Below are 114,262 nucleotides of genomic sequence, written 5' to 3'. Positions count from 1 at the left end.
ACGTGCTATTGCCGAGCAACTGGCTGATCTGGGCGCTAATGTAGTCATCAATTATGCCAGCAGTCCGGACAAAGCTCAGGAAGTCGTGGAGGGCATTATTCAAAAAGGCGGAAAAGCCATAGCGCTCCGCGCTGATCTGGGCAAGATGAGTGATATTGAAACCTTATTTACACATACGATTGCTGAATTTGGCAAAGTGGATATTCTGGTTAACAATGCCGGATTGATGATCACCAAACCTCTGGCTGAGGTAACCGAGTCCGATTTTGACAAACAATTCGCACTGAATGTAAAAGGGACTTTCTTTGCCTGTCAACAAGCGATGAAATATATGGAAAACTGCGGAAGAATCGTGAACCTGTCTACGTCCGTCATCGGACAAATGTTTCCGACCTATAGCGTATACGCGGGTACGAAAGGCGCGGTGGAGCAATTTACCCGCCAACTTGCGAAAGAATTCGGGAGTAAACAAATTACGATCAACGCCGTGGCTCCCGGTCCCGTGAACACCGAGCTTTTTCAAGCAGGAAAAACCGAGCAACAGATCGAAGTCATGAAAAAAATGAATGCGATGGGTCGTCTCGGTGAACCGGAAGATATCGCTGATGTGATTGAGTTCCTGGTCAGCGCCAAATCACAGTGGGTTACCGGACAGACAATTCGCGTCAACGGCGGATTCATTTAAAAGCTGGAATACATGAAATGGAGGCTGTTCACGCTCATGATATTACACAAAGGCGAGACCCTGTTTCGGCAAGGGGAATCCGGCCCTCTATATCACTTAAAGAGCGGCCTGTTAAAAATTATCCGAGTCCATGAAGACGGCTCGCAAATTTTAGTTAATGTGATTGTGCCCGATGAAATCATCCCACATCACTCCCTGATCAGTCCCAATCCTTATTATGGTACAGCGGTGGCGCTGGTAACCTCAGAGGTTGAAGTTCTGTCGCAAAAGGAATGGTATCTCGCGCTGGAGCAAGAGCCGGCGCGATGTCGGGCTGTCGCTTTGCAGCTACAGGATAAATTGCGCATGATGCAGCAACGAATCGACCAGCTTACCGAGGTGTCACCCGCCGAGAAGCTTCGGAAGCTTCAACGCTGGTTCCACTCCTACATCGCACCTGCCACGCTAACAGACGTGCTAACGCAGGAGGAAATCGGTCAGTTCATCGGGCTGCGCCGGGAGACGATTAATCGGCTATTGCGTGCTTCAAGCGCTCCTTCTGCAAAAGATGATGGCGATAATGCATCTCGATGAGCGTAAACCACTCTCCAGCATTCAACGCACCGAATCTGGGATGAGAAACGGTAGACTTCCCTGCTGTTTCCCCAACGTTCGGCTCAATCTCTCTCATTTTGCGGATTACCGCGTTCAATCCCTCTACAATTTCTTCTTTGCCAGTCGGTTGCGGGGGAGTGTATTGCGGGGAAGGTGGAACTTGGATACGCATTGGCGGAAAGCCTCCCAGATTAAAAATAGCCATGCCTGCTTCCGTTTTAACCCCTGTCTCCCCATTAGGCTGTAGACAAACATCAACGTTCTTCAGATGCATATAAAGAGCAGAGTTCACCAAATGAAGGTACATTTGTCCAAGTGACCATTCGCCCTCCTGCGGTGTGTACTGCAATTGTTCCAAGCTAAAGTGGTCCAATTCAAGAAGATAGTGTTGTACCGTTTCTTCAAAACGCTGCAATGTTTCGGTTGTTGTATTCATATACTATTAACTGCCCCTCTCCTTCAAGTAGCTTTACTATACACAAATGCTACTGACAGCATTATGTCAGTAGCATTTCAACATTTTTTCGACTTCCGATCGTACCCGATCCCGGAGCGATTCAGGCTCCAGCACGACCATATCTGCACCCCACCCGAGTATCCATTGTAGTAATTCCTCTGGCTGCCTGACGCGGAAGAGTACATGCAGTCCATCCGCTCGCTCCTCTACAGCCTCCATGTAAAAATTGTTCGCTTCCTTCACTTTATCAGCGATATCCGAACGGGCTAATATACGAACACGTACATGGCGATCATCGGTTTGCTTGTAATCCTTTAAATTAAAATCGATGGGGAACTGAAACCTCTCCTCCAGCACGATAAGCTCGTCCATCCGGGACAAGCGGAAATGGCGAAGTTGCTGCCGCAATTCGCATTGCCCAATCAACATCCACGAACCACGAATCAGCACAAGCCCATAGGGGGCGACCACACGCACACTTTGACGATTCCCGTCAGCCTCTGGCATTCTTTTGGAATAGCCGAACCGTACCTTCCGTTTTCCCAATATAGCGAGACGCAGCGTTTCCAAACAGGTTTTCTCTTTAAGGTTTGCCCCTTCACCCACCGCGAGCAGCCTGATGGTCGTACGCACCCGGGAAACTTCCCTGCGAACACTCTCCGGTAAAATAGCTTCAATCTTTCTGCGAGAAGCCTGCGCCTTGATGCCGTAATCTGCATCAAATTTTTGTTCGACAAAATCTGTCCCGATTAGCAACGCCACGGCTTCTTCCACGCTAAAGCTCACCGGGGGCAAAAAATACCCCTCCATCAGGGAATATCCAATGCCGGGTGCACCTATAATCGGTACACCCGATTCGCTTAGTGCCTGAATATCCCGATAGATGGTTCTCACACTTGTTTCGAATATGGCCGCCAAATCCTCGGCTCGTAGAATATCTTTACGTTGCAATTCTAGCAAGATAGCTAGCAAGCGGTCTGTTTTGTTCATACCACGGCACCTCCCTGGAAGGATCTAAAATACAGTAATACAAAAGAGCAATAAGAGCAGTACAATCACTGCGACTTATTGCTCTTTTTTTCATACGAAAGTTACTTCATTACTTGAAAAACACTTTTTCGACGTTATATTTAGCCTTTTGTGAATTGATGATGTAGGTTTCATAGATTTCTCGCTCCACCGCATCTTCCACAATACAAACTTCAATAATCGCTACTTCGTTCCGCTTGTCCTTGATCGGCGATACGGTATCTTCAAAATGCTTTTTAATTCTTGGTCTTAGCTTTCTTGCTTTACCAACGAACAGCAATTCCTCCTGCGCATTGTAGAACATAAAGATACCCGCCTTATCTCTAGGGATCAGGTGAAAGTCGGTAAATCCGTAAATATGGCTGAGCTCAGGGTTAACCTGTTTGGTAATCGTAATGTCCGGGGTTGGAATCGTAATGTTTATCACTATGTCACTTCCTCATTCTATATAGGTGTAAATATTATCACAAATCCCGATGTAACACCATTTAATAATCCTTGTCCCATGACTAAAACTCCCGACTTAGAAACTGTATGAAAAAAAAGATGACCCTGATGAATACAGAGCCACCTTTTCATTTTATGTTATCCGTTTTTGTAATCCGTAATGCGGTAATACATTGTTTTATCCTTCAGCTTACGGAAATGGGACCTTGCCGGATAAAGATTAGCTTCAATAATCCCGATACTTCCTTTCCGGTCTATTCCAATGTCCAGTCCATATATACGGTGTCCCGGAAAAAAAGCACTTAATCTCTTCGCGGAACGGATGGAAACACGATCAATATGGGACTCTAATGCACTGGCAGACAAGTGCCGAACAGAAGATTGCTGAATACCGGATTTAAAGCTGAGCAATGTCCCTTTACTCCGTGTATTATTGGATACAATATAGCCTTTGCCTGCAACTTTGATAACCTTTCCTGTGACTACCCATACAGATGAGTTGATTCTCCGTTGAATGATGACTCTCATATCAAAAGGGCGTTTGTGGATGGTCGGACGAGTAATTCTGCGTTGAACCATATAACTGGCGTTCCCGATTTTTCTTCTAATATAATGATACGTATTGGTTCTGCCCCGTACTAAAACTCGTTTATTCTCGTAATGTACGATGTACTTATGGTTTCCTAACCAGGAGACCTGAAAGATCCCCTGTCCACGACTCCCCCACACCGGTTTCACGATAACATGCCCGTACTTGGAGAGAAGTTCCGAAAAATTATACCTGTTCAGGAGCTTCGTTTCGGGGACGTAAGACCTCAGAGACGCATGCCTTCTCAATAACAAATATTTGTACCACTTATCTTTTGCTGCTGATGCCATGGGGACTCCACCTTTCTCATCCGCATTTTATGCTACTGAGATAGCGTTCAAGCCATTCCAAAAATAACTCCATTTCCTTATACGTGATATCACCTATATTGGCAATCCGGAACGTATTTAGTTTCTCAAGCTTGCCGGGATAAATCATAATACCTTTGCTGTAAAAATAATCATGCATAGATTGAAAATCATAACCTGCACAATGAGGTTCAAGAATGGAAGTAATGATTTTGGAATGATGCTCTTCGGGAATGATATAGGTTAGACCTAAGCGGGCTAACCCGTTAATTAAGGTTTTCCAGGATGTCGTGTACCTTTCGTATCTTTTATCCACCCCCTCCTGCTTTAATTCCTCAATCGCTTGTCTAAGCGCATATAAGGTTTGGACTGGGGGAGTAAACCGCATCTGCCCATGTTCCACAAAATAGTTGTATTGAGCATACAAATTCAAATAATAGCTTCTTGGTTTCTGGCCTTTCAAATTCTCCAATTTGCTTTTTTCGGCGATCACAAACGAAACCCCGGCCATTCCCTGTAAGTTTTTGTTGGAACTTGCCGCTAGGTAGGCGATGTTCATTTCCTTCAATTGAATTGGAACGGCTGCAAATGAACTCATGGCATCCACGATCATATCGATTTGATACCTTTTGCATAATTCTCCGATATCCTTTACCTTGTTAAGCAGGCCAGTTGTCGTCTCGTGATGTACGACGGCCAGATGGGAGACGGTACGTTCGGAAGATTGGATATACCTTTCTAATTCAGCCAAATCAATAGCATCATCGGGAGGACTTTTGAATTCAAAATAATCCACTCCATAAACCTTCGCTATCTCGCACATCCGTTTTCCATAGGCTCCATTGCTTACAATGATCACCGCATCGTGATTCGGGACCGAGCTTATGATGGATTCCACCGCTGCAGTACCCGATCCACCAAACAATACGGTTGCATAATGATCCGGGTCTGCGACCAGCCGGGTAAGCTCTGTAGAAATATACTCCATGATTTGGCCAAACTGGGCTTCACGAGGACAGATATCCGGAACCACCTGTGACCATTTCACACTTTCTGTAGTCGTTGCCGGACCAGGGGTAAGCAAAATGTTTTTCTTGACGGAAGAACTCATGAACCACCCACTTCCTTGCCCTTCAAAGGATCGTTATGAATGAAACGCTCCAGACGTTCTTTTACTTCGTGAGGCTTCATATGTGGACGAGCAAGCTGATCCTTGGAATCTTTGGATATTTTCAGGCACAAAAATGCAAGTTCTTTATTTAATTTCCATTCTTGTAAAGAGGCTTTCAATTCCTCGAGACTGTGAACAAGAATCGACTTTGTATACCCGCAGGAAGCGGCAATACCTATAAAATCAATATTATGAGATACCGTACTTTGCCCGCCTGTTGATTCATGAGCGTTATTATCGAGCAGAATATGAACCATATTGGCTGGATGGTAGTAACCGTTGGTTGCCAGGCTCCCCATACGCATCAACAGAGATCCGTCTCCGTCAATCACGACGATATTTTTGCTTGATTGGCTCAGAGCCAACCCCAGTCCAAAGGAACCGATGCATCCCATAGAACCCACCATGTACAAGTTGTTATCTGCATCTTCAATTTCATAAAGTTCGCGCCCGGTTTTACCAGTTGTTGCGAGCTGTACGGTATTACTGTCTTTCATGGAGTTAATCGCAGCTAATGCATCATACCGCGTAGGCATTTGGTGGTCCCCATGACCATGCTGCCGGATCTGATTTAAATGAATGGAGGTTTGCTGTTTTTGCAATGGTTCTTTGTCAAAAGTCCCTTTCTTAACGACAAAAAAGAACGGGCGATGTCGGGCAATTTGCTCATTAGCCTGGATCAGCTGATTTCGGGCCTCCTCCAAGTCCTTGGAGAGATACTGCCATTCTACATCCATCACATCCAGCATTTGCGTTGTAATCCGGCCCATCAGTTCATGCTGAGGCTCGTCAGGTATCCCCGGCTCTCCGCGCAGACTGACAAATCCAAGCAATGGAATATGAAAAGGGTAAGTAAGAGAGGTCAATGGCGAAACAGCGTTGGTTAGTCCTGAATTTTGCATAAGGACTACCGACTTCTTCCCCCCTATATAAGCTCCGGATGCAATGGCGACCGCATCCCCTTCGTTAGCCGCTGCAACATAATCGCATTCGTTTATGGCATAATTGATCAAGCTTTTCAAGAAGGAGCATGGAACACCGCTGAAAAAGGTAAATCCTAATTTTTTCAGCTCTTCTCCTAACAATTTTGTGTCCATTATACGTGCTCACCCGAATCCGGTTCTGACGATGGAAGGTAATTCTTTTCCGCAGCTTGCAGCTCTTCGACCCCTTGAAGCCGGAATACTTCTTCGAGGGTTGCGACGTCCTTTTCGACATGAACAAGGCTTTCATCCCGATAAATTCGGCCAGATAATCGTTTCATGGCTTGGATGGATGCTCTCAAATTATGGTTTGCCCAAATCACAAGGCTAATCCCCATCTCCTGAAACCTGACGGTTGGAGTCGTATAGTATTTGGTAGGCACGATCACTACCGGCAATCTTCCGGCCCATTCCTTCATGAACGCTTCAATCTCTGCGGCATCCGATCTTTTGCTGTGTATAAATACGGCATCGGCTCCTGCCTTCCGGTACGCCTCTGCCCGCTGCAGCGCCACTTTAAGCCCTTTCCCGGCAATAAATGCCTCTACTCTGGCCACCACCGTAAAATCCGCGTCCGTTTGCGTATCTTTCATTGCTTTAATTTTCCCGGAAAACTCTTCGATATCAGCCAAGGTCTGCCCTTGACCGTTAATGAAAGAATTCATTTTGGGGAACCGCTTATCTTCGATGCATACCCCTGCAATATGACGCTGTCCCAGCTTCTTTACCAGCCGCCTTGCATTATTGAAATTGCCGTACCCCGTATCTCCGTCCAGCAAAATCGGGATGGAGGTAGCGTCACTCATGAATTCCAAAACATCCAATACCTGCGTCCAGGAGGCCTCATTGTTGTCCCTGACTCCCATCGCTGCAGAGATGGATAACCCGCTGGCCCAAATTCCTTTAAACCCCGCCTCCTCCACAATTTTGGCTGACAGACCATTATGAGCTTCCATGATAAACTCCAGTTTTTGAGAATTGACCAACTCTCTTAGCTGCTTTGTTTTTTTCATTGAGACTTTCTCCTTCTCCCCTAAAAATAATGTACAAGGAATCTACTTCCAAATAAGCCTCTTGTTTCTCATGATCGTGTTGATCATAGTAGGATCGGGAAGCTGGGTAAACAGCATATGTCCGGGGTGTGAATTGGCCTCGATAATCCAAACACGGCCTTTTTTATCTATGGCAATATCGACCCCCAATTCGCGAACCGGATGCCGTTCATTGATCTTTTTGGCAATAATGACGGATAGTTTGGAGATTTTATGAAAATAGGCATCCGCTTTCGTGCGGTTGTGCTTAAAAAGGCTGAGAAGCACTCGATGCAAGGATACTGCATGCCCTCCTTTAAGATAGTTGGTAACATACTTATGAGGTGCCGCGACACGGGCGGCCGTGCCGGAAATAACCCATTTCCCCCCTGGTTTCTGTAGGTATATCCTTGTGTCAAAAATCGACCCATGGTACTTGGCTAACCGAAGTCCCTTCTGTACTAAATACATGTGTCTGGATTTCTGGTATGACTTAATTGCTCTCAAGACAAAACGAGATCCAACAATCCTTCGACTTGAGCCCCTACGAACCTCATATCCTTTCTTCAATCTCTTGACCCGGATAATCCCGCTGCCACCACTCCCGTGATTAGGTTTTATGAAGACCGATGAATAGGTATTCAGCATCCGCGAGGTCCTTGAATCTGTAAACCAGTGGGTTTCAGGTAAATGCGGACGCAAAACGGGATGTTGCAACATTTCTTTATGCTTTTTCATTTTTCCAATGGGCACTTGTCATCCCTCTTATCTTTTTGGGTTTTTGCGCATACAGTATGCATATGCATCCAGATCCCCTTCTGCGTGGGCCGCTACCTCTGCTAGAAACCAAGATTCATGTCACAAAACGGCATGTCCCAGCTTGTTATAAATACGAAAACCCCTAGGAGACAACCTTTCGGACAGGCTCGGGGTTCGGACCACAGAAAATAGGCTGTCGCCAAATCACAAAAGCTCCGCAACCAGGAAGGTAGCGGAGCTTTTATTTCCAGTCAGACGCTAGTGATGCAGCCTGCTCTCGTGCCAGGTGGTATATGGCTCACGGCCGCTTGACTGCTGCTTGGCTAATTATCGATTCCGCCGTTTTTCCCGACATTCTTTCCAGAACCCAGACAAGAATTCCCACTGCAAGACTGGCGACGACCGCCATGATCGCGGATCCGCCGGCATGTAGCAGCAGCACGGGAACCCAAAGCAATCCGAGCGAACGATGCACGGTCCGCATCCACTTGTTACGTACTTTATTAATAAAGAAACCATACCCGGCGATCGCCAGCAAAATGGCAAAGCCCGCAAGCCCGGTGTAGGTTTTGTTATCTTGAAGTTTGGTAATCAAAAAATAGACACCGTGAACGGCAATAAGAATCAAGGTCGCCCAACCCAGCAATTTGTGCATGGAATGTAACAACTTCCCGGCTTTTCTAACCAACAACGATGGCGATCTCAGCTTCTTCTTAAACCAGAACCAAGAAAAAGCGGCCGCGCCAAGGAATACGGAGATCGTACCCAAAGTCTTGAATATTTCCCCGTTCCCCCCACGCCCTCCTCCACCGGGACGTCCACCCACAGGCCCTGCAGACACGTTGCCTACGCCACCTTCTGGCGGTCGAGGTCCAGGTTCGCCGCCGGAAACCGAAGACATGTAGTAATAGTAGATTACGAGCAGAGCTGCTACCGCAACTGCAATTATTGCCGGAATCCAAACGGTCTTTTTCGTTTTCATTCGTTATACATCCTCCCCAGGAAAAGTGCCTTGATTGTACCCGGTCAAGCTGAAAACAAGATTAAAGCAAGCTGAGAGTATTCCTTTCAAAGTATTTCTTTTAATGAATAGAAAATACTTGAAATAAATCCCTTTTTGACCGAAAATGTAAAGGGGAATTATGGTATTGTTTCAACATTTTTAACATAGGGAGGGGAGAAAGATTCACGTATAAGCTTTGCATGAAACAAAAGTGTCAACGATTACACAAAATCTGAATTGAACAGGGGTGTGCAAAATGTTAAATATCTTCAATCGGAAGGCGATGCTCAGCTTGTTGCTGGCAGCCGTCATTGCTCTCGTTATTCAAGGTTCTATAGGGGGAAACCTGCATGTGGCCCAAGCAGCCGACAATGTGATTAATGCCAAGGATTTTGGCGTTAAACCTAACACGAACACCTCACAATCCAAGGAAATCCAGAATGCGTTAAAGTATTTCTATGATCGTGGTACAGAGGGAACCGTGTACTTCCCGGCAGGTACATATCTGGTTGACGATTCGATCCGTTTATATGCCGGGGTGAGTCTGAACGGTGACGGAATGGGCAAAACGATTTTCAAAAAAACAGGGTCTAAAAACCAATACGTGATTGGGAATCCGATTCTACGAAACAATTCTGACGGACTAGACGTGAAGCTGTCGAATCTCACCATTGATGCAGACCGTGCGAACCGTGAAGCTCGTGGCGAAAGTCAGGTAGGCGGTATGATTATAGATGTGGCCGTCTCGCACCTCACGCTGGATCGCGTGGAGATTCGTGACACGACCATCGGAGCCCTTCTTCGCAGAACGAGAGATTCAGAGATTACCAACAGCCGCTTTGACCGGAATAATGGACATGCCATTGCCACCGGACATGAAAGCTATCCGGCAGGTGAGTTCCGTAACGTCAAAATTACGAATAACCAGATTACCAATTCGGGCGGCGGCAGTGGAATCAATCTGTCACGTGCAACCTACACGACGGTCACCGGGAACCAAATTATCAACAAGACCCATCAATCTGACGGCTACGCAGGCATTCGCATCCCTAATAACGGTGCCAACAATACCGTCAACAATAATGTAATTGAAAATTATCCTCGGGGAATCTTTGTACTGACTGGAGCGACAGGTAACAACGTATACGGGAATACGGTAAAAAATGCATCCCTGCAAGGTCTGCTAGTCCAATCGGATGGCAATACCTTCACAGACAATGAATTTATTCAAACCAATTCTTCACTTAATCCTGACACAATCATTCGCCTTGCTAACGCAAACAGCAACAAAATTATTGGTAACGAAATGACCACGTACTCCGGATTTTCCAACATAGGAATACGTGTCACTGATTCCAGCTCCAATGAAATTAGGGACAACATCACAGATACTTCAGGCAAATCAGTCAGTATTGAGGGTGGCAGCAATAATGTGAATAAAGGCAACCGTAATCGGTAGCAGAATTATGTACTATGCTAGTTCCTCTGTTTCCGTTACAATATGTCAGTGTGATTCTGGCATCGGCAGATTGACGCGTACTTGAACATTATTGGAGGCTTCTATTTTTTCATGCAAAACGAATCTCATTCTAACGTAAAAATCGTAACGGCCGATCCGAGCGCGATCGGTCTGTTTGGCTTGGCTATTGTAACGCTTGTGGCTTCATCCCAAAAGCTTGGTCTCACTGAAGGCTTGAGCTTCATCATCCCTTGGGCAATCTTCCTTGGTGCCTTTGCACAGCTGTTTGCCTGCATTCAGGATGCAAAGCATAATAACACCTTTGGCATGACGGCATTCGGCGCTTACGCTTTCTTCTGGTTAGCCGTAGCTAGTAGCTGGATGATCAAAATGGGCGTATTCGGCCCTGAGCTGGCTTCTGCTGTAGACGGTAAACAGCTCGGTTTTGCCTTTGCGGGCTATCTCATCTTCACGCTATTCATGACCATTGGAGCGATGGAGACGCATAAGGTTCTGTTTTTTATCTTTGTATTGATTGATTTTCTGTTCCTCGGTCTTAGCTTCGATGCATTCGGTGTTGCTCCAGAGGTATTCCATACCATCGCGGCTTATGCTGAAATGGGAATTGGTCTTCTCTCGCTGTACGGTACAGGAGCCGCCGTTCTGAATGCTCACTTTGGCCGTACGTTCCTGCCTGTAGGACGTCCCTTCGGTATTTTCAAACCACGTCCTTAGCTGTATATGTAAGCCCCGCAAAGCCGCCTTTCGCGCCGATCCGCGTTAAGGACGGCTTTTTGGGTTATAAAGTTGGAATTATTCGGCTTGCCAATTCGGCATCCGCTCTGCCGCATAACGAAGGCCAGCTGCCATCCCTTTGGGAATGATCTCGTTAATATTTTCCATTTCCTCTGTAGATAAAGCGATATCGACTGCCCCCGCATTTTCCTCTAAATAAGTAACCCGCTTGGTGCCTGGAATCGGTACAATTCCCTCTTGCGCAAGCAGCCATGCCAAGGCCAGTTGAGAAGGCTTGACCCCTTTTTGAGCAGCGAGGTCCTTAATATGCTGTACGAGATCGAGATTTTTCTGGAAATTCTCAGGCTGAAAGCGTGGCACGGTGCGACGGAAATCATCTTCTGCAAAATCATCAAACTTCTGAATTTGCCCGCTCAAAAAGCCGCGTCCCAGCGGACTGTACGCTACAAATTCGATTCCCAACTCCTTGCAAGCGGGTATAACCTCATCTTCTGCTTCCCGGCTCCATAAAGAGTATTCCGTTTGCAGGGCCGTGATCGGGTGAACCTTGTGAGCACGCCGAATGAGTGCAGGAGAAGCTTCGGACAGCCCCAAATAGCGGACTTTTCCCGCCTGAACCAAGTCACTCATCGCGCCGACCGTTTCCTCGATAGGTACATTCGGATCGACACGGTGCTGGTAGTACAAATCAATGACATCTACGCCCAGTCTTTGCAGGCTGCGGTCACATGCCTGTTTTACATATTCAGGACGGCCGCTGACACCCAGAAATGCCCCATCCTCTCCGCGCATAATGGAAAATTTCGTAGCCAATACCACCTCATCCCGGTGACTTCGCAGAACTTCACTGATCAGTTTTTCATTTTCTCCCATACCATAGACATCCGCTGTATCCCAGAAGTTGATCCCCAGCTCCAACGCACGATGCAGCGTTTTGATCGACTCCTGATCATTCAACTCGCCATAATATTCGGACATTCCCATGCAGCCCAGACCCAGTGCAGATACTTGTAGGTCACTTTTACCCAGTTGTTTCTTTTTCAATTTCCATCACTCCTATAAAAAGAATGTCATCGGCCTTTCTAATCACCATCACGTTACATCCAGTATGTTACTACTTAAAGTTAACTTGAAGTCAAGCGTTGTCTCATTACACGCTCTATATCAAATTATTCAGGTGAATTTTTGATTTTAAGGAATGGAAGACAACGCTAAAAAGGCCTGGAGGGTACAGGGAAATTTATCATAAAGAGTATCGTTTAGTGAATATAAAATCCTGAAATAGAAATAATACACATAAAGTGTAATCGAAGGGGTCGGTTGTAATAATGGATCAAAATGAATCTCATACAAAATTTCCGCAATTTCCGAAATCGTATTGGTTAGCTTCAACTGACATCCCCAGTTTTCCCAAGCTTAGTGGGGATATTCAGGTGGATGTTGCCATTGTAGGTGCGGGGATCACCGGTATTACCACTGCTTATTTACTTTCTAAAAAAGGACTAAACGTCGCAGTCGTCGACGCAGGGCGGATACTTCATGGAACAACGGGCCATACTACCGCCAAAATAACCGCGCAGCATGACTTGATCTACGGCGAGTTTCTTTCACATTTTGGCAAGGAGAAAACCCGGCTCTATTACGAAGCCAACCGTGACGCTCTTCAATTCATTAAACAAACGGTAGAGGAATACAATATCGATTGTCAATTTACAGAAGAAGATGCCTACGTTTATACATGTGCAGATACGTATGTAGAGAAAATCGCTGCCGAATATAAAGCCTACGAAGAATTGGGCATCCCGGGAAGTTATGTCGAGCAAACGCCTCTGCCGTTTTCAACTAAAGCAGCTATTATGATGAAAAACCAGGCCCAGTTTAATCCGGTTCCTTTCTTAAGGTATTTGGCAAATCAAGTCATCCGTCAGGGCGGGAAAATTTATGAGCAAACCACCGTTGTAGGTGTGGAAAAAGGAAACCCTACCATCATTAAAACAAACGACGGAAATAAAATTACCTGCAACCATGTCGTGTCCTCCTCGCATTTTCCATTCAATGATCCAAACAGTCTTTATTTTGCGCGATTGCATGCCGAGCGTTCTTATGTACTAGCCGTCAAGACCGACAGAATCTATCCGGGTGGTATGTACCTAAGTGCGGAAACCCCAAAACGTTCGCTTCGCTCGGTACTGGTAAACGGAGAACCGATGGTCATCGTCGGTGGGGAAGGCCACAAAACGGGCCAAGGAATCTGTACCTTCCAGTACTATGAAGCTTTAGAAAAGTTTGCAGAGCAAACATTTGGATTAAAGGAAATCATTTATCGCTGGTCAGCCCAAGACTTGTATACGCTAGACAAGCTCCCCTATATCGGGCAGGAGCTATCCACCATCCCTAACATCCTTGTTGCTACGGGTTATAGAAAATGGGGGATGACCACAAGTGTGGCGGCAGCTTTATTAAATACGAATCTGATTACCAGAAAGGAAAGCCCGTACCAGGATCTTTTCTCCCCCTCAAGGTTTCATATGGACCCCGACATTAAAACATTCGTGACACAAAATGCAAATGTGGCTAAACACTTGATTGCTGGGAAGTTGGAAATGATCCATAAAAAAGCCGAAGAACTACAGCGCGACGAAGGAGCGGTCATCCAGGTAAATAGCAAAAGGGCGGGCGCTTACCGAGATCTACAAGGAGCATTGCACCTAGTGGACACAACTTGCACCCATATGGGCTGCGAAGTCGAGTGGAATGAGGCAGAAAGAACATGGGATTGCCCTTGTCATGGCTCTCGCTATTCATATCAAGGTGAAGTCATTGAAGGACCGGCCAAAAAATCGCTTGGCAAGGTTGAAAATAGCTCTGAATAAACCTAGTTAGGCTGGATAACCTACCTTAGAGAAGCATAAAAGAAAGGTGATCCGATGATAAACCAACAGTCTACACTAGCGGCGCATGAGTCCCTAGAAATCCACGAAGCGCTTAATTTTAAAACGTTATGCTTAGCCAAGTCCAAATTAATGCAAGGCTTAGTATTCGATCAAGAGCTAAAGGATTTAATGGAAAAAGATGTTCAGCAATCTATACAAGCTATTGCCGATTTGCAAGCAATCTATGCCAAAGCACCGTTTCAGACACCTGTACCGGAGTTCCGTCCCACACCAATACTAAATTGAGGTGAATGATGTGACATTAGATCAGACCCAGTCCGCTAAAATGGATTATGTGGATCCAAAAAACTCATTAAACATGCCAGAAATGGCAGACACGACCTTAGCGATGGATTTTCTGATTCGCGTCAAGGAAGGAGTTCGAAATACAGCTGTAGCCTTGACGGAAGCCGTCTCTCCAGATGCCAGAGCTCTATTGCGCAATCAACTGCATCAAGGCATCGCGCTTCATCAGGAAATTACTGATCTTATGGTACGAAAAAAATGGTTTCATCCCTATGATCTGCAAAAGCAGTACCCATTGGATCAGCTATCAGCCAACAAGACGGTGGATATCAGCAAAATGAAACTGTTCCCAGACGATACCACCCGCAAGGGTATGTTTGATCGCACGCCGGACGAACACATGGGAGGAAACCGGGCATGAAGGCAGTGACCTACCAAGGTATCAAAAACGTTGTGGTTAAAGATGTTCCGGACCCAAGTATTCAAAAAGCCGATGATGCGATTGTCAGACTGACGACAACCGCTATTTGTGGTTCAGATCTGCATCTCATTCACGGATTGATTCCGAATCTACAGGAGAATTATGTAATTGGACATGAGCCGATGGGAGTTGTAGAAGAAGTCGGTAGTGGCGTAACCAACTTGAAAAAGGGAGACCGCGTGATCATTCCGTTCAACATAGCGTGCGGTGAATGCTTTTACTGTAAAAACCAATTGGAAAGTCAATGTGACCATTCTAATGAGCATGGAGAAATGGGCGGTTTTTTCGGCTATTCAGGAACAACTGGTGGATATCCGGGTGGACAAGCTGAATATTTACGTGTGCCTTTTGCCAACTTCACTCACTTCAAAATTCCGGAGAGTTGTGAACATCCTGACGAAAAGCTCTGCTTGATCTCTGATGCCATGACCACTGCGTTCTGGAGCGTCGATAATGCCGGGGTAACGGACGGGAATACTGTCATTGTTATTGGCTGTGGGCCAGTAGGTCTGTTAGCGCAGAAGTTTGCCTGGTTCAAAGGGGCAAAACGGGTCATTGCGGCAGACTATCTGGATTATCGTCTGCAACATGCGAAGCGTACAAATCATGTGGAGATTGTTAATGTGGAATCACAAGAAAATGTCGGCAACTACCTCAAAGAGATAACCAAAGGAGGCGCAGACGTAGTTATTGACTGCTCCGGCATGAGCGGTAAAATGTCTCCGCTGGAATCTCTCGCTTCCGGTCTCAAGCTTCACGGCGGAGCTTTAGGAGGACTGGTCATAGCTACACAAGCTGTGCGCAAAGGCGGTACAATTCAAGTTACCGGAGTATACGGCGGTCGATATAACGGTTTTCCTATGGGAGACATTTTTCAGCGAAATGTTAATTTACGTACGGGACAGGCACCCGTTATTCACTATATGCCTTATATGTATGAGCTGATTGATACAGGTAAGGTCGACCCTGGGGACGTTGTCACACACGTCATTCCGTTAAGCGACGCCAAACACGGATATGAAATTTTCGATACCAGACAGGATAATTGCATCAAAGTTGTGCTTAAACCTTAACTATATATTGGAGTATTGGAGGTAAACGTCATATGGTGTATGGCCTGCATGAAACCCTTGAAGTCCATGAATTGTCAGCGTTCAAAACAGTGTGTCTTACCAAGTCTAAAACCATGCAAGCATTAATCTCTGATCCGACTCTCAAAGCTATATTACAGCAGGATGTTGACTTATCGACCCGCCAATTACAAGAACTCGGTACTCTCTTAGATCAAGCCATTTCACAGGAGGTTAAGCCATGAATACACTGTTGGAGTATTTGACCGGACTCAATACCTTAACGGACCAAGTCATTGCAGCCGATTTTCTGAACGTCGCCAAAAGCGGTGTGAGAAATTACGCTATGGCTGTAACAGAAGCGGGAACTCCAGAAATTAAAGCTATTCTTACGAAGCAACTGGATGAGGCTATTGATACGCATGAGCAGATTTCAACATACATGATCGAACGTGGCTGGTATCACCCATGGAATGTAAAAGAGCAGCTTTCGATGGATCTACAAAATATCAATACTGCATTGCAAGCCCCCGTTTTATAAAGATAGGACACTCACTTCGGTCGTACATTCCTGCCGTCGAACGTCCTTTGGGAATGTAAACCCACAAAGCCGCCTTTCACGCCGATACGCGTTAAGGGCGGCTTTTGGGATTAACATGTTTTCTTAATTATTCGGCTTGCCAATTCGGCATCCGCTCTGCAGGATAACGAAGGCCTGCTGCCATCCCTTTTGGGGCAGCAAGGTCCTTAACATGCTGCACGAGATCCAGATTTTTCTGGAAATTCTCAGGTTGAAAACGTGGCACAGAGCGACGGAAATCATCTTCTGCAAAATCATCAAACTTCTGAATTTGCCCGCTCAAAAAGCCGCGTCCAAGTGGACTGTAGGCCACAAATTCGATGCCCAGTTCCTTACACGTCGGTATAACTTCATCTTCCGCTTCCCGGCTCCATAAAGAGTATTCCGTTTGCAGGGCTGTAATCGGATGTACCTTGTGAGCGCGTCGAATGAGCCCAGGAGAAGCTTCGGACAGCCCCAAATAGCGGACTTTTCCCGCCTGAACCAGGTCACTCATCGCACCCACCGTTTCCTCGATAGGTACATTCGGATCGACACGGTGCTGGTAGTACAAATCAATCACATCTACTCCTAGTCTTTGCAGGCTGCGGTCACATGCCTCTTTTACATATTCGGGACGGCCACTTACACCCATAAATGCGCCATCTTCCCCACGCATAATGGAAAATTTAGTAGCTAACACCACTTCGTCACGGCGGCTCCGCAGAACTTGGCTAATCAGTTTTTCATTTTTCCCCACATCGTAGACATCGGCAGTATCCCAGAAGTTTATCCCTAGCTCCAGCGCACGATGAAGCGTTTTGATCGACTCCTGATCATTCAACTCACCGTAATATTCGGACATTCCCATGCAGCCCAGACCCAGTGCAGATCTTGAAGGTCGCTGTTACCCAGTTGTTTCTTTTTCAATTTCTATCACTCCTCAATTGTCAGAATAGTCATCGCATTTCCTAATCACTACGTCACATTCCGTATGTTACTACTTAAAGTTAACTTGAACTTGAAGTCAAGCATTGTCTGGTTTGAAAGGAGAATTATTATGTATGAACAGAAGCGCTTCTGAAGCTTCTGGACGGTAAGGAAATTTTTATTTATAGTGCTAAGGCTTCTTCCGTAATCTTTTTAATATCAATGGATGAAGGCGTTTCTTCCTTAACCATATCCGGCAAAATATGTTCCAGAAAATAATCAACACATTTTAATTGGATATTTTTGATTTTAACGAGCGCATTACGATACATGACTATAAATTCTTTTTCAGTATTTCCCCGCTGTAGTTCGGCAAATGCTTCGTACACCTGATCCATCTTGTCAGCAACTTCAAGGATCAAACCTTCTACTGAATTGTCTTTGCCTTCCCGTAACTGTTTGCGGAAAATGGCTTTAAAATCCTCGGGAATATTCTCTTCAATAAAATACTCAATCATGCCTTCTTCGACCTGCTGGATTAATAACCGGAGTTCCTTCGAGGAATGCTTAACAGGCGTTTTAATGTCTCCAATAAAAATCTCCCCGTAATCGTGACTGCTTGTGATCTCGTAAAGCTTTTTCCAGTCAATGCTAACCCCGTTTCTCTCTTCAATATCAGCCAGCGTTTTGGCATACTGTACCACTTTCCATGAATGAGCAGATACGCTGTGTTCTTCAAATTTAAACTTGCCTGGACAACGAATAATTCTTTCCAACTCGTTTAGTGATCGAAAATACGTATGAATCCCCATACTTGCATCCATCCTTTAGTTTATATGATATTTGTGGATATAGATCCTACTATAGGGCTCAACTATTAACAGCAGATTAGCGCAGTATAAAGTGGAGAATTACACATATAGCATGCAAACCAATTTTGCTATACACTTTATATAAAAATGTTAAAAGTGCGGTGAAATCGTTGTTTAAAATCTTGCTAATTGAAGATGATGAAACTTTATTTCATGAAGTTAAAGATAGATTAACTCAATGGGCCTATGATGTGTATGGCATCCAGGACTTTAGTAAGGTAATTCAGGAATTCACAATGATAAAGCCTGATCTGGTCGTGATTGATATTCAATTACCGAAATTTGATGGGTTTCATTGGTGTCGAATAATTCGATCCCGCTCTAACGTCCCTATCATCTTCTTATCATCACGTGATCACCCTACGGATATGGTGATGTCGATGCAGCTTGGAGCGGATGATTTTATCCAAAAACCGTTTCATTTTGATGTACTCATTGCAAAATTACAGGCGACACTTCGCCGCGTGTACAATTACAATACAGAACCTGTCTCCCTGAAAACATGGTGTGGAGCCACGGTCGATTACGAAAAAAATGTAGTTGCCAATGAGGCTGGCTCCATCGAATTAACCAAGAACGAAATTTATATTTTAAAGCTTCTAATTGAGCAAAAAAACAAAATTGTCTCCCGGGAGGAATTAATTAAAAGCCTTTGGGATGATGAACGTTTTGTCAGCGACAATACCCTGACCGTCAACTTAAATCGCCTGCGAAAAAAACTGGATGAGCTGGATTTGGGCCGTTTCATTGAAACGAAGGTGGGGCAAGGCTACATGGCTACAGAAGAGGCACATGCCTATGATTAAAAAATATCTTATGGAAAGGAGAAGCTGGATTCTACTTTTTGTATGTCAGCAATTCCTTATCCTGCTCATCGCTTATGTGGATGCAGCAATCCCGTTTATGCCGATCCTTTATATTGTCTTCTTATCTATGATGGTATTCTTGGGTTTTTTAATTATCCGCTACCCTAAAGAAACCAAATTCTATAAAACACTAGAACAATGGGAAAGCCCTCTCGAATTAACGGGTATAGGCGAACCGGAGAGTCCATTTGAGCAAATCATTGAACAAAAAATCACCGACCAGACCGAACGGTTACAACAAATCATCTCGCAAAATCAATTGACACTTGAACACGAAAAAGATGAACTATTATCCTGGATTCATGAGGTAAAAACACCTTTGACCGCCATGCATTTGATGATTGAGCGGTTGGACGACAAGTCCCTAAAAGCTCAGTTAACCTATGAATGGCTACGAATTCACTTACTGCTGGATCAGCAGCTCCATCACAAACGCATATCTTTTATTGAAAATGATTTGTATGTCGAGCAAGTGAATTTAAAATCTCTGGTTTTTAAAGAGATTAAAACATTACAATCATGGTGCATCCAAAAAGGGATCGGTTTTGATATCCAACTTGAGCAAATGGAAGTGCTTAGTGATGCCAAATGGCTTGCTTTTATCGTTAGGCAGCTCTTAACCAATGCCATCAAATATAGCGATGCCAGTGATATTATCATTCACAGCTATGAACAAAATGATCGAATACGGCTTGAGGTTCAAGACTTTGGTCGCGGTATTGATCCGAAGGATATACCCCGTATTTTCGAGAAAGGTTTTACATCCACGACCCAACATTCTGATCATACTTCAACGGGCATGGGGTTATATTTAACGAAAAAGGCAGCAACGCCTTTGCTCATACATATAGATATGCATTCCAAACCGGACGCCGGTACAACCTTTACTTTAATTTTTCCCAAACAAAATGATTTCGTGAGTATGGTGAGCATGTGACAGAGATGTCACATGCTTTTATGTATTGTTCGCCCAATCAAAGGAAAAACATCGGCTCTATTTTTATAATAAGGCTACAAGAACAATAAGGAGTGCATCGAAGTGAATATTTTAGAAGCAAATAAAATTCATAAGAGCTACGGCAACAAACTAAATATTCAAGAGGTATTAAAAGGAGTTGATATCCATATTGAAGAAGGGGAATTTGTCAGTATTATGGGAGCCTCCGGTTCAGGTAAAACCACTCTGCTCAATGTCCTTTCCTCCATTGATAAGGTAAGCCACGGGTCCATCAAAATTAAAGACATCGAAATGACGAAAATGAAGGAGAAGCAACTGGCTGAATTCCGCAAAAAACATCTGGGATTTATTTTTCAAGAGTATAACCTGCTGGATACGCTAACCGTGAAGGAGAACATTCTTTTACCCTTATCCATCACCAAAACGCCTAAAAAAGAAGCAAACCGAAGATTTCAGGAAGTAGCTACAGAACTGGGAATTTATGAACTGAAAGATAAGTACCCCAATGAAATTTCGGGCGGACAAAAACAGCGTACATCTGCGGCTAGAGCCTTTATTCATGAGCCCAGTATTATTTTTGCTGATGAACCTACGGGTGCGCTGGATTCCAAATCAGCTTCCGATTTATTGAACAAGCTGGGCCAGTTAAACCAGAAGCGCAAGGCAACCATCATTATGGTCACGCACGATCCCGTCGCTGCCAGCCATTGCAGTAGAGTCTTTTTTATTAAGGATGGACAAATGTATACACAGCTTCATAAAGGTGAACAAGAAAGGCAAAGCTTCTTCCAAGATATCATGAGAACCCAAGGGGTCTTAGGCGGGGTCCAATATGAACATTAATCTGCTCATTCTAAAGAATTTGAAAAAAAACCTGAAAAATTATTACCTTTATGTTTTTGCTCTCATTTTCAGTGTTGCGCTCTATTTCGCTTTTGTCACACTACAGTACGATCCCTCCATGGACGAAGTGAAGGGCTCTGTTAAAGGTGCAGCTTCCATACGGGCAGCATCCGTTTTACTGGTCGCTATTGTCTGCATTTTCCTTATGTATGCCAATAATATTTTTATAAAAAGACGAAGCAAAGAAATTGGCCTATTTCAATTGATCGGAATGACTAAAAACAAAATTTTTCGCATCCTAAGTGCTGAAAACTTAATTCTATACTTCAGTTCACTATTCATTGGAATTGGGGTTGGATTCTCCTTTTCCAAATTAGTGATCATGATTTTATTTAAGACGACGGGCGTCGAAGCCATTGCCACTCTATATTTCTCTAACCAGGCACTGACTCAAACACTCATCGTTTTTGGTATCATCTACCTGTTGATCATGCTCATGAATTATTCCTTTATCAAAAGACAGAGTATTTTGTCTTTGTTCAGAGTGACCTCAACCACCGAAGGGAAAATCAAGAAAATATCTATCTATGAGATGATCATCGGGATCATTGGAGTTTCATTCATCGCTTTAGGATACTATGTTTCTTCCAAATTGTTTGGTGGAGACTTTACATCCATGAATGAATTATTTATGGCTATGGTGTTTATTCTGGGCTCTGTCATCATCGGAACACTACTTTTTTATAAAGGATCCATCCGCTTTATTTCAAATATCATCAGAAAAAGTAAAGGCGGGTATTTGAACATTAATGAGGTGCTGTCTCTCTCATCCATTATGTTCCGCATGAAATCCAATGCTTTGTTGTTGACCATTATTACAACAGTATCAGCACTTGCCATCGGTTTACTTTCCTTAAGCTATATCGCCTATTATTCTGCGGATCAAGCAGCTGAGGACAATGTACCTTCCCATTTTGCAATGACGAATGTACCGGATGCGGAGAAATTCAAAACGTTACTTCAAGAGCATGACATACAGTATCGTGAAAAGAAAATTGAAGTCATTCAAGTCAGTGTGAACACAGCGCAAATTATGGAGACTCCTCTGGAAGGGTTAAATATCGGTGCGGATTCCATGACGCTGCCTGTCATAAGCGATGAATCTGTGGAGGCTACGGATGTATCTCCAGGTCAAACGATTTTAACGGGCTATAATGATCTGTTACAGAAATTTATGTCCTTGAAAAGCTTTGGCCCATTGGACTTGAAGGGGAAAAAGGAAGTCATACATCAACAATATTTGGGTCTAAAAAAGGAATATGTTATTCCCTACTATTTTACAGCCGGCGGACTACCCACTGTCATTGTAGACGAAACCATATTTAAGCGGTTAAAGAAAGATGTGAATCCTGAGATTCAAAAGAAATCATCCTTATATATTGGAATTGATATGATGAATGAAGACCAGATCAAAGAAGCCGATCGCCTCTTTAAAGCCGCCAATTTTAATGATCAACAATCATCACGCCTTGAAATGAGCAGCAATCAGAAGAGAAACATGGGGCTGATCATGTTTGTAGTTGGATTTTTAGGACTCACCTTTCTCATTACATCAGGCTGTATCCTTTATTTTAAGCAAATGGATGAGAGCGAAGACGAAAAAGCCAATTATACGGTGTTGAGAAAGCTAGGGTTCACACAAGGGGACCTGCTTAGAGGCATCAAAATAAAACAAATCTTTAACTTCGGCATTCCATTAGTAATCGGCCTTTCACACAGCTATTTCGCCGTCCAATCCGGCTGGTTCTTGTTTGGAACAGAAATCTGGATGCCTATGATCATCGTTATGGTACTATACACTGCCTTATATTCCATTTTCGGGATACTATCCATCCTGTATTATAAAAAAGTCATTAAAGCAGCATTATAATCGGTCAAAAGCTCCAGGCGAAGGCACTGGGGCTTTTTCCAAATGATTGAGCATTTTTATTCCTGCGTGTACAATAAAATGACTATCATCGTTACCCCAAAGGGGGAGAGCTTATTTTATTATTACTCATCAATGGCATCGGCATCTTAGCCAATATCATACTCGGTTCCTCTGTAGGCGTGGCTATTATCGTAGGAATCGTCTTTTTCCTGCTTGGTTTACCTGAGTTTAAAAAATCGCCAAAGCTCACAAAAGAGGCTGTCAAAGATATCATCTATATTTTTTTGACCCTGTTGATTCTTCTTATATTTGTAGTCATCATTTCCTGGAATATCCGTACTTCAAGTGTCTTGAGTTTTTCCGGTCCGCTCACATCAGAAATGCAGTTTTACTGGGGGAGAAAAGTATTAATCATAGGTCTGTTGGAGGCCGCATGGTTCTTCATAAGTATAAAATGGTTGTTACCTATTGTTTTCGATCGAGTTGATCTCAGTAAGAAACAATCCATTTTTGTGATCAGCGGCATTTTATTAAGTGAGATTTCAGGTATTTATGCCATGCTAGGAGCAAGTTAAAAGAACCCCGCACTTCCTGTCTGTGACAGAGAAGCGGGAGGCTTTATCCGTGGGAATATTCCCTTTTCAAGAACAGTATACATGCTTAACGCAAAGGCTCAAATCCTTCTACTTGCTTCAGAATTCGCTCAATTTCCGCGCATGTCTCTGGTTGAAGCGTCACCTCGACTGCTTTCACATTTTCTTCGATTTGTGTCGGTTTAGTGGCCCCAATGAGTGCAGCGCTGATACCCGGTTCTCTCAGAATCCAGGCAAGCGCGAGCTGTGACAGGGTGACACCCAAATCCTTCGCCAGCTTATCCAGCTCCTGGACACAGTTTAGAACGGTATCGTTCATGTAACTGCTGATGACATGATTGACGGAGGCATCAGCCCCGCGGCTGCCCGTCGGTAAAGGTTGTCCCGGTTTGTATTTACCCGTGAGGATACCTTGGGCCAGAGGCGAAAATACAATTTGGCCGATACCTAGCTGCCCCGATACGGGTAGTACCTCGCGCTCGATATAACGCTCGAACATATTATAGATCGGCTGATTGGCAATCAGCGGACGCAGGTTCAGCCTTTTTCCAATGCCATAGGCATCTGTGAGCTGTGTGGCGCTCCATTCGCTTACCGCAGCATACAGGATCTTGCCTTGAGCCTGAAGGTCATCCAGAGCCCGCAGCGTCTCTTCCAAAGGAGTGTCCTGATCGTAACGGTGACAGAAGTAAATGTCGATATAATCCGTGCCAAGACGTTGAAGACTAGCCTCGCATTGCTCCATAATGTGCTTGCGGGACAGTCCCCTGTCATTAGGGCCAGAATCCATAGGAAAGTAAACCTTCGTAGATAACACATAGCTTTCTCTTCGATAAGGCTTCAAAGCGGCTCCCATAGCCTTTTCGCCCTCACCCCGATTATACGCATTGGCGGTATCAAAGAAATTAATTCCGAGTTCAAAGGCTTTGGCAATACAGGTATGAGCTGCTTCCTGCTCGGCGGCTGTCCCGTACGTCAACCAACTGCCCAAACCGATTTCACTGATTTTAAGACCACTGTTGCCTACATTTCTATATTTCATATCTGTTCCTTCTTTCGTAAGAGGATAGCATTCTTATATTCTAGCATGTAAACCCTTTCACGAAAATATATGAAGTAGAAATCAGGCTTATACCACTCTACCTGTGAGAGTGGTATATCATTGCAGCCCTACATGCTCCCTTGTTTTCAGCTTCTGACCTTATTTCCCTATTGGAAAAAGCGCATCGTATGCAGGACAAGGCAGTTTGTCGAGAAAATCCTGAAGCTGCTTGGGTTTATGGGTGTAAATATCTTTTAAGGAAGTTCCGTTGTAAATGTTGCCGATGACCACGGGGTGGCACAGTTCACAGATTAGAATATCACCATTCCCGTGAAGATGAAGCTGCTTTTTACCATCCACGCAGTTTGAAAAGTAAACACCCGGCTGCTCCTTGAAGCCTAAAGCTTCTGCAAAACGATCCATACAGGTGAAATACAGCACGGTGTCGTCCTTTTTATGTGCGATCAAGTCATGAACGGAACGGACGAGTGCTTCCTTGGTGGAGATAGCGTTCCAGTTGGTATGATCCATCACGATGCTATTTTGGATTTCATGAATTCGTACACCAAGTTCATATACTTTCTCGCTGATTGCCGGCATGTTGTTCTGCGTCTCGGCAAATAACAAAGTCTCCAGCACCGTTTCCAGCTTGGCTTCGGTACATAACCGAATATTCTGGGCGATTGTCTCATACATGCGTGGATGAACATGATAATATGCCGCATATTTTTCGGGGTCCGTGAAGTTGAAGGAGATGTGGATGTTGGAAAGTCCCGCGTCACGCAACCTCTCAATCCGTTCAGGACTGAGCAAGCTGGCATTAGTGTTGAGCTGGGTAGCGATTCCCTTGCTCGAACAGTGAGCCACAATGTCCAGACAATCCTGATACTTCAAGGTCACCTCTCCCCCGGACAGCCGCACGCGCTTTAAGGTGGGGATTTCATCGATGATGCGTATCACTTCTTTACTGCTGATGCATTGTCCATCATTACGCTGGTATGCGCAGCAATAATCGCATTTGAAATTACAATTGGAGGTGACCCCAACTTCCAGCCCCTCCAACTCGTAGATACCCGGCTTTTCCAGTTCAAGCGATTTATATTTATTCTCTGTAGTCACTTCCATGACCCTCCCGATCTCAGGCTTGTGTCTTGAATTCCCTTGAGATTATACAGAATCAGGATGGCTGGGAGATATGACTTTGGTAACGGTGGGCGGTAAAAAACCATAGTCATACTTACTTATTTTCATCAGAGAGACGTTTGGATATCTTCGTGACATTTTGTAGGCCGGAATCCATGCTTCTCGTCAAATACTTATTAAAAAAGTCAGAATCAATTCCTGTCATATGATAAAAGAAGGATATTTCAGTTTTCCAATCGTTCTCGACCATTTGACGAATGTCCACGAGTCCTCTTTTAGAAACAAGGTCGATAATGGTTTTGATCTTCATTGGTTTTTGAATCGGAATTAATTCATCGAGCGGTTCAATTTTCAAATAACCTTTTCGATGTAAAGCAGCATAGAAGTTCCGATGATCTTTTGGTTCAAGATTCCCCAAATGAGCTGCCCTGTATCCCAACACTTGTAGCGAAGTCTTCCATTTCTTCTTCAAATCCAAGTAATTGTCTGGATTTGTGATATGGACAACATTTTCCATATCAAGTGCGAATTCGTCTTCTGGTAATAAGAATGCCCCAGCAAACATATTCGCTTCATTCTCAATAATTTTGTGTTCTTTTCGATTTAAATTAGTAAACTCAAGGCGATAATGAAGCAGTAAATGGCCCAATTCATGTGCTATATCGAAGTTCCTCCGAACGGCTGATCGTTTCATATTCCCTAATATGATATAAGGTCGATCGTTGCGAGTCCAGAGGCTGTAAGCATCAATGTCTTCACCAATTGCCTTCTCAAACACGAATACTCCACTTTTTTCCACCAGAAACATAAGGTCCTTGTTTGTACCTTGCGCTAGATCAAGTCTTTTTCGTGCCAAATGAGCGACTTTATTGATTTGAGTCGATCTATCGTCATCTGAATGGTTTAGATATTCGATAACTTCGTCCCTTAACCTGATAATCTTCAAGGTAGGAAGGCTAACTTTGGCCGTGATATAGTTAATAAAAGCATCTAAATATTCAACATGCTTCGCTTCTGCCTGCGTCTTCGAGATGACGTTCAAAACTTTTGAACGATAAGCGATATTCATTACGTTTACGTTGGCAGGTGTGATGTTCCGAGCAAGCATGTCTTTAGTATAAAAGTATTTACTTTTCACGTTGAAAATCCGCTTTAACTCGTTCACGATTTGCATTTTAGGAGATGTATACGCGTTCTCGTACTGCCAGACTGCTTGTTCCGTAACACCTAACATTTCGGAGAGCTGTTTTCTCGAATGTCCATGCATGATCCGTAGATTGGTCAAATTTTCACCAATGAACATGCTGCTCCCTCCTTATTTGACTAACACAGTCTTGCTTGTCTAGTTGTGCTGCTCTTCTTCCAAGATCCCGATATCGAATGCTGCTGGGTCCATAATATCTTCATTCATTTCTGGCGCAACTACTTCGCGATCCTCTTCCGTTAAATCAGCTCCAGAGATAAAATTTGAGAGATCTTCTATCAGATAAGCAATGTTATTATTTGGATTAGGCAAATAATGCATTATTTCAGATATCTGATAGGCCTCATCGAGTGCATATGTGAGTATATGGAACTCATTATAGGACGATTTGAAGCTTTCAAGCTCCTCTTTTACCTGACTCTCTAAAATGAGAAAAGAAAGTTGTTCAGGTTCTCCCCCTGTTTTAGAGGATTGCTCATTAGGGGAAAACACTAAATCTTTGTTAATTTTTGAAAGTTCATGAAGATAAGTACGACGTGGACCTTTCCTACCATAATTGCTAGGTAGCTTCGCTTGTGAAAAGCAATTCTCATTGAAATAAGCGGCGTTCTTAATAAGAAAGAGAATTTTGGAGTCGCCATGGATGAATTGGAGATAGTCCCACGTTAATCCAGCCTTCGATTTCTTATATGTAAAACCGTGATCAATGCACTCTTCTGCGATCTTGCTTTCGATAAAATTACCCTTGGTCCAGGCAAAAGCTGAGCTGAGCTGATCTTCATTTTTGCTTTTCGATCTTTACGATGCTCAATATAGTCGCGATATCCATCTACGATAGCATCAACAATCATTTTGTTGTGTTCGGATTTAAATTTGAATTGATCTATATCCACCGCTCCGATTCATAAGTATGAACAATACTTATATTTTAATCGAAATTCGGGCTTAAGAAAATGATTTTTTTTATTTTTTTTAAAGTTTTACTATATATTCTCACCCTGAGAAGAAAATGATATACGACAAACCGTATTACAAATAGTGGTAATTTGAGGGTGGAAATAACACTAACCTTTATGTAAGTACCTGTACTAAAAGTGCATACTTACTTATTTGCAGTGCATACTCTATACTCTAGAAGTAAATCATATTCAAGGAGGGCAAGTCTTTGAAAACTCTCATTATCGTATCGCACCCAAACATAGAAAAATCCGTGATTAATAAGCGATGGGTAGAAGAACTCAAAAAATATCCTGAAAAGTATACTGTACACGAATTGTATAACATTTACCCTGACGGAAACATTGATGTGGAAAAAGAACAGCAATTAATTGAATCACATCGTAATCTTGTTTTACAGTTCCCGGTCTATTGGTTTAATTGTCCGCCACTTCTCAAAAAGTGGCTTGACGACGTTTTTGCTTATGGTTGGGCATATGGTTCAAATGGAGGGGATAAATTAAAGAATCGTAAAGTCGGCTTAGCTGTATCTGCCGGAATCAAAAAAGAAGATTACAGCGAAGAGGGAAGATACCGCTATACGCTTGAACATTTATTGTCTCCTTTTGAAACTACATTGCTATACTGCAATGCGGATTATCGTTCGTTTTTTGCGTTTTATGGTATAGAAAGCGAACCTGGTGAAAATGAGCCTGGCAAAGAAAATGAGCCGGTTACACCCCATTTGGAAAATAGCGCGAAAGATTATTTGAATTTTGTGGACAACCTGTAATAGGTAGCTTTATTAAAGCTACAAAAGAAGAAGTATTCCCTTGTTTAGGAGATACTTCTTTTTGAATTAGACTAAATAGATATGCCTACCGCTGTATAGCCTCCAGAGCTGGCGAACTGTTATTCTCTCCCCACTCGCACATCATATTTAACAATGGAATGAGAGAAAGACCGCGTTCAGATAATGAATATTCAACTTTTGGAGGGACTTGGGGAAATTCTTTGCGTATGATCAGGCCATCTGCCCCCAGTTCTTTCAACATGATGCTTAGCGTTTTAAAAGAAATGGTACCGATCCTTCGCTTCAGCTCATTATGCCGCATAACCTTATTTTCAATAGACAATACAAAATGATCATTTTATATTTACCGCCTATTAAGGACAACGTATATCCGAACCCAGTATCTTTTAGCATCACACCAGTAGGAACACAGCTTTCACTCATAAGTTACACTCTCCTTTTGGTGGGTATAAGACATAAATATGCATACTGTGTTATTTTACAGTGTTACTGAAAGGAGGTAAAGTAAGATCGGTTCTTCGCTATACTCCTTGGTTAAAGATGCTTTTAATAAGTTGGCAAAACGATTTGACATTCATTCCTTCTTACGATAGTTGCCCTCCAATTGTGAGCGATATGTGAACTGGGCATACTTCTCATTTCCAAATCCATACTGAATATATCTGTTGTTAATGGAGGCGGAAGGTAGTGGACAAAAAGATGAACCTGCTCATGTTCAGCGGGGATTACGATAAGGCGATGGCTGGACTGATTTTGGCGAATACGGCTCGGGAATTGGACGTGGACGTGACGATGTTTTTTGCGTTCTGGGGACTATTTCTGGTTCGTGATCCTGATAAGATGACGCTCGAGGACAAAACGATTTATGAAAAAATCATGGGTTGGGTGACTCCAAAAGGACCTGAGGAGTTGCCGTTGTCCAAAATGAATTTTAGCGGTCTGGGCAAGCTGATGCTGACGGAAATGATCGAAGATAACGAAGCCCCGAAGCTGATTCATTTCTTGAAGGGGGCACGGAAAAAGAACGTCAAATTTTATGCCTGCAAGCTATCGGTGGACATTATGGGTTTTAAACCCGAAGAATTCATACCTGAACTAGAAATTATCGAGGCTAAAACGTATCTCAAAGATGCGCTCGAATCCGATATGCAGCTGTTCATATAAGCTGTAACTCACGCCTTGTCCGACTCTCGGATGAGGCTTTTATTTTGACAAAATGATGACATTCGCCTATTTTTCTTAACCCATTCGGGTCTTCCTACGTACCCTAGAACGACAGAACCACGTGGGAGGCGCCGCAGTATGCTCAAGGCTCGGATCGGAAGCAACAATAGTGCGTACCAGCCTTCTGGCGAGGCTTATTTCGCACGGTATCGGGAAGGTACGATTGGATATCGTCAAACCTTTGAATCTCCATACGGGCCAAAAAAGCTGATGTATGCGGATTGGGCAGCCAGCGGCCGTCTGTATGGACCTATTGAGTCCAAAATAGCTAACGATTTTGGCCCTTTTGTAGCGAATACCCATACGGAGTCTAATTTGACAGGTACCCTGATGACCCAAGCCTACGAAGAGGCAAAGCGAATCATTAAGAACCACGTTCATGCCAACGAACAAGACATCATTCTGTTTGCCGGGTCCGGTATGACAGGGGCAATAAATAAGCTTCAACGCATGTTGGGATTGAAAATACATGAAAAATTAAAACATCACTACCCTATCGCTGAAAAAGAACGTCCCGTTATTTTTGTCACCCATATGGAGCATCACTCGAATCATATCTCCTGGGCTGAAACGATTGGAGACGTCGTGTGCATTCCTCCCGGTCCCGGTGGTACAGTTGATCCGGCAAATCTGGAACGTTTGCTGCTTCAATTCCGTCATCGCCCTATCAAGATCGGCGCTTTTACAGCCTGTTCCAATGTTACGGGGTTTGAGCTGCCGATTTATCAGCTGTCCCGCAAAATGCATGAGCATGGCGGGGTGTGTTTCATTGATTTTTCCGCAAACGCTCCTTATGCCGCGATCAACATGCATCCCGCAGACCCGCTTGAAAGATTGGATGCTATTGTATTTTCTCCCCACAAATTTCTCGGCGGCCCCGGAACAAGCGGTGTTCTCATTATGGATTCGAAACTAAGCCTCAACCATGCCCCGGATCAGCCTGGAGGCGGTACGGTAAGCTGGACCAATCCTTGGGGTGGGTACGAATATAAAGACAATATCGAAGCACGCGAGGATGGGGGGACTCCTGCTTTTCTACAGGCCATACGAACGGCGCTCTGCATTCAACTGAAAGAACAGATGGGCCAAAACCGCATTTTGGAGCGTGAAAAGGAGTTAACGTCATTATTGTTAAAAGGGTTGGAAGTAATACCACACTTGCAGGTTTTAGGTGGAAGAAGCCAAGAACGACTCGGAATCGTTTCTTTCGTTGTTGACCATATCCACTACAATCTGATCGTAAAATTACTGAATGATCGGTTCGGAATCCAGGTCCGCGGCGGTTGCTCCTGTGCAGGAACGTATGGACACTATTTGTTGGGCATCGACCAACAAACCTCTAATGAGATGTCAGACCTCATCCATGCGGGAGACCTATCGAGAAAACCCGGCTGGGTGCGCCTGTCCCTTCATCCCATGATGACCCATCAGGAAGTCTCCTATCTTACCTCTTCCATACGAGCGGTTGTGGAAAATATCTTAATGTGGCAACAGGATTATACGTATCAGCCCGAATCCAACGAGTGGCGGTACAGGTATGAGCATAAAAAAATAGACATCAGCAAATGGTTCAATTTCAGCGATTAAGAAAACTTTGTCCACTCCTTACTTTCAAAATTCTCATACTATACACAGTAAGATTAATATATGAGGAAAGAAGTGACGACAATGGGTCTTAATTTTCGCAACAGTACCAATGCAGCTATCTATGTTGTCTACGCCTACCCGAACTTCAGTTGTAGTCCTGTTAACTATGCCAAGATTGGCTGGTATCGTGTAGATCCCGGGCAAACGAGAGAAGTCTGGAATGGATACGCAGGAGGTAATACGTTCTATTATTATGCTGAAAGTAGCTTCGGACGCACGTGGGCAGGTACGTATTTTACCCAAATTCCCGAACAGTCTTTCCATTGGTGCTGGAACGTAGGATGCACGACCTGTAGAAATCTGGGGCTGCGGAGGGTTCCTGTCAGCGTAATCTATGCCAATTACACTATCAACCTGATTACGAGTACGAGTCAAAGCTCCACTGAATCCAATAATGTCCGCACAGCATTGCCTACCAAACAAAAAGCAGGAGAATCTCTGGTGGTTAGAATTCCTAAAACGGCTAAAAAGCTGAAAAAGGGCGCACCTGTAACCCTCAATCGCAGATCATTTCCTGAAAAGCTAAGAAGAAAGTAATGTAAAACACACTAATATTAGTGAACTCAATACATTTCTAGCTCAGCTTATATACATTATTCTTGAACTAAAAGAAAGGAGCGACCTTATATCAAGGGCCTGCTCCTTTCTTTTATAACTATACTATTAGCTGAAAAGTGTTTATTTACTCTCGGCTTCCCATTTGGATATTTCCTCGCGAACCCGTGGGGCTACCTCTGTTCCCAATAGCTCAATGGCTCTCATGACATCCTCGTGCGGCATCGTGCCTACAGGTACGTGCAATAGAAAGCGTGTAATGCCTACCTGCTTGCGCAGGTGAATGATTTTCTTGGCAACCGTATCGGGATCGCCTACATACAGCGCCCCTTCAAAGCTACGCGCGGAATCAAAGCTGGAACGAGTGTAAGGTCCCCATCCACGCTCCCGCCCAAGCACATTCATACTCTGCTGGGTGGAAGGGAAAAACTTGTCGGCTGCAAGCTCGGTATTTTCTGCGATAAAACCATGTGAGTGTGATGCAACCGGAAGTAATGATGCGTCGTGCCCTGCGTGCGCAGCCGCTTTTTTATATAGCTCCACAAGCGGCGCAAACTGCACAGGACTACCGCCAATAATCGCCAGAACCAATGGTAACCCGAGCAAGCCCGCGCGAACCACAGATTCCTGATTGCCTCCGCTACCAATCCATACGGGCAACGGGTCCTGAACCGGACGTGGATACACGCCCAGATTATTGATCGCAGGCCGATGTCCACCTTTCCAGGTGACTTTTTCCGAATCCCGTATTTTCAACAACAGTTCGAGTTTTTCATCAAACAGTTCGTCATAGTTATCTAAATCATAGCCAAACAGCGGGAAGGATTCGATAAAAGAACCCCTGCCTGCCATGATTTCAGCCCGTCCATTCGAGATACCATCCAGCGTAGCAAAATCCTGAAATACACGCACCGGATCATCTGAGGAAAGCACTGTGACCGCGCTGGTCAGCCGAATCCGCTGGGTCTGCGAAGCAGCAGCAGCTAGTATTACCGCAGGAGCAGATGCCGCATAGTCTTTACGATGATGCTCTCCCACGCCATATACATCCAGCCCTACCCGATCTGCAAGCACAATCTCCTCGACAACTTCACGTATTCGTTGCGCATGACTGATGACCTCACCCGTTTGTGTATCCGGCGTTGTTTCTACAAATGTGCTGATACCTATCTCCACTTGCCCTACCCCCTACTTCAATGTCTCGTTCCCATCGGCTGCTTTGTAAGCAAACCATTTTAAAAACCGATATCTTTATTTTGAACTTTTTTTATAACTTTTTCAAGCCCTGCTTTCTAAATATGGAACCGGCTTAAGAGAACCTGAGGATTTTCCGCAGGAAACGATATCTTTCTGTCGAATATTTTATGGAATAAAAGAGATTTCAATCCTCACAGCATGAATACAACAAGGGGGCTCATACATCCATGGCTTTTGTCATCAATAACCTAAAGGATAACAGCAATGTTGCCATCGCAGACCAATTAGGTGGATTTACCGTATTGGAATACATATCGGATTTAAGCTGCACCTCGGTTGCGGCTGCGGAAGCCAATTACTATATGAGCAAAAGTAACATGCGCCGCAAGCAGCTCATGATCGAAATCAACAATAGTGAAATCATGATGAAGGCGGGCGCCATGCAATATACGGTGGGCAGTATGGAGATGACTACCGGCGTAAAAGGCGTAGGAGGCTTAATGCGAAATTTGGTGTCCGGTGCTGTAACGGGAACAAGTGCCATCAAACCTCTCTATAAAGGCACGGGTACGATTATGCTGGAACCTACTTATAGTTACATTTGGCTCATTGATGTCGATAATGATCACATTGCTATCGAAGACGGCTTATTTTTAGCTTGTGAAACTACGCTGGACATATCCGTTGTTGCCCGTAGCAACCTTTCCTCGGCCGCTCTGGGTGGAGAAGGATTATTTAATTTAAGCGCTCGGGGAAAAGGAGTTCTTGCCCTGCAAGCGCCTATCCCTTCCGAGGAAGCGGTCGTTATAGAATTGCAAAATGATGTGCTAAAAGTGGACGGTAACTTTGCCCTCATGTGGTCCAATACCTTACAGTTCACCGTCGAGAAGTCTGGGAAAACCAAAATGGGCTCGGCTGCTTCCGGCGAAGGTCTGGTCAATGTGTACAGGGGAACAGGAACCGTATGGTTAGCACCATTATAAACATAAAAAAGGAGAAGCCCTCGGCTTCTCCTTTCTTACATTTTAGTTCTTTTTCACAAACTCGGATTTTAATTTCATCGCTCCGAAGCCATCAATTTTGCAATCAATATCATGATCGCCTTCCACCAGACGGATATTCTTTACTTTTGTGCCGATTTTCAGGACGGATGAGCTTCCTTTGACTTTAAGGTCTTTAATGACGGTTACAGAATCACCGTCCTGCAGAACGTTACCATTGGCATCTTTGATGACTTTTACATCTTCGTTATTTGCTGCTTCTGAATCGGAAGACCACTCATGAGCGCATTCCGGGCAAATGAAGAGGCTCCGATCCTCGTACGTGTATTCTGAATTACATTCCGGGCAATTTGGCAAATTAGACATATTTGTATGTACTCCATTCATTATCAATTCTACACCTGTGATCGTCCTATGAAACAAACCTTGCTCCAAGCCCTCCTTGGAGTTCCTTACAAGTATATTGGATAATCAGCAACGATTCCACTAATAGAGGAAATTAGTTTAGGATTTTCCTTTCCTTTTAAAATGATTATGATGATTGAAAAAGGATGCCCACCTCGTTAGGTAGCATCCTTCCTCATGAGCAGAATCATATATTGAAAATGTACTCTACGGCACGTTTATGCCTTTGTTTGCTCAACCAGCTCACGAATTCCTTGGCTAAGCGGCGTAAGCGGGCGTTTCAGAAGCTTCTCGAAATCGTTGCTTACAACATCCAAAGCTCCTTCGCGAATGGCTTTTTGAATACCGACAACAATAGGGATTGCGGCTTCCGGTACGCCCGCACCAAGCATAATGTCGGCATACGCAGTATCGTCTACCTGCTGTACAGGCACATCCTTACCCAGCACCTCAGCAAGAATCGCCGCAAACTCTTCTTGGGTAATCGGCTTGCCGGAAAGCTCATATATTGTGTTTTCATGCCCTTCGCTGGATAATACGTTTGCCGCCGCTTGCGCATAATCTGCACGGGCAGCCCAACCTACTTTACCGGAACCTGCTGAGGTCAGCCAAGGAGCCCCGGCCAGCACGGATTGAATCGTGCCTGCTTCATTTTCAAGATACCAGTTATTGCGCAGGAAAGAGTAAGGGATGCCCGATTCGCGAATGAACTCTTCCGTTATACGATGTACAGGTGCAAGGAACAAAGTGCTGTCGGCCGCATTGGCAGCGCTGGTATAAGCGATGAAGCCTACTCCCGCACGTACAGCAGCATCCACAGCAGCCTTATGCTGGCGGATTCTCGTATCATTATCGCCGTCTGCGGATATAATCAGCAGTCGGTCTACACCAGCAAACGCTTGGTCCAGCGTCTCCGGTTTATCAAAGTCGCCATGACGAACGTCAACGCCACGGGCACGCAAGTTTTCTGCTTTTTCCGGATTTCTCACGCTAACAATAAGGTCTTCTGCCGATACGGATGCAAGCAACGCCTCTACCACGATGGAACCCAGTTGCCCGGTTGCTCCTGTTAATGCGATTTTCATATGAAATCCTCCATTCAGATTTTATTTACCTTTCTATAGTAACTATAAATATGACGCTTGTCTAATTTGGAGTCAAAAGGTCTGCTTTTCGGGTAAGGGTTAGTAATCCAAACTTTCTCCTACAGAGAGGAACATGTGTATGAAGCAAGCCATGATTATTGTAAATCCATCTTCTGGAAAAGAGGAGGCGGTCGAACATGTCAGAAACGTAGAAGACATTCTACGTGACAAAGGATACGACGTTACGATCAAGGAGACGGCAAAAGAACTGGACGCTACGCGGTTTTGCACCACGGCGTGCGAAGAAGGCTATGACCTGGTCGTGTCCATCGGCGGGGATGGCACACTTCACGAAACGATCAACGGCCTTATGGATCAAGACCACCGCCCTAAGCTGGGTGTTGTCCCCCTTGGGACGGTCAATGATTTTGCCCGTGCCTTACAAATTCCGCTGAACCCCGAGCAGGCGATCCGTACACTCACTTCTTCCAGCGTAAAAACCGTAGATATGGGCCGATTAAACGACCAATTGTTTGCCAACATTGTTGCCGCAGGTTCACTCGCTGAATCGCTGTCTTCCGTATCGTCCGACGATAAGTCCAAGCTTGGCACGTTTGCCTACTTAAAAGAAGGCATTAAAGAACTCATCGGCAATGCTGCCCACCCTCTCGTCATACGTTATGATGAACAGACCTGGGAAGGGGAATCCCCTCTCTTTCTCGCTGCTTTAACCAACTCGGTCGGCGGATTCGAAAAACTGGCGCCTGATGCTGCTGTTGACGATGGTCTGCTTCACTGCTTTATTTTCAAAAACCTCAATATATTGAATACTGTGACGGCCAGCCTATCTTTATTGTTCGGCAGCCTGAAAGATCATAAAGATGTAGTTTACTTTACCGCAAAGCATGTAAGTGTCAGCTCCGCAGAACCGGTCAGTACGAATGTAGATGGGGAGGCAGGGCCGTCTTTACCCATCGAGCTTCGGATTTTACCACGTCATATTGAGGTGATTGTGCCGGAAGAGGAGGTCGAAGGCAATTGATGACTACACGGCTGCTGTCAGTGAATTAAATGTTGGCAGATTGATGCATTAAAGCGAATTGTTAAAGAGGTACGCGGGGCGTTTGAATAAAAAGGGCGCTCCCGCTCAGGATTTAGGCTCGTATTCGCTCAATTTCCCTTCATAAATCAAATGGAATCGATCACTTTGCCGAAAATCGTCCGGCGTAATAAGAGCGGGCAACTTGTTCCATATTTTTATGCCAGATCGCTGTAAAATTTCTGCGACGAATTGCGAACAAAAATAGGAATTACTGAACTCGATGGGTTCTTTGAGTGCAATACCAATCAAACCCAGTAAGTTATACATATATTTTTGGCGACTTCGAATAAAGACGTGTAAGACCCGCTTCATTTTCTCGACTTCACGGTCGGTTACTTGAAGCTCGTAGATGACACATGTTGTATTCGGAAATCTGCTGTATGTACCTGTCTTAATATCCTCTTTCACGAAACCACCATCCAGAGGGTTATTGGGGGTCTTTCTCCCGAAGCTGTATAACTCCGAAAGTTCCCGGTTGAAGGAAATGGAGGCGTGATTGTATGGCGCTCTCGTATAGCTTTTAATGACTCTCGTAAGAAACGTTCCCGTATTGGTAAGCAAGATAAAGACGGATTGATCAGCTGCCATTTACGAAATTTCTCCTTATCAAGTTTGGATTATTCCTTCATAATAACATAGGAACCCTATAATGGACTCCTACATCGTGATAAGTTGGTGATTGGCAATGGACAGCTCGCTATTAACGTTAATTCTTATTTTCACAGCCTTATTGGCTATCCAATTGATTTATGTTGTGATCGTCAAAACACAGCCCAACAAAGACTATGCAGCCATCGGACTTCGGATCAAGACATGGTGGGGCATGTTCTTTATCTTTTGCTTGGCAACTCTTTTTAATCCGATTGTTTCACTGCTTTCCTTGATGGCACTCACTTTCTTTGCGCTGAAAGAATATTTCTCCATGATCAAATCCAGAAAAGCCGACCGCAGACTGTTTCTATGGGCATACTTGGCGATTCCTGTGCAGTTTTATTGGATTTATATCGGGTGGTACGGGATGTTTATTGTCTTTATCCCTATCTATGTATTCTTGCTGCTGCCTCTCCCGCGATTGATTAACAAAGGCACGGTCGGTTTTCTGCGTAGTGTCAGCTCGACCCAATGGGGACTTATGCTGATGGTTTTCGGGCTTAGTCATTTGGCCTATTTTCAGTTTGCTACGCCGCAATACGGGGCTAAACTTGTGCTTTTTCTAGTGGTGTTGACGCAGCTCAATGATGTTGCACACTATCTGGCATCACTCTATTTTGGGAAGCGGAAAGTAGTCCCGACCTCCAACCCCAATTTAACTTGGGAAGGCTTTGCGTTCGCTTTTCTCGTAACCATAGGGGCGTCCTATCTAATCTATCCCTACCTGACACCGTTTGATCTGAAATTCGGGCTTATTTTCGGCATGCTGATCAGCTTGAGCGGTTTCTTCGGCAGCTTAACGGTTTCCGTGCTGAAGCGAGATTTATTAATTGGCGATGATGACAAGTTCGATGCTTTGAAGAAAAGCTACTTAAGCCAGGTCGATAGCTTGACCTACACCTCGCCGGTCTTTTTTCACGTGATCCGTTATTTTTTTGACTTTATGTAGTGATTCTAAGGACCACCTCTCATCTCGTGGTGAGGGGTTTTAGGCTTTTTTCAAGATAACATTCTTACATAGTACAATTAATATTTGGGGGATCAATACAATAAATACGTGTGACAGCACAATGAATGGCAAGGATGAAATAAAAATGGCCGGACCTTGGTCTTCTCTCATGCGCTCAACGAACAGCCACCACATAGGTACGGATACCAGCCACATTAAGACATTCGAGATAGCTAGATAACAAAGATCTTTCCACAAAAAACAAAACAATATCGCAAGGATCGCTGGAATAGTCCATGAGCCGATCAAGCGACCATTGCTTAATATCACGAATGCTGCAATAGGATAGAGAATTGCAATGACCACCTGGACTATTTTATTTTCATAAAACCTCAATTTGATAGCCTCCTTATAATCTCCTATAATCCAAATATACCATGAATTACTAGGGGGAGCATAACGATGGTCACCTATAAGAGATGCACTGACGTTGGCATGGAACACATTTTCCAGGCATTTTCGCTTGGGTTCTCGGATTATTCCATTCGCCTGACCACGGATCAGGACGATTTCGCAGCACGTTTTTTTGGTCCAGAGGGTAATACACGGAATCACTCTTTCCTTGCCATGGATGAGGATCAACCGATCGGCTTAATTCTCGGCGGTGTCCGGCAGTTCGACGGGTACAAGACCATGCGTTGCGGCACGCTCTGCATCGCTCCGGCTTACCGTGGTCAGGGGATTAGCAACAAGTTGCTTGAACTGCATAAACAGACAGCCGTATCGGCGGACTGCCAGCAGCTATGGCTTGAAGTCATCAAGGATAATCATCGGGCCGTCAAATTATATGAAAAACATGGCTACCAGACGCGCTATACGTTGAAATACTACAACGGCACCCTGCCTTCCGCACCACCCGATGCTCCCTCAACTTTATATACAATTAAGGGAATTACCTTTGAAGAAGTTGAGGCTTTTCGTAAGACACTCACCGATTGTCACATCCATTGGCAATGCGACACACCTTATTACGCCGCCAGTACACAGGAAGCTTTTCTCGGTATCTGCGATGTGAATCAAGCCTGCCTCGGCATGGTGGCCATGAGTCCGCAGGGTAAGGTCAACTTTCTTTGGGTCGATCCCAAGCACCGCAACCAAGGACTTGGACGCGCCCTCCTTCATAGAGCAGCAGAGACCCAAAAGGTTGAGAAAGTGTACATTAGCCTCGACAATGACTCTCTTGAACGTTTTATTCAAAAAATGGGATTCGTAAAAGGCTCCCTTGAGCAATATGAAATGGGTATGCCGCTTTATCCGTGTACTCCTGTCATTTCAGAGGACGATTTAATCTCGCCCACCGTCCAGCTTCTCACTAAAACCTTTTCCAGTCCTGAGCGCTCTTCTTAAATGGCTAGAACATTAATCAATACTGCCCAAACTCCATTGATTCTGATCGTTTTTCACAAAATAGTAGTACGCATTAGGAGTTTGTATTCCTGTACCATCTTTAACTTTACCCCTGATTTCAACGACTACTCTGCCGTTCTGATCTGCTTCGATTTTACCTATCTCATTAAAATAATAATCTTTCCCAAACAAATACATATAGGCGTCAGCCGTTTTTTCGTTGATAAATACGTTTCGGAACTCTTTTTCTTGCTTGTTGGCTAAGGAATCCAGTGTTGTTTTTAAAAGTCTTTTTATATCGTCACTAAACAATGGATCACGGATAGTATCTAAATCCACAGAAAGCCCTGTTTTAAATTTCTCTGTATCGACTTGTTTATTCACTTGTTGGTTTTCCGTTTTTTCTATTTCGGAATTCTCAGTTGCGGATTGAGCAGTAGAATCAGGTTTATTTGCACAAGATATCAAAATACCAATAGATAAGATTCCCACTAAGGTATAAATAATGAGCTTGTTCATAAGTAACCTCCCAATATACTACAGATGGAATTGACTGTAACAGCATGCATGTCTGTTCCCTATAAATTCCGGCGGAAATCACCCAGTCGCCAGTTTACTTTCCTTATAAACTTCAATAGTTTGACGCAAATATCACCCAAAAACGGCTGAACCAATTAAAGTGTCTGGATAAAGCAAACGATTTCATATCTATGATAAAATAGGCTGACATTTACGACAACCTGCCTTATCATGTTGTTCAGATGCACAACAAGTGAAAGCTCTTTCACAAGTGCAATGCGTTACATCACTATGGATGAGGAGGAATCCTGAACTGTTTCAGCTCTCCGAAAAACAAGCCCAAGACATTGTAGATAAAATGATGAAGGATATTCCATACAATATCAATATTATGAATGAACGAGGCATCATCATTGGCAGCGGCGAAAGCGAACGGGTTGGGACTGTTCACCAAGGAGCAGTTCATGCACTCGAAACCGGGAAAATGATTGAAGTATGGCAGGACGGCCACTATGAGAAAAAGGGGACCAATGAGCCCATCGTCATTCATCATGAACGAGTCGGTGTGATTGGCATTACGGGCAATCCCGATGAAGTGCGGCCTTTTTGCAATATCGTCAAAACCACGGTATCGCTCCTGATCGAGCAGCGAATCTCTCTGGAGCATCTGGCCCACGAAGCCAACCGTAAAAAATCCGTGCTGGAAATGCTGTTAAATCATCAGGGGGCCTATACCCAAAAAATAAAAAAAGAAGCGGCTCAATATCACATTGATTTGCTTCTAAAAACTTCGGCGGTATATGTAAAGTATCTTCCTGACGACCCGGTTAATGTAGCCGAGCTGTCCAGTATATTCATGCAGCATCCGTCCTTTCGTATGGAGGAGAACAGCTATCTCATCCTGATGCAAAATCAGGAGGCGACAGACAAGCTGCTGGAGCCACTTGTGCGCAGCCATCCTCATGTGCTGATTGCCGTCAGCAGACAAGAGCATAACATTGCGGATTGTTATTTGCAGGCCAAGTCAGCCATGAATGTTTTACTGGCTCTGCGCCCGCCTGTGCAAATAATCTCTTTTGCAGAAGTCGAATTTTGGGTCAAATTGAGTCAAACGAACCTGACGAACACACTCTATCTGGTTAGCAAGCTGGAAGATACCGTGGATTTGCTGGATACGCTGCGAAGCTTTATTAACCATAACGGCAGTGTCTCCTTCACCGCAGACGAGTTAAATATTCACCGGAATACACTGCAATACCGCCTGAAGCGCATCCATACCTTAACGGGTAAAGATCCCCGGAATCTCCTTCAACTTTTTGAGCTTACGCACGGCTTATTGGCACTGTATCAATGAACTGCTGTATTATGCCAGATCATTTTTCGGTACAAATAACATATTTCCGCTCGCCGTCACTCCCGAATTTCTCAGCCAATCTCCTTTGGCTAAGATCAGGATTGCAGGCGAGCGCTCGTATTATATCGTATTTGTATTATGCCGTTTTATGTTTATAACCCGCTTTTCAATCTGCTCATTCCTCGCTAAATTGAAGCACTCTTGCGATATTCTCACACGTACGCTCTACGTTTTGCGGCCCTTCGGCTAGCAGCTTACCCAACTCCGAGGCTCCCGGCACGATGCCGAACACCGCATCTATTCCTTCCTTGTACAACGTGTCGATCCCTTCCCCGATATAACCTGCGACCGCAATGACCTTTTTTCCAGACTGTTTTGCCGCCTGAGCTACTCCATACGGAGTTTTACCGAATTTGGTCTGAAAATCAATACCGCCTTCTCCCGTCAAAACGATATCCGCATTCCCCAGCTTCTGCTTTAATCCGGTGTATTCGATCACAATTTCAATACCTTTTTGCAGTACCGCCTGAGTAAAAATCAGCAACCCCGCACCCAATCCACCTGCTGCGCCTGCGCCTGGGAGATCGCGCACATCCTTGCCCAGCTGCTGCTTCACCACATCGGCGTAATGGGCAAGATTGGCATCCAATTGCTGCACCATCTCCGGGGTTGCCCCTTTTTGTGGCCCGAATACTTGAGATGCCCCATGCTCTCCGCACAGCGGATTTGTCACATCACAGGCTACAATCAGTTGTACCTGCTGCAAGCGACCATCCAGTGATGAAATATCAACACTGGCCAGCTCGCCCAGACTACCCCCACCGCGTGGAAGAGTATTGCCTGTTGCATCCAGAAATCTGGCGCCCAGCGCTTCCGCCATTCCTGTACCGCCATCATTCGTCGCGCTTCCGCCAATGCCAATGATAATTTTTCGAATTCCCTGGTTCAGACATTCACGGATTAACTCCCCTGTGCCGTAGGTTGTTGTCTTTAACGGGTTTTTGTTATCCTTGTTAACCAAATGGATTCCACTGGCGGATGCCATCTCGATTGCCGCCGTGGTGCCGTCTCCCAGCAAGCCGTATGCAGCAGCTACAGGTTCTCCAAGCGGTCCGGTCACCTCGATATAACGAAGCTGACCGCCTGTCGCATCCACCAGTGACTGTACCGTTCCTTCACCGCCGTCCGCCATCGGGATGTGGACATAATTTGCGGCCGGATACACCTTGCGCAGTCCTTTCTCCATCGCGATACATACTTCTTTTGCTGTCATACTTTCTTTAAAGGAATCCGGCGCCAGCACAAATGTCTTCTCGCTCATCTTCTCACCCCATCCTAAATATTAAAGCAAAAATCCATACATCAATGTCGCTACAATCGTCATCGTTCCACCCACAATAGCTTCATAAGGGATGAGTCCCATCCGTTGCTTAATACTCATTTTCATACTGTCTGCCGTGACGTGAAAATAGTTGCCTTGTGGCAAGGAGTCGATGACCGTAGCCCCTGTATGCACCATCACAGCTGCAGCCAACGGGGCCGTCCCCATATTCAGAATCGCTTCCCCAAACGAGCCTGTCGCCAAAATAACTCCCGTTGAGGTCGACGCCGTGGCAGCCGCCATCAGAATACCTGCAAGCGGTGCCAGCAATGTGCCGGAAACTCCCGAGGCTTCAATCAAGCCAACCACCTGAGTAGACAAGTTGGACGCAGAGATCAGACCCGCAATCCCGCCTGCACCGATCAAAATCAGCACGGTCGCCGTCATTTTATTCAAACCAGAGGCCGAATATTTTAAAATATTGCGTCCTTGCCCCATTGCCAGCATACCCACAATCCCGGCAATCGGCAAAATGTACATCGCGTCCACCTTGAAACTCGACAGCGCTTCAATACCGGAGATGGAACCAATCGGATTAATCATCAGCAAAATAACAGCTACCAACGGAGCTACAATCGCCCGTCCCAGCGCCGGGTACTTCGAAGTATCGACATCACTGTCCATCGTATCCTGGTCGGATACCATCACGCCTTTGGTTTTCAACATAGACGCCACCAGGACGGTCACGATTAAACCACATACCGCAGGAACCACACCTGCCAGCATAACATGGCTTAAATCCAGATTGAATCCACGTGCCGCCGCAATCGTATTGGGATTTGGAGAGATGATGTTCCCCGCCTTTCCGCCTCCGGATAAGGCCAGCAGAAGCGCCAGCTTGGAAATCCCCATTTTGTTCCCGACCGACAATGCAATAGGTGCCACGATCAGCACTGCGACGGGAATAAATACGCCTACCGCCGTAATAATCATCGTCGCCAAGGCTAGTGCGAGGATCGCTTTGCTACCGCCAAACTTTTTTACAATGGCCTGAGCAATCGTCTCCGCCGCCCCGGACTCCATCATCACACCTGCCAATACACCTGCGGCGAGCACTCGAATGACCGTCCCCATCACACTTTGCGTACCGCTAATCAACACACTAATGGTCTGCTCTAAATTGGCCCCGCCCAATAAAGCGCCTATAATGGCTCCCAAAAACAAAGCGTAAACCGGATTCAGCTTTCTTAATATCAGAATAATCGCAATAGCCAGCCCTGCCAGAGCTCCTATCCAACTGATCGTCAACCCTTCCATCTGCCTAACCCCCCGGGCAATTTTTGATTACGCTTTCATTATATCGACTGCGGAGGATGAAAAATATTGAAGAACGGACGAAATTGATTGTGCATTTGCACATACAAAGAGCCCATATTCCCCTTCAGGAATCTGGACTTTGAACACCCTTCAAAAAAAGACTGGTTTGCATATTTTCTACTTGGACCACTATATATTTTATCTCATTTTCAAACGATTGAGCTAACTGTCTGGTAAAACCCTCTGAAGCCTTAAGCATTGAAGTGCCAATAAGCTCACCAACAATAGAGATTACCAAAAAAGATAGGCCATTATTCATTCTCTCATATATATGTCTTTAATTCTTTCATATTTCTTGCCTCATTTGTTCATCTGGAGGAGCAAGCCCGAACATTTCCGCAAACCACAAATTATTTCAAGTGGGTTAAAGTTATGCATTTAGTAATTGCCAAGTGTGCTCTATGTATTCGTGCATATAGGTTAAAAAGAAAAAAGCCTTGGGAGCACATCTTTTCACCCAGGGCTTAAGCTTTAAAGTCGCTCTACAAAAGACTTAGTCAAGTAAACGTCTCCCCCGCTCAGCAAAACTCCACATCTGGGGTTTTTGGCATCGCCATTGGCACTAGCTGCCCAGATATTGTCTCAACCATTGGAGCGCGGGACGTTCCGAGCCGTTCGTATTCAGCAGATGTGTATTCGATATCCAGGTTTGCCCCTGAATGTATCCCCAGAGCGTAACGCCCTTCACCGAAGAATGCTGCCATAATACCGGGAATTTCTCCTTGTATCTGGCAAGCTGGGTGTTGTCGTCACCAGTTATATCCAGTTCAGACACATAGATTGGCAATCCTGTTGCCGCTAACTTGTTCAGTACAGTGTTCATCGTGTTAACTGAGACGGTGTCCATACTGAACTGGTGGCATTGAATGCCAATTCCGTCAATCAGGCCTCTACTCTTGAGCTGATTAATAATATTGACATATTGATCAGTTAATGAAGGATCGTTGATAATCCCATATTCATTTATAAGGAGCTTAGAATTAGGAAAGGCTTGTCTGGCCTGTTGGAACGACCATATTACCCAATCCCATCCGGTCGATCCGTCACCACCAATGGCATTGTGGAAGGACGGTTTCTGATGCAGTGGCTCATTCACCACATCTACAAACGCCGAATTCGAATAGCGCTGACCGGCAGCTTTAATCCACTGAGTCACTTCCGCCTTCTGATCAGCAGCCGACAGTCCGCCAATCCATCCTGGCTCCTGGGCGCCCCATACCAAGGTGTGAAACTTGAATGTGAAGCCATTATTACGGGCATAATTGTAGGCGGTATCCGCCTGCGACCAGTTCATGTTATTACGGCTGCCTTCAACTGAGCCCCACTTGGTCGAATTCTCTGGCGTCACCTGATTCCAGTACGTTCCGTAACTAGGAGGGACACTGCCGGCAATGACATTCCCGAGGAATTTGCTTCCCTTCGCCAGACCAGCATCAGCCTGATTTACCAGAACAGAAGATAACAACACACCTGCCAACGCCAAACTGCTCACCAACTTGCCTACTTTAACTCTCAACATATAATCTCCTCCTCACACGTATTAGGTTTAATACCTCCAATTAAATAAACGCTTACATTTACAATTATAATAATGAATGGTTATTTTTTGCTACATGTGAAAATAAAGATTTAACCCGAAAAACTTTACATCCTTGCGGGACAGCCAAACATCTGCGATCCTTTGCTATACATCGTTTCAATTAAATCTAAGCGAAAAATTGCTTCTGCAGATTCAACTGAAGCCTATCGGCTGCCTGCTCTACATCCACGTGTACGATGACTGTCTCAGGCAGTTCGGTCTCAATGACATGTGGTGCTGTTCCATCCACGATTCCTGCTTTTAAATTGGTTATAATTACTCCGTCCAACGAATCGTTATCCGCTGCGCAATGAAGAATCCATATCTCATAGCCTTGCTGTGCCATATGCTCTCCAATTTCTCGAATAAGCCTTGATTTCCCCGTACCAGGGCCTCCTTTTAAGACAAACAAACGTGTAATCCTTGAAATGACGAATTTCATTCCCTACCATCTTTGATAACTGAGGAATTTGCAAAATCCAATAAGCGACTTTGAATGAACAATATATAGATCGAAATGGTCTAGTTCGTCTATATATTGTACTAGGGAGCGACAGGAATCGTTTTTTGCAAAATCCTGATCTGTGTATTACAAAGGGGCTATCTCCCAAGTCGTTTCAGACCTTTGGAGACAGCCCCTTTAATTGTTTAAGGATTAAGTGCTTTTGCAATCGCGTCCACATAACTTTGGCTAGCAAGCTGGCTTACTTCTGCTTGCGGAACCATCCCTTCAAAGTTGTGGAATGTGCCGGGATACAGATGGAATTCGACGTCTACATCCGCTTGGGCAAGGCGTGTCGTATATTCAATCGTCTCATCTCGGAACAGATCGAGCTGGCCTACGCACGTATAGGTCGGCGGCAGGCCAGCCAAGTTTTCCGCTCTCGATGGCACCGCATATGGGGACACCTCGGTGTCTTCAGTACGATCCCCCAAGTACATGTTCCAGGCCGCCAAGTTGTTCTTCCGGTTCCATGGTGCGTTATCGGCCGTAATTTCATGACTTGACGCCGTAATATTGCGGTCGTCGATCATCGGATATAGCGGCATTTGGAAGATGAGGGATGGGCCGCCTTTGTCACGAGCCATTAAAGCAAGTGCTGCGGTCAGACCGCCGCCCCCGCTCGCACCGGCAATTGCGATCCGGCCCAAGTCGATGCCCAGCAGCTCAGCTTCGTCGGTCATCCACGTCAAAGCAGCATAACAGTCATCGATGGCAGCTGGATAGGGGTGCTCGGGAGCAAGTCGATAATCGACCGATACGACGACGCATTTGGCCGCCTGCACGAAGCGTTCGCACAAAGCATCGTCCATATCAGGATGCCCCATCACATAGCCTCCCCCGTGAACCCACAGCATGGCCGGAAGCTTAACGTCAGTTCGCTGGGCAGGTTCGTAGATTTTGACTAATATCTCGCCTGCTACGCTCGGAATCATCCGGCTTGTCGTGCGTACGTGCTCAGACTGCTCAATGGGGGAACTCGACAAATAGCTTCTGCTCAGTTCTAAATTTTCCTCCAGTTGAAAGCCAGGAAATTGTGCAATTACCGGCCTTAATTCTGGTAACAAACGATTTTCAAAATCCATGCGAATCACTCCTATGTTTGGTTTTTATGATCTTTTTCCCGTCTCAGCTTCCCACTTGGTTATTTCCTCCCGGACTCGGGGTGCTACCTCTGTTCCCAGCAGCTCAATGGCTCTCATCACCTCGGCATGCGGCATCGTGCTTAACGGAACATACAGCATAAAGCGTGTAATGCCTACATGTTTGCGAAGGTGAATGATCTTCTGGGCAACAGTCTCAGGATCGCCAACATATAGCGCACCTTCAAAGCTGCGCGCGGCATCGTAACTAGAACGATCATAGTGCGCCCAGCCCCGCTCCTTGCCTAATTTATTCATACCTGCCATCGTAGAAGGGAAATATGTATCTGCAGCTCGTTCAGTATTCTCTCCGACAAATCCTATCGAGTGCGACCCAACCTTAAGCTGCGATTCATCATGACCAGCGTGCGCTGCTGCTTTCTTATAAAGTTGCACGAGCGGTGCAAAATTCGTCGGGTTTCCACCAATGATCGCCAGCATCAATGGCAGTCCTAACAGACCTGCTCGGATAGCAGAATCCTGCCTGCCCCCACTTCCAACCCATATCGGTAAAGGATTCTGAACCGGTCGTGGATACACGCCCAAATTGTTAATCGCTGGCCGATGCCCGCCCTTCCAGGTTACTTTTTCGGACTCCCGTATCTTAAGGAGCAATTCCAAATGTTGTTCAAACAGCTCATCATAGTCATCCAAGTCATAGCCAAACAGTGGAAAAGATTCAATAAAGGAACCTCTGCCAGCCATAATCTCCGCACGTCCATTCGAAATACCATCCAGCGTAGCAAAATCCTGAAAAACGCGAACGGGATCAGCTGAAGAAAGCACTGTCACTGCACTAGTCAGCCGAATCCGTTTCGTCTGCGCTGCAGCCGCTGACAGCACAACTGCTGGTGAAGATGCCGAATAATCCTGCCGATGATGCTCACCTACACCAAACACATCAAGTCCCACTTGATCAGCAAGGACAATTTCCTCGACAACTTCACGCAATCGCTGTGCGTGACTTATCACTTCACCTGTCTGAACGTCAGGCTTTGTTTCTACAAACGAAGTAATACCTATCTCCATGGTCCATCTCTCCAATTCTAATAGCCTTCTTTGTATGCCAATTAAATACCGATAAAATATCATACTGATCGGTAAAATATTTTTCCCAGTAAATATAACTCATCAAAAAGAATAATGTCAATAAATTTAGTAAAAACACTTTGATTTACCTTCATATCGATATCTCCTTGGTGCGATAAACCAAACTGCATTTGACAATCTAACAAGCTAATTATAAGATAATAACATACTAATTGGTACGCAAATAAAGACTCCTGTCAATTATGATCAGAGTCATTGAATTAAGAATAAAATCAAGAGTAATGAGAGGTGTTGATTATGGGACGAATCCGCGAATTTGACGAAGAAAAAGTATTAGATGCAGCTATGCAAATATTTTGGGAGAAGGGATATGAGGCTACCTCATTAAGTGATTTAACTTCCAGAATGGAAATTCAACGCCCCAGTATATATTCAGCTTTTGGAGGCAAAAAAGAATTGTTCGAAGCTGCGCTGCGCAAATACATGATGTCCCGTGCTGCTCTGATCCGAGCCAAGCTTCAAAGCAACCCATCTGTAAAAGAAGCATTTAGAACTTTTTTTGAAGGTGTGGTCGATGAGGAATATGCAGAAAATCCTAGAAAAGGATGCTTTTGCATCAATACAATGGTTGAACTTGCACCTCATGATGAGAAATTTGAAATTCTTACAAGGGAACATCAAATGTACCTATCGGTTATATTTCAAGAAACCATTGAACGAGGTATACAATCAGGCGAGCTTGAGATCGGGCTCGATGCGAAGGCTGTATCACAGGCGCTAGTCGTATCGTTAATTGGACTGACCGTAATGATAAAGTCTCGTCCGGAGCGATCATTTATTGATAACACGATAGCGGTGACACTTACACTGCTTAAGTAATTCGGAATGAGTTCAATTTTAACGAATGGGAATTACTAAAACGGCAGTTTAAAGGGCACCCAATCGGGTGCCCTTTCCAACTTCCACTTCTCTTACTCCAACTTTAAGGCCTCTTGAGCGTAGGAGGATACGTCGTTACTTTTCTCTTCATCCTCAGCCTTGCGAGCAAGCCGCTTTGGGTTGACTTCTTGGCTAGAGCTGTATGATGAGTCCAAAGTTCATCCTTCGCCGATAGAGCAAGATGACTTCTGCAGTGTAATGGTGTCAATGCTTTCATAAGATGCAGCAGACACTTCAGAATTTGCTGTCAAAAAGGCCATACGAATGTGATACAAACGATCATTGCAATAGCTTTTTCCAATGCATAGCGTACTCCTAGTTGTCTTCAGGACTGTCCCTGTTCGCTAATTGCTCTTGGGCGAGACGGATCATTTCCCGAACCATGGAACCGCCAATTTTGCCGCCTACATGGCCCACTGATTCCGTAGTCAGACTGCCATTGTTACCTGGCTGCAGAGGTATACCAAGCTCCTTAGCAACTTCGTATTTTACGTCGTCCGGATGATTCGGATCAACGGCATATCCTTCCTGCCTCATTACATCTGCTTTGAAAGCCTGCATTCCCTGTTCCACCCCTGGCACCGCATATTTCCTCCTTCTTCTTGCCATCTTGATGCACTCCCCTCGATGTCTTTTTCCCTAACATGCCCGGAAGCACAAAATTTCATCCCGCTTCCACTTCGGTGCAGGTTACAATTCAATTCGGAAAAACCCGAATGGGATCTCAGCTTCTAGTGAAGGGCTGGTCAATGTTTATCGAGGAACAGGCATGGTATAGTAGCACCGCTCATTCAATACAAAAGTGGTCTGCTCCCTCCTGATACCACACGTCCTTAAAGGTCGAGGTCTACAACGTAGCATAGGGTAAGACTCCACAGGACTACGCATCTTTACACCCATATCTTTGCGTTACTTATGATACGGTTCACCTCGTTAGTTGCTTCGGCAACGAAAAAGACTGAGATAAAGGCTCAGTCTTATAGCATGCTAATCTAATCCTCTCATTGGCTATAAATAAACATCACTTTTTGCATTAAATCTGCGATCATTATTTTCACCTTAAACCGTTTGGTATGACACATTATCTGCATCTAAGGATAATATGGATAACTGAGCAAGGAAAGCACTGATACCAAAGGAATGGTAAAAGTACGGTAAAAAGGATATATTAATATATCAACGAACTGCCTCTAAAGAAAGGAATACAAGCCCGAGATATCTTTGTTTCTACATCCAAAATTAACGATGAAGCGGTTCTTTTTCGCCCAAACCAAGCGCCTGCGTTGTGAAAGCATGAATTTCTTGGAAAAGCTCTGGGTTTTCCGCTAGTGACACGCCATGGGAAGGAATCATTTCTTTTATTTTCGGTTCCCACTCTTTCATATGTTGTGGGAAGCATCTTTCTAATACTTCCAGCATAACGTTAACAGCAGTAGAAGCACCCGGAGAAGCGCCGAGTAATGCAGCTATCGAGCCATCAGCGGCACTAACCACTTCCGTACCAAATTGAAGGGTGCCTTTACCGACCTCCGTATCTTTGATCACCTGCACACGTTGACCCGCTACCACGATCTCCCAGTCCTCGATATTGGCGTTCGGAATAAACTCGCGTAATTCTTCCAGGCGCTTTTCATTCGATAACATCATTTGCTGGATCAGGTATTTGGTCAACGCCATCTCTTTTACACCTGCTGCCAACATCGTGAAGAGGTTATTTGGTTTTATAGAACAGATCAGATCCAAATTTGAACCCGCTTTCAAGAACTTTGGTGAGAAGCCAGCAAACGGCCCAAACAGCAGTGCTTTTTTGTCGCCGATATATCTTGTATCCAGATGCGGAACAGACATGGGAGGAGCACCAACCTTAGCTTTACCGTATACTTTTGCATGATGCTGCGCGACAACTTTAGGATTGTTACATACCATAAATAGTCCACTTACCGGGAATCCTCCAATATATTTGGACTCAGGAATACCGGTTTTTTGTAGTAAAGGCAGACTTCCGCCCCCACCGCCGATAAAGATGAATTTCGCAGTATGGTATTCGATTTTACCGTTATCAAGATTATGCACTTTGACTTCCCACGAGCCGTCGCTCGTGCGTTTAATATCCTTAATACTATGCTTGTATTTGATCTCAACGTTTTTACTTTTTAAATGGTCAAACAACATACGTGTTAAAGCACCAAAGTTGACATCTGTTCCAGAGTCGATTTTGGTTGCCGCGATCGGTTCATTCGATGTACGGCCTTCCATGATCAGCGGAATCCATTCTTTCAGCTTTTCAGGGTCATCGGAAAATTCCATTCCTTGAAACAGAGAAACGTTTGATAGCGCTTTAAATCTCTTTTTTAAAAAAGATACATTTTTTTCTCCGCTTACCAAACTCATATGAGGTATTGGCTTGATAAAGTCCTGCGGATTACGAATCAAATCGCTGTTTACAAGAAAAGACCAAAACTGTCTTGAGAGCTGAAACTGCTCATTAATGTTCACAGCTTTACTAATATCTATAGATCCGTCAGCTTTTTCGGATGTATAGTTCAGCTCGCAAAGTGCAGCATGGCCCGTACCCGCATTATTCCATTCGTTAGAGCTTTCTTCTCCTGCGTTTGCGAGTTTCTCAAACACTTTAATTTCCCATTCCGGTGCTAACTCTTTCAGCAATGATCCCAGAGTCGCGCTCATGACTCCGGCACCAATTAAGATAACGTCTGTTTTTTTCTGTATGTTGCTCATAAAAACCTTCCTTATCTCTTATATTTGCAAAAAAGAGCAGGCCCTCCTGCTTAGGTGATACAAGAAGAAGGCTCCACTCAGGAACATACCTTTTCTGTCTCTATTATAACTAGTTTATAGTCTTTTAAAAATTATATCGACTATTATCTACTAATTATAAACCATTTCGTTATGAGAAAAAAAAGTGATAAATCGCCCACAACTCATTATACAGGACTAATTCGACATTCCGCTCTACTATCCTTGTGGTACGGTTCACCGTACTTGCTTAACTAGTAAAGCGATGACCTGAGCCAAGGAGTCTCTTCATTTTTTCTTTTGTTGAGTCATCCAAAGGAATACTGATCGTAACTTGAAGGTCAGCAGAGTCCCTGGCCTGGGAAGAAAGATGCCCAAAACGAAGAGAACCAACAATTGGAACCAAACAGCTCTAGTAGTCATTGATCTTCAAAAATGGATTGGTAATCAGTACCCCCCTATTCTGCCGAGCAGGTCATTGCCAACTCAGCCAAACGGGGCTAATCAGTTTCGTGACCAAGAGGCATTTGTGGCACTCGTGCATGTCGCTTGGGATACAATCACTGCGCTGTCTGTAACGGCAAGCTTGGGGGAATCATTGATATGTATTAGAGTGAACCTGAATATAGAGTATACTATATGAGTATAAGTTCGATACACGATGACATTCTATATGTATAGGTATTCAAATACAGCGCAGAAGAGGTTGAAAATGAGTCAAAAGCATTTTTCAGATTACCCATTAAGTGAAGAAATTGTGCGAGCGCTGAATAGCTTGGGTTATGAGACGCCCACCGAAATTCAGACGGAAGTCATTCCAGTTGCGCTTGAAAAGAAGGATCTTGTCGCCAAATCGCAAACAGGTAGCGGCAAAACAGCGGCATATGGTATTCCACTTTGTGAGTTAGTAGATTGGAATGAGAATAAATCCCAAGCTTTAATCCTGACGCCAACCCGTGAACTCGCATTACAGGTCACCGAAGACATCACAAATATTGGACGCTTTAAGCGGATAAAAGCAACGCCCCTTTATGGCAAACATCCTTTTCACATACAAAAGGCCGAGTTAAAGCAAAGAACGCATATCGCTGTAGGTACGCCAGGACGTGTACTAGACCATATTGAACGAGGCACGCTATCGTTAGATCGGATTGCCTATCTCGTGATTGATGAGGCTGACGAAATGCTGAATATGGGCTTTATCGAGCAAGTTCAGTCCATCATCCAGGCTCTGCCTGATGACAGGGTTACGATGTTATTCTCCGCTACTTTTCCTGAAGATGTAGCCAAACTGTCGCGTAAATATATGAACAATCCTATTGAAATTGAAATAAAAGCGACTGGTATAACGACAGCCACGATTGATCACTCTCTTATCCAGGTGAACGAATCGGACAAGCTGGCACTGCTGCAAGATCTGCTCATTGTTGAGAATCCTGACAGTTGTATTATTTTCTGTCGTACGCAGGAGAATGTAGATACATTATTCAGAGCATTGGCTGATCTCGAATATCCATGTGACCGGATTCATGGTGGAATGGAGCAGGATGAGCGATTCGAGGTGATGAATGCGTTCAGAAGGGGGCAATTCCGTTACTTGATCGCAACAGATGTTGCCGCAAGGGGGATCGACATCACCAATATTACCCATGTCATTAACTACGATATTCCCCTTGAGAAGGAAAGCTATGTTCATCGCACGGGACGTACGGGACGTGCAGGCAAGACAGGGAAAGCCATTACCCTGGTCACTCCTAAGGATAGCAAACGATTAGCCGATATTGAAGCATATATTGGATTCGCGATTCCGAAAGTAAAAGCTCCCTCAGAAGAGGCTGTGGATCTCCGTAGAGAAGATTTTGAACAGAAGCTACATGTCAGAACTGAACTCAAAAAAGATAAGCGCGAGCAATTAAACCAACAGATTATGAAGCTGAACTTCAATGGCGGCAAGAAGAAGAAACTCAGAGCTGTCGACTTTGTTGGGACAATCGCTAAGCTGGACGGGGTAAGCGCAGACGATATCGGGATTATTACGATTCTTGATAATGTGACAGATGTTGAGATTCTGAATGGCAAGGGCCCACTGGTGCTGGAGATTATGAAGAATACGACCGTAAAAGGCAAGCTGTTAAAGGTGCGTAAGGGGAATAGGTAGAAGCTACACGGCACGAAAAAGACTGAAAGCAAATCAGTGGATGTGAATCTTTAACCACGGAGAGATCACCTTTTTTGAATAGAGGTCGATCTCTCTTTGGGCTGTTTTTCCGATGCGGGGTAGATGTCCAATCATTCTGTCATTAGCATAAAAGCGGGCGTCTCGATAGACGCGGCTCCACCTGGTTGATCGCCTTCCCACTTCGGCATCGTATCTAAAATAATCCCAACTCCATCCACTGGCAGTGAGCACAAGTGACCGTTCGTGATTTCGCAGTCAGCTTCAAGCAGCCCTAAAACCTGACAATACCAACTGCGGGACTTCTCAATATTCCGAACCGACACAAAAAAACTTCCGATTTTATTTTTGATCGGGTTGGTTTGTGTGATATCATTTTAGAAGATTGATTCCCGCTAGGCCCGCCCCCAAAAAAGCTTATGGTACGATTCGCCGCAGGACGATATGTTCAACTGCCGATGAAGATCAAGTGCATTAAGCATGTCGATCAAATGTATTCTCATTGTTCCCGCGAATCCGGCTGCTTCTTTCGCTTTTCTACATACCTCCTCATCTGAAAGGCCCTTTTCCAGGCCTGCTTTTGCTTCTTGTATAGCTATTCTCATTTGTCTCCAACCGGGCGTTAGCCCAATAATGACCACCTTGGCAGAAGGATTAATGTACTCATTATGCGGCGCGTAGTACATTTCAAGGAGCCCATTGTGCTCCATTAAAAAATCATCAACCAGCAGGTCTTCTTTGGATAGCAATGTAGCCTTGGGGAGTAAAAGCATCGCCTGTTTATACTTTTTTAAATGATTAGAAATAAGCATACTATCTTCTCCCTACTCCGTTCAATGAACTTGCAGTTATTTGTGATAAGGTTTATCTTATCCGTTTTTAGGATAAACTCGGATGCTCCGGTACATTAACAACGGGTCAGCAAATACACACATTTTGCATGTCTGCTTGGCGTGTCTAAGAATCTGTAGCGGAAATCCTTATGCTTATTCTTTACTTAGCAACGGGCACCAATAAGCTGACATTACCTCCAAATTATGAACCGCCGGTTTGCCATTAACATTAGGGTATGCTGGCTTGAATTTATGGCGGGAACGTAAGGTATAATAAATTTCATACAATTGGAGGTACACATGAATCTAAAAAGGGTAAAATATTTTATAGATCTCGTTGAATGTAGAAACTTTACAGAAACAGCAAAGAAAAATTTTGTATCGCAGACTACAATTAGCCAACAAATTGCTGCACTTGAGAATGAGTTCAACATTCAGTTAATTGACAGAAAACAAATTCCGATTGAGCCCACAAAAGCGGGATGGCTGTTTTATGCAGAGGCCGTCGTGCTCTGGAAGCAATATAATCATATGAAAACAAGCATGGAAAATTTCCAGAAAAATAATGCCCAACTATTGAGCATCGAATATGCTGCGATCACAGATATCCAAAGCTTGTTAAAATTCATTCCTTCATTTAAAGAAAATCATCCAAAGATTAAACTTGAATTAAATAAAGTATTGCTAAAGGACATCGCTGAGTATCTGCAAAAAGGAATATATGACGTGGCCGTTGCCTTTGACTCAGAGTTTCATGGGAAAGAGGAAATTCTAACCCATACATTATATAGCGGACGATACTACGCGGCTGTAAGTAAACAACATCCCCTCTTCTGTTTTGAATCCATCTCAAAGGATCAATTATATGAGCATCCGCTTGTTATGCTGAATCCAATGGTCATTGGAGACTCCTATTATTTAATGATTCAACATGCCATGGAAGATGGTTACCAACCAAGCATCCTTCGAACCGCAGATGATGTCGAAACAGAGCTGTTTTATATCATTACAGAAAATTTAATTGGTTTTTTTCCAGATAACTATGATCTTGCTGACCTGAAAGAAGAGGTCCGACTCATTCCTATACATGATTCACACCATACTTTTAAAATCGAAATCGGCTACTTAAAAAATAATTCAAATCCGGCATTATACTCATTCCTGCATCAAATACAAAATTCGTTTTAGCAATAGTCCATAAGTTTTTTGTGTTATACATTGTTATTTTTTTCACATAATATATAAGTGTAGATCATTTCAGCAAGGAGTGACGACGAGCATGGGTAAGTTTTTATTAACGGGTGTGGATGGCAATCTGGGCAGACAAGCGGCTGAATATTTATTAAAATTAGTGGGAAAAGACCAAATTATTTTTTGTGCATATGATCCGGCATCTTTACAAGAATATGCAGATCAAGGCATTGAAACGCATGTGACCAATTTTAATAAAATAGACGGTCTTGCAAAAGCTTTTGCTAATGCAGATAAGCTTGCTTTAATCTCCATGCCTTTTGTGGGGGTAAAACGCCAAAATGCGCACAAAAACGTGGTCGATGCGGCGAAAGAAGCTGGAGTAAAACAAATCATCTATACTTCATTGGTTAACGCGGCGGATGAATCCAATCCGAGTGTTGAAAAACTGGACCATGTATATACCGAAGATTATATCAAAAGTGTCGGGTTAGATTATATTTTCCTGCGTAATTCGCAATATGCGGAAGCCATGGTTACCAATTATTTCACCTATGTGAAGTCGGACGGCGTGTTGAAAAATAACCAGGGTGACGGCAAGATGGCCTATATCTCACGGAAAGATTGTGCAAAGGCTGTCGCCTATGCATTAGCAGCAAGCAATTATCATGAGGCGATATTAAATATAAATGGTCCTGAATCAATAACAATGTCCGACTTTATCGAGATTGGAAATGAAGTAACGGGTCATCATATTACCTACAAGCAGATCACGGATGAAGAAAATTACGCCATATTTGATGCCATGGGTGTTCCCAGAACAACGGATGGAAAATTTGCGGAAGATTCCGAAGCCCCCTTCTCTTCTGAAGGTATGGTTACCTTTGGACAAGCAATTCGCTTAGGGAAAATGGATATATTTACGGACGACTTCAAGAAGCTGACGGGCCAAGATCCCGTAACGGTGAAATATATGTTTGAACATGCAAATGAGTACCAAGTGGGGGAACGACACTCCAAAGATAATTAATCCAAGTCATGACAATGTTTGCGGAGAGATCAGAAGCTGATTTACGTCCGAAGAGTGGGGCCGCTCGGCTCCCTGCATACCATCAACAAAGCGAAACTCTGGGTACCTACACCAAGGAACCCAGAGTTTTTGTAATCTAATCGGTCAAGCCATTATCCAGTCTTGGATTAATGCCGGGAGCAAGACGGCCCTTTCATAATCCATATTAATGATCCAAGGGAAGATTATCCGAGAACAAATCCGGATTGTCCTTGAGCATTTCCGTGATGACTTCCGCCACCATAGCCGCATCACAAACCCTTACAACCGCATCGCCAAGCTGTCCCTTATACATCGCACCTTTACTTTCAAGGACCTCATCTACTTTCCAAAAATGCTCCGACCACGATAACCCACAATGTCTGCGGGAAGGTACAGGGATTTCCGTTCCATCAGGTAGAACCGTGTAAAGCATCTCATGGTCATCCGTTAACCTGCCCGGTATGTCCACCCATTCTTCGACTCCATGAATAAATGTGTTGCGTTTTAAATCGACCCCAACTAATAATATGGTCGCCCTTCGGTCGAGCAACTTCCCCCAGGCGGAATCTCTAGCGCATGGAGTATCGAAACGATGATCGTCGTTTGTGAGCTCTATTGAATCCCGACCTAATACTGCCACCGAATGAGTGGGGTGTAACGAACGCACCACACCAGGCCGTTTGCGAAAAAGTTCGGGTAGTATTCCAACGCAGGAAGGTGACCGATCCACGTAAAATCTCGGATTATCCGCATTGATGTAGGACCACGTATGGGTGGGTAACACCAGCAGCCCATCCTTCATATACTCTGTAAACGCATCCAAGACTGTATCCGCGCCACCCTCGACCGGCCCCATACTTTTCATCGAAGAATGGACCAACAACGTCCCTTTGCTGTCAATGTCCAGCTGCTCTAACTGCTTTATTAAGCTCTCTATCGTGTGCATGTTCTTCTCCCTCCCGGGTTATTATACCAAAAAGTTTCCATTATTTATAATACAGTTCACCGTGCTGTCTGAAACAGTAACGAAAAGACTGCATGTCAAAGACGACCAGTCCTTCGAGGTCACGTTATCTTCCTTTTTAGAAAAGGATAGCTGCTGAATAACGCTCCCATATGTCCCCCTTCTACCAAATGTTGATCTTCATCTAGTACAAAAACACTGCTCACTATGACATTGCCATCTCCCGCTTGACTATTGATTGTGCTCCAGGCGGTGTCAATATCCCATAATTGTGTCAAAGAACTGCGATCATTCTGCAGATACTGAATCGTGCTTTTTCCAATCCCTGCAATAAGGGTCACTTCAATACTTCTAGCTTGTATGAGGTCTTGACACCTATTCAATTTATCTAGAAATAAATTTTTGACTTTCATTGTCTTGTAGGGAATAAACCTCATCGAATCCAGCTCATTCACGATCAAATATTCTCCATAATCTTGGGACGGAACAGTATCCAACAGGCTTGGAAAATACTTATGAATCGCTTCCACTCTACCCATTCGGCATATCTGGGTCAGATAATCGAGATATCCTTTCATATAAACGAAACAATATTGAACGGAGCTTCTGGATTGTGTTCTAGCATCTCCCCCGTCCAATAACAATAGTTGACTGGCGAACCGGCATTGGGAGAACATATTGATATGAGCTGGTCCACATCATTTTGATAATAAGCACTCTGTACATACGCTCTAATTACAAGTCCGCCCATGCTGTGCCCAAGTAAATTTACCTTGCACCACCCCGTCTTTTGCTTGACTTCTTGTATAGTCCGAAAAAGATATGTATGCGCAGAATACGGGATTGGCTGTCTCCAATCGTAGAATGCAATGAATAGCGAAATATTTATCTGGTAACCCATATGCTCTAATTGTTGAACAAACGGTTCATAGAATGCCCCTGCGGCGCCGAAGCTCCAGTTTCCCGTCCCAGGAACAATGATATCGCTCATGGACCCGAACAGCCCTGGAATAAAAATGAGGGGCTGTTTGCGTGTACAATACTTTATCATAGCTTCATCCGCCTTCTGTTCATGCTTCTAGTGATCACTATGTTATTTATATGCGACTGTAGTGGGGGCTAGCGCCGTTAAAATAAATGGAATATAATAGCCCCCTTTGACAGATATACGATTATTCGTTATCCGGCGCGGCCGGGGTCATCAAGCCTTGAACGGCACCGAAGAACGGACGAATGGACTTGATCATGCCGTAGCCCATCCTCACGACCGGAACAAATTTCTGGATCATGCCGAACAGCCGCAGGCCGCCACCGAGCGCACCGCCGAGCGATCCTGCGCCCGCAGCGCCGCCGCCCAGGCCGCCGAGCAGCGAGCCCATCATCGGCAGGAATGCCGACACCTTGACGCCCGGCTTGCGGGAGCGCAAACGGACGGACGGTTTGCGTGCGCGCATCTCATTCGATTGTGCCATGGAAGTTCACCTCGCTCACTGATTATAATTCAGTTTACGCCAGGGGCGGGCTGCCTGCTTGTGCGAATAGGGCATGCGCACGCCCAAAATCGCTTGATGGGCTCGCCGTCACTAGGGCATTAGTCTGCTCCAAACGTTGGAAGCAAAACTAGCCGTACCGTTAGTTCGACCGGTTATTGTGTTCTTTTCCCCATTCATGCAACACTTCAAAGATCGAACTCAGTGTCATTCCATATTCCATGATCTTATAACAGACTTTAGGCGGTATTTCTGGATATACCGTCCGTTCAACGAGACTGTCCGTAACCAATTCCTTCAACGCTTCTGACAGAACCTTGACGTATACTTTGAGTAACGGTAAGGTGACCATTAGCTAATCATCGAAAACGATATATGGGATAAGGCAAATGCTAATCTTGATAGACAATCGACAGGAGCGCCCCATCAGTACGTAGGGCCATTTCCACTGACTGGAATTATAAAATGCCCACAATGCCAACGGTATATAACAAGGAGCAAAACGTATCGATGGAACGCGGAAACGTTATTATGTATGTAGTGCACACCATAACGGGGGGAAAGCTTGTATGAAAACCAAATCTGATATCAGCGGACTGGCTGGGAAAGAAAATATTCAAACGCCTTTCAAATGCAATTTCATCTGAATAGATCATTCAAGTATCACACGACGTATTAACTGCTTAATCGACGGGGAGCATCACCGCCACTCTACACTCTCATTTTTGTAACACTGCCCTTATTATATTGTAGATTGCTTGCCGTTACTTATGGTAAGGTTCAGCGCGCTGTCTGTATCGGCAAGATTTAGGGCCATCCTTTTGTGGGATAGCCCTTTCTTTGATCTCGCATCTTTTTTGCAAATAGAAAAAGTGGATGGATTTCTCCAATTGCGCTTTTGCTTACTTTAATATTCTCCTTTAATTACAAAAAACGAACCCCGAATTGTTCCAGCTAGTTTTGACTTCTGCCTAGCAAACTTAAACTTCCCTTCTAGCTCCTTTGGTACCTCCATCCCCTCAGAAAGCTTAAAACCAACGGCCCGCTTCTTAGTGTCGTCAACCGTATACATGACGTTGACCTCAAGACCATCCTCATAAAAGACGTAAGCAAATTTAATATTTTCCACTTGAAAACGTGACGTTTCTAAAGGTTTGGCCGCAAACTCAATATCACGCTCTTTCAGTACTCGGTTCACATAATCAAGGGTCTCCTGACTTTCACTAGCTGACACAACCGTAAATTCATGCTTGTATTTGTTCATAAAGTAACGAGCTTCATTAGCACGCAAACCAGCAAGCGCTTCTACTACAGGTGAAGACTCTAAACCAACCGTAGACACATTATTAAAATCAACGATATAGGGCATTTCCATCTCTCCTTTTATCTCATTATTCCCAAAAAAACTTGCTGCTATTTATGTTACGGTTCTGCGCTCACAACTTACTGGTACACTCCTCCGCCGTTATCACGTAGAAACTTATCTGTTTACATTTTATGGAGGATACTGTATATATTCAAAGCCAATACGAAAGACGGAAAAGGAGGATCTGCATGCACAGAGTGATCAAAATCAAATTTACGCTCTTTTACAGTGAAGCGCCTGAAGCAAAATGTTACGGGTGATCTTCAGGAGATGTGGGATAAGCGATATACAAACAATGGACGGAACGTAATGAACAATCGGGAGGTAGAAGATGGACACTATCGGAAGCTGTTCCGGAGTCGGCTGGCTTTTAGTATTTGAAAATCATGGGCGTTGGGGAGCATGTCAACTTGAACTCAGTTAGGGTATGATCGGCAGCAACAAATAAGAATCAAATTCATCCCCTGTATATAGAGTAATGTCTGCATCCCAAACCCTGTCATCCCCCGTCTGAGTCAGCAGTGCGCAGCCACTTTGATTCTGGCTTCCAATTTCCAGGAGCAATCGGTTTCCTTTAGCTACAACAATTGCGCTATCCCATATCTCAATATCCAAGCAATAGACTTCTCCTGGAACCAGCTTTTGAACCTCATCGAAGGTGTAATAAGGCTTATACTCCGTGGATAATTCATCATCAGTTTTACGTAAGGAAGCGCGCAGCCAGCCCTGGCTAATTGGGAATTTCTCTGTTAGTGCTCCTGAGTTAACGACCTCATTGCCTAGTGAGTCAATATTTCGCAAAGATACGAAAATGTCCATATCATCTGTAGTTGACGATGCCCACAAACGGAGCTTGATAGGCCCGAGAATTTCTGTTTCGTTATCAAACGGATCGGTTTCAAACAGAACACGCTTTGAATTGTTTTCCTCTCTCGAGAATTCTTTCACCATAAAAGGCTTTGCCCAGTGCTTTGACTCGCACTCCTTATCGCCTTCATAGCAAAGCTGGGCCTTGGCTTGCGGAGGCTCTTGCGAAAGCAGATTCGAGCTTGCATCAAGGTAAAAGCGGGTCCATTGGGTGCGCTTAAGCGGATACTCGTTCTCGTAGCGCCATGTGTAGTTATTGCCTCCGCGAGGAATGGCAAGCTTCACTTTCGGTTCCCTCATTATGCCAGTATCGATTCCTTTAAGCCAATAATCCAGAAATTTTTTCTGCAGTTCCCGACCCTGAGCGGTGTAAAATGCGCCAACATGGCTCCCGATATGTACCTCAAGCCACTTGTGCTCTGATACCGCATTCTGAAAACCCAGGAAATTTCCACGGGTATGCATTCCGGCGCTAAACCAGTTGCTTGCGGATAATAAAGGCACCTCTACTTTACTCAAATCAGAAAATCGATTCGTCCACGATTGATCACGTAATGGATTCTTTTTTACCATCTCCGGGAAATCAATGCGATTGGCTTGCAATTGTTCTTCCGAGAATTTTCCATCGGGATTGTATTGATGCGCCAAAACTCCGTTCTTCCACCAGAATGAAAGAAAACCGTTCGCCTGGATTCCGCCCGGACAACAGAATTCTGCATAATAATCTACTGTACCTTCCCAAGGTATGATACAAGCTAAATGAGGAGGTTGTTCGGATGCCACGGCCCATTGACTCATAGCCAAATAGGAGATGCCCAGCAGCCCTATCTTTCCATTGCTCCAGGGTTGCGTTCCAGCCCATTCGATTGCATCATAATAATCCTTCTTCAAAGCATTTGATAATATATCCAGCTTTCCTGGAGAATTACCGATACCACGTTCATCTACTCGCAAGACAGTATAGCCTTGTGGCACCCAAAATTCAGGATTTGGTGTTTCCCAACTAATTAAGGGCCCTTTATCCTGCGAGTGTGTATATTCTATTGCGATCGTTGGATTAGCAGGAGCAAATTGCGAGAAATGCAGATCCTTTCCGTACGGACACATCGTCATGATTACTGGAAAACTCCCATCCACATTAGGCTGATAAAGATTTGCGGCGAGATAATTCCCGTCTCTCATAGGAATCTGTACTTCTTTCCAAGTAAGTTCATAAAAGTGATTACTTCTTTCGTTAATGTCGATAGGTAGTGGATTCATAGCTTGCCTCCATTTGATAGTTTTTCTTCAAACCAGTCAATCAATAAGCAGCGTGCTTCTGTATCCTGTTCAATCGCATTGTGAACTTTCCCTGGATATACTACTAGGCTCTTATCCTTGCTGGAAACCTCGTCATAGAACTGTTTAATTCCATTAACATCAAACAGGATATCTCCTAGGTCTCTTTCTGATTTCTTGCAAGTGGATTCACTCCCCCAATAATTATCCAGAACAATTTTAGTACACGTGTACTAAAACCAGTATATTCCTGCAAATGCAGTAATTCAACTCTGGTCTTTATTGAGAATGGCATCCTTGGATGAGGATTTCCGCAAATTATCTCTCGAATTCTTCCGTATTCTTAATCAAACTACTTATTTCAGCTTGAAGGAACAATTTATGATATAATGCTTTTGATTTTAAGTGCATAGCACAAACGCTCTAAAGGAGATAGACATGGATATTAATTTAAGGGATAAGATCCTTGAGACTTCAATTGAATTATTTAATAAAAAAGGATATGCATATGTAACATTGAGGGATATTTCCGATGCGTTAAATATAAGTCCTGGTAATTTGACATACTATTTCAAAAAAAAACATGATCTTATGATCGGTGTTATGGCAATGCAGTATGAAGAATACCAAAACTTAAATTTCTCAGCGGAGGTTTCTATCGAAGGGCTGAATCAGCAGTTTTTAACTCTTAATGCATTCCGTAAAAAATATTTCTTTTATTTCTCCAGTTTTACAGAATTGCCTAAGTTGTATCCGGAGATAGCTAAAATGCAAATTAAGGTTGTTAATGATTTCTATACGCTTTTTACCAACATATTTAAGGGGTTTGTTAATAAAGGAATTATGAAAGAAGAATTATATGCCGGGCAATATGAAGATTTGTCTATTTCTTTACTATCGATAAATATGTATGGCACACAGGAAATAATTCTTCTCCAAAAATTTCTTACAAATTCAAAAAACATCTTGTCCATCCTATGGAGCCTTATACTGCCTCATCTAACCAAAGAAGGAATGGCCATGTATTGTCGGATAACGCAGGTTGATAAAACTCTTCCCCCCAAGCTATGCTACAAGCCAGATCAATCGGATGGAGGCTTGGAAGGCTCAACATGAGGCCGCCAAGGCATCTTTTTGTAGCGGCAAGTTTTTGAATAAGGACCATCCCGATAAAAGGATGGCCTTTAGGACCGCTAATCTACTATTCTAATTGCCTCGATATAAAGTTCGATTCTCACTTCATTCCCGACAACAATCCCTCCTTTTTCCAGATGCGAGTCGAATGTCAAGCCAAATTCATTGCGTTCAATACTGGCTGTTGAATGAAATCCTACACGTTCCCGGCCGCGAGGGTCTTTATTTAGTCCTTCAAAAACGGTATGAAAAGTGATGGGTTTTGTTACTCCATGCAAAGTTAGATTGCCCGTAAGTTCATATTGCCTTTCGCCAGCAAGGACGCAGCTGGTGCTTTCAAACGTAATGGTTGGATACTTGGCTGCATGAAGGAAGTCGTCGCTCTTCAGGTGCTCATCTCGTTGCGATTGGCGAGTTGTGATACTATTTGCATCTATGGAAGCCTGAATACCCATGGTTGTTAAATCATTGGGGTCAAAACTCAAGACCGCTTGGAAATGCTCGAATACTCCTTTGATTCTATTAATCATTAAATGCGTTACCGAAAACTCAACGGAGCTGTGGTCCGCATCCACTTCCCAATTGATATTGCTCATAAATAAATTCCACCTCTATGATAAGATTTGAGAAAGGTCACCCTATCTCCAAAACACTGCGCTATTCGCATGCTCCTAATATACAAAAACGCTACTGACAACGGGATGTCAGTAGCGTTTTAGCATTTTTTCGGCTTTCTCGTAAATCCGATTTCGGAATGTTCAGGCTCCGCCACGTCATAATTAAATCGAAGGTGAGCTCGCAGGTGTCGATCATTTGAAGACTGATACTCTAAATTTTATCTGTTGACATTTTATGGAGAATACTGTATATATTCAAAGCCAATATGAAAGACAGGAAGGGAGGATCTGCATGCACAGAGTGATCAAAATCAAATTTACGCTCTTTTACGGTGAAGCGCCTGAATCAAAATGTTACGGGTACATGGAGCTGAATCAGGATGGCAATATGATCGCGCTCTACAATAGGTACGGTGAGGAAATAGACATGTATGGCGGACATGAATTTGTTAGGGTACGGACACTTGGCAAATTTGATGACCAAGACCGTGATCATTTTTATTCTTTGTTAGAAAGTGATGGTGTAGGATAATCTGCACGATAGGCTGACGATTCCGGTGCCAAGGCACTACGAAAAGTCAGCCTTTTTGATTTTATTTGCCTTGTAGAGTTGACCGGCACGTTATCATAATCCCCTAACCTCATCTTGTCAAGAAATAATGCGCGAATGAGCGACACCGTGGGGGAGCCCCCCTTATGCTTTCGAAATATGAATGAATTTCCGAGTATGATGAGCAATTTCGCTTTTTCCAATTCATCCCACTTCACGTAGAATGATCTTCAGGCGTTGCGGGATAAGCGATATACAAACAATGGACGGAACGTAATGAACAATCGGGAGGTAGAAGATGGACAATCAGGCTCAAGATGCAAGAGGAATGAAGAGAGGGGCAATATTAACCGCTCTACTCATCGGTACATTTGTCGCGTTTCTTAACGAAAATTTACTTACCAATGCGTTTCCTGCGTTGATGAGAGAATTTAACGTTGCTGCTTCGACCATACAATGGTTATCGACGGGTTATATGCTCGTGATCGGCGTACTGGTGCCGGTGACCGCATTACTACAGCAATGGTTCACGACTCGCCAGATGTTTATGTCTGCGATGGCGTTATTTTTGGCCGGTACCTGCTTGTGTGCAGTATCCCCGGGATTCGGAGTCTTGCTGATGGGCAGGGTTGTTCAGGCTTGCGGGACAGGATTATTGATCCCGTTGATGATGAATACGATTCTCGCCCTCTATCCTCCAGAACGCCGGGGTGCCGCCATGGGTCTCATGGGGCTGGTCATCATGGTCGCCCCCGTCATCGGGCCGGCTTTGTCTGGCTTAATTATCGATACCTTTCAATGGCGATGGCTGTTCTACATGGTGATTCCTGTCGCACTGTTTTCGATGATTTATGCATTCGTGTATTTAAAGAATGTGACAGAACTGACCAAGCCAAGGGTCGATCTTGTATCCATTGTGATGTCAACCGTCGGTTTCGGCTGCGTCACCTATGGCTTCAGCCAAACAAGTGTCTCTCTTGAGCCAGAAGGTTACGGATCGATTGCAATAGGTAGCCTTTTATTGCTCTTGCTTGTATGGCGCCAGCTTAAGATCAAAGAGCCGTTGATCGATCTTTCCGTATTCCGGCATTCCACTTTTTCTCTGGTTGCGGTATTGATTGTAATTCTGATGATGGTTCTATTCGCCACAACAACATTGCTGCCGTTCTATATGCAGGATGTGATGAAGTTGACCGCATTCGCGACAGGCTTACTTCTAATGCCAGGTAGCATTTTGAACGGAATGCTGATGCCGGTATCGGGGAAATTACTCGATAAATTCGGGCCGAGACTCGTAATTGTGCCCGGACTGTTCCTGATCGCCATATCGTTGTGGCTGTTTACCGGCATCGACAGTGATACAACACAAGGTTCCGTTCTGTTCAATCATATCCTCTTATTCTTAGGCATGTCGTTCGTCGTCATGCCGGCTCAGACGACAGGGTTGAATCAACTTCCACGTCACCTGGTTCCTCATGGCACAGCCATATACAATACGCTCCAACAGATTGCAGGGGGAATTGGCATCGCGTTGTTCGTCGGCATCATGTCGTCTGGAGCCAATCGTTATCTCCACCATTCGCTCAATCCCACTGCGATGCATGAGAAGACACAAAGCATGGTTTCCGGTCTACAAACGGTTTTTTGGATTGAATTTATTCTGGCAATACTTATTCTGGCGCTGGGTTGGTTTATAAAAAAGCCACCTGAACATAATTAATTCATTACTAGGCACAGATTGAATCATAAGTTTAAAACCGTACAAGAAGCATGGCTGTCTCATAAGGGGCGGCCTTTTATTTCGTTGTACCTTGGAAGCGCTAACTATAAGGAGATCTGATTTCTGCCTAAAAGCTTATTTTCGAGAATCAAGAATAAACATAGATGCATCTTGTCCCATGAATATTTTACTTCCATTATAAAAAGTTTTGGATTGAATATCTCTATAACCTATTTTAGTCATAATGTCAGCCAGCTCTTCTTGATTAAACCCGTTATGAACTATATCGGAAACTACTTTTTCATTTTTATTAAAATCTACGATTAGTAAATGTCCTCCTTCATTTAGAACATCCAATAATCTGGATAAAACGAATTCAACATCATGAATATGGAGTAGAACCTGAGCCATAAAAATATAGTCAGCATGAAGATCCGATAGACCTTCCTTTTCAAAATCAAAGCATAATGTATCTGCATTCTGAATATGAAGATCAGTAATTTTTTGTTTTATTTGATTAATCATGTTTTGTGAAGTATCCAGAAAAAGCATAGCATTAAAATCGTTTAACAAGTTCATTCCGACAAGACCCGTTCCACACCCAAAATCAATAGCATTCTTACTATTAGCGTCAACTACATACTCACGAATGGCATCAGATGATGCTTTTGCAATCTGAATTCTTTCAGAAGTGTCATATACATTAGCTATCATTTCAAACTTATCCGTATTTCCCATTTTACCTCTCCAATCTGCCTTAATAAAATCCTGAATACAACCATATAGAATGATATTCTATCGAAGCATTAGCATTTAGTCCACATTCTTATTAGTGCTTATGGAAAAACAAAACCTCTGTATGAATGGAGGAGACAACCTTGGGGTGGTTCATGTATACCTTCCTCACGATTCGTCTTTGTCGAAATAATCATCTGGCAAATGTAGTCCTCGCAAACAACCGATAAATTTTTCTCTGAAATTCGGATTGCTTTTATATTTCGGCCATACCGCCTTATAGTAAGGCAGCAACCTCCCATGTGGAATAATGCCCCAGTATAAAATCAAGTTATTCAGAACCTCCGGGCTGCCCTCCCTCAACATCTGTTCAATGATCTGCCAGCTTCCCAGCTTGTTTTCGCAACTGCGCGCGGCATAGATGGCCGTGGTTTGCATTTTCGGGTCGGCGTGACACAAGAAAGGCGCAAAGTTCTGGAGAGTAATCGCACCGTTATCTTCCAAGATATACCCTGCATAACGCAACGTTTCCGGGTCGTGAATCCTGTCAAGCCTTTGCAAGATCACTGGAATAAATTCCGTTAAATCCGCAGTTTTACTGGAAGCATGCAGAATCTGTAAGGCTTGCAGAAAATCCTCATATCCATCCGATTGCAATAGCTCCAGAAGATATTTTCTACCCGCGTCAAAAGAAGTTCTGCAGATGAGCCAAATGGCCGTGGTCTGATTTTTTGGGCTTTGCTCCGCAATATTTTTCAAAAAAGCAAGGGTTAGCTGAGAGACTTTCTTAAACTTGAACATTCCATCAAGCGCTTTTGCTTGGATTTCTTCGTTTGGAGCGCTCTGATAAATCTGGATCAGCGCATTCTCATCACCTGGCATTCGACTACCAAACCACCCGATATCATAATCCAGAATAATTTCATCCAGCCAACGCTCGTACCAGTCCAGAAAGCTGTCTTCATAGACAAAGAAAAAAGGATGATCGGGATGGAAATCGGAGGTGTACACAATTCTCCCCCTATATTTCCCTTCAAGTACGAGATACATGTCGTATTCGCAGCCTTGGGTGCCTATGCACAACATGCCGCCCAACACCTTATTACAGGTGTCGTCGTATTCCTCATCGGGAATGCCCTCGTCCTTGGTCAGGGGCTCAATTAGATGGTTCCATTCCTCTTTGGTCATCCCGGGATGCAGAACGGATTTTGCAAGGAGCGCCTGGCGCTCGGTGTAGGAAGTTGCCTTTTCAATCGGATAAATTCCATAATAGGGTCCGGCGCCTCCGTTGCCGACTTTCGTTAAAAACTGCGCGTAAGGCTCAGGAAGTGTGACCTGATTGTGGGCTTGCCAGTCCGTCAGCTCTTTTGCTGTAAGCTTCTCTTTAACCCTATATTGATGTGAGGATGCTCCAAACACCGAGAAATCCGTGTCTTTGCGCATGGCTTGACTCAGTTTGCTTTTTATTCGATCCAGTTGCGTTTCTTTCTTCCCAAACCACATATATGAACCCTCCTGTTGACTATAGCCAGGTTTCCTTTGCTTGCTCATCCAGCAATTTCGACATTTTTTCTATGGATCTTACCTCTTGACAATGATATGTATCTCAACGACATAATTATTTAACTAAACTCATCAAACGCAGATCATTTTTAACCAACATAGTGAGGGGGAGAATAATGAAAAGCCAACTAAGAAATATTACGGTCGACGGTGATGCATTCGTTTATTGGTATTCAGGCGGGTCTCGCTTCATCTTAAATCTATCTCCCAAAGAGAATAAAAACATCAAAATCACGCTCATCTTCCAGGCAGATCCTCCTGAAGAAGAGCCTCGTACTTTTTGGTCCTTTTATGACATTTCAGCACAAAATAATGAAACGGAAACTGTCATCCATCTGGGTAAACCCAAGCATATCGCTGAAATCATCTCTTACTTGATGGCAAAACGACAAGAGCTTTGGATCCAGGGGAAACCTCAAGTTCTGGATAATGCCTGGGATTTACTAAAAGAAATGGGCTATTCCGAGTTAAATCCGATTTGGATTAGACAGTGGTTGTCGTAATGGTTTGTGGGCTAGCCCCCTTTGACCACTCAAAGGGGGCTTAACGTCCGCAGGTATACGATTATTCGTTATCCGGCGTGGCCGGACCGGCCGGGGGCATCAAGCCTTTAACGGCGCCGAAGAACGGGCGAATGGACTTGATCATGCCGTAGCCCATCCTCACGACCGGGACAAATTTCTGGATCATGCCGAACAGCCGCAAGCCGCCGCCGAGCATACCGCCAAGCCCTCCTGCGCCCGCAGTGGCGCCGCCCAGGCCGCCTAACAGCGAGCCCATCATCGGCAGGAATGCAGACACCTTGGCGTCCGGCTTGCGGGAGCGCGAACGGCCAGACGGCTTACGCGCGCCGCTTCTCCGGTTGCCGAGACGGACGCCCGGGGCATGCGCACCAGCTCTGCGTTTGAGAGATCGGGAGTCTTGCTTCCCGGAAGAAGCGCGTGGGGAGACTCCAGCGCTGGCAAGTACCAACCCGCCGTGATTAACGTCTGTGATGTAGCCGACGTAGGTCTCTCCGCTGTGCAGGGTGACGTAGACCGGACGGCCCTGAAACTTCTTAGCCCGTGCACGCATCTCTTTCGATTGTGCCATGGAAGTTCACCTCGCTCACTGATTATAACTCAGTTTACGCCAGGGGCGGGCTGCCTGCTTGTGCGAATGGGGCATGCGCACGCCAAAAATCGCTTGATGGGCTCGTCGTCATCGGGGCTTTAGCCTGATAACAGCACCTTATCCAGACATACAATGCAATATTGAATTGTCAACAGAAAAATGGACAACTATTATGAGGGAATCTTTCTGGCCTACACCGGCACGAGGTATCCCAGTGTACCATGGATACGCTGATGTTCGAACCGTTGACATTATCACTAGTTGCCAAGCTAACTGCTTTCTACTCTCAGATGTAGATATCTGACTATTCAATCCACAAATTACGATTTACATAATATGAAAATTACGGTAACCTATATTTGTATACGCTTACATTAATAGCTGAGCATTGCTTTGATTCTTGAGCATGGGTGCTGCGGGTAGGGGGAGGGGAAGGTCACTCAGTTTTGAAAGGGATTACAAATTGATAGTAGCAAGGAGAATAGCTTCTGAGAGAGTAACTGAACAGAGTGAATCAGCGTTCACTCCAAACTAGCAAAGGCCAATAGAATTCACAAATCAAGGAGGAGAAGTACAATGAAGAAAGCCTTAACTCGCATTTTAAGTCTGGCTTTGGTGACTACGTTGCTGGTGCCGACAATGTCCTATGCTGCATCCGAAACACAAGATCAAGATCAAAGCAATTCTGCTGTCGCAGCCACCAGCGGATCCGTAATTCCGGCTCCGCGAGGATATGATGCTTACCGCCAAAATATCCCGCACGGAAACGTGCAGCAGATTTCCTATTATTCCACAACAGTAGGCAAGTCTAGAAACGCGATGGTGTATACGCCTCCGGGCTATACACCTTCGAAAACCTATAACGTCCTCTACTTGCTGCATGGTATTGGTGGGGATCAGAATGAATGGCTCAATGGTATGAATCCGAGAAATATCCTCGACAACCTCTACTCCGAGAACAAACTGGAGCCGATGATTGTGGTATTCCCGAACGGCCGCGCAATGAAAGATGATCGTCCGATAGGCGATATTTATGCTCCGGACAAGGTAGCCGCCTTCGAAAGGTTTGAGTTCGATCTGATCAATGACCTTATTCCTTACATTGATTCCCATTATCCGGTGTATAAAGATCGGCAGCATCGCGCGCTGGCCGGCTTGTCGATGGGAGGCGGACAAACGCTGAACTTCGGATTAACCCATCTGGATAAATTCTCTTGGATTGGCGCGTTCTCATCCGCTCCTAATACGAAGTCGGCATCGCAGCTCATCACCAATCCATCTCAGGTTGCCAGCCAACTGAAACTGCTGTGGCTGTCATGCGGCTCTTCGGACAATTTACTGGGGGTCAGCCAAAATTTCCATAATAGCTTGAACACCATGAATATCCCGCACATGTGGTATCTGGATGTGGGCGGACATGAAGGGAAAGTTTGGAGCAGCGGGCTGTATCAATTTTCGCAACGTATCTTTAAGTAAATAAAACTATAGCGATTGCACGCTTCTTACGTGACACAAGCCCATGGGACTGTCCAATACGTCCCTAAAATGAAAGCTGGACGAAAAACGCGATGTTTTCCGTCCAGCTTTTTTATGACAAGGTACCTACCATCAATTACATCATCCTTTTGAAACCCAATAGTCTTCACTAGACCCCCCTGTACAAGATTAAAGGATGTAATGAAATGATTATCCCAACAATTTCTATATATACCATTTTCAAAGTCAAAGTCAAAGATGTTGACCGTTCCTCTGAGGAACACAACCTCTCCCCCTCCATGGCCGATAAGCCGCCAATACAGGCTCCTGCGAGCTTTTCGTCAAAAAACTTACCCTTACTTGTGGTACGGTTCACCGCGCTGTCTGTAACGGCAAAATTTAGGACCATCCTTTGTGGGATGGCCCTTTCTTTTTTCTCGCTCTTTTCAAATATCGTACCCATACGCAACAAGTTTACACTTAGAACTTTTTCTTTCTTGCCCTTACGAAAAAGACTATAATCACCGCAAGTACTATTGCTATTGCAACTACGATATACAAATCGATATCCTGCTCAAACATAAACCACATCTTGTGTTCTAAGTTTACTTGTTGTTTTGGTTGAACTCCTTCACCGAATAGTTCAGTTGCTTGGCTCAGATTATTCATTTCGATTGTCGAACTGCACGGACTACTGCTTAATTCGCCATCCACTTCGCTAACGTATATTAAGTATTTTTTGCCTTCCCTGAATTCAAAACCCCAAGTGTAGTCAGTTGCGACAATGATTTGAGAGTCAACTTCAATATTCCAACTTCGTTCAACTTCCACTATAATATATCTAATTTTTTCTTTTGTCCCCGTAAACCCCTCTTGCTTCAAGTCGACCTTTATTTGCTTAACTTCACCGTAAACGGCTCCACTATATATCTCTAAAGCTTCTTTGGGACTTCCCACCTCAGCACAGGACAAAGCTTTAGCATCTTGTCCATTTGAAACAAAAAATACGGTAGTGAAAAAAAATATTAACGTGAGTAAACGAAGTTTCAATTTTCTCACCTGCTCTCATGATGTTTTTTTATACATCCTTATTGACTTCTTAAACAGGTGGAATGTTGCACTGATCTACCCTTTAGCTTAAAACCGGTTCAAGCAGTTTTTGGTACATATATCATAATCGTGAACTAGAGCCAAGCCCCCTTTTCAAGGGGGCATTTTCTTTTTCAGGAGGTATATAGATTGAGAATCATTAAAACAGGGCAGGACATTGTCGTGAGATGAAAACGCTAGACTCTCAGAAGCAAAGATACTTTTCCCTCTAGGAAAGCGACACGATCGACAACGACATGCTGGTCGAACGCATCAACGAGTTGAATTCGAAATACGACGTGCTAGCAAACCGAAAGTCCGAAGCGGAACGTCAGCTTGACGAAAACCACGCCGAATCCATCCCTCTTCAGCTCGTACGCAAAGCGCTCAGCGACTTCAACGGGCTCCTGCAGTCCTCTCCGGTCGAGAATCAGAAGACGTTGATTCAGACCATAGTGAAGCAGATAGCCGTTCAGCAAGGCCAAAAGCTTCGAGGCATAGAACTGGAATTCGACGAGACTCTACGACAATATCTGGTCGTAGCAGCCCCCTCCACCGACAAGGTGGACGGGGCTTTTTCTTTGTCCAGACACAAGTACCCCTCGCCCTTCACAATCGTGATCTAGGGCATCTCTCTTTCTGCTAAGCGAAAGTACCGTCAGAAGCGCATTCGCTGCCAGCATCGACACTTCTGACACTCTTCTTTCCCGGCCTTGGGGGACCTCCTCCGGTTCACCATACCCTCTTCTTTCCGTGGGGGGTGACAGGGATGTTCCACTCAAAAAACGATAACCTGATGAACCTTTCTAGCGTTTCCTTGGCCCGAGACCTACACACAGATATTCAAACCCATGCCCCGCAAGGAATTCCGCAAAAAAACTTGCTCTTATTTATGATACGGTTCAGCTTAATGGGGCTATTGGCGAAAAATGCGAAAGGAGCTGCCGCCGTCAGCTCCTTTGCTTCAATTAGTTCTGGTGCGAGTATATCATTTTCTGACCCGTTTACCCACTGGAATACTCTGAGCAAAACGAAACACATTATGAGGATCGTACTTTCGTTTCACCTGCTTCAATCTGCCAAAGTTCACGCCATAATACGCCTTGGGCCAGTTCTTAATCTGCAGATCGGGAAAATTAACATAATCCCCTTTAACAAAGGGACGTAACGCTCTGCGGAACCTTTTCACCCACTGAATATTCCGCTGCTGCTCCCTATTGTTCCTCCAGCGTGCTGACAGTTCGTAGATGGTCTCAGCTTTCCGATGAGGATAGGCCGTTGCAGTAGGCGATACCCGACTCACCGCGCTTCCTGGACCACCTAAGCTTTGACTCCACACGGAAGAATGCCTGTTGGGTGCTTTGGATAAAAAGTCACGTATAATTCGTACTCCTTCACGAGGCAAAGGTTGAAACCCGTAAGCCCCGCTTATTTTAAATTTCGGCTCCAAATTCTGGTCCGATTCGGCGAAAAATTTGGTTGCTTCAATAAAAGGCACTGTCTTCACCAGCACCTTCACCGGAGTGCCTGCTCGCAAGAGCGGTCTAATCAATCGACGCAGCTCCTCTGCACCGCCAAGTAATTGCCCGGTAGATTCAATAGTTCCCACATTCTTGGCAGCCACCTCAATGGTTGAGGTTAAGCGGTTCGTGACAGATGGGGCCCAGCGCTGCCAAACCGGTAACACCTTCTCCAAATCGCCCCATTTCCAAGTGACGCTGTATATAGAAACCGTTGAAATGGGTCTAACCCGAAAAGTATAGGCTGTGGCAACGCCAAAGTTCCCTCCCCCGCCGCCTCGTGATGCCCACAATAGATCGGAATGTTTCCTCTTGTTTGCCACAATCGTCTTTGCTCCATACCGCCCCGAAGGTACGACCATCTTCACTTGTTTCAAGTTATCGCACGTAAGTCCATATTTGCGGGACAGAAGTCCAATACCGCCTCCCAGGGTAAGCCCGGCTACGCCTACGTCGGGCGCTGTCCCAGCCGGAAGTGCCACACGCTTATTCCACAGCTTTTTGTACACTCGGGCAAGTGGATTTCCCGTCTGTACAATGGCCACCCTATTTTTTCGATCAACCTTAACCTTATTCATCTCGCTTACATCGATAATAATACCGCCATTTACAGCCGAAAAACCTTCATAGCTGTGCCGCCCGCTGCGCACTCGCAGCTGTACACCATGCTCACGAGCCCATTTGACTGCGTTGATCACATCCTGAGTTCGTCTGCAAAAAACAATGACCTTTGGATATTTGGAAAATCGCCTATTGAACTCCATTCTGGCGGCATTATATGACGGATTGCCCGGAAATACGAGCCTCCCTGTTAATCGTGTACCTCTCTTTTTCCGGTTTTGTGTCATCCACTTTACACCATCCCTGTTCATGGCATTAGCCTTTCTCATCAGCTTATGTAGGAACACTTGACCTAGTAGCGGCAAATGCCTTGTTTGTATCGTAAAATAGTTCAAATCGCCGTTACTTATGATACGGTTCACCGCGCTGTTTGTAACGGCAAGTGTATTGAAAAAAGTCGATCCCTGCTAGGATGGACTTCCTCATTACGAACAAAATCATGTAGCGAGAAAGCATCATTTGGGCACATGTATGGTTATTGCGGATTTGATTATCGAGTATGCGATGTTCTTCATTGGCCCTTATAACGCTCCATCTAAATTAAATGTAAAGGGGTATTACATAGCTGTTGATGAATGCCAAAAAATAATAAGCTTTATATGTCACCACAATATATATTGACGAAACATATATCTAGTTGATATATTATGGTTGTGATATACAAATTTCCCCATTATACAAGGAGGTCAAATTTTGAACAGTCAGGATGTTATTTTAGGCATACTTATGAAAGAAGCGTTGACTGGATACCAAATAAAACAGTTGTTAGAAAATGTATTCTCTAATTTCTATAGTTCTAGTTATGGAACGATCTATCCCACACTTACCCGAATGGAAAAGGAGGGGTTGATAACTAAGGAAAATGTGCTCCAGGACGGTAAGCCTAACAAAAACCTTTTAAATATAACGCCTAAAGGCAGAGAGTGTTTTAACGCCTATTTATTAGCCCCGCTAGAAGGAGACAGCATTAGGAAATCTGATTTTATGATGAGGCTTTATTTTGGTGAATTCGTTGGGTATGACAAGGTGATTATTTGGTTGAAGCAAGCCCAAGAGGAATCACACAAAAAATTAGATCAATTACTTGAGCAATATTCGCTTTATAAAGATGAAATGCATCCAGCGCAGATCATCTGCATCCAAATTGGGATAGAAGAATATAAGGCTAAACTTACAACCATTGCCGAGGGATTAGTAAGCCTGGAGAAGTTAGTGCAAGAGCAGAGCTGAATGTAGTGAATCCAAACGCTTACAAAACTTTTAGGAGGAATGGTTATGAATACAATTTTTATCACGGGTGCTTCATCGGGCATTGGGAGAGCTACAGTAAAACATTTTGCTGAAAGAGGATGGAACGTAGTAGCCACGATGCGTTCACCTGAACAAGAAACTGAGTTTATTACACTAGATAATGTGTTGGTACTAAGGCTTGATGTTGAAAAAGAAGATACTATTCAATCTGCGTTAGCGGAAGCGATTGGGCGGTTCGGTAATATTGATGTTCTTCTCAATAATGCTGGATATGGAACAATGGGTCTAATAGAAGCCGCTACGGATGAGCAGATTAGAAGACAGTTTGAAGTGAACGTTTTTGGTCTTATCAGTATGACTAAAGCCATGCTGCCACATTTTAGATCTAATCAAAAAGGTTTGCTGATCAATATCTCTTCTATGGGTGGGAAAGTGACCTTTCCTACGATGTCTCTGTATCATTCATCCAAGTTTGCAGTGGAGGGTTTTTCTGAGTCAGTATCTTATGAATTAGCATCACAAAACATCAAAGTAAAGTTGATTGAGCCAGGTGCTATTAATACGGACTTTGGTGGAAGATCAATGGAATTCTTTTTTAATGATGCTTTAACAGACTATAAGCTATTTACTGCTGCGTTTCGGTCTAAATTGGGTGAGATGGAAAAACACCCGGCATACGCTTCGCCTCCAGAAATTGTTGCCGAAACCATATACCAAGCGGCCACAGACGGTACAAGTCAATTCCGATATATAGTTGGAGATGATGCAAAGATGCTCATTCATATGAAAGAAAATATGGATGAAGAAGAGTATTTAACTAATATAGCTCAGCATTTTTCTTGAAAAGAGAATATTTGAAATCATCGCTCTGCAGAGCAAGATGGAGCATGGCCTCCACAATTTCTTCCTGTTATAATCGAATTGGAGTTCGATGCTCTAGCTAAAATGGATACGCTGATCTCCGCGATGGCTAAAGTGGCAAGTTTAAGGCCATCCTTTGCAGGATGGCCACTGCTATTATTCTTTTATGCTGACAGGGAAGTATAGATCCAATTGAAATGTTTCTCCGACAAACATATCTCCGTTAAACAAAAAGTGTTCCTCCAGCCACTGATGCGCTCCTGCTTGATATTTACTATTGTTAACCCAATGGTTTAATCGCTGCCAAGCCTCGGGAATGTCGTACCCATATAAACTCGAAACAACATATAACCCTCCATCGAACTGCTTGATTTGAACATCTTTAAATGCCTCGATCTCATCGGTTACTGTTGCCCACATCTCATAACCATGTTCTTGATTCTTCCCGGGGTTATTAAAACCGAAATAACGGGTAGTTGATTTATGATCCAGTCCTCTTTCCTTTACTCATGCATACAGAACATTCCACGCTTCATCCTCTGGTTGATTGATCGTAGTATGATAATACGCCACCTTCATAGGCTTCAGTTCAAGAAAACGAACCTCATGATCTTGGAGCTTTGTAGGACTTTGGTTCATAACCGATATCTCCTCCTTGTTATGATTTCCCTGATTTACATTAACAATGAGTTCAACGCCTAATTTCAGTTTCTCGGGATCATCCAATAGGTGCTGAATCATCTCTTCCTTTGAAAATCCTTTCTGACGTAGGAAGCCCAAAATCCTTTCAAGTTGTTTTTTCAGGGTCATCATATTAACAATATCGTTCTTTACACACCTAAGCTTTTGAGCAAATACTTCAATCGTCATCAGCATGTCATCTGTTTTTAATATCGCGTGAATCTCTTTAATGGAGAATTGCAATTGCTTTAACAAAAGAATCATCTCGAGCTTTCTGAGCATCTCTGGAGTATAGAAACGTTTTGAGGTATTGGATTCCCTAGTGCTTTCCATTAGTCCGATCTCCTCATAATATCGAAGTGTCCGGCTCGAAACCCCGTATTGTAATGTGACGTCACTAATTTTCCTCAGCTGAGTTAAACTCATGGTTTGCTCCCTTCAACAGTCTTTGTGAGGCCCTTCACAAATACATCCTACACTTTTACGTTCACGTAAAGTCAATAGGTATTCTCATTCTGTATTGAAAAACTTGCCACTACTTGTGGTACGGTTCAGCGTATCACTCTAACGGCGAATTTTTGTTTAACAATGAAATAAAATAAAAGCGCCCCAAATATGGATGCGCTCTATACCTTTAATAAATTATACCAGTCCTCGGGGAATCCAATATGTTTTGTCATCGATCATATATTTAACAACAAACACCGCTGTATATACCTTGTAGTTATCTTGAATTACCTTATGATCACGAACAAATAACTTTGGAGGGATGGGGAAGTTCCTATTATAAGTGCATCCATAATGGATGCCAAGGCCAAAAAAGAATTGAAAGTACACACTAATTTATCATAACGAGTCGCCAAACGACGATAATTCTCTACTTTATTAAAGAAGCATTTCACCAAATGGCGCTCTTTGTAGACATCCCGATCATAATTTAGGGTCATTCGGCGATTTTTCTTTCCGGGAATCACCGGTAGGCCTGTTGTTCCTTCAAAAAGGTCCGAATGGCATTCGTATCATACGCTCGGTCGGCTAGGACTTGCTTCCGGGTCAGTTTCATGTTTTTAAGGATGTTGAAACCTTGGACGCAGTCATGCGCTTCGCCTCCGGTCAAGTCGAAGCGCAGTGGATTTCCTAACGCGTCAACTACCGCATGAATTTTCGTGCTTAATCCACCTCGGGAACGTCCGATCGCTTGCTTGCTTTGCCCCCTTTTGCGCCTGATCCATGCTGGTGAACTCGGACTAATTCACTTTAGCCCTATTCGCTGTAACTAACTTCACTTTCTTGTAATCATTTCAATCAGAGAGTTGTAATTTAAAGCAACTTAATCAGCTCTTCTAGCTCATCAACCAATACTTTTGCAAGTTCAAAATCAGTATCTTTTAAAGCCAATTCTATTTTCATTTCAACTGATTTTTTATTTTGTTCAGTTTCTAAATAGTCTCTATCAAAATGACTAGCATAAATCATCTGTCTAAATTTTCGCATACTCATTTTTCTAATCGTCTTATCGTCAATGATTAAAACATAATCCATACCATTTACAACAGAATAGAAATCATGAGAAATCATGAGAATCGCACCTTTATAGTCTTCAATCGCTTTCTCCAGTGCTATTTGTGTATAGGTGTCTAAATGGCTTGTCGGTTCATCAAGAAGCAATACATTTGCTTTACTGGCAGAAACTTTAGCCAATTGAAGCATATTTTTTTCTCCACCAGATAAAGATTCTATCTTTTGATTAACGATTTCTCCTTCAAAGCCATAGTTTGAAATATACGATCTTATCTCATCATAAGTTTTAAACCCAGCATCGATGAATTCTTCTAGTATTGTATTAGAATCCTTTAGCATTTCGCCTTGAAGCTGAGATAAATAAGCCACTTTAACATCAGCATTTATTTCAATTGAATCATGATTATTTTTAAAGATTTCTCGGAGTAAAGTTGTTTTCCCGGTACCGTTTGAACCGATAATGGCTACTTTATCTGTAGATTTTATCTCAAAGTTAACATTGTCTAAAAGCAACTCATCAAAGGCAACACTATAATTATTGACATTTACAACAATGGTGTCTTCAATTTCATTATCAATACCAAAACTAATATTCGGTTGCTTAATATCAACAAATGGCGCTTTAATTCTACGCGCTTCCAATCTTTCTTGAAACTTAACTCTAGCTTTTAACGCTCTACCTCTAGATGCTTCTGCATTATAAGTTGCGATAGCTCTAAGATTATTGATTATGTTCTCGTTTCTCTCAATTTCTTCATCTTCAGCGATTGTGAGTTCTTGTAACTCAATTTTAGTCTGAAGTAATGAGAAGTTATAATCAATATATCGCCCATCGAACTCTTGGATCTCCGTATTTTCAAGGTGTATAATTTTGTTAAAACAATGATTCAATAGATATCGGTTGTGCGTAACAACTAGCAGCATTCCCTTGTGGGAATTAATAAGATTTTTAAGCGCATTTAGGTTTTCAAAGTCTAAAAATACATCTGGTTCGTCCATAATCATTAAGTCTGGACTACTAAGCATTTCCTTCATCACTTGAATAAGTTTGAATTCCCCACCACTCAGGTCGGATACCCTAAGATCTTTTAGCTTCATGAGGTTTGCTAGATTTAGTTTCTTATTAATGTTGCTTTCAAAATCATCCCCACCCATTGAATCAAATGCGTCTAAAGCTAATTGATACTTTTCTAGTAACGAGTCAATTTCCGATGATGTTTCCATTTCAGTACAAATAGCTGTTATTTCATTTTGTATCTTAATAAATTCTTCTCCTATATATTCAAAAACGGTTGTTTCTTTAGTTGTGTCTACTTGTGAGAACTGACTTACATACCCCATTTTGCAAGTCGGGTCTATCTCTAACTTGCCATCGAACAAATATCTTTCCGGATCCATCAGTATATCTATCAGTGTACTTTTCCCACTGCCGCTTGTTCCTATAAAAGCGCAATGTTGTGCCTCTTCAAACGTAAATGAAATGCTTTTATATAGTTCTTTTTGCGGAAATGAGAAGGATAAGTTATCAACTTTTATCATAGTGTTACCTTTCTTTATAACTAAAATGGTGACTATTATTAGAGGTATTGCAGAACATAGATTTTGAGTTTACCGTTGTTAGAGTAACACTGTTTACCACCAAGTTCAATCCATGTGTAGCCCATCCCTTGGGGGTCAAAGTTCCATGCTACCTCCTCAACTGTCCTCATAAAAGTGCAGGAATGAACTCGACTTTGATCTCTGCCAGTTGTAAATGTACCTTATTCGTCTTATCTCGCTCCTTGATCAAATAATGATAAGGCGAGAATACCTCCTGACGAATAGCCAACGGAATAGGTCGGGGAGCTTTTTGGTAGGCTGCAGGGGTGAGCTGAAAAGCCTTGTTGAATGCTCGTGTAAACGTCTCTTGTGATGAGAATCCATACTTTACGGCAACATCCAGAACCCGCTGATCCGTGTCGCGGAGCTCGAAGGCGGCACAGCTGATCCTTCGAGTCCAGATGTAATCCCGCAATGTCATCCCGGTTAATTGATTGAACTGTCTGGAACAATAATAAGGTGAATAGCCCAGATGTTCCATTTCATTCCATTCACACATAGGAGTCCTCCCTCCTTTCCTTTTGATCATATCACCGGCGATTTTTGCATACTTGATTCGAGTTGTACAATAAAAACTTGCCGTTACTTATGATACGGTTCACCGTAACATCTCGAAGGCGAAAAGAAAAGCCCTCCTACTTGGAGAACTTAGCCTAAGCATCATTCCAGACCTCATCATTGTTATAGTCATCAATAATTGAAATAGTTTTATTTGCCACTTCACTACCGAGTGAGGCATACAATTTCTTATCGCCAATAACATAAAATTCTTCTTTAGCTCGTGTAGCTGCAACATTCATCATATTTGGGTCAGAGACAGCCCATCTTGCCGCCCCACTGCTATCAGAGTCAGCTCCAAGAACAAAGTAGACAATTTTGGCCTCTTTCCCTTGAAAAGTATGAACAGTTCCAATATTCGTTGTTTTCCCATTTTCTCGTTTCGTGAAGTTAATTCCATCTAAAACTTGTGCAAGTTTATAAGCCACATTTCTAAAGGGGGTGATCACATAGATTTCATCCGCTAAATCCGGATCTTCCTGCAAACGTTTATCAATCATTCTTTTCAATAAGTCAGCTTGTTCCTTAACAAATTTGTCATTTGCTTTACCGGTTGAATCATACCATTGTGATTTCCCTTGTGCCTCATCTGCTGATTTACCTTGTACCATCAACCCCTCATACGAAATTTCATTTGAAATCGTAAACATCGGATAGTTCGAGCGTCTGTGTACCCAAAGGGGTATGCCAATCCATTCATCCTCATTTTTTTGGAAACCATACTGACTTGTGGCATCCACAATGGTTTGAGTAGACGCATCAGCTGAAACAAATTTCTCATCGACTTCATAGTGTCTTCCAATTAAGGTTAAAACATTTGAACCTAGCGTCATTACAGGTTTTATTTGTGATGGATCCCCAACGACCATAACCTTTTTACTTCTAAAAATGGCACCAACACTAGCTTGTGGCAGTGCTTGACCCGCCTCGTCTATAAACAGATTACCTATTGAATCTTCATTAAGATTTTTAAACATTCGACCAAAACTAGCAAAAGTAGTGCTGACAACGGGGATCGTGAAATTCAACCAATTCCATGATTCTGAAATTAGCTGCTGTCCATTCTCTTTTCCCAAGTATTCAGACTGCCTATTCCAAATATTTCTCGCGGCTTTTAAATTCCTTCTGTTTTCATACAGGAATTGCTTTCTAACTTTTAAAGCTGAAATAAATAGCTCTGATTGTAATTTACGGAATTTCACTGTAAAACATGGATTAGACTTTTGCAGCTCATCATACGATTGTGAAAAATCTGGTTCCTTAATGCCACTTTGATACTTGAGTTTTTCTAACAATACAATTTCTCGTTCCACTTTTTTAAAACCATTTTGTTGTTTGATCATCCATCGATCGAAGTTAGCTCTTGTGTCCTGAGCTTGTTTTTGAACATACTCACTTTTCGCAACATTTTCCCTTAACCTATTTTCGAGTCGCCTACGGTCATTTAACCATTTCGTTTTTTGTTTAGATAGATCATTTAAATGATCATTCGCATTATTCAGATCTTTGAAGTACTGCTCAACTTTTGCCTTATTAAATATTTTCTGAAGCCACAAAAAACTTGGCTTTTGAGAAGTAACTACGTCATAATTCCTTTTAGCTTGAGCTTGTAGATCAATTAGGTTTTCTATCTCAACAGAAGCATTTGACCAATCCTCTTGGAGATTTTCAATTTCTTGTCCCAGTCTTTCTAGTTCACGTCTCGCTTCTTCTTCCTGTGAGATTAAATTTGTTCGTTTCTTTTTTTCTTCTTGTTCAAATGCAAACATTTGCTCTTTATGCTTGGTTTTTAATTTTCGAAGAGCATACATTTTCTCGCTATAGTCTTGCATTTTATCTCTTTCGATTTTTAATTCAGCATACAGACGGGAGAATTCTTGATATACACTTTCACCTGTATTCGCTTGATCATGATCCTCTAAATCTTTTTCGATTGCTTCAATGGTTAAAAGTAACTTGTTCATGTTTGTTGACGCGCCGCCCTCTAACGAGAACACACCCCAATTTTCCTCATGTAAAAACTCACTTTTAATCTCGCGATTCTGTCCAAAACCTTCACAGGTTAATTTAGAATTGGAAACCTCTTTAAAATAATCTGCTTCATCTAGTAGCTTTTGAAAATCGCCCGCAATCGTTTCTTTCTTTGGTAACTCCTTAACAATATTTTGGACCGCCCCATTGTTTGAACTTGCAACAACAATGTTTTTATCTGAAATGGAATGTGGTAAAACACCAAGCTTAAAGTCTTTCCAATAAACCAGACTCCCTTTAATCCTTTTATCAGAAAGCTGCACAATTTCCGCTGCCTGTTGTACGACTAAATCAGCAAAAATATCTTTTAACAGTGTTGTTTTCCCTGTTCCTGGCGGGCCATTGACACTACGAATATCATTTTTATCATTTAAAGCTAGATTCACCGCAACCTGCTGCATAAATGAAAGCGCGAAACCAGGATTACTTGGGAACCGCCCGAGCGGATAGAACTTAGGTTGTAAAATAGTTGTCTCGAAAATTCGGGGGTTAAAATGAACGGACTCTTTATTGCCATCCAGATTGTGCCTATGTCCCGAAAAGCCATTAAAATATCGATCCAAATTTTTATTAGTGATTGTCTTTGCTTTGTTCAGATCTTCAATAAAGAACGAATGTAGATTTACATCTCCGTTATCCAGGTTTTTCACAAATGCATAGCGGAAATTCTCTGCGGAAATATGATATTTATGAAAAAGCTCAGAGATGGTGGTATGAAAACCTTCTTCAAATTTGCTGTTCAAATCTTCTCTAAATACGTTTTCAACTTTCAAAAAATCTTTCGGTAATTCACCATGTTGGCGGATATAACCACTCATTGTATAAAACAATTTGTCTGCTAGAAAATTCAATTCGTTATCAAAATAGATAGAGAAGGTGAATTTGTCAGATTTACTAACTTCCTCATAGGTTTTAGCAATCTTGTATTTCTCCCTCATTAGTTCAACAACTTCTTGAAAATCGAAAATATCGAAATATAATACTAAGCCCGATTTCTTAAAGAACTTATCTGATACATCTTGTTGTTCTTTTTGCTTCATTAAAAAGTCTGAAAAAAACTGATTCCAATCCTCTTCCATTGTATGTATGAGCTTTAGCGATTTGTCTTTTTTATTAATAGAACCTTCGGATAACTGCTCGATCGTAATCCAAGCATTTAAAATATCTTGCCGTTTATTCATGAGTCTCCCCCCATTATCATCTGTAATTACTATTATAAAGCTCTCACCCTGTCATCTAAAGACAAAAAGAAAAGCTCCCCAACTTAGAGAGCTTACCAATGTACCATTCAATTATATAAGATTTCACTGCTTTTAACAGTGTATTGTATTCCATTCTTATTCCAGCTCTGTCTTTGAGTTAATCTTAATGACATTGTGCATGTGCAGATTTACTAAATGCTTGTCATTTCCTGTTGTTATTATTTTTCAGAACGCCCAACGAAGCGCTGAATATCTTCCCCAATCAAGGCCAGCGCATCTCTCCAGAACTCTGGTGAACGCACATCAATACCCATTAACTGCCCGGCATCTGCAACCATGGTGGTGCTGCTGGCGGCCAGGAAGGCTTGAAATTGCTCGGCGAATCCGCCTTCACGTTTCTTATACTGCGCGAATAGCCCTTTAGAGAACAACAGCCCAAACGAATACGGGAAATTCAGAAACTCATTGCCTGTCATATAATAACCAGCCTTGCTAACCCACTGGTAGGAATGAATAGAATCGGGGTCAATACTGCTTCCATAGGCCGCAGACATGGCATCCTGCATCAGGCTGTTCAGTTCTTCCACCGTTAGCGAGCCTGATTTCCTATGCTCATAAAGCTGGCTTTCAAACAGATAACGGGCATAGAAATCAACGATATAATAACCGGCATCCGAGAGGCTCCGCTCCAGGATCGGCAAGACTTCTCCTTCCGATGCACTCAGCAGTAACTCTTGATTAATCAGACCCTCACAAAAGATCGACGCCGTCTCGGCAATCGGAATCGGATAATCTATATTGACCATAGTCTTTCCGGCAAGACAGCTGCTATGGTAGGCATGGCCAATCTCATGCGCCAGTACACCAACATCCATATAGCTCCCGGTGAAGCTGGTTATAATCCGGCTCTCTTGGATTGGTGCGATATCAATGCACATGCCAAAGTTCCCTTTTCCTGCCCGTGACTCCGCATCGATCCATCTGGAGATGAACACCTTGCGGGCGAACGCACCCAGTTCTGTACTGAACGAGTTAAACCCGGCAACAATAAGCTCTTGTGCCTCCGGGTAGCTAATTTTGACGGAAGAATCCTCGCCAACCGGAGCAAAGATATCATGGAAAGGGAGCGGTCCTGCGTGGCCCAGAAGCTTTGCTTTGTGAAGATAATACTGATGAAAGGCAGGCAGGCTCTCCTTAATCGCTTGCAGCATTGCTTCCAGCGTCTCCTGATCCATACGCGAGGTCTCCAGTACTTTATACAGCGGCGATTTGTACCCTCTTAGCTCATAGATTCCTATCGCCTCTCCACACACCGCATTAAGACAAGCTGCACTCTGTTCGGCAACACTGCGGCAAGCCTTGGCTTCCGCTTCATATGCCGCCTGCCTAACCTGAGAATCATGGTCGTACACCAGATTGCGCAGCTCCGTCAAAGACAGCTGATGCGTTGCCCCTTTCATCTCCACCTCTACACGCAAGGTAGACTGTATCTTCATGTACAGCCTCTCCCACGCTTTGGCGCCGGTAAGCTGCATCCGGGCAATGACTGCCTCAGCTTCTTCACTGAGCAAATACCTTGACTGCTGCTGTAGCTGACGCAAATAAAAAGCATGCTGACCCACATACTCACCCGAGCCAATAATAGTATCAAGCTCTTCCCCACTCATGCTTGCCAGCCATTTGCTGAAACTTGCTAAAGCTTCTTCGGAACCCGCGGCCATTTCTTCCAATACATCCATCTGATTTGCAGCTTCTGTATTCCTGTTGTCAATGCTGAATACCAATTCTGCATAGCTGAATAAGCACAGATACACGCTCCTGAATGCATTATATTGCCTAAGAAAATCTTCCGTTAGAATCGCAGCCTTCTCTTGAGTGTGTAAATGAAGCTTTGCCCTCGCACCAAGTTCATCTGCAAGCTCTGCTGCATGTTTATAATCCTTTTGATATTTCTCCGACTGGAATGAGGAATACAGACTCTCCAAGTCCCATGTTAAGTTCATCGCCGTTAATCTCCTTATCGTAAACACAAGCAATGCTATACGTATCCCGGCAACCGGCCATATCGGACGTATAGCAGGCTGCGTTATATTTTATTGGGATAATTCGAATATTGTATTCTGCGGCTAAGACTTACATGTTTCCACCTCTTCCGGTACTATGTTAAGCAAAGTTAATGTCAAGTATAACACGCCCACTTATTCCCTAATATATGATAAGTCGCTGACCAATCTTCTTCTTCACTCACACCAAAAAGCCTCGCATCCGCAGGACTCGTCTCATTTTATCTTATTCATACCCCTATGCGGTGATGGTCAGACCATCAGGTACTCCGCATTCTCGTCGCATTCAGCGCACTTGGTCGGCGGCCCCAATCCGAGAATTCGTAAGCGTACATCCTCTTTTCTGTTCAAGCTTACTGCAATAGCTTACGCAATAGGAGTACCATTGGGTATTTCAATATCCGGCTTCAATAGAATGACATCTCCTTTTTCCGGAACGCCTCCCAAAACTAATACCTCCGATTTGAATCCTGCAATACGCCGAGGAGGAAAATTAACGATCGCTATAATTTGCTTCCCTACCAATTCTTCAGCCTTATACCGCTTAGTTATTTGTGCGCTTGAGGATTTCATCCCGATCTCCGGTCCAAAATCAATCTTAAGCTTTATCGCAGGGATCTTTGCTTCTTCAAAAAACTCCGCTTCCTTAATCGTTCCGACACGAATATCTAGTGCTGCAAAATCATCGATCGTTGCCAACGTTTTGCCTCCTCCACTAAAGTCTTTAACCGCTCACGAAAATATCTCTCACGCTTTCCGGCAGAACTTAATGAGTTCCGCTCGGTGTTGCGTTTTACTGCGCTGGGCGGAACGGCTGCAGGAGTCGAATCCCTTCCTCAATGGATCCCTCCATCAGTTCTAAGAGCTGGGGCACCAGTTCCTGCATCCGGGGGGCGCTCAGGTGCCGATCGAGGGCATCCCGGTTTTCCCAGCGCTCGTAGATGATGAATGTGCCAGGCTGGCCTTCTACCTCGTGAGCTTCGTAGTCAATGTTGCCCAGGTCGTTGCGCGACGGGGTGACAGCAGCAGTCATGAATGCCTTCATCTCGGCTTCTCTCCCTGCCTTAGCTCTCGCCTCCCAGAGTACAGTAACGTAACGGTTCTTTGTATCGTTCATGCTAATTCCTCCTAATTTATAAATACTTCGTATTTTTTGCTTTACCGTTTTCTCAAATGGGCAAATTCCCCGTTTATGCTTGAAATTCCAATGTATCAATAGCTTAGTTTAATGCTGTTATAATCGTCCAAAAGAACGATTAAAGCCTTGGCCCCCAAGAACATCTTGACGAACCACATCTAAACGACGCGTTTGGTATTCATCCAAAGCATCTTTTATAGAATTCGGATAATGTTTAATGGCGTCCATAATGGCAACCGTATCATCAAGTGAGTCATTAAAGCCTGCGCCAGTCATTGGTGACATGGTATGAGCTGCATCGCCGATCATGGCTATTCTTCCTTTTGACAATATATTAGGGATGTATTCATTAACAGGTGCCCCGATTAAACTGCGGTCCTTAATCGCGGTTTGCAAAATTGCATCATCTTCTTTATTCCAATTTGCTTGGCTGGTTTGTGATAGTTCTTCCAGTAGCGAATCCGGAATATCTCCACCGTATAAGGAATGCTGGGCAACCCCGTCCTTTAACACCCCTAACTCAGACAGCAATTGATTATGCGAATGATCAAACCAGCAAAAACCTATCCATCGCTGGCCAGGATTGGTTCCCCCCTCTATACCTGGCATCACCGCAGTTGTCAGTGTACCGGCAGCACTATTGTTGAAATAAGCGCTCGAAAGTTTCCGTTTTTTCCAGTCTTTCTTTGGCAGCAGTTCTTCGTCCACCTTCCCTACCCACACCAGATAGCCAGCATAATCTGCAAATGGTTTGTCAGGGTTTAAATAGCGGCGGACAATACTGCGATATCCATCTGCGCCAATCAAAAAGTCACCTTTAAACGTCTGCTCCTCATCACTGGTAGCCCAAGCAGATGATTCATTTTGCCCAACACTAACAATTCGTGTATTGTGCTGAAGGGTAATACCAGGTTCTTTAGCAACCGCATTGCGCAAACGTTCTTGAATGGCTGACCAGGCTTCAACATTGTTGTTACCATTGGATGCCAAGTGTCTTAATTCTCGTTCAATTTCACTATTACTATAAGGCTTTGTGTGTAAACGAATAAAAGCACCATTTCTTAATGATGAATCTGCACGTTCAAGAATGGTAACTGTATAACCAGAACGAGATAACGCAAGCCCCATCATTAGACCACCTAAAGATCCACCTACAATAATGGCATGTTCAAACTTGTTTTGTGGCATATTTCATTCCCCCATTTTAGCTTTCTGTCCAAGAGGATTCGTGAAACTGCCCGTTACTGCAGCTTCATCTGGCTGCGGAGCATCCGGTCGAGGAGTTTGTCTGGGAGAATGCGGACCAGTCGGGTCAGCAGTGCCGAATCGCGACCGACCGTATAGCGGGTGCGTGGCTTTCTTTCGTGGATTGCGCGTGAAATCACTGTTGCCACTTTCTCAGGGCGGATACCGTCCGTTGCCCACGTTTCAGCCTGAGCCTTCACGGCGTCAAAAAGACGATCATGGCGTCGGTGCTGGTCCGGCGTCATCAACTTGGCTAGCCGCTCCGCTGTCGTAATCCCGTGCTCCGACAGGCCAGTGCTGACGCCACCCGGAGTGATCATGATAACCTTCAATCCAAACGAGGACATCTCCCTGCGAAGACTGTCATTGATCGCTTCCATCGCATACTTCGCAGCCGAGTAAATTCCGAATCCGGGCATGGAGACCTTGCCGCCAACGGAGCCGATATTGACCACGCGTCCGCCGCTGTTCAATAACGCCGGGGTGAGTGCCTGAATAACCGCGACCTGTCCGATCACGCTGACTTCGATCTGGCGGCGCAATTCATCAAGCGGAACCATCTCGAGAGGCGCATTAACGGCGATGCCGGCATTGTTAACCACTGCCCGCAAAGGGCGACCAAGCGGATCTTTCTCCACCCGTTCGGCCAGCGCCTTTAGTGTGTCGATATTGGTAACATCGACGATCACCGGCTCGATATTTTTGCGTTTGATTTTGTCGGCGTCTTCCTGACGACGAACCCCCGCCAAAACGTGAAATCCTTCAGCGGCGAGCTGCTCCGCGGTAGCCCTACCGATGCCGCTGGACGTACCTGTCACGACGACCAGTTCTTGAGTTTTGAATGACATAGTAACCCTCCTAGGTTTGATAAGATATGGATCACGGTATAGCACCGCTATACAGGTATTATAGCGCCGCTATACAAAGTTGTATATAGCGGTGCTATATATTTTCTAAAGTGTTGCCCTGCGGTCTGAACATCGTTTTAACGGGCGTTGCGTGATGCACTCGGCGTACTACATTTCACTTATCACACAACACAAATCCAAGCGAACTAATGCTCGCATCCTCCAAACATAAAAAGATCGCCATCCTCTGGAGGTCCAGGTTGGATAGGCGATCTTTCTTATGCGTCTTCTAAATTGGGGCTTTGCCTGGAGTCTCCAGGCTCTGTCATCGAATCCCTCATTTTAAATCGGCGTCCGGCCTTTGGATCAAAATGATCTGCATTACGCTTTCCCGAATGAGATCAACGACGTCGGGTTGGGGTGGGGGTGCCTTACGGATCTGGGCCGTCACATAGAGCCAAGAGGCCGTATTGGCGGAAGCCCAGACCAGATCTGCCGCAGCCTGGGCTGACACAGCCAGTTTGCCTTCGGCGGCAACTCCCTGAATATTTTGCACTAGTGCTTGGTACGAATGATCTGCCGCCTCGATATGGGCGCCCTCGAGCAACCGCCCCATCATCGCCGCATAAATCCGAGGACGGGCTGCCGCGAAGCGGACATAGTCATCCCATCCTTGACGAAGAGCCATCTCTGGAATGGTGGACTCCACTGCGGCAATCTTGCTTTCAAATAACTGTTTGAATGCTTCCACTATAGCTGCACTTAGAAGTCCATCGGCATTTCCAAAATGGTGGTAGAGTGTAGGAGCCGTAACCTGCGCGATCGCAGTTACGGCTCGCGTCGAAAATTGGGCTCCGCCCTCCTCTTCGAGTACCTTAAGAGCAGCTGCCAATATTTTGTCATATGTGTTCATGCGTCCATTATAGCAGTGCTATATGCGTATGTCCATGACGAAGGTTGTACGCCTGCGACCATGATCCCTGTAGCCAAAAAAGGTACTGAGCATTTTTTTCAGATTAACTTCCTCATTGTACAGAAGAGATGGAGCTACTGTTGTGGGTATTTTAGGTTTGGCAGAGCCAAACCTAGTAGTGAAATCGCAATAATATAGTTCGCCCTACTTATGATAAGGTTCAGCTTAACGGGTCTAACGGCGAATTTTAAAGGTACCCAATTAATTAAATGACAATTTAAGCAACTCAAAAACCGGGATTCGCCAGATAAGGCGTCCCGGTTTTTGGCATTCTATGTTGGGTTAATCATCTCAGATAGCAGAGAATATCTTTCTCTCCCTGATCCATTATTGAAATCCATCTTTCAGCCAAGCGCTGGCTAATGCAGTCGCACCGCGGGCGGCCAACGTATCCGCCAAAGCATTCAACATGACGAAATCATGAATGATTCCTTGATAACGCACCGTTGTGACCTCCACACCAGCCTCCCGAAGCTTATTCCCATAGGCCTCACCTTCATCTCGAAGAACGTCGGCTTCCGCCGTAATGATGAGAGCTGGGGGAAGATCGCGAAGCTGGTCGATGGAAGCTCTCAGAGGAGAAGTATAGATTTCATTTAACTCTTCCGGTTTGTTGATGTACTGTTCCCAGAACCAAGCCATCCCGTCACGGCGAAGGAAGTATCCTTCGGCGAATTCATGATACGAGTCCGTATCCATTCCCCCATCCGTAACCGGATAGAACAGCAGCTGTCGTTTAATCGCAGGTCCCTTTCTTTCCTTAGCAATCAACGTGATTGCCGCAGTCATGTTGCCGCCAACGCTATCGCCACCGATGGAGATATGATCCGAATCCAGGCCATGAGCCTTGCCGGAGGAAGCGATCCATTGCAGCGTAGCATAGATCTCTTCAAGAGCTGTCGGGTATTTGACTTCGGGAGACAAGCTGTAATTAGGAAATACGATGGCGGATCCGCTTCTGACTGCTAGCTCGCGAATCAACCGGTCGTGGGTATGGGCATTACCGAACACCCATCCTGCACCATGTATGTACAAAACCGTTTTAAGCAGTTGGCCAGCCGTGTTCTTCGGACGCAGGATCCGAACGGACACTTGACCGCTTGGTCCGCCTGGGATGTTGAGATCCTCAATGTCTACATCTTTTTTCTTGGTATCTCCCGATTGAACTTCGTCTACCGTAGCTCTCCCCTGCTCAGGTTCAAGATGGAATAAGTAGGGCGGATTCGCAGTATCCTCAACAAATTGTTGTGCGGCGAACTCAAGAATATTCTTTTGGGTCATTTTCAACATTCTCCTCATATCATATTGGTTTTAGACAATTAAATTTTGCAAAATCATTATAGGTAAAAAATTCGATTCTATTATTGTGACAGCCAAGAATTGGCCAACAGCATTGCTCCGCGTGCAGCATTTGTATCCTTTAATGCATTCAACATCACAAAGTCATGAATAATGCCTTGAAAGCGTACGGCCGTTACAGGGACACCTGCTTCTCTGAGCTTGTTTGCATAGGCTTCGCCTTCATCTCGCAGGACATCCGCCTCACCAGTGATTACAAGTGTTTCCGGCAATCCCTTTAACTGATCAATCGTTGCACGAAGCGGCGAAGCATAGATTTCGTTCCTTTGTTTCGGATCTGTCGTATACTGATCCCAGAACCATTGCATACCATCACGACGCAGGAAATAGCCCGTAGCGAACTGTTGATAGGAGGCCGTGTCGAAATTGGCATCGGTAACGGGGTAGAAAAGAAGCTGCTTGCTAATTTTTGGGCCTTTACGGTCTTTAGCCATCAATGTAACCGCCGCCGTCATATTGCCCCCCACACTATCTCCAGCTACTGTGATTCTCTGTGAATTCAGTCCATTATTACTTCCATCTTTGGCCACCCATAATAGCGCTGTGTAAATCTCCTCGATAGCAACCGGATATTTTGCTTCCGGAGAGAGATCGTAATTCGTAAAGACCACAGCTGAGTTGGAACCGACGGCTAGCTCACGAATGAGACGCGAATGTGTCAGCTCGTCTCCAAATACCCAACCTGCTCCGTGGGTGTACAATATAACCGGCAGGTCTTTCGTTACTCCCTTCGGACGAACAATTGTAAGTGACACGCTGCCTTTTGGTCCGCCTGGAATCGTCAAATGCTGAAGATCAACGTCTGGCATTTCCACGTCACCTGATTGTACTTGATCCACGGCTTTCCTTCCCTCTACTGGGCCGAGATCGAACAAATAAGGAGGGTTGGCAGTATCCTCGACAAACTTCTGAGCTGCCGGTTCAAGCACGACTTTATTATTAGAAGTGGTGGTGTTATTTTCCGACACCGTGGAACCGATCGAAATCTGCTTGTTCTGAGCGTCGTAGACGGTCGAAACGTGTAGAGCATCCGCTAGGGTGCGAACCGGAAGATAAGTCGAGTTCTTATAGCTGATCGGCAAAACTTTGTTGCCGCTCGCATCCTTAGGAGCATATTCCGCGCCATTGACCTTGAACTTGATATCACTGTTTAAATATGCCGTGATCTTCTCTTGATTGTTTCCTGCATATACGCCGGCCGCGCCGGTAATTGTCATGCCGAGCGCCATCATGGCCACAACGGATGTTTTGAATTTGTTCTTCATTTTCGGGTTCTCTCCTTTGTTATTCCATTCATTGATAATCATATATTGCATCAATGGCGGGCCTTTGCCGTCTAATGTGGTTATGCCTACTCCTAGTTGTTAAAAATTTAATTTTGCACAACCATTATGGGTAAAAAAAGATTACAACTTTCGCAGCTCCCAGAGAATATCCTCCGGCTCCATCCTCTTGGTAAAGTCAGGATTCACGTATGTAGAGCGGATAACGGAGTATTCGTCAATCATGAACGTTCCCGTCACCGGAAGCAGCCAATGATCCGTCCCATTGTACTCGTGAAGATCAATATTATGGCTTAAATACATGCTCTTCAGATAGTCGGGCACTTCATACAACAGGTTATATTTGGTGGCAACGATTCCCTTAGGATCGCTGAGAACCTTAAAGGACAGTTCTGCTTTCTCTTGATCAGACAGCGTATAATCCGGCAATTGCGGACTGACTGCGATAAGCTGAGCGCCTAGCGCCTGAATATCGGGGAGAATCTCCTGGTAAGCTCTTAGTTGTCGATTGCAGTAAGGGCACCATCCTCCTCTGTAAAAGGTAAGGACAACGGGACCTTTTGCCAATTCGTCGGCCAAATTGATTTGGTTTCCAAGTGAATCTGGCAATTCAAAGTCCTTGGCTTTTGCCCCGACTGGTAGTCCTGTCGCCTTGCCTTCCTCTTGAAGTTGCTGGATGACACGTTGGTGTATAGCCTGCACTTCAAACGGGTTTGCTGCAGTGACCTTCTCTAACGCTGAAGTTAAGGTCGTTGTTGGCATGGTCACACCTCCAATGAATTATTTGCCGCTGGTCTGAATGACTTTGTCCGCTAATACTTTGATGGCTTTGTTTAGTTCCGACACTTCCTGGGTGGACATGCCACTGGCTGATAGGAGCGCGGATGGAATACAATCGGCTTCTCCCTTAAGGGCCAACCCTTTCTCTGTGAGCAGGACCAAGACGACCCTCTCATCTTCCGTCGATCGTACTCTCTGAATCAGTCCGTTCGCTTCCATCCGTTTCAGCAGCGGCGTCAAGGTGCCTGAATCAAGGTCTAACTGTTCTCCTAGTTCTTTGACCGTCCGCCCGTCACTTTCCCAGAGGGATAGCAACACGAGATACTGAGGATAGGTAATTCCCATCTCCTCTAATAGCGGTCGATACAACCGAGAAATAGCTCGGGAGCAAGCATATAATGAAAAGCAAAGGTGTTCGTTAAGTTGCAGCATGTGAGGTCAACCTCTCTATAATATTGTGCACAATTTAACTATAAACATGATAATTGGATGTCAACCCCTTCTTCTGGTAGGTGATCGCTTACTCCACTAGCTCCCGCAAGGCAGCCAGGGCGGCATCATAATTCGGATGATCCGTTAGCTCGCTCAAATATTCAGCGTAGTGGATGGTATCATCGGTGTCGACGATAAAGATCGCGCGTTGATCAAGCTGCAGCTCTTTTATCAACACGCCATAGGCTTCGCCGAAGTTACGGCGTTTATAGTCCGACAGGGTGACGACGCGCTCGATGCCGGCTGTCGCGCAAAACCGGCTCTGCGCGAAGGGCAAATCAACCGAGATCGTCAATACAACCACGCCATCGCCTAGCTTCGACGCCTCTTGATTGAATCGGCGCGTTTGCGCATCGCATACGTCGGTGTCCAGCGAAGGTACGACGGAAATGAGCTTGATTTGGCCCGCATAGTCGGAGAGGCTTGCTTCGGTCATCAGATCTTTATTAATGGTGAATGCGGGAGCCTTATCCCCGACTTTCAACTCCGGCCCTACCAAGGTGAGCGGTTGTCCACCTACTGTTGCTTTGCCTGTACGTTCTTGAGACAAAATAATAACCTCCATTAGATGATTTAGTTTTACTGTTATGTTGTGAATGCGAATTACTGCTGTTCGAGCAAAAAGCTTTCACAATCCAACGCCGCTTTGCAGCCGCTGCCTGCTGACGTGATCGCCTGACGGTAAATCGGATCCATGACGTCTCCGCAAGCAAATACGCCAGGAACATTCGTGCGGGAAGTTCCCGGAAAGACCTCCACATAACCGTGCTCGTCGGTTTGGATCTGGCCGCCTAGGAATCCGGTATTCGGATGATGGCCGATAGCAAGAAAGACTCCATCCGTTTCCAGTATCTCTTCCTCCCCCGTTGTGTTGTTGCGGACTCTAAGACCGGTCACACCTTTGTTACCAGACATCACTTCCAGCGGGGTTGCGTTAAGGCTCCACTCGATTTTCTCGTTTCTACGCGCACGTTCCTGCATGATTTGGGAGGCTCGAAGTTCCTCCCTGCGATGCACGACGCGGACTTCGGAAGCGAATCGCGTTAAGAACTGTGCCTCCTCCATTGCGGTGTCGCCGCCGCCAATGACAATGATCTTCTTGTTGCGGAAAAAGAATCCATCGCAGGTTGCACATGTGCTGACCCCTTGGCCGATATTTTCGACCTCACCGGGAATACCAATCATTTTCGCGGAAGCGCCGGTCGAAAGGATCACGGCATCCGCCGTTAATTCAGTTCCCCCTTCCAAATACAACGTGAACGGACGTTTCGATACATCCATGCGGGTTACGAAGCCGGATTGAATTCGTGCACCGAATCGCTCGGCTTGCTTACGCATATTATCCATGAGCTCCGTCCCTGTGATCCCCTCCGGGAAGCCGGGGAAGTTCTCGACTTCTGTCGTTGTCGTCAGTTGTCCGCCTGGCTGCGACCCTTCGATAATTAGCGGAGACAAGTTCGCCCGAGCCAAGTAGATTGCTGCCGTTAATCCCGCAGGACCCGTTCCGATAATAACTGTTTGATGATGTGACATGTATTCCACCTCGTTTTCAGTTGTATACAAATTATTTGTTCACAACCTTTATAAATCAATAATACCCACTCTAAATTCAATTGTCAACAACTTAATTTCAGACAATTGAATTTCAAGAAATTTCGTCGAGCAAGTTTTTCACGATAGACGCTAGAGATGCCCACTCAATAGTATCCTAATAAACAACCCCTAGACTTGAACACATACGTTCAAGTCTAGGGGCTGTTTATTTAAAAGCGCGTATTAATTCCTTATTGACCTTCCTCAGAATATCAACCTGATCCATGTCCAGTCGACCGATAGCGGCCACAAGCTCGTCAATTACTTGCTGCCTAACTGTTTCCTCCTGCTCATCCGTTTGCCAGTACGAAATAATTCGCCTGGTGATATGTTCAAGCCCTCAACAATCTTATCCAGCGTATCAATGGAGAATTGTGCTTCATAGGCGGCAAGTTGTAAAGCAATAGTCTTAAATCGCTCATCGTCTTGTTCAACATGTGAATGTATGAGCAGTTTAATTTGATCTGCTGTCGCCATTTTCCCCCCTCCATTCTTTGATTAAATAACAAACTCCTAGTCATTAGTGAAAATTTATCCTTAATCTGTAAGTGAGTTGTCTTAAAAAAGGTGCCTGTTTTTGTTCCTTTTTGATCAAATATACGAAAACCACAATGCTTTTGCCATTCATCAATACACGGTTTAATATAAATTTTTCGCCGTCACTTATGGTAGGGTTCAGCGTAACGGGGCTATCGGCGAAATGCGGCCCTGGGGCCGCCTATCCTTTGAGCGTATTGAATTGGAGCCGAATGTCACTTATAACCGCAACCAGGCAGACCGGTTATACAAGAGTACGAATAACATCGACCGTAGCCTTATGTTCTGCTCCGATCTCCGTTCTCCAGCATATCAAGCAGCAGGCTGGAAAGCGGGGCTGGAACTTGTGCATTTTGCGCCGCCGACAGCAAGAGGCCGACATCTTTCTGCGGAATTTTACTTTCGGATATGGATGACTTCTCGGCTATCATTTTGCCATAGTTTTGATAAATTGGGGCGGTAAACAGTGTGCTGGTAAGCATATTGACCGCTGCTGTGGGATTAACCCCGCCGCGCTCAGCTATTCCTAGTGCTTCTTCCAGTGAGCGTGCGGCGGAGACGATTAGGAAGTTACCGATCAGTTTGACGAGTACAGCCGAACCGGCTTCCTCGCCAAAATCAAAAATCCCTTTAGCTCCCATCGCTTCCAGCAGCGGCCGCACCCGCTCCTTTGCTTCCTGCGGACCCGCTATTGGAATCCACAATTGCCTGGCAGCGGCTGCCTCCGGCCGTCCAAAGATAGGCGCCTCAACATAGACGGAACCGTGCCGCGCGTGCAGATCCGCCAGTTTCTTACCCGTATCCGGCGACACCGTACTCATTGATACATGAATACCGCCTATGCCCAGGCGTTCTAAGAAATCTTCGCTTTTGACGACGTCTTCCAATGCTTCATCGTCCCATACCAAGGTGACGACGATGCCACCGGTTGTCACGGCGTCAGCTGGACGGACCGCCTGCAGCGCACCTTGGGCTACGAGCGGTTCCGCTTTTTCTGGGGTGCGGTTGTATACGGTCAACACATATCCTGCTTGGAGCAGATTGGCAGCGACTGGCATACCAAGCAGTCCGAGTCCGATAAATCCAATGTTTTCTCTCATGAATTTAACCTCCTTAGGATGCTAAACATGACGTTAACGTCATGTTTATAGCAAAAAAAATTAATCGCTATCATTGGCCTCGAGCCATCGCTCGAAACGTTCTATATGTGACTGCAAATCGCTGCGGAACTGCCCGAGCGCTTCAAGCTTCTGGTCCGTGTCGGCCAGATGCTGGCGCAGTATGCCGAGGACTTTCCGTTTCGGCAGCACCCCGCTCATATCCGTAAAGTAAAGCTCGATTACGTCCCGAATTTCCTCCAAACTTAGGCCAATCTTCTTCAACTGATCGATCTTATGCAGACGAGCAACCGTTTCTTCCGTGTAGTAATGATGACCATTGCCTTCGCGCTCGCCAGATGGAAGCAATCCAATGCTCTCGTAATAGCGAACCGTGCGCTGGGTTACCCCGGCTCGTTCTGTCAAATCGCCAATGCGCATGCGGTTCATGATGTATCACTCCTTCCAAGATATAATATGACGTTAACGTCATGTTTGCATGATAGCATTTGGATTGGAAAATGTAAAGGCACCTGAACTTCGCCCTACTTATGATACGGTTCACCGTAACACTGTAACGGCGAATTTTTATAAATAAAGACAAAGAGCAAAACATCAGTTTTGCTCTAAAAACAGTTATTTCCATCCTCCCGCCTATCCAACATTCTTCGTCCAAAAGCTTTACAACTAACGCTTTCTCACGACATTTTGACAAGCTCAAAGACGCCGCAAAAGACGATCGTAAATGGACGGTTAATGAGGTTTATCTAGGCAAACCGTGGAACTATTTCGGAGTAGAAGCTGGGAAATGAGTGGCTGATGCAACGCGCATCACCAAGCTATTTGTGGCGGTAAATTTGTGGCCAACTCTTTAGTGAGATGGCCTTTCTTTAGGTTCTTGTAAACCCATTCACGCTGAATGCTTGCATCACTACTTGTCGTTGCTTGTGATGGCTAATCTTTCAGTGCATACCAAAAGGACCAAGCGTGACAAACACATCGCTTGATCCTTTTGATGAAATGGACAAATTACTGCATTGTACTCAACAGCGTCTTGATCTCTGGGTCAAGGTTCAGCATGTTTAGAATGACCTGAAGCGCTTTTCCATTCAGCGTAAATTTCATCGATCAGCCCCCTCCTAAAAATTGAACGTTTTCCAATCTGTCTTCATCTTTCAAGGAGAACCTTCTACAGCACCCCATACTCGAATTCAGCTGGTTACGGAAGAGCCCTCGTAGGCTCTGTTTTTCGGATGAGGACGAAACCACGATGCTGTAAGGGCCAATAGGGAAGTCATTATCAATGCGATGATGACCCAGCGGTAGCCGTGAATGATGAAAGCAAAATCAACGTCCGATATCACAGCGTTTTTTCCGGAATACAGCACGTTCTTCATATGGTCTGGTAGCGCCGCACTGACAATGGTTAAAGAAAGGGCCGTACTCAGCACCTGGCCCAAGTTATAAAGCATGGACCGCAGCCCATTTGCCACCCCTCGGCTGTTCTCAGGAACGGACGACATGATCTCCATCGTATTGGGAGTAAGAAATAAGCCAGTCCCGATCCCGATTAACAGCATCCCGCATGCGGTGGCCCCGTAAGGGAAATTCCCTCCGAGTACGAATAAGAGCAGCAGTAGTCCTGCTATGGATAGGAGTATTCCAAGCGAGGATAGGACTCGAAGGGCGATTCTCTTGGTTAACATGCCGGCAATGGGGGATATGATCAACATTCCTATCGTAATTGGAAGAATCCTTAGACCGGCCTCAAGTGCGTTTTGGTGGAAGGCAAATTGGAAGTACAGCGCGAAAAGCAGGGCAACAGCCGTGCGAGCAAAGGAATGAAAGAAGGTAGCGATATTCGCCATACCGAACATCCAATTTTTGAAAAGGCTTATATCCAACAAAGGGGAAGCTGAACGATGCTCATACCATAAAAAAATAGGGGTTATTATCGCGAATATAGCAAAACCTCCAATCACTTGCTTGTCTCCCCAGCCCAGCTCTCCCCCTTGGATAGAGCTATGATTAAACCAGCTAAAGCGATAAAGACCAGTATACCCCCATATCGATCGACTTTGGTACGAGGCTCTGTCAGCGGCTTCTCCCTTAGAATCTGGAGGCCCCAGATGAAGGCAGTGATCCCGAAGGGAACATTGAACCAGAATACCCACCTCCAGCCCCAAGCAGTTGTTACCAGGCCGCCTGCGACGGGGCCTAGCACCTGCGCGATGGAAGCGGACAAGATATTCAGGCCTAGACCCGTGCCAAGCTTCGATTTGGGAAAAGCATCGGATATCAGCGGCGTTGTGTTCGTCACCACGAGAGCCCCTCCGGCAGCCTGTAAGATGCGGAGAAGAATGAGTACCTCTACGTTCGGGGAATAGCCAAGAAGCAGACTGGTTACGGTAAACACACCCAATCCGATTAAATACATCCGCCTTTTTCCGAAAATATCCGAAATTTGACCGAAGACCAAAATCAGAATGGTATTAACCAGCATGTAGGAAAGCAAAATCCAGCTGGAGGTTGTTGCATCCGCATGAAAATACCGGCTTAATTCCGGCAAGGCGACATTTAGCGTTCCCATATTGATTAGAACCAGAAACGCACCGAGACTAGTTACGGATAAGACATACCAAGGATACATCAGATCGTTCTGGGGACGTTTCCTTTGGGTCATAGAGATCAACCTCCTGCAATAACCTTACGATCTCTCTTCAGTAAAGGTTGAGATGATTTCTTGTGTGGTGCGAGTACGCCCAATACGCGGGAAAATGTGGTCTTTTACGTAATCATGCTCGGCTTGGGAAAATCCAGTCATCGCATCAATCGCAAAAATCTGCTGATAGCCATGCATAAACGCTTCCCGCGCAGTCGTATCCACACCAAGTCCGGTTGCGATGCCACATAAAACGATGGTATCGATTCCCCTGCGGCGCAGCTGCAGGTCGAGCTCCGTCCCGTAAAAGGCTCCCCACTGCTTCTTGGTAATGATGTGGTCTGTATCGGCGACCCGCATTTCTGGGACGATCTCATCCCATCCCTCAGGCAGATTCAGTGCAGGTGCAGGGGTATCCAGCTTCGGTTTAGGAATATCTTTCAGGTCCTTGCTGGATACCCTGACCAGGGCAACCATCGAGCCTTGTTCACGAAAAGCATCGGCCAAGACGGCCGCATTTGATACCACCTGCTCGGCGGAATAAGGGGCGTATTGGTTCCCTAACCACTTTTGCAGATCAATGACAACCAGCGCTGTTTTTTGCGGATCAAATAATTTTTCCATACCGACATTCTCCTCATCATTTTTATTTGACTGTAAGTCACCAATCGTGAACTTTAGGTCATTTGACTTGATGTTTTATATTTTGTACTATGATTCATAGCAAGTCAAGGAGGGAGAATCTTTTTTATGATTGTGACAAGGGAAGAGGTAGTACAATCAGCGACGAGGCTTTTTAAGGAACGCGGGTTTCTTTCGACGACGATACAGGATATTGCCGAGGATTGCGGTATTGCCAAAGGAACGGTCTATAAATACTTTCCTTCAAAAGAGGACCTCTTTAGCAAGGTATTTAATCAATGTCATAACAACTATTTTGATCAAGTCGATGAGCTGACACGTCTTCCCGGACTATCGCCGGAAGAACAGTTTGTGCAGCAGATCGTTTTGCGATTCCGTTACTTTATGGAGTATAAACATATTCTGGTCGAATTTACTGAGCTCCCTATTCAACAGGATCCCAAGTTCCAGCCGCTCAGACACAAGGTTAGGGGGCGGCTCATCCGATGGCATAGAGATTGTTTGCTGCATGTGTATGGCGAGGAAATCCAACCGTTCCTATGGGATTTGGTTGCCATCTATCGGGCGATTCTGAAGGAATATCTATTTTGGATTGTATATGAGGAGAGGTCGTTATCACTCGAGGAAACGGCGAAGTTCATCTTGGACAAGCTCCATGTGCTCGTTAAGCATATGATGACGTCCGATCTTAAGTCTATGCTGAACCAAGCTTCATTTGAGAGGTATTTAAACTGGGGATTCGAGGACCGGCAGGGTGAGAAGGGGCAGATTCTTTCAGAACTGTTTCGGGAGATGGATACGGCCATTAACACGATCCCGGCCGGTGCCGTACATCGTTCGGAAATAAGGGAGCTTTACCGTTTTATCCAGACGGAGGTTAGCAATGAGGCAGCGAATCATCCGTTGATACAAGCCTCGCTGTGCTATTTGGAGAGGGAGAAGGAACTTAAAAGTCTGGTCGTTCAGTTGAGGAATATTATATTCTCGGGTATTTAGCCTGATGGAATAACAGGACCGATTGGTTGGAACGGTACCAACTAGATGACAGAAGCCCCAATGCTATTTCTACTCAAAAGTACCCACAGCCCAAACACCTTTTATCAAAGTGTCCAGTCTATGGGTACCGGTTTACACAGTACTAGGATTTAGTACATAAATGTCTGCCGTTTAAAGCCTATCGTTTTCTTACTGATGCCACTTCATAAGTTATGATCTCACTTCCGAGAATTGAAGATTCCTTCTTTTCTGCCTTTGATCCTGATTCTGGACGTTGGTGCGCCGATTTAAAGGTATCGCTGCTTCTCCAAGCTGTAAAGGATCCATATTCCCCCAATACATGTTTACATTTAACTCAGGCTTTCTATTATAAATTTTGCCCTACTTGTGATACGGTTCACCCCGATTAATTTTCACCGCTCGGTAAATCTGCTCTACCAGCACCAATCGCATCAGCTGATGTGGCAAGGTCATCCTTCCGAAGCTCAGCTTCTGTTGGGCGCGGCGGAGGACTTCGTCAGAGAGACCATGACTGCCGCCAATGACGAAGACAACATGGCTTGTACCGTAGGTGCCGAGCTTGTCCAATTCCTCTGCGAGTTCTTCCGAGCTCCACAGTTTGCCGTCGATGGCGAGCACAATGACATGTGCTTCACTTTTCACATGAGCAAGGATGCGCTCTCCCTCTCGCTCCTTGACCTGTCGAACCTCCGCCTCGCTCAGTGTATCAGGAGCCTTTTCATCGGCTACTTCGATCATTTGAAACTTGATGTATGGCCCTAGCCGTTTAGCATATTCCTGAATGCCCATGACCAAATACTTCTCTTTTAACTTGCCAACACCTATAAGCTGAATAAACAAATTCCATACCCCTATCTATGTCGAATGATAATGTAAAATCGTATTTACGATCCCTAACTTAAAAACATACCTGTAACATAGTTATTTTAGCACCTGAAACGCCTCTTACCTATCTATTTCCTCTCCGTTACAAGCCTATTCCCTGTTCAGATTATAGCGGATCATTCATTTACGCTCTGCACAATGAAATCCCTATCCGTTTCGTATTCATCAAGACACTGCATTAGCATCTGTCGATATTGGCTGATTTGTTCCGCTGTCGCTGACTCCCGTAATGATTCGAACAATGCTGTACATTTCTTAAATTGACCATCATTACCCGACTGATCGGCTAGTTGCATCGCCTTCACAGTAAGTCCCACTGCATCCTGTAATCTGCCACACTTCCGATAGTACAAAGCCAAGTGATAGCAGTAGCTATAATAGTAAGATATATTCTCTGCGTCTTCATAACTCTCAAATTCATCAATCTGCTCTACAAACGTATGTAAAATATCTCCTACATCCAAATGATACATAAGCGCTGCCTGTAATATGGTATTCAGCCCCGGTAATATTTCCTCTAGATTATCCTGCAAAAAGGCTACGTATTCCTCGACAAGCTCTATATTTCCAGACAAAATATCTACTGCATATAAATTAGTTTTGGCTAAAAACCTGAACTCCTCGACAACCTGAATGTCTTCTTCCTTTAGATCCTCCATCCACCCCAGCTCAGCATACTTATAGATGCACTCCCTTGCCTGCTCATATGTACCCTGGTTCTGGTGAGCCATTCCACACATCAGGTGACTGAGCCCAAAATAATATACCAACGGACGTTCTAAATTGACATGCGGGATGGATAATTTCATCGCTTTATGATACTGCCGTTCTTCATAGATACGCTGTACACATTGGTACAAAATATCTGCCGTCTCCATCACCTTCTTCCAATTTTCAAAAGCCACAGCCATCTCTAACATTTCAACAATGATGTCCGGTTTGAGTGATTTTAGAATGTCCTCTTGCAAAAATATTACCTCCTCTAGTATATCCTCATTATCGATTTAGAGTCGCTAACCACTCGTGAGGAGTGACTAAACAAATTAATTATACTACTTAAAATGCGTAATATAAACCATTTTTACTATATATTTTGACCTGACTTTTATACTTCATCTTCCATAAGCTTGTTATGAGGTGGTTATATGACAGAATTACGCAAGCAAATGGGTATAAGAATCCGTGCTATTCGAAATGCAAAGGGACTAACACAGCAAAAACTGGCTGACATCGCAAGCTTGGACTATCGATATATTGGTGCATTAGAAAGAGGCGAAAGAAACTTTTCGATTGATACCTTGGAGAAAGTGTTAACTGCCTTAAACGTGTCTATCAGTGAATTGATGTTTTCCAAAGAACATATGACTACAGACGAAATTATTCGGCAAGAGGCGGTAGATGAGTTTGTTGCGTTGACCAGCAGATTGAATGAGGAGCAAATCGGCATTCTCAGACGAGTTAGTAAAGAAGTCTCACGCGCGTTCGACTAAGTCATTCCACCCTAAAAAAGCCTTGAATAAAACCAAAAAAGAGCACCGCACAGGTGCCCTCCAAACCTTCTACAAAAATACTCAAGCGTACAACATAAAAAAGCTCACTTCATGTCCCAGTTGCTTCAGATAATTATAAATCTGCGAGCGGTGATGGAACACATGGGTTACGGTCTCAATCTGCCATTGAACCTGTAGATGTCCGTGCTCCATATAGAAGGCCTTCGTCGAACGGTTCAGATAATCGTCTTCGCTGAGTGAAAGAATGTAAGCCTTATAAGCCTCAAAATTCTGCCTGAAAGTCGCAGCCAAGCGCTCGGGATCTTCCACCCCGGACAGGCTGCTTTCAATGCTTCCCACTTCACCCTCGGACTTCTCCTGCATAATCGCAAGATCGGAAGCAGGAATAAGCACAAAGTGATGTACTAACTCCAGTAGTGAGCGGAAATTTTCTTGCGGGCGAAAGCTCCAATCCTCTGGACGTATTTTACGGATTAAGGCTTCCCCCGTCCGTACTCCGGTCTCCAGCTCATTCAGCAGATGATCGCGAACTTGCAGCGTTCCACTCATATTTTCATCTCTCCTTTGCCATTGTTATTCATATTTTGAGTATAGCCGAAGCCTCTGGGCGTGTATTGTAAAAATCGGACAACTTCCGTAAATCCTTAGCCGCAGTAAGCGGAGAATCTCCATAAAACCTGCGAAAATCGCGGATCAGATGCGCCTGGTCGAAAAAGCTGTGCTTCAATGCCAGCTCCGTCCAATCCAGACCCCCGCCGCTTTGGATACTGTGTAGAACGCTCTGGAAGCGGACGACTTCACTGAACTTTTTGGGGCTGATTCCGATCCATTGTCCAAACTTACGATTGATCTGCCTTTCACTGATCGCCTCACACTCCGCAAGCTCCTTAACCCCCACACTCCCACCGCTCACAAAGATGCGATGCAGCAGGTTTTTCATCAGGTCACAATCGCTTGTCCTACGGCGCAGCAGAAGCTGGTTAAGATACTCATCCATTATGCGCACCCGTTCATTGAAATTCTGCGCTTCCATAATGCGCTCACCTATGACGGCGATGCTTTCGGGCCAGAGATCTTCCAAGCGATAATTACCGCCTGTAAACAAGTGAGTCGGCATACCGTGAAAATAATGTGCCCCACCGGGGAAAAATCGCACCGCAAAAATGCGTGTCTCGGACCCTGCTTGTCTGGCAGACACAAACGGTTGCGTAAATGTCCCACAGTACGAGAGTTCCTGACGCTTACTCACCGGGTCGTATTCTAATAGAATATCCGTACAGCCGTCAGGTAATACCCGCTCCATGGTTTCTTCATGCGGCAGGCTTAGCAAAGCGGTGTCTTCGCACGAAGCTGCTAGATTCCCCTCTACCACCCTATTAGCCGGACCGGACTCCCAATAACAGGCCACGTAAGCTTTCAGTGCAGCAGACGGCTTTTGTTCGATATAAAACGTGGACAGATCACTTCCATTGACTTGAAGCGGACGAAATAGTGAATGCAGCAAAGGGTCCATCCATCGTTCACTCCTGTCTCAGCACGTGGTGGGAATAAATATAGCTCTATGTATGGGGTATTTTTGCAATAAATCTTGGTACACAAAAAGGACGTTTCTCCCCGAAACGCCCGTGCTTGTTTTTTTAGACGACCAAAAACTCGGCTTTCTTCTCACATTCCTTGCACTTCACTGGAGGGTCCCAATCCGAAAATTTCGTTTCCTTGAGATCGACGACATCCGGTGCATCCTCGTATTCATCGACGAACATATCAATTGCCAGTTCCACATGCTCTTTACATACCACGTACATTCCAGTTGCATCCCTTTCCGTTTGAAGCTCTTCCTGTTGTAGGTGTGCCAAAACCGCCTTCTTTTGTTCTACCACACTTGACGCGGAAAGGAAAGGGCTTGCTTTTTACCCGAGGCGTCTGGTTGTAAAAATAAGAAAATGAGTGATATTCAGGTCCTCGTGAAAATGGGGATATTTCTCCAACATTTCGGCAGACGGCTTGGGTTCAATCATCCCTTCCAACAGCAAACCCGCCTCAATAATGGTCTGTACATAGCTGCCCAGCGTACGGTGAAAGTATAAAAACTTTTCTTCCTGATCATAAGGAATGGCTTGCTCCAATGGGCCTTCGTTGAAATATTGATCCACTTTCCAATACAGCTTTTTTCCTGTCTCATCCTTCACCCAACCGCTCTGCGGCGTCTGAAAGCACGGATGCAGAATAGAAAAAATAAAGCGGCCTCCTGGAACTAATAACCGCCGTATTTCGGCAATCGCCTGCTCATATTGAGCCAAATCCTGTATGACCATATTGGACACGATCAGATCAAAGCTCTGGTCCCCGAACATCTCCAGCTTTTCCAGATTGCCATGGTGATATGTAATTCCCAACGCTGACGGCGTTCGCTCTTTGGCTAGCCTCAGCATCTCTGTCGAGTAATCGACAGCCTCCACCAAAGCACCCGCCCTGGCCATTTTCCGGCTCAGATAACCTTCGCCACAGCCAGCATCCAGCACCTTTTTGCCCTCAAGGGGCCCCATACAGGCTTGCAATGCCGGATTCAGCAGCACTTCGCGAGACCGATCCCCTTCCTCCGTGTACTTGGCCGTAAAGTTTTCTGCATGCATATCCCAGCGTCGAATGGCCTCTTTCGTGTCCCACTTATTCATATTCATCTCCTTCTTTCTCTTGTATTTACAAATCCGATGCTATACTACAATCCACGTAGGGCCACAGATTCTACACTCATTTCTGTATTTTTTCAATAATAATGCTTACAAATTTAAAATATCTAATTAACACATGATTTTTACATGAATTATACAGGTATTCCATATTCAAATAGTGTGGTAGTGTTTATTAGAAAGCGCTTTCAAAAATAACTTTGTAAAGGGGCCTGTTATGTTAAAACGAAGACCCGTTTCATTGCTGTCGTTGACGCTTGCCATCACTCTATTGTTATCTACGTTCGCATCCGTTGCCGCTGCTGCCGAATCTGACGGACAAGCACCGCAAGCTGCGGCTGCGAGCAGCATGCAATCGTATGTGGAAGCCATGCAGCCTGGATGGAATTTGGGAAATTCTCTGGATGCTGTCGGGGCGGATGAGACAGCCTGGGGCAATCCGCGCATTACCCAGGCGTTGATCCAGCAAATTGCTGCCCAAGGATACAAAAGCATACGCATCCCGGTCACCTGGGATAAGCACATTGGAGCAGCACCGAACTATACCGTTGAGTCTGCCTACATGAACCGTGTGGAAGAGGTTGTTCGCTGGGCACTGGATGCCAATCTGTACGTCATGATCAATGTCCATCATGATTCATGGACGTGGGTAAGCAGTATGGAACCCAAACATGATGAGGTGCTGGCTCGCTATAACGCATTATGGACACAAATTGCCCAGCGCTTTAAAGATCAGCCTAACAAGCTGATGTTCGAAAGTATTAACGAACCCCGTTTCTCCGAAGGAGGAACTACGGATGAAACGAAAATGAATCAGATGCTCCAAGAACTGAACGTATCCTTCCACAAAATTGTCCGCGCCTCTGGCGGTAAAAATGCCACTCGTCCCCTTGTTCTGCCTGGCTTGGACACCGCACCGGCTCAGGCCAAAATCAACGAGCTGTACAACACGATAACCAAGCTGAACGATCCCAACCTGATTGCCACCGTCCACTATTATGGTTATTGGCCTTTCAGTGTGAACATTGCCGGATATACTACATTTGAGAAAGATACCAAGAACGATATTGTCCAAACCTTTGATAACGTCTATAACACCTTTGTAGCCAAGGGGATTCCGGTCATTGTCGGTGAATATGGCCTGCTCGGCTTCGACAAACATACAGGGGTTATTGAACAGGGCGAAAAGCTAAAATTCTTCGAGTTCCTGACCTATTTTATGAAGGAGAAGAAAATAACAGGTATACTCTGGGATAACGGCCAGCACTTGAACCGGACAACGTACAAGTGGTCTGATCCCGAACTCTTTAATGTCATTAAGTCCAGCCTAAAAGGACGCTCCTCCAATGCAGCCAGTGACCTCATTCACTTGAAGAAGGGCACTCCTGTTCAGGATGCCAAGGTCATCTTAAACCTGAACGGCAATCAGCTGAAAACACTCAGTACCAACAGCAAGCAACTAACACAGGGCACCGACTATACGCTGAGCGGAGACACATTAACCTTAAAAGCCAGCTTGCTCACCAGCCTGACCACTTCCGGTAAATATGGGGAGAATGCCGTCATTACCGCTAAGTTCAACAAGGGGACAGACTGGAATTTCAAAGTGGTCGTGTATGATACCCCAAAATTAAGTGCTGTCGAAGGGACTACGCAAGCCTTTACCATTCCAACAGACTTCCGTGGTAGCCAGCTTGCCACGATGGAAGCCGTTTATACCAATGGTGGCAATGCCGGTCCACAGGATTGGACACCTTATAAGGAATTTGGCAATACCTTTGCCCCTGCCTATGATGCCAATGGCATCAAGCTGCTGCCTGAATTTTTTAATAGTGTAAAAGATGGTGAAGTCACGCTAAAGTTCCACTTCTGGAGCGGCGATGTGGTGACGTACAGAATCACCAAGAGCGGAACCCATGTAACGGGAACGACATCTTAATCTAAGGCGCAGCAGAAGATCAAAAAAGGCGTTCCCGGAAATGAGCCGGAGAACGCCTTTTTATAGTTAAGCCTATAAATTAAACCTTAGCCTTCCGGCTTATCTGTTAATTTTAACGTCACCGATTCTTCCTTGCCTGCCCGGTAAAAAGTAACTTTCAGCTCATCGTCAATCTTCTTGTTATCGTACAAGTAGCGACGTAAATCAAGCGTTGAGTTAATCGGTTCGCTATCAAACGCTGTAATGACATCGTTCAGCTTCAAGCCAGCCTCCTTGGCAGGACCGTGGGCTTCCAGAACGACTGCCCCATTCTTCACGCTGTCCGGCAACTTGAGCTCCTTGCGCTGAGTTTCATCCAGCGGTGCATATTCATTATTGAGGTCGACCGTGTATACCCCCAGATAAGGGCGGGTGATCTTGCCGTCCTCAACCAGTTCATTCACCGTCTTCATCACCTCATTGGCGGGAATGGCGAAGCCAAGTCCCTCAACACCTGTATCAGCGATTTTCATCGTATTGATGCCAATCACACGTCCGTCCAGATCGACCAGCGCGCCGCCACTGTTTCCCTCATTAATCGCCGCATCGGTCTGGATGACATGCTGTTCCCAGTCATATACGCCATCCTGATTAATGGAAATGGGAATAATCCGATTCGTATAGCTCACAATGCCGGAAGTGAGCGTATCGCCCAAGCCAAGCGGATTACCAATGGCAATCACGGTCTCGCCCAGACGAAGCTTACTGGAATCACCGATATCTGCTATCGTGCTAATGCCCTTATCGTCTACCGCTAGCACTGCGATATCGCTAATGCGATCCTTGCCGATCAGCTTCGCCTCTTTTTTGACACCATCCACAGTTACAATCTCCAGATCATCCGAGCCTTCAATCACATGATTGTTAGTCATAATGAAGGCTTTGCCGGAAGTTATCCGGAAAATAACACCCGATCCAAGCGCCGACGGCTCCGTGCTATGACCGTCTTCCCCTTTCAGGTTCACGATGCTGACGACGGCCGGACGTACCTTGGCTGCCGCCTGCACAATCCGGTCATACGGGTCACCCGCCGCTTGGCGCATGGGATAATGACTTGCTCCGGTTACTGCTGTCGTGGAGGGCAGACCTGTAATAAAGCTGAACAGCAGCACCGCAACCACCGCACTAACTGCACCGCTAATGACAGCGGCCTGCACCGGGCTCACGTCCCGGTTCCTGTGCGGCCATCGTCCCTGTCCTCCACGACGTGCCTTGAATGCCTTTTTTTTGGCCGCACGCGTGGATACCCTCGTTGAATAAAAATCGTCATCAAACAAGCCCATGCTAATCCTCTCCCCTTCGTTGTCATGCACCGACACTCACTAAAAAATTAGGGCTATTCGGGCTTGCGCCAACCTATGCTACAGAGACTCGCTCCGTTTGAACGCCAAAATGGATTGAATATCCCCCATGACCGAAACAACCGCTCATTTCAGCCTACTTATTAATCACCACAAATGGGGCCTCCCTAAGCATCCTGATCTCATTAACCAGCATACACGCCGCATCCCGCTCCGAATAGAGGAAAAAGGAGGAATGATTTCCAAATCAATTGACTACAATAGTAACAAGTCTTCTATTCTATTACAAAATGATCGTCTCATAGAGACGTTCTGGCCTGTTCCCGTTCGCTTGTAACAGCTTATGCTTCCGATATGAGCTTTCTTTCAGAAAGCTTTCAGTTGTTAGCTTTATTGTATCACAGCACCCGGCAAAACCACAGGCAGAACCAAGCTGATCACACGCCATTTTTTAAATATTTTAACAGGAGGAATGTATGATGAATCAACATCGCTCAGCTATGGATGAAGTTCGTATAGCTGCCAAGCTTGCGGATCTGAAAGACGAGCATTACCGCAACACTCTGGCGTTAAGTACACTCATTGAGCTACTGGTAGACAAAGGCATTGTGACCCGCGAAGAGGTAGAACGCAAAGCCGCCGAACTGGATAGTTTTATGACTCACTCACCTTATCCCACGGTGTAGGACGGTCATAATACGTATCACACAATCGGAACTCACTGTCCTTGTAAAAGCAGCCGCGGTCCTCCATCGCCCCGCGCACCGTCAGCTTTGCCAGCTCCATCATATTGTGGTCGCGACTCAAATGCGCCAAATACGTTCGCTTCGTCCGCCCTGTCAGCAGCTCGCTAAGGATCGCGCCCGCCATTTCATTGGATAAGTGACCGATATCGCTGAGAATACGGCGCTTGATGTTCCATGGATAACGCCCCATGCGCAGCATTTCCACATCATGATTAGACTCCAATACCAATACATCTGCGTCTGAAATGGCCTGCTTCACCTTGTCGCTGACATAGCCGAGATCGGTGGCTACACTGAGCTTTTCTGCCCCATCGTAAAAGCTATAGCCTACCGGCTCAGCCGCATCATGGGATATGCCAAAAGACTCTACGCGCAACGATTCAAATTCCCGTGTTCCGCCTGTCTCCAATATTCTGCGGTTATCGTCCGCAATCTGACCAACGGCATTACTGATGGCAAACCACGTCTTCTCATTCGCATACACAGGTAAATTATATTTACGCGCCATGGCGCCTAGTCCTTTAACATGATCGGAATGCTCATGTGTGACCAAAATACCATCCAACTCTTCTCCGCTCAGATCGCGTTCTTTTAGCAATTCATCAATACGCTTCGCGCTGAGACCTGCGTCGATGAGTAATGTCGTGTCTTCGTTCCGGACAACGGTGGCGTTGCCGGTCGAACCGCTCGACAGCACGGTAAATGAAATCCCCATATTTGTTCAAGACCCTTCTGTTTGTTCTGTCTTTGGACTTATGACATCTCCATTCATCTGCACATAATACACGCCTTGCCCGTTGTCCAGCATAAACCGCCATACAGGCGCAGCTACCTGGCTATCCGAGTTAAAGGTTTGTCCGTAATAACCAAGCCGTATATCCTTCACAATCGCATCACGCGGCAAATAACTGTCAATCAACCGTGCCAGCGCCTTGGATGCGGGCAGCATTTTCTTCGCTTCATCCGAGGGCTGGAGATCAACCTGAATTTTGCGATATCCTGTAATCTTCTGATTACTGTAAAACAGGGCCAGCTTCACATTAAACAGCGGCCATTTATCCTGTACCAACGGATGCAGCACAAAAGCGTCCGTCTGTCCGGATGCCGGCTCCTCCTGTACATCCAGTGGATCGTACTGGTAGTTGTCGATATCCTTGATTTGCGGCTGTAATGCCTCAACCAGCGAATCGTGAGTGAATACAAGCTTGCTGTCTACCGGCTTCACCAGCTGCACGCGATCATCCTTTTTCCCACTATGAACATACGTGTAGGAAAGCTTGGGCAGCTGCGGGGTATCCCCGGGAATCGGAGCCAGCACCTGAATGCTCTTTTCTTCCATTAAACGCTGCGTATTTTCATCCAATGAAGTAAAATCCAAATTCGGCCCTGCCGTTTCCTGCGCATCATTCCACAACTGGCGCCCCAGCACTACATTGAGCAGCAAAAATGTACAGATCAGTACGTTTTTCGCGCGGCTCCAATCCATTCCCGTTCCCCCTTTCTGCCATAAGCCTATATGGTCACTTCTTTGACTCCTGAGATTGCTGTGTTTGCGGTGTACTCGACGTTGTCGCTGTTGCGGCCACAGCGTGAATCTCTGCCACTGAACCATCGCCCAACGTAACCCGCCACTCGGGAACGAGCTTTAACCCATCATTGGTCAGCTCCGGCTGATATACAGGGGTCAGATTTCTAATCGTTTTCCCTTTGGCTACAGCTTCCAACTGCTTCTTCAAAGTTTCGCCGCCTGGAAGCATAACCTTTTTCGAGGATTGTTCGCCGCCCTTTAGATACAACAGCGAACGATCATAGACGGATGCCGTTTCCTGCTGGATTTCCAACAAAATCGTGCCAAACCGGAAGGATGGCGTATCCAGCACCGGATAAGCTCCGTAATACTGCTGGAACAG

Annotated in this window: 116 protein-coding genes and 5 pseudogenes (2 of these 121 only partly in view); 41 read left to right on the top strand and 80 right to left on the bottom strand. The window is 44.7% G+C overall.

Annotation, left to right across the window (positions count from 1 at the left end):
* Both ACQ4MX_RS15770 and ACQ4MX_RS15765 read left to right on the top strand, forming a co-directional pair.
* A protein-coding gene (locus ACQ4MX_RS15770; protein ID WP_431085828.1) for an SDR family oxidoreductase crosses the window boundary here: on the top strand, positions 1-685 show its 3' portion. Its footprint begins 56 nt before the window's first position; the window shows 685 of its 741 coding nt (coding positions 57-741); the start codon falls outside the window, past its left edge; its stop codon occupies positions 683-685.
* A 36-nt stretch (positions 686-721) separates the two neighbouring features.
* Positions 722-1,258: a Crp/Fnr family transcriptional regulator gene (locus ACQ4MX_RS15765; protein WP_134911865.1), complete on the top strand. Its 537-nt coding sequence runs from the start codon at positions 722-724 to the stop codon at positions 1,256-1,258.
* On the opposite strand, the gene ACQ4MX_RS15760 is transcribed toward ACQ4MX_RS15765, so the two are convergent.
* The 9 genes from ACQ4MX_RS15760 to ACQ4MX_RS15720 form a co-directional block, all read right to left on the bottom strand.
* Positions 1,191-1,715 carry a DinB family protein gene (locus tag ACQ4MX_RS15760; protein WP_431085826.1) on the bottom strand — a complete coding sequence of 175 codons (525 nt, stop codon included), beginning with the start codon at positions 1,713-1,715 and terminating at the stop codon, positions 1,191-1,193. The genes ACQ4MX_RS15765 and ACQ4MX_RS15760 overlap by 68 nt on opposite strands.
* A 66-nt stretch (positions 1,716-1,781) precedes the next feature.
* Positions 1,782-2,726, bottom strand: a complete 945-nt coding sequence (locus ACQ4MX_RS15755; RefSeq protein ID WP_431085824.1) for a helix-turn-helix transcriptional regulator — start codon at positions 2,724-2,726, stop codon at positions 1,782-1,784.
* Positions 2,727-2,835: 109 nt separating this feature from the next.
* Positions 2,836-3,192 carry a nucleotide excision repair endonuclease gene (locus ACQ4MX_RS15750; protein WP_342427537.1) on the bottom strand — a complete coding sequence of 119 codons (357 nt, stop codon included), beginning with the start codon at positions 3,190-3,192 and terminating at the stop codon, positions 2,836-2,838.
* 158 nt (positions 3,193-3,350) lie between these two features.
* On the bottom strand, positions 3,351-4,091 hold the full coding sequence (locus ACQ4MX_RS15745; protein ID WP_431085822.1) for a YheC/YheD family protein: 741 nt from the start codon (positions 4,089-4,091) through the stop codon (positions 3,351-3,353).
* A 16-nt stretch (positions 4,092-4,107) separates the two neighbouring features.
* Positions 4,108-5,220 (bottom strand): 2-aminoethylphosphonate aminotransferase, encoded by a 1,113-nt coding sequence (locus ACQ4MX_RS15740; protein ID WP_431085821.1) that lies wholly within the window; start codon positions 5,218-5,220, stop codon positions 4,108-4,110.
* Positions 5,217-6,377, bottom strand: a complete 1,161-nt coding sequence (gene aepY, locus ACQ4MX_RS15735; protein ID WP_431085819.1) for a phosphonopyruvate decarboxylase — start codon at positions 6,375-6,377, stop codon at positions 5,217-5,219. The genes ACQ4MX_RS15740 and aepY overlap by 4 nt, the downstream gene beginning before the upstream one ends.
* Positions 6,377-7,276 carry a phosphoenolpyruvate mutase gene (aepX, locus tag ACQ4MX_RS15730; protein ID WP_431085817.1) on the bottom strand — a complete coding sequence of 300 codons (900 nt, stop codon included), beginning with the start codon at positions 7,274-7,276 and terminating at the stop codon, positions 6,377-6,379. Before aepX ends, aepY begins: the two co-directional genes overlap by 1 nt.
* 42 nt (positions 7,277-7,318) lie before the next feature.
* Complete coding sequence (locus tag ACQ4MX_RS15725; RefSeq protein WP_431085816.1) at positions 7,319-8,047, bottom strand: YheC/YheD family protein; 729 nt, start codon at positions 8,045-8,047, stop codon at positions 7,319-7,321.
* 304 nt (positions 8,048-8,351) lie between these two features.
* Positions 8,352-9,035 (bottom strand): hypothetical protein, encoded by a 684-nt coding sequence (locus ACQ4MX_RS15720; RefSeq protein WP_431085814.1) that lies wholly within the window; start codon positions 9,033-9,035, stop codon positions 8,352-8,354.
* A 277-nt stretch (positions 9,036-9,312) separates the two neighbouring features.
* Between ACQ4MX_RS15720 and ACQ4MX_RS15715 the strand changes: the two genes are divergently transcribed.
* A complete protein-coding gene (locus ACQ4MX_RS15715) occupies positions 9,313-10,515 on the top strand; it encodes a glycosyl hydrolase family 28-related protein (RefSeq protein ID WP_431085813.1) in 1,203 nt (400 codons plus the stop codon).
* 111 nt (positions 10,516-10,626) lie between these two features.
* Complete coding sequence (locus ACQ4MX_RS15710; protein WP_134911856.1) at positions 10,627-11,250, top strand: acetate uptake transporter; 624 nt, start codon at positions 10,627-10,629, stop codon at positions 11,248-11,250.
* 78 nt (positions 11,251-11,328) lie between these two features.
* Here ACQ4MX_RS15710 and ACQ4MX_RS15705 read toward each other — a convergent pair whose 3' ends face one another.
* Positions 11,329-12,315, bottom strand: a complete 987-nt coding sequence (locus ACQ4MX_RS15705; RefSeq protein ID WP_431085811.1) for an aldo/keto reductase — start codon at positions 12,313-12,315, stop codon at positions 11,329-11,331.
* Positions 12,316-12,599: 284 nt separating this feature from the next.
* Here ACQ4MX_RS15705 and ACQ4MX_RS15700 point away from each other — a divergent pair, with 284 nt between their 5' ends.
* Genes ACQ4MX_RS15700 through ACQ4MX_RS15675 form a run of 6 tightly spaced genes read left to right on the top strand, consistent with a single transcriptional unit; the run spans position 12,600 to position 16,542 of the window.
* The gene (locus ACQ4MX_RS15700) at positions 12,600-14,144 is read left to right on the top strand and encodes an FAD-dependent oxidoreductase (RefSeq protein ID WP_431085810.1); all 1,545 of its coding nucleotides are present in this window, start codon (positions 12,600-12,602) and stop codon (positions 14,142-14,144) included.
* A 54-nt stretch (positions 14,145-14,198) separates the two neighbouring features.
* Positions 14,199-14,450, top strand: a complete 252-nt coding sequence (locus ACQ4MX_RS15695; protein WP_431085809.1) for a spore gernimation protein GerQ — start codon at positions 14,199-14,201, stop codon at positions 14,448-14,450.
* Between the two features lie 40 nt (positions 14,451-14,490).
* Positions 14,491-14,871, top strand: coding sequence for a spore coat protein (locus ACQ4MX_RS15690; protein ID WP_431091350.1), 381 nt, complete (start codon positions 14,491-14,493; stop codon positions 14,869-14,871).
* Positions 14,868-16,004 (top strand): zinc-dependent alcohol dehydrogenase, encoded by a 1,137-nt coding sequence (locus ACQ4MX_RS15685; RefSeq protein WP_431085808.1) that lies wholly within the window; start codon positions 14,868-14,870, stop codon positions 16,002-16,004. The genes ACQ4MX_RS15690 and ACQ4MX_RS15685 overlap by 4 nt, the downstream gene beginning before the upstream one ends.
* Positions 16,005-16,036: 32 nt before the next feature.
* Positions 16,037-16,246, top strand: a complete 210-nt coding sequence (locus ACQ4MX_RS15680; protein WP_029518844.1) for a hypothetical protein — start codon at positions 16,037-16,039, stop codon at positions 16,244-16,246.
* Positions 16,243-16,542 (top strand): spore coat protein, encoded by a 300-nt coding sequence (locus tag ACQ4MX_RS15675; protein WP_431085807.1) that lies wholly within the window; start codon positions 16,243-16,245, stop codon positions 16,540-16,542. The genes ACQ4MX_RS15680 and ACQ4MX_RS15675 overlap by 4 nt, the downstream gene beginning before the upstream one ends.
* A gap of 127 nt (positions 16,543-16,669) precedes the next feature.
* On the opposite strand, the pseudogene ACQ4MX_RS15670 reads toward ACQ4MX_RS15675, so the two are convergent.
* Together ACQ4MX_RS15670 and ACQ4MX_RS15665 are read right to left on the bottom strand one after the other, a co-directional pair.
* Positions 16,670-17,490 (bottom strand): annotated as a pseudogene (locus ACQ4MX_RS15670) (aldo/keto reductase).
* Between the two features lie 182 nt (positions 17,491-17,672).
* Positions 17,673-18,302, bottom strand: coding sequence for a YfbR-like 5'-deoxynucleotidase (locus ACQ4MX_RS15665; RefSeq protein ID WP_430044343.1), 630 nt, complete (start codon positions 18,300-18,302; stop codon positions 17,673-17,675).
* A gap of 170 nt (positions 18,303-18,472) precedes the next feature.
* On the opposite strand from ACQ4MX_RS15665, the gene ACQ4MX_RS15660 reads away from it, so the two are divergent.
* From ACQ4MX_RS15660 to ACQ4MX_RS15640, 5 genes are all read left to right on the top strand, one after another.
* Entirely contained in the window at positions 18,473-19,168 is a 696-nt protein-coding gene (locus tag ACQ4MX_RS15660; RefSeq protein ID WP_431085806.1) for a response regulator, read from the top strand.
* The gene (locus tag ACQ4MX_RS15655) at positions 19,161-20,165 is read left to right on the top strand and encodes a sensor histidine kinase (protein WP_431085805.1); all 1,005 of its coding nucleotides are present in this window, start codon (positions 19,161-19,163) and stop codon (positions 20,163-20,165) included. The genes ACQ4MX_RS15660 and ACQ4MX_RS15655 overlap by 8 nt, the downstream gene beginning before the upstream one ends.
* A gap of 102 nt (positions 20,166-20,267) precedes the next feature.
* On the top strand, positions 20,268-21,029 hold the full coding sequence (locus ACQ4MX_RS15650; protein WP_431085804.1) for an ABC transporter ATP-binding protein: 762 nt from the start codon (positions 20,268-20,270) through the stop codon (positions 21,027-21,029).
* Positions 21,019-22,959 (top strand): FtsX-like permease family protein, encoded by a 1,941-nt coding sequence (locus ACQ4MX_RS15645; protein WP_431085802.1) that lies wholly within the window; start codon positions 21,019-21,021, stop codon positions 22,957-22,959. The genes ACQ4MX_RS15650 and ACQ4MX_RS15645 overlap by 11 nt, the downstream gene beginning before the upstream one ends.
* Before the next feature lie 179 nt (positions 22,960-23,138).
* Positions 23,139-23,534: a hypothetical protein gene (locus tag ACQ4MX_RS15640; RefSeq protein ID WP_431085801.1), complete on the top strand. Its 396-nt coding sequence runs from the start codon at positions 23,139-23,141 to the stop codon at positions 23,532-23,534.
* 85 nt (positions 23,535-23,619) lie between these two features.
* Here the strand turns inward: ACQ4MX_RS15640 and ACQ4MX_RS15635 are convergent, their stop codons facing one another.
* The 4 genes and pseudogenes from ACQ4MX_RS15635 to ACQ4MX_RS15620 all read right to left on the bottom strand — a co-directional run bounded on the left by ACQ4MX_RS15635 (position 23,620) and on the right by ACQ4MX_RS15620 (position 27,828).
* A complete protein-coding gene (locus ACQ4MX_RS15635) occupies positions 23,620-24,594 on the bottom strand; it encodes an aldo/keto reductase family protein (protein WP_431085799.1) in 975 nt (324 codons plus the stop codon).
* 159 nt (positions 24,595-24,753) lie between these two features.
* Positions 24,754-25,713 (bottom strand): radical SAM protein, encoded by a 960-nt coding sequence (locus tag ACQ4MX_RS15630; RefSeq protein ID WP_431085797.1) that lies wholly within the window; start codon positions 25,711-25,713, stop codon positions 24,754-24,756.
* Between the two features lie 118 nt (positions 25,714-25,831).
* Positions 25,832-27,040, bottom strand: a complete 1,209-nt coding sequence (locus ACQ4MX_RS15625; RefSeq protein ID WP_431085795.1) for a helix-turn-helix domain-containing protein — start codon at positions 27,038-27,040, stop codon at positions 25,832-25,834.
* 39 nt (positions 27,041-27,079) lie between these two features.
* Positions 27,080-27,828, bottom strand: a pseudogene (locus ACQ4MX_RS15620) (hypothetical protein).
* A gap of 278 nt (positions 27,829-28,106) precedes the next feature.
* Here ACQ4MX_RS15620 and ACQ4MX_RS15615 point away from each other — a divergent pair.
* Positions 28,107-28,670: an NAD(P)H-dependent oxidoreductase gene (locus ACQ4MX_RS15615; protein WP_431085794.1), complete on the top strand. Its 564-nt coding sequence runs from the start codon at positions 28,107-28,109 to the stop codon at positions 28,668-28,670.
* Between the two features lie 85 nt (positions 28,671-28,755).
* Here the strand turns inward: ACQ4MX_RS15615 and ACQ4MX_RS15610 are convergent.
* Positions 28,756-29,114: pseudogene (locus ACQ4MX_RS15610) on the bottom strand (winged helix-turn-helix transcriptional regulator).
* 264 nt (positions 29,115-29,378) lie between these two features.
* Between ACQ4MX_RS15610 and ACQ4MX_RS15605 the strand changes: the two are divergent.
* From ACQ4MX_RS15605 to ACQ4MX_RS15595, 3 genes are all read left to right on the top strand, one after another.
* The gene (locus tag ACQ4MX_RS15605) at positions 29,379-29,855 is read left to right on the top strand and encodes a DsrE/DsrF/DrsH-like family protein (RefSeq protein WP_431085793.1); all 477 of its coding nucleotides are present in this window, start codon (positions 29,379-29,381) and stop codon (positions 29,853-29,855) included.
* Between the two features lie 138 nt (positions 29,856-29,993).
* Entirely contained in the window at positions 29,994-31,502 is a 1,509-nt protein-coding gene (locus ACQ4MX_RS15600; RefSeq protein WP_431085792.1) for an aminotransferase class V-fold PLP-dependent enzyme, read from the top strand.
* An 81-nt stretch (positions 31,503-31,583) separates the two neighbouring features.
* Complete coding sequence (locus ACQ4MX_RS15595) at positions 31,584-32,099, top strand: DUF1036 domain-containing protein (RefSeq protein WP_431091349.1); 516 nt, start codon at positions 31,584-31,586, stop codon at positions 32,097-32,099.
* A 141-nt stretch (positions 32,100-32,240) separates the two neighbouring features.
* Here ACQ4MX_RS15595 and ACQ4MX_RS15590 read toward each other — a convergent pair whose 3' ends face one another.
* Positions 32,241-33,293, bottom strand: coding sequence for an LLM class flavin-dependent oxidoreductase (locus ACQ4MX_RS15590; protein ID WP_134911841.1), 1,053 nt, complete (start codon positions 33,291-33,293; stop codon positions 32,241-32,243).
* A gap of 248 nt (positions 33,294-33,541) precedes the next feature.
* Here ACQ4MX_RS15590 and ACQ4MX_RS15585 point away from each other — a divergent pair, with 248 nt between their 5' ends.
* Positions 33,542-34,297 (top strand): AIM24 family protein, encoded by a 756-nt coding sequence (locus ACQ4MX_RS15585; RefSeq protein WP_044648815.1) that lies wholly within the window; start codon positions 33,542-33,544, stop codon positions 34,295-34,297.
* Between the two features lie 42 nt (positions 34,298-34,339).
* Here ACQ4MX_RS15585 and ACQ4MX_RS15580 read toward each other — a convergent pair whose 3' ends face one another.
* A complete protein-coding gene (locus tag ACQ4MX_RS15580; RefSeq protein ID WP_044648825.1) occupies positions 34,340-34,681 on the bottom strand; it encodes a zinc ribbon domain-containing protein YjdM in 342 nt (113 codons plus the stop codon).
* 257 nt (positions 34,682-34,938) lie between these two features.
* The gene (locus tag ACQ4MX_RS15575; RefSeq protein ID WP_431085790.1) at positions 34,939-35,805 is read right to left on the bottom strand and encodes an SDR family oxidoreductase; all 867 of its coding nucleotides are present in this window, start codon (positions 35,803-35,805) and stop codon (positions 34,939-34,941) included.
* Between the two features lie 139 nt (positions 35,806-35,944).
* Here ACQ4MX_RS15575 and ACQ4MX_RS15570 point away from each other — a divergent pair, with 139 nt between their 5' ends.
* Positions 35,945-36,847 (top strand): diacylglycerol/lipid kinase family protein, encoded by a 903-nt coding sequence (locus ACQ4MX_RS15570; RefSeq protein WP_431085789.1) that lies wholly within the window; start codon positions 35,945-35,947, stop codon positions 36,845-36,847.
* A gap of 105 nt (positions 36,848-36,952) precedes the next feature.
* Here ACQ4MX_RS15570 and ACQ4MX_RS15565 read toward each other — a convergent pair whose 3' ends face one another.
* Positions 36,953-37,495, bottom strand: a complete 543-nt coding sequence (locus ACQ4MX_RS15565; protein ID WP_431085788.1) for a hypothetical protein — start codon at positions 37,493-37,495, stop codon at positions 36,953-36,955.
* Between the two features lie 97 nt (positions 37,496-37,592).
* Between ACQ4MX_RS15565 and ACQ4MX_RS15560 the strand changes: the two genes are divergently transcribed.
* Positions 37,593-38,507, top strand: a complete 915-nt coding sequence (locus ACQ4MX_RS15560; RefSeq protein WP_431085786.1) for a phosphatidate cytidylyltransferase — start codon at positions 37,593-37,595, stop codon at positions 38,505-38,507.
* 39 nt (positions 38,508-38,546) lie between these two features.
* Here the strand turns inward: ACQ4MX_RS15560 and ACQ4MX_RS15555 are convergent, their stop codons facing one another.
* Complete coding sequence (locus tag ACQ4MX_RS15555) at positions 38,547-38,903, bottom strand: hypothetical protein (RefSeq protein ID WP_431085785.1); 357 nt, start codon at positions 38,901-38,903, stop codon at positions 38,547-38,549.
* A 66-nt stretch (positions 38,904-38,969) separates the two neighbouring features.
* Between ACQ4MX_RS15555 and ACQ4MX_RS15550 the strand changes: the two genes are divergently transcribed.
* Complete coding sequence (locus ACQ4MX_RS15550; RefSeq protein ID WP_431085783.1) at positions 38,970-39,914, top strand: GNAT family N-acetyltransferase; 945 nt, start codon at positions 38,970-38,972, stop codon at positions 39,912-39,914.
* A gap of 12 nt (positions 39,915-39,926) precedes the next feature.
* Here the strand turns inward: ACQ4MX_RS15550 and ACQ4MX_RS15545 are convergent, their stop codons facing one another.
* A complete protein-coding gene (locus tag ACQ4MX_RS15545; RefSeq protein ID WP_431085782.1) occupies positions 39,927-40,433 on the bottom strand; it encodes a hypothetical protein in 507 nt (168 codons plus the stop codon).
* A gap of 358 nt (positions 40,434-40,791) precedes the next feature.
* On the opposite strand from ACQ4MX_RS15545, the gene ACQ4MX_RS15540 reads away from it, so the two are divergent.
* Entirely contained in the window at positions 40,792-41,787 is a 996-nt protein-coding gene (locus ACQ4MX_RS15540; RefSeq protein WP_431091348.1) for a CdaR family transcriptional regulator, read from the top strand.
* Positions 41,788-41,962: 175 nt separating this feature from the next.
* On the opposite strand, the gene ACQ4MX_RS15535 is transcribed toward ACQ4MX_RS15540, so the two are convergent.
* The 6 genes from ACQ4MX_RS15535 to ACQ4MX_RS15510 form a co-directional block, all read right to left on the bottom strand.
* Positions 41,963-43,108, bottom strand: a complete 1,146-nt coding sequence (locus ACQ4MX_RS15535) for a glycerate kinase family protein (RefSeq protein WP_431085780.1) — start codon at positions 43,106-43,108, stop codon at positions 41,963-41,965.
* A gap of 21 nt (positions 43,109-43,129) precedes the next feature.
* The gene (locus ACQ4MX_RS15530) at positions 43,130-44,425 is read right to left on the bottom strand and encodes a GntP family permease (protein ID WP_431085778.1); all 1,296 of its coding nucleotides are present in this window, start codon (positions 44,423-44,425) and stop codon (positions 43,130-43,132) included.
* 622 nt (positions 44,426-45,047) lie between these two features.
* A complete protein-coding gene (locus tag ACQ4MX_RS15525) occupies positions 45,048-46,004 on the bottom strand; it encodes an endo-1,4-beta-xylanase (protein WP_431085776.1) in 957 nt (318 codons plus the stop codon).
* Positions 46,005-46,191: 187 nt separating this feature from the next.
* Positions 46,192-46,506 carry a hypothetical protein gene (locus ACQ4MX_RS15520; protein WP_431085774.1) on the bottom strand — a complete coding sequence of 105 codons (315 nt, stop codon included), beginning with the start codon at positions 46,504-46,506 and terminating at the stop codon, positions 46,192-46,194.
* A gap of 206 nt (positions 46,507-46,712) precedes the next feature.
* Positions 46,713-47,651 (bottom strand): alpha/beta hydrolase, encoded by a 939-nt coding sequence (locus tag ACQ4MX_RS15515; protein ID WP_431085773.1) that lies wholly within the window; start codon positions 47,649-47,651, stop codon positions 46,713-46,715.
* A 24-nt stretch (positions 47,652-47,675) separates the two neighbouring features.
* Positions 47,676-48,737: an LLM class flavin-dependent oxidoreductase gene (locus ACQ4MX_RS15510; RefSeq protein ID WP_431085772.1), complete on the bottom strand. Its 1,062-nt coding sequence runs from the start codon at positions 48,735-48,737 to the stop codon at positions 47,676-47,678.
* A 318-nt stretch (positions 48,738-49,055) separates the two neighbouring features.
* Here ACQ4MX_RS15510 and ACQ4MX_RS15505 point away from each other — a divergent pair, with 318 nt between their 5' ends.
* On the top strand, positions 49,056-49,637 hold the full coding sequence (locus ACQ4MX_RS15505) for a TetR/AcrR family transcriptional regulator (RefSeq protein ID WP_431085769.1): 582 nt from the start codon (positions 49,056-49,058) through the stop codon (positions 49,635-49,637).
* A gap of 92 nt (positions 49,638-49,729) precedes the next feature.
* Here the strand turns inward: ACQ4MX_RS15505 and ACQ4MX_RS15500 are convergent, their stop codons facing one another.
* From ACQ4MX_RS15500 to ACQ4MX_RS15490, 3 genes are all read right to left on the bottom strand, one after another.
* Positions 49,730-49,852: a DUF2992 family protein gene (locus tag ACQ4MX_RS15500; RefSeq protein ID WP_431085767.1), complete on the bottom strand. Its 123-nt coding sequence runs from the start codon at positions 49,850-49,852 to the stop codon at positions 49,730-49,732.
* Positions 49,853-50,012: 160 nt separating this feature from the next.
* Complete coding sequence (locus ACQ4MX_RS15495; RefSeq protein ID WP_431085766.1) at positions 50,013-50,306, bottom strand: alpha/beta-type small acid-soluble spore protein; 294 nt, start codon at positions 50,304-50,306, stop codon at positions 50,013-50,015.
* A gap of 630 nt (positions 50,307-50,936) precedes the next feature.
* Positions 50,937-52,436, bottom strand: coding sequence for a malate:quinone oxidoreductase (locus tag ACQ4MX_RS15490; RefSeq protein WP_431085765.1), 1,500 nt, complete (start codon positions 52,434-52,436; stop codon positions 50,937-50,939).
* Between the two features lie 388 nt (positions 52,437-52,824).
* On the opposite strand from ACQ4MX_RS15490, the gene ACQ4MX_RS15485 reads away from it, so the two are divergent.
* A complete protein-coding gene (locus tag ACQ4MX_RS15485) occupies positions 52,825-53,097 on the top strand; it encodes a hypothetical protein (RefSeq protein ID WP_431085763.1) in 273 nt (90 codons plus the stop codon).
* A 69-nt stretch (positions 53,098-53,166) separates the two neighbouring features.
* Positions 53,167-54,612, top strand: coding sequence for a DEAD/DEAH box helicase (locus ACQ4MX_RS15480; protein WP_431085762.1), 1,446 nt, complete (start codon positions 53,167-53,169; stop codon positions 54,610-54,612).
* Positions 54,613-54,743: 131 nt separating this feature from the next.
* Here ACQ4MX_RS15480 and ACQ4MX_RS15475 read toward each other — a convergent pair whose 3' ends face one another.
* Positions 54,744-54,956 carry a hypothetical protein gene (locus ACQ4MX_RS15475; RefSeq protein ID WP_431085760.1) on the bottom strand — a complete coding sequence of 71 codons (213 nt, stop codon included), beginning with the start codon at positions 54,954-54,956 and terminating at the stop codon, positions 54,744-54,746.
* Between the two features lie 69 nt (positions 54,957-55,025).
* Complete coding sequence (locus tag ACQ4MX_RS15470; RefSeq protein WP_431085758.1) at positions 55,026-55,442, bottom strand: hypothetical protein; 417 nt, start codon at positions 55,440-55,442, stop codon at positions 55,026-55,028.
* A gap of 321 nt (positions 55,443-55,763) precedes the next feature.
* Between ACQ4MX_RS15470 and ACQ4MX_RS15465 the strand changes: the two genes are divergently transcribed.
* Both ACQ4MX_RS15465 and ACQ4MX_RS15460 read left to right on the top strand, forming a co-directional pair.
* Complete coding sequence (locus tag ACQ4MX_RS15465) at positions 55,764-56,651, top strand: LysR family transcriptional regulator (protein ID WP_431085756.1); 888 nt, start codon at positions 55,764-55,766, stop codon at positions 56,649-56,651.
* 91 nt (positions 56,652-56,742) lie between these two features.
* A complete protein-coding gene (locus ACQ4MX_RS15460) occupies positions 56,743-57,684 on the top strand; it encodes an NAD(P)H-binding protein (RefSeq protein ID WP_431085754.1) in 942 nt (313 codons plus the stop codon).
* Between the two features lie 205 nt (positions 57,685-57,889).
* Here the strand turns inward: ACQ4MX_RS15460 and ACQ4MX_RS15455 are convergent, their stop codons facing one another.
* The 6 genes and pseudogenes from ACQ4MX_RS15455 to ACQ4MX_RS15430 form a co-directional block, all read right to left on the bottom strand.
* Positions 57,890-58,651, bottom strand: coding sequence for an AAC(3) family N-acetyltransferase (locus ACQ4MX_RS15455; RefSeq protein WP_431085753.1), 762 nt, complete (start codon positions 58,649-58,651; stop codon positions 57,890-57,892).
* Between the two features lie 119 nt (positions 58,652-58,770).
* Positions 58,771-59,720: pseudogene (locus tag ACQ4MX_RS15450) on the bottom strand (esterase/lipase family protein).
* 121 nt (positions 59,721-59,841) lie between these two features.
* Positions 59,842-60,117: pseudogene (locus ACQ4MX_RS15445) on the bottom strand (hypothetical protein); the annotation flags it as partial.
* A 184-nt stretch (positions 60,118-60,301) separates the two neighbouring features.
* Positions 60,302-60,511, bottom strand: a complete 210-nt coding sequence (locus tag ACQ4MX_RS15440) for a winged helix-turn-helix transcriptional regulator (protein WP_431085752.1) — start codon at positions 60,509-60,511, stop codon at positions 60,302-60,304.
* 555 nt (positions 60,512-61,066) lie between these two features.
* Positions 61,067-61,528, bottom strand: a complete 462-nt coding sequence (locus ACQ4MX_RS15435; protein WP_431085750.1) for a phage tail protein — start codon at positions 61,526-61,528, stop codon at positions 61,067-61,069.
* A gap of 417 nt (positions 61,529-61,945) precedes the next feature.
* Complete coding sequence (locus tag ACQ4MX_RS15430; protein WP_431085748.1) at positions 61,946-63,652, bottom strand: CocE/NonD family hydrolase; 1,707 nt, start codon at positions 63,650-63,652, stop codon at positions 61,946-61,948.
* 456 nt (positions 63,653-64,108) lie between these two features.
* On the opposite strand from ACQ4MX_RS15430, the gene ACQ4MX_RS15425 reads away from it, so the two are divergent.
* The gene (locus ACQ4MX_RS15425; RefSeq protein WP_431085747.1) at positions 64,109-64,786 is read left to right on the top strand and encodes a TetR/AcrR family transcriptional regulator; all 678 of its coding nucleotides are present in this window, start codon (positions 64,109-64,111) and stop codon (positions 64,784-64,786) included.
* A 77-nt stretch (positions 64,787-64,863) separates the two neighbouring features.
* Here ACQ4MX_RS15425 and ACQ4MX_RS15420 read toward each other — a convergent pair whose 3' ends face one another.
* The gene (locus ACQ4MX_RS15420; RefSeq protein ID WP_431085746.1) at positions 64,864-65,400 is read right to left on the bottom strand and encodes a YceI family protein; all 537 of its coding nucleotides are present in this window, start codon (positions 65,398-65,400) and stop codon (positions 64,864-64,866) included.
* A gap of 313 nt (positions 65,401-65,713) precedes the next feature.
* Here ACQ4MX_RS15420 and ACQ4MX_RS15415 point away from each other — a divergent pair, with 313 nt between their 5' ends.
* Complete coding sequence (locus tag ACQ4MX_RS15415) at positions 65,714-65,953, top strand: hypothetical protein (protein WP_014278922.1); 240 nt, start codon at positions 65,714-65,716, stop codon at positions 65,951-65,953.
* A 316-nt stretch (positions 65,954-66,269) separates the two neighbouring features.
* On the top strand, positions 66,270-67,691 hold the full coding sequence (locus ACQ4MX_RS15410; protein ID WP_431085744.1) for an MDR family MFS transporter: 1,422 nt from the start codon (positions 66,270-66,272) through the stop codon (positions 67,689-67,691).
* A 135-nt stretch (positions 67,692-67,826) separates the two neighbouring features.
* Here the strand turns inward: ACQ4MX_RS15410 and ACQ4MX_RS15405 are convergent, their stop codons facing one another.
* Together ACQ4MX_RS15405 and ACQ4MX_RS15400 are read right to left on the bottom strand one after the other, a co-directional pair.
* A complete protein-coding gene (locus tag ACQ4MX_RS15405) occupies positions 67,827-68,429 on the bottom strand; it encodes a class I SAM-dependent methyltransferase (RefSeq protein WP_431085742.1) in 603 nt (200 codons plus the stop codon).
* Between the two features lie 165 nt (positions 68,430-68,594).
* Positions 68,595-69,929 carry an SMI1/KNR4 family protein gene (locus ACQ4MX_RS15400; RefSeq protein WP_431085740.1) on the bottom strand — a complete coding sequence of 445 codons (1,335 nt, stop codon included), beginning with the start codon at positions 69,927-69,929 and terminating at the stop codon, positions 68,595-68,597.
* Between the two features lie 176 nt (positions 69,930-70,105).
* Between ACQ4MX_RS15400 and ACQ4MX_RS15395 the strand changes: the two genes are divergently transcribed.
* Positions 70,106-70,492, top strand: a complete 387-nt coding sequence (locus ACQ4MX_RS15395; RefSeq protein WP_431085739.1) for a hypothetical protein — start codon at positions 70,106-70,108, stop codon at positions 70,490-70,492.
* Between the two features lie 61 nt (positions 70,493-70,553).
* Here the strand turns inward: ACQ4MX_RS15395 and ACQ4MX_RS15390 are convergent, their stop codons facing one another.
* Positions 70,554-71,081, bottom strand: coding sequence for a hypothetical protein (locus ACQ4MX_RS15390; protein WP_431085738.1), 528 nt, complete (start codon positions 71,079-71,081; stop codon positions 70,554-70,556).
* Positions 71,082-71,678: 597 nt separating this feature from the next.
* On the opposite strand from ACQ4MX_RS15390, the gene ACQ4MX_RS15385 reads away from it, so the two are divergent.
* A complete protein-coding gene (locus ACQ4MX_RS15385; RefSeq protein ID WP_220030505.1) occupies positions 71,679-72,578 on the top strand; it encodes an alpha/beta hydrolase in 900 nt (299 codons plus the stop codon).
* Between the two features lie 480 nt (positions 72,579-73,058).
* On the opposite strand, the gene ACQ4MX_RS15380 is transcribed toward ACQ4MX_RS15385, so the two are convergent.
* Positions 73,059-73,628, bottom strand: a complete 570-nt coding sequence (locus tag ACQ4MX_RS15380; RefSeq protein ID WP_431085736.1) for a hypothetical protein — start codon at positions 73,626-73,628, stop codon at positions 73,059-73,061.
* A gap of 296 nt (positions 73,629-73,924) precedes the next feature.
* Here ACQ4MX_RS15380 and ACQ4MX_RS15375 point away from each other — a divergent pair, with 296 nt between their 5' ends.
* A complete protein-coding gene (locus ACQ4MX_RS15375) occupies positions 73,925-74,293 on the top strand; it encodes a hypothetical protein (RefSeq protein ID WP_431085735.1) in 369 nt (122 codons plus the stop codon).
* A 362-nt stretch (positions 74,294-74,655) separates the two neighbouring features.
* On the opposite strand, the gene ACQ4MX_RS15370 is transcribed toward ACQ4MX_RS15375, so the two are convergent.
* Positions 74,656-76,035: an FAD-binding oxidoreductase gene (locus ACQ4MX_RS15370; protein WP_431085734.1), complete on the bottom strand. Its 1,380-nt coding sequence runs from the start codon at positions 76,033-76,035 to the stop codon at positions 74,656-74,658.
* Positions 76,036-76,501: 466 nt separating this feature from the next.
* On the opposite strand from ACQ4MX_RS15370, the gene ACQ4MX_RS15365 reads away from it, so the two are divergent.
* Together ACQ4MX_RS15365 and ACQ4MX_RS15360 are read left to right on the top strand one after the other, a co-directional pair.
* Positions 76,502-77,038, top strand: a complete 537-nt coding sequence (locus tag ACQ4MX_RS15365) for a PadR family transcriptional regulator (RefSeq protein WP_431085732.1) — start codon at positions 76,502-76,504, stop codon at positions 77,036-77,038.
* A 45-nt stretch (positions 77,039-77,083) separates the two neighbouring features.
* Positions 77,084-77,902: an SDR family oxidoreductase gene (locus ACQ4MX_RS15360; protein WP_431085731.1), complete on the top strand. Its 819-nt coding sequence runs from the start codon at positions 77,084-77,086 to the stop codon at positions 77,900-77,902.
* A 174-nt stretch (positions 77,903-78,076) separates the two neighbouring features.
* Here ACQ4MX_RS15360 and ACQ4MX_RS15355 read toward each other — a convergent pair whose 3' ends face one another.
* The 24 genes from ACQ4MX_RS15355 to ACQ4MX_RS15240 all read right to left on the bottom strand — a co-directional run bounded on the left by ACQ4MX_RS15355 (position 78,077) and on the right by ACQ4MX_RS15240 (position 102,206).
* Positions 78,077-78,412: an effector binding domain-containing protein gene (locus tag ACQ4MX_RS15355; protein WP_431091347.1), complete on the bottom strand. Its 336-nt coding sequence runs from the start codon at positions 78,410-78,412 to the stop codon at positions 78,077-78,079.
* Between the two features lie 15 nt (positions 78,413-78,427).
* On the bottom strand, positions 78,428-79,027 hold the full coding sequence (locus tag ACQ4MX_RS15350; RefSeq protein WP_431085729.1) for a MerR family transcriptional regulator: 600 nt from the start codon (positions 79,025-79,027) through the stop codon (positions 78,428-78,430).
* 544 nt (positions 79,028-79,571) lie between these two features.
* Positions 79,572-79,796 (bottom strand): transposase, encoded by a 225-nt coding sequence (locus ACQ4MX_RS15345; RefSeq protein WP_431091346.1) that lies wholly within the window; start codon positions 79,794-79,796, stop codon positions 79,572-79,574.
* Positions 79,797-79,921: 125 nt separating this feature from the next.
* Entirely contained in the window at positions 79,922-81,661 is a 1,740-nt protein-coding gene (locus ACQ4MX_RS15340; protein WP_431085728.1) for an ABC-F family ATP-binding cassette domain-containing protein, read from the bottom strand.
* A 166-nt stretch (positions 81,662-81,827) separates the two neighbouring features.
* A complete protein-coding gene (locus ACQ4MX_RS15335; protein WP_431085727.1) occupies positions 81,828-82,220 on the bottom strand; it encodes a helix-turn-helix transcriptional regulator in 393 nt (130 codons plus the stop codon).
* Between the two features lie 154 nt (positions 82,221-82,374).
* Positions 82,375-85,491, bottom strand: a complete 3,117-nt coding sequence (locus tag ACQ4MX_RS15330) for a DEAD/DEAH box helicase (RefSeq protein ID WP_431085725.1) — start codon at positions 85,489-85,491, stop codon at positions 82,375-82,377.
* Between the two features lie 239 nt (positions 85,492-85,730).
* On the bottom strand, positions 85,731-87,515 hold the full coding sequence (locus ACQ4MX_RS15325) for a M3 family oligoendopeptidase (protein ID WP_431085724.1): 1,785 nt from the start codon (positions 87,513-87,515) through the stop codon (positions 85,731-85,733).
* A gap of 426 nt (positions 87,516-87,941) precedes the next feature.
* The gene (csaA, locus tag ACQ4MX_RS15320; RefSeq protein WP_025720754.1) at positions 87,942-88,274 is read right to left on the bottom strand and encodes a chaperone CsaA; all 333 of its coding nucleotides are present in this window, start codon (positions 88,272-88,274) and stop codon (positions 87,942-87,944) included.
* A gap of 94 nt (positions 88,275-88,368) precedes the next feature.
* Positions 88,369-88,692, bottom strand: a complete 324-nt coding sequence (locus ACQ4MX_RS15315) for a putative quinol monooxygenase (RefSeq protein ID WP_013312741.1) — start codon at positions 88,690-88,692, stop codon at positions 88,369-88,371.
* 117 nt (positions 88,693-88,809) lie between these two features.
* The gene (locus tag ACQ4MX_RS15310) at positions 88,810-89,901 is read right to left on the bottom strand and encodes an FAD-dependent monooxygenase (RefSeq protein WP_431085723.1); all 1,092 of its coding nucleotides are present in this window, start codon (positions 89,899-89,901) and stop codon (positions 88,810-88,812) included.
* A 53-nt stretch (positions 89,902-89,954) separates the two neighbouring features.
* A complete protein-coding gene (locus ACQ4MX_RS15305) occupies positions 89,955-90,806 on the bottom strand; it encodes an SDR family oxidoreductase (protein WP_431085722.1) in 852 nt (283 codons plus the stop codon).
* A gap of 337 nt (positions 90,807-91,143) precedes the next feature.
* Entirely contained in the window at positions 91,144-91,719 is a 576-nt protein-coding gene (locus ACQ4MX_RS15300) for a TetR/AcrR family transcriptional regulator (protein WP_431085721.1), read from the bottom strand.
* Between the two features lie 387 nt (positions 91,720-92,106).
* Positions 92,107-93,060, bottom strand: coding sequence for an alpha/beta hydrolase (locus ACQ4MX_RS15295; RefSeq protein WP_431085720.1), 954 nt, complete (start codon positions 93,058-93,060; stop codon positions 92,107-92,109).
* 80 nt (positions 93,061-93,140) lie between these two features.
* Entirely contained in the window at positions 93,141-94,106 is a 966-nt protein-coding gene (locus ACQ4MX_RS15290; RefSeq protein ID WP_431091345.1) for an alpha/beta hydrolase, read from the bottom strand.
* A gap of 438 nt (positions 94,107-94,544) precedes the next feature.
* Complete coding sequence (locus tag ACQ4MX_RS15285) at positions 94,545-95,183, bottom strand: peroxiredoxin-like family protein (protein ID WP_431085718.1); 639 nt, start codon at positions 95,181-95,183, stop codon at positions 94,545-94,547.
* An 18-nt stretch (positions 95,184-95,201) separates the two neighbouring features.
* The gene (locus tag ACQ4MX_RS15280; protein WP_431085716.1) at positions 95,202-95,633 is read right to left on the bottom strand and encodes a MarR family winged helix-turn-helix transcriptional regulator; all 432 of its coding nucleotides are present in this window, start codon (positions 95,631-95,633) and stop codon (positions 95,202-95,204) included.
* Between the two features lie 88 nt (positions 95,634-95,721).
* Positions 95,722-96,243 (bottom strand): thiol peroxidase, encoded by a 522-nt coding sequence (tpx, locus tag ACQ4MX_RS15275; protein WP_431085715.1) that lies wholly within the window; start codon positions 96,241-96,243, stop codon positions 95,722-95,724.
* A 53-nt stretch (positions 96,244-96,296) separates the two neighbouring features.
* The gene (gene trxB, locus ACQ4MX_RS15270; protein ID WP_431085713.1) at positions 96,297-97,226 is read right to left on the bottom strand and encodes a thioredoxin-disulfide reductase; all 930 of its coding nucleotides are present in this window, start codon (positions 97,224-97,226) and stop codon (positions 96,297-96,299) included.
* Between the two features lie 321 nt (positions 97,227-97,547).
* Positions 97,548-97,763: a hypothetical protein gene (locus ACQ4MX_RS15265; protein ID WP_431085712.1), complete on the bottom strand. Its 216-nt coding sequence runs from the start codon at positions 97,761-97,763 to the stop codon at positions 97,548-97,550.
* Positions 97,764-98,101: 338 nt separating this feature from the next.
* Positions 98,102-98,923: an NAD(P)-dependent oxidoreductase gene (locus tag ACQ4MX_RS15260; protein ID WP_431085711.1), complete on the bottom strand. Its 822-nt coding sequence runs from the start codon at positions 98,921-98,923 to the stop codon at positions 98,102-98,104.
* Between the two features lie 60 nt (positions 98,924-98,983).
* Entirely contained in the window at positions 98,984-99,370 is a 387-nt protein-coding gene (locus tag ACQ4MX_RS15255) for a MerR family transcriptional regulator (RefSeq protein ID WP_431085710.1), read from the bottom strand.
* 761 nt (positions 99,371-100,131) lie between these two features.
* Positions 100,132-100,788 (bottom strand): MFS transporter, encoded by a 657-nt coding sequence (locus ACQ4MX_RS15250; RefSeq protein WP_431085709.1) that lies wholly within the window; start codon positions 100,786-100,788, stop codon positions 100,132-100,134.
* Positions 100,789-100,898: 110 nt separating this feature from the next.
* Positions 100,899-101,603 (bottom strand): MFS transporter, encoded by a 705-nt coding sequence (locus tag ACQ4MX_RS15245; RefSeq protein WP_431085706.1) that lies wholly within the window; start codon positions 101,601-101,603, stop codon positions 100,899-100,901.
* A 24-nt stretch (positions 101,604-101,627) separates the two neighbouring features.
* Positions 101,628-102,206: a hydrolase gene (locus ACQ4MX_RS15240; protein WP_431085705.1), complete on the bottom strand. Its 579-nt coding sequence runs from the start codon at positions 102,204-102,206 to the stop codon at positions 101,628-101,630.
* Between the two features lie 126 nt (positions 102,207-102,332).
* On the opposite strand from ACQ4MX_RS15240, the gene ACQ4MX_RS15235 reads away from it, so the two are divergent.
* Positions 102,333-103,220: a TetR/AcrR family transcriptional regulator gene (locus tag ACQ4MX_RS15235; RefSeq protein ID WP_431085703.1), complete on the top strand. Its 888-nt coding sequence runs from the start codon at positions 102,333-102,335 to the stop codon at positions 103,218-103,220.
* A 381-nt stretch (positions 103,221-103,601) separates the two neighbouring features.
* Here ACQ4MX_RS15235 and rlmH read toward each other — a convergent pair whose 3' ends face one another.
* Together rlmH and ACQ4MX_RS15225 are read right to left on the bottom strand one after the other, a co-directional pair.
* Positions 103,602-104,081 carry a 23S rRNA (pseudouridine(1915)-N(3))-methyltransferase RlmH gene (gene rlmH / locus ACQ4MX_RS15230; RefSeq protein ID WP_013312768.1) on the bottom strand — a complete coding sequence of 160 codons (480 nt, stop codon included), beginning with the start codon at positions 104,079-104,081 and terminating at the stop codon, positions 103,602-103,604.
* A gap of 161 nt (positions 104,082-104,242) precedes the next feature.
* Positions 104,243-105,094, bottom strand: a complete 852-nt coding sequence (locus ACQ4MX_RS15225; RefSeq protein WP_431085702.1) for a DNA-binding protein — start codon at positions 105,092-105,094, stop codon at positions 104,243-104,245.
* A 177-nt stretch (positions 105,095-105,271) separates the two neighbouring features.
* On the opposite strand from ACQ4MX_RS15225, the gene ACQ4MX_RS15220 reads away from it, so the two are divergent.
* Positions 105,272-105,616, top strand: coding sequence for a helix-turn-helix domain-containing protein (locus tag ACQ4MX_RS15220; protein WP_431085700.1), 345 nt, complete (start codon positions 105,272-105,274; stop codon positions 105,614-105,616).
* A gap of 81 nt (positions 105,617-105,697) precedes the next feature.
* Here ACQ4MX_RS15220 and ACQ4MX_RS15215 read toward each other — a convergent pair whose 3' ends face one another.
* The 4 genes from ACQ4MX_RS15215 to ACQ4MX_RS15200 form a co-directional block, all read right to left on the bottom strand.
* On the bottom strand, positions 105,698-106,186 hold the full coding sequence (locus tag ACQ4MX_RS15215) for a DinB family protein (protein WP_431085698.1): 489 nt from the start codon (positions 106,184-106,186) through the stop codon (positions 105,698-105,700).
* Positions 106,187-106,214: 28 nt separating this feature from the next.
* Positions 106,215-107,150 (bottom strand): AraC family transcriptional regulator, encoded by a 936-nt coding sequence (locus ACQ4MX_RS15210; protein ID WP_431085696.1) that lies wholly within the window; start codon positions 107,148-107,150, stop codon positions 106,215-106,217.
* Between the two features lie 124 nt (positions 107,151-107,274).
* Positions 107,275-107,442 carry a CxxH/CxxC protein gene (locus tag ACQ4MX_RS15205; RefSeq protein ID WP_013373879.1) on the bottom strand — a complete coding sequence of 56 codons (168 nt, stop codon included), beginning with the start codon at positions 107,440-107,442 and terminating at the stop codon, positions 107,275-107,277.
* Positions 107,443-107,547: 105 nt separating this feature from the next.
* Complete coding sequence (locus ACQ4MX_RS15200; RefSeq protein ID WP_431085694.1) at positions 107,548-108,312, bottom strand: class I SAM-dependent methyltransferase; 765 nt, start codon at positions 108,310-108,312, stop codon at positions 107,548-107,550.
* A 232-nt stretch (positions 108,313-108,544) separates the two neighbouring features.
* Between ACQ4MX_RS15200 and ACQ4MX_RS15195 the strand changes: the two genes are divergently transcribed.
* On the top strand, positions 108,545-110,266 hold the full coding sequence (locus tag ACQ4MX_RS15195; RefSeq protein ID WP_431085692.1) for a cellulase family glycosylhydrolase: 1,722 nt from the start codon (positions 108,545-108,547) through the stop codon (positions 110,264-110,266).
* A gap of 86 nt (positions 110,267-110,352) precedes the next feature.
* On the opposite strand, the gene ACQ4MX_RS15190 is transcribed toward ACQ4MX_RS15195, so the two are convergent.
* Positions 110,353-111,588 (bottom strand): S1C family serine protease, encoded by a 1,236-nt coding sequence (locus tag ACQ4MX_RS15190; protein ID WP_431085691.1) that lies wholly within the window; start codon positions 111,586-111,588, stop codon positions 110,353-110,355.
* Between the two features lie 497 nt (positions 111,589-112,085).
* Between ACQ4MX_RS15190 and ACQ4MX_RS15185 the strand changes: the two genes are divergently transcribed.
* Complete coding sequence (locus ACQ4MX_RS15185; RefSeq protein WP_134914527.1) at positions 112,086-112,292, top strand: hypothetical protein; 207 nt, start codon at positions 112,086-112,088, stop codon at positions 112,290-112,292.
* Here ACQ4MX_RS15185 and ACQ4MX_RS15180 read toward each other — a convergent pair.
* The 3 genes in view from ACQ4MX_RS15180 to ACQ4MX_RS15170 are tightly spaced (at most 34 nt apart) and all read right to left on the bottom strand, a layout consistent with a single transcriptional unit that may run on beyond the window.
* Positions 112,261-113,067, bottom strand: coding sequence for an MBL fold metallo-hydrolase (locus ACQ4MX_RS15180; RefSeq protein ID WP_134911794.1), 807 nt, complete (start codon positions 113,065-113,067; stop codon positions 112,261-112,263). The two genes, ACQ4MX_RS15185 and ACQ4MX_RS15180, sit on opposite strands and share 32 nt — an antisense overlap.
* 6 nt (positions 113,068-113,073) lie before the next feature.
* Positions 113,074-113,838 (bottom strand): two-component system regulatory protein YycI, encoded by a 765-nt coding sequence (yycI, locus tag ACQ4MX_RS15175; RefSeq protein ID WP_134911793.1) that lies wholly within the window; start codon positions 113,836-113,838, stop codon positions 113,074-113,076.
* 34 nt (positions 113,839-113,872) lie between these two features.
* On the bottom strand, positions 113,873-114,262 hold the final stretch of the coding sequence (locus tag ACQ4MX_RS15170) for a YycH family regulatory protein (RefSeq protein WP_431085689.1). Its footprint extends 954 nt past the window's final position; only the last 390 of its 1,344 coding nucleotides appear in the window; its start codon lies beyond the right edge, outside the window; its stop codon occupies positions 113,873-113,875.

Source organism: Paenibacillus sp. 8b26 (genome assembly GCF_050626875.1).
Classification (GTDB): Bacteria; Bacillota; Bacilli; order Paenibacillales; family Paenibacillaceae; genus Paenibacillus.
Note: the sequence above shows the minus strand (reverse complement) of the source record. Positions and strands in the feature narration are given on the sequence as shown.

Excerpts from the sequence above, each read along its gene's own strand:
- ACQ4MX_RS15490 (WP_431085765.1), bottom strand. The coding sequence starts at position 52,436 with ATGAGCAACATACAGAAAAAAACAGACGTTATCTTAATTGGTGCCGGA.
- ACQ4MX_RS15465 (WP_431085756.1), top strand. The coding sequence starts at position 55,764 with ATGAATCTAAAAAGGGTAAAATATTTTATAGATCTCGTTGAATGTAGA.
- ACQ4MX_RS15760 (WP_431085826.1), bottom strand. The coding sequence starts at position 1,715 with ATGAATACAACAACCGAAACATTGCAGCGTTTTGAAGAAACGGTACAA.
- ACQ4MX_RS15260 (WP_431085711.1), bottom strand. The coding sequence starts at position 98,923 with ATGAGAGAAAACATTGGATTTATCGGACTCGGACTGCTTGGTATGCCA.
- ACQ4MX_RS15570 (WP_431085789.1), top strand. The coding sequence starts at position 35,945 with ATGAAGCAAGCCATGATTATTGTAAATCCATCTTCTGGAAAAGAGGAG.
- ACQ4MX_RS15220 (WP_431085700.1), top strand. The coding sequence starts at position 105,272 with ATGACAGAATTACGCAAGCAAATGGGTATAAGAATCCGTGCTATTCGA.
- ACQ4MX_RS15350 (WP_431085729.1), bottom strand. The coding sequence starts at position 79,027 with ATGAGTTTAACTCAGCTGAGGAAAATTAGTGACGTCACATTACAATAC.
- ACQ4MX_RS15210 (WP_431085696.1), bottom strand. The coding sequence starts at position 107,150 with ATGGACCCTTTGCTGCATTCACTATTTCGTCCGCTTCAAGTCAATGGA.
- ACQ4MX_RS15205 (WP_013373879.1), bottom strand. The coding sequence starts at position 107,442 with ATGTACGTGGTATGTAAAGAGCATGTGGAACTGGCAATTGATATGTTC.
- ACQ4MX_RS15400 (WP_431085740.1), bottom strand. The coding sequence starts at position 69,929 with ATGTGGTTTGGGAAGAAAGAAACGCAACTGGATCGAATAAAAAGCAAA.
- ACQ4MX_RS15595 (WP_431091349.1), top strand. The coding sequence starts at position 31,584 with ATGGGTCTTAATTTTCGCAACAGTACCAATGCAGCTATCTATGTTGTC.
- ACQ4MX_RS15530 (WP_431085778.1), bottom strand. The coding sequence starts at position 44,425 with ATGGAAGGGTTGACGATCAGTTGGATAGGAGCTCTGGCAGGGCTGGCT.
- ACQ4MX_RS15665 (WP_430044343.1), bottom strand. The coding sequence starts at position 18,302 with ATGGGGATTCATACGTATTTTCGATCACTAAACGAGTTGGAAAGAATT.
- ACQ4MX_RS15420 (WP_431085746.1), bottom strand. The coding sequence starts at position 65,400 with ATGAGCAATATCAATTGGGAAGTGGATGCGGACCACAGCTCCGTTGAG.
- ACQ4MX_RS15460 (WP_431085754.1), top strand. The coding sequence starts at position 56,743 with ATGGGTAAGTTTTTATTAACGGGTGTGGATGGCAATCTGGGCAGACAA.
- ACQ4MX_RS15580 (WP_044648825.1), bottom strand. The coding sequence starts at position 34,681 with ATGTCTAATTTGCCAAATTGCCCGGAATGTAATTCAGAATACACGTAC.
- ACQ4MX_RS15440 (WP_431085752.1), bottom strand. The coding sequence starts at position 60,511 with ATGGTCACCTTACCGTTACTCAAAGTATACGTCAAGGTTCTGTCAGAA.
- ACQ4MX_RS15410 (WP_431085744.1), top strand. The coding sequence starts at position 66,270 with ATGGACAATCAGGCTCAAGATGCAAGAGGAATGAAGAGAGGGGCAATA.
- ACQ4MX_RS15385 (WP_220030505.1), top strand. The coding sequence starts at position 71,679 with ATGAAGAAAGCCTTAACTCGCATTTTAAGTCTGGCTTTGGTGACTACG.
- ACQ4MX_RS15315 (WP_013312741.1), bottom strand. The coding sequence starts at position 88,692 with ATGAACGATACAAAGAACCGTTACGTTACTGTACTCTGGGAGGCGAGA.
- ACQ4MX_RS15585 (WP_044648815.1), top strand. The coding sequence starts at position 33,542 with ATGGCTTTTGTCATCAATAACCTAAAGGATAACAGCAATGTTGCCATC.
- ACQ4MX_RS15715 (WP_431085813.1), top strand. The coding sequence starts at position 9,313 with ATGTTAAATATCTTCAATCGGAAGGCGATGCTCAGCTTGTTGCTGGCA.
- ACQ4MX_RS15390 (WP_431085738.1), bottom strand. The coding sequence starts at position 71,081 with ATGGCACAATCGAAAGAGATGCGTGCACGGGCTAAGAAGTTTCAGGGC.
- ACQ4MX_RS15470 (WP_431085758.1), bottom strand. The coding sequence starts at position 55,442 with ATGCTTATTTCTAATCATTTAAAAAAGTATAAACAGGCGATGCTTTTA.
- ACQ4MX_RS15575 (WP_431085790.1), bottom strand. The coding sequence starts at position 35,805 with ATGAAAATCGCATTAACAGGAGCAACCGGGCAACTGGGTTCCATCGTG.
- ACQ4MX_RS15340 (WP_431085728.1), bottom strand. The coding sequence starts at position 81,661 with ATGATAAAAGTTGATAACTTATCCTTCTCATTTCCGCAAAAAGAACTA.
- ACQ4MX_RS15405 (WP_431085742.1), bottom strand. The coding sequence starts at position 68,429 with ATGGGAAATACGGATAAGTTTGAAATGATAGCTAATGTATATGACACT.
- ACQ4MX_RS15505 (WP_431085769.1), top strand. The coding sequence starts at position 49,056 with ATGGGACGAATCCGCGAATTTGACGAAGAAAAAGTATTAGATGCAGCT.
- ACQ4MX_RS15515 (WP_431085773.1), bottom strand. The coding sequence starts at position 47,651 with ATGGATTTTGAAAATCGTTTGTTACCAGAATTAAGGCCGGTAATTGCA.
- ACQ4MX_RS15720 (WP_431085814.1), bottom strand. The coding sequence starts at position 9,035 with ATGAAAACGAAAAAGACCGTTTGGATTCCGGCAATAATTGCAGTTGCG.
- ACQ4MX_RS15370 (WP_431085734.1), bottom strand. The coding sequence starts at position 76,035 with ATGACACAAAACCGGAAAAAGAGAGGTACACGATTAACAGGGAGGCTC.
- ACQ4MX_RS15215 (WP_431085698.1), bottom strand. The coding sequence starts at position 106,186 with ATGAGTGGAACGCTGCAAGTTCGCGATCATCTGCTGAATGAGCTGGAG.
- ACQ4MX_RS15425 (WP_431085747.1), top strand. The coding sequence starts at position 64,109 with ATGGATATTAATTTAAGGGATAAGATCCTTGAGACTTCAATTGAATTA.
- ACQ4MX_RS15180 (WP_134911794.1), bottom strand. The coding sequence starts at position 113,067 with ATGGGGATTTCATTTACCGTGCTGTCGAGCGGTTCGACCGGCAACGCC.
- ACQ4MX_RS15545 (WP_431085782.1), bottom strand. The coding sequence starts at position 40,433 with ATGAACAAGCTCATTATTTATACCTTAGTGGGAATCTTATCTATTGGT.
- ACQ4MX_RS15525 (WP_431085776.1), bottom strand. The coding sequence starts at position 46,004 with ATGTTGAGAGTTAAAGTAGGCAAGTTGGTGAGCAGTTTGGCGTTGGCA.
- ACQ4MX_RS15485 (WP_431085763.1), top strand. The coding sequence starts at position 52,825 with ATGCCCAAAACGAAGAGAACCAACAATTGGAACCAAACAGCTCTAGTA.
- ACQ4MX_RS15200 (WP_431085694.1), bottom strand. The coding sequence starts at position 108,312 with ATGAATAAGTGGGACACGAAAGAGGCCATTCGACGCTGGGATATGCAT.
- ACQ4MX_RS15480 (WP_431085762.1), top strand. The coding sequence starts at position 53,167 with ATGAGTCAAAAGCATTTTTCAGATTACCCATTAAGTGAAGAAATTGTG.
- ACQ4MX_RS15300 (WP_431085721.1), bottom strand. The coding sequence starts at position 91,719 with ATGAACACATATGACAAAATATTGGCAGCTGCTCTTAAGGTACTCGAA.
- ACQ4MX_RS15330 (WP_431085725.1), bottom strand. The coding sequence starts at position 85,491 with ATGAATAAACGGCAAGATATTTTAAATGCTTGGATTACGATCGAGCAG.
- aepY (WP_431085819.1), bottom strand. The coding sequence starts at position 6,377 with ATGGACACAAAATTGTTAGGAGAAGAGCTGAAAAAATTAGGATTTACC.
- ACQ4MX_RS15235 (WP_431085703.1), top strand. The coding sequence starts at position 102,333 with ATGATTGTGACAAGGGAAGAGGTAGTACAATCAGCGACGAGGCTTTTT.
- ACQ4MX_RS15740 (WP_431085821.1), bottom strand. The coding sequence starts at position 5,220 with ATGAGTTCTTCCGTCAAGAAAAACATTTTGCTTACCCCTGGTCCGGCA.
- ACQ4MX_RS15245 (WP_431085706.1), bottom strand. The coding sequence starts at position 101,603 with ATGACCCAAAGGAAACGTCCCCAGAACGATCTGATGTATCCTTGGTAT.
- ACQ4MX_RS15755 (WP_431085824.1), bottom strand. The coding sequence starts at position 2,726 with ATGAACAAAACAGACCGCTTGCTAGCTATCTTGCTAGAATTGCAACGT.
- ACQ4MX_RS15285 (WP_431085718.1), bottom strand. The coding sequence starts at position 95,183 with ATGCCAACAACGACCTTAACTTCAGCGTTAGAGAAGGTCACTGCAGCA.
- ACQ4MX_RS15455 (WP_431085753.1), bottom strand. The coding sequence starts at position 58,651 with ATGCACACGATAGAGAGCTTAATAAAGCAGTTAGAGCAGCTGGACATT.
- ACQ4MX_RS15250 (WP_431085709.1), bottom strand. The coding sequence starts at position 100,788 with ATGGCGAATATCGCTACCTTCTTTCATTCCTTTGCTCGCACGGCTGTT.
- ACQ4MX_RS15625 (WP_431085795.1), bottom strand. The coding sequence starts at position 27,040 with ATGTTCATTGGTGAAAATTTGACCAATCTACGGATCATGCATGGACAT.
- ACQ4MX_RS15560 (WP_431085786.1), top strand. The coding sequence starts at position 37,593 with ATGGACAGCTCGCTATTAACGTTAATTCTTATTTTCACAGCCTTATTG.
- ACQ4MX_RS15375 (WP_431085735.1), top strand. The coding sequence starts at position 73,925 with ATGCTGGTCGAACGCATCAACGAGTTGAATTCGAAATACGACGTGCTA.
- ACQ4MX_RS15310 (WP_431085723.1), bottom strand. The coding sequence starts at position 89,901 with ATGCCACAAAACAAGTTTGAACATGCCATTATTGTAGGTGGATCTTTA.
- ACQ4MX_RS15195 (WP_431085692.1), top strand. The coding sequence starts at position 108,545 with ATGTTAAAACGAAGACCCGTTTCATTGCTGTCGTTGACGCTTGCCATC.
- ACQ4MX_RS15395 (WP_431085739.1), top strand. The coding sequence starts at position 70,106 with ATGAAAAGCCAACTAAGAAATATTACGGTCGACGGTGATGCATTCGTT.
- ACQ4MX_RS15695 (WP_431085809.1), top strand. The coding sequence starts at position 14,199 with ATGATAAACCAACAGTCTACACTAGCGGCGCATGAGTCCCTAGAAATC.
- ACQ4MX_RS15190 (WP_431085691.1), bottom strand. The coding sequence starts at position 111,588 with ATGGGCTTGTTTGATGACGATTTTTATTCAACGAGGGTATCCACGCGT.
- ACQ4MX_RS15535 (WP_431085780.1), bottom strand. The coding sequence starts at position 43,108 with ATGAGCGAGAAGACATTTGTGCTGGCGCCGGATTCCTTTAAAGAAAGT.
- ACQ4MX_RS15635 (WP_431085799.1), bottom strand. The coding sequence starts at position 24,594 with ATGAAATATAGAAATGTAGGCAACAGTGGTCTTAAAATCAGTGAAATC.
- ACQ4MX_RS15185 (WP_134914527.1), top strand. The coding sequence starts at position 112,086 with ATGAATCAACATCGCTCAGCTATGGATGAAGTTCGTATAGCTGCCAAG.
- ACQ4MX_RS15680 (WP_029518844.1), top strand. The coding sequence starts at position 16,037 with ATGGTGTATGGCCTGCATGAAACCCTTGAAGTCCATGAATTGTCAGCG.
- ACQ4MX_RS15600 (WP_431085792.1), top strand. The coding sequence starts at position 29,994 with ATGCTCAAGGCTCGGATCGGAAGCAACAATAGTGCGTACCAGCCTTCT.
- ACQ4MX_RS15495 (WP_431085766.1), bottom strand. The coding sequence starts at position 50,306 with ATGGCAAGAAGAAGGAGGAAATATGCGGTGCCAGGGGTGGAACAGGGA.
- ACQ4MX_RS15415 (WP_014278922.1), top strand. The coding sequence starts at position 65,714 with ATGCACAGAGTGATCAAAATCAAATTTACGCTCTTTTACGGTGAAGCG.
- ACQ4MX_RS15280 (WP_431085716.1), bottom strand. The coding sequence starts at position 95,633 with ATGCTGCAACTTAACGAACACCTTTGCTTTTCATTATATGCTTGCTCC.
- aepX (WP_431085817.1), bottom strand. The coding sequence starts at position 7,276 with ATGAAAAAAACAAAGCAGCTAAGAGAGTTGGTCAATTCTCAAAAACTG.
- ACQ4MX_RS15550 (WP_431085783.1), top strand. The coding sequence starts at position 38,970 with ATGGTCACCTATAAGAGATGCACTGACGTTGGCATGGAACACATTTTC.
- ACQ4MX_RS15690 (WP_431091350.1), top strand. The coding sequence starts at position 14,491 with ATGGATTATGTGGATCCAAAAAACTCATTAAACATGCCAGAAATGGCA.
- ACQ4MX_RS15565 (WP_431085788.1), bottom strand. The coding sequence starts at position 37,495 with ATGGCAGCTGATCAATCCGTCTTTATCTTGCTTACCAATACGGGAACG.
- ACQ4MX_RS15710 (WP_134911856.1), top strand. The coding sequence starts at position 10,627 with ATGCAAAACGAATCTCATTCTAACGTAAAAATCGTAACGGCCGATCCG.
- ACQ4MX_RS15295 (WP_431085720.1), bottom strand. The coding sequence starts at position 93,060 with ATGACCCAAAAGAATATTCTTGAGTTCGCCGCACAACAATTTGTTGAG.
- ACQ4MX_RS15305 (WP_431085722.1), bottom strand. The coding sequence starts at position 90,806 with ATGTCATTCAAAACTCAAGAACTGGTCGTCGTGACAGGTACGTCCAGC.
- ACQ4MX_RS15765 (WP_134911865.1), top strand. The coding sequence starts at position 722 with ATGATATTACACAAAGGCGAGACCCTGTTTCGGCAAGGGGAATCCGGC.
- ACQ4MX_RS15645 (WP_431085802.1), top strand. The coding sequence starts at position 21,019 with ATGAACATTAATCTGCTCATTCTAAAGAATTTGAAAAAAAACCTGAAA.
- ACQ4MX_RS15685 (WP_431085808.1), top strand. The coding sequence starts at position 14,868 with ATGAAGGCAGTGACCTACCAAGGTATCAAAAACGTTGTGGTTAAAGAT.
- ACQ4MX_RS15325 (WP_431085724.1), bottom strand. The coding sequence starts at position 87,515 with ATGAACTTAACATGGGACTTGGAGAGTCTGTATTCCTCATTCCAGTCG.
- trxB (WP_431085713.1), bottom strand. The coding sequence starts at position 97,226 with ATGTCACATCATCAAACAGTTATTATCGGAACGGGTCCTGCGGGATTA.
- ACQ4MX_RS15435 (WP_431085750.1), bottom strand. The coding sequence starts at position 61,528 with ATGCCCTATATCGTTGATTTTAATAATGTGTCTACGGTTGGTTTAGAG.
- ACQ4MX_RS15540 (WP_431091348.1), top strand. The coding sequence starts at position 40,792 with ATGATGAAGGATATTCCATACAATATCAATATTATGAATGAACGAGGC.
- ACQ4MX_RS15255 (WP_431085710.1), bottom strand. The coding sequence starts at position 99,370 with ATGAACCGCATGCGCATTGGCGATTTGACAGAACGAGCCGGGGTAACC.
- ACQ4MX_RS15655 (WP_431085805.1), top strand. The coding sequence starts at position 19,161 with ATGATTAAAAAATATCTTATGGAAAGGAGAAGCTGGATTCTACTTTTT.
- ACQ4MX_RS15675 (WP_431085807.1), top strand. The coding sequence starts at position 16,243 with ATGAATACACTGTTGGAGTATTTGACCGGACTCAATACCTTAACGGAC.
- ACQ4MX_RS15430 (WP_431085748.1), bottom strand. The coding sequence starts at position 63,652 with ATGAATCCACTACCTATCGACATTAACGAAAGAAGTAATCACTTTTAT.
- ACQ4MX_RS15360 (WP_431085731.1), top strand. The coding sequence starts at position 77,084 with ATGAATACAATTTTTATCACGGGTGCTTCATCGGGCATTGGGAGAGCT.
- ACQ4MX_RS15265 (WP_431085712.1), bottom strand. The coding sequence starts at position 97,763 with ATGGCGACAGCAGATCAAATTAAACTGCTCATACATTCACATGTTGAA.
- ACQ4MX_RS15700 (WP_431085810.1), top strand. The coding sequence starts at position 12,600 with ATGGATCAAAATGAATCTCATACAAAATTTCCGCAATTTCCGAAATCG.
- yycI (WP_134911793.1), bottom strand. The coding sequence starts at position 113,838 with ATGGATTGGAGCCGCGCGAAAAACGTACTGATCTGTACATTTTTGCTG.
- ACQ4MX_RS15520 (WP_431085774.1), bottom strand. The coding sequence starts at position 46,506 with ATGAAATTCGTCATTTCAAGGATTACACGTTTGTTTGTCTTAAAAGGA.
- ACQ4MX_RS15335 (WP_431085727.1), bottom strand. The coding sequence starts at position 82,220 with ATGTGTGAATGGAATGAAATGGAACATCTGGGCTATTCACCTTATTAT.
- ACQ4MX_RS15510 (WP_431085772.1), bottom strand. The coding sequence starts at position 48,737 with ATGGAGATAGGTATTACTTCGTTTGTAGAAACAAAGCCTGACGTTCAG.
- ACQ4MX_RS15745 (WP_431085822.1), bottom strand. The coding sequence starts at position 4,091 with ATGGCATCAGCAGCAAAAGATAAGTGGTACAAATATTTGTTATTGAGA.
- ACQ4MX_RS15240 (WP_431085705.1), bottom strand. The coding sequence starts at position 102,206 with ATGGAAAAATTATTTGATCCGCAAAAAACAGCGCTGGTTGTCATTGAT.